109 protein-coding genes and 1 pseudogene (2 of these 110 only partly in view) are annotated in these 112,312 nt (G+C 64.0%); 49 read left to right on the top strand and 61 right to left on the bottom strand.

Annotated features, from left to right (window positions below; genetic code table 11):
- The 3 genes in view from DBZ32_RS15630 to herA are tightly spaced (at most 17 nt apart) and all read left to right on the top strand, a layout consistent with a single transcriptional unit that may run on beyond the window.
- Positions 1-666 carry the 3' portion of a GIY-YIG nuclease family protein gene (locus DBZ32_RS15630; RefSeq protein ID WP_119168117.1) on the top strand. It extends 537 nt beyond the left edge of the window, so 666 of the gene's 1,203 nt are visible here — the last part of the coding sequence; its start codon lies beyond the left edge, outside the window; the stop codon is at positions 664-666.
- Complete coding sequence (locus DBZ32_RS15625) at positions 663-1,991, top strand: SIR2 family anti-phage-associated protein (protein ID WP_119168116.1); 1,329 nt, start codon at positions 663-665, stop codon at positions 1,989-1,991. The genes DBZ32_RS15630 and DBZ32_RS15625 overlap by 4 nt, the downstream gene beginning before the upstream one ends.
- 17 nt (positions 1,992-2,008) lie before the next feature.
- Positions 2,009-3,718: an anti-phage-associated helicase HerA gene (gene herA, locus DBZ32_RS15620; protein ID WP_119168115.1), complete on the top strand. Its 1,710-nt coding sequence runs from the start codon at positions 2,009-2,011 to the stop codon at positions 3,716-3,718.
- A gap of 119 nt (positions 3,719-3,837) precedes the next feature.
- Here the strand turns inward: herA and DBZ32_RS15615 are convergent, their stop codons facing one another.
- Together DBZ32_RS15615 and DBZ32_RS15610 are read right to left on the bottom strand one after the other, a co-directional pair.
- The gene (locus DBZ32_RS15615; protein WP_119168114.1) at positions 3,838-4,092 is read right to left on the bottom strand and encodes a conjugal transfer protein TraD; all 255 of its coding nucleotides are present in this window, start codon (positions 4,090-4,092) and stop codon (positions 3,838-3,840) included.
- 1 nt (position 4,093) lies between these two features.
- Positions 4,094-4,432 carry a conjugal transfer protein TraD gene (locus DBZ32_RS15610; RefSeq protein WP_119168113.1) on the bottom strand — a complete coding sequence of 113 codons (339 nt, stop codon included), beginning with the start codon at positions 4,430-4,432 and terminating at the stop codon, positions 4,094-4,096.
- Between the two features lie 159 nt (positions 4,433-4,591).
- Between DBZ32_RS15610 and traA the strand changes: the two genes are divergently transcribed.
- Positions 4,592-7,525, top strand: a complete 2,934-nt coding sequence (gene traA, locus DBZ32_RS15605) for a Ti-type conjugative transfer relaxase TraA (protein ID WP_119168112.1) — start codon at positions 4,592-4,594, stop codon at positions 7,523-7,525.
- 131 nt (positions 7,526-7,656) lie between these two features.
- Positions 7,657-7,872 carry a helix-turn-helix transcriptional regulator gene (locus DBZ32_RS15600; protein ID WP_119168111.1) on the top strand — a complete coding sequence of 72 codons (216 nt, stop codon included), beginning with the start codon at positions 7,657-7,659 and terminating at the stop codon, positions 7,870-7,872.
- Between the two features lie 115 nt (positions 7,873-7,987).
- Here DBZ32_RS15600 and DBZ32_RS15595 read toward each other — a convergent pair whose 3' ends face one another.
- From DBZ32_RS15595 to DBZ32_RS15570, 6 genes are all read right to left on the bottom strand, one after another.
- Positions 7,988-9,337, bottom strand: a complete 1,350-nt coding sequence (locus DBZ32_RS15595; RefSeq protein WP_119168110.1) for a tyrosine-type recombinase/integrase — start codon at positions 9,335-9,337, stop codon at positions 7,988-7,990.
- Positions 9,338-9,557: 220 nt separating this feature from the next.
- Positions 9,558-11,105, bottom strand: a complete 1,548-nt coding sequence (gene guaA / locus DBZ32_RS15590; RefSeq protein ID WP_119168109.1) for a glutamine-hydrolyzing GMP synthase — start codon at positions 11,103-11,105, stop codon at positions 9,558-9,560.
- Positions 11,106-11,158: 53 nt separating this feature from the next.
- The gene (locus tag DBZ32_RS15585; RefSeq protein ID WP_235830225.1) at positions 11,159-11,548 is read right to left on the bottom strand and encodes a cupin domain-containing protein; all 390 of its coding nucleotides are present in this window, start codon (positions 11,546-11,548) and stop codon (positions 11,159-11,161) included.
- Positions 11,549-11,576: 28 nt separating this feature from the next.
- Positions 11,577-12,143, bottom strand: coding sequence for a GNAT family N-acetyltransferase (locus DBZ32_RS15580; protein ID WP_119168108.1), 567 nt, complete (start codon positions 12,141-12,143; stop codon positions 11,577-11,579).
- A gap of 16 nt (positions 12,144-12,159) precedes the next feature.
- Complete coding sequence (locus DBZ32_RS15575; protein ID WP_119168107.1) at positions 12,160-13,545, bottom strand: RsmB/NOP family class I SAM-dependent RNA methyltransferase; 1,386 nt, start codon at positions 13,543-13,545, stop codon at positions 12,160-12,162.
- Between the two features lie 65 nt (positions 13,546-13,610).
- Positions 13,611-14,495: a dimethylarginine dimethylaminohydrolase family protein gene (locus DBZ32_RS15570; protein WP_119168106.1), complete on the bottom strand. Its 885-nt coding sequence runs from the start codon at positions 14,493-14,495 to the stop codon at positions 13,611-13,613.
- Between the two features lie 136 nt (positions 14,496-14,631).
- Here DBZ32_RS15570 and DBZ32_RS15565 point away from each other — a divergent pair, with 136 nt between their 5' ends.
- From DBZ32_RS15565 to DBZ32_RS15555, 3 genes are all read left to right on the top strand, one after another.
- Positions 14,632-15,315 carry an SDR family NAD(P)-dependent oxidoreductase gene (locus DBZ32_RS15565; protein ID WP_119168105.1) on the top strand — a complete coding sequence of 228 codons (684 nt, stop codon included), beginning with the start codon at positions 14,632-14,634 and terminating at the stop codon, positions 15,313-15,315.
- Positions 15,316-15,326: 11 nt separating this feature from the next.
- Positions 15,327-15,575 carry a VOC family protein gene (locus tag DBZ32_RS15560; RefSeq protein WP_119168104.1) on the top strand — a complete coding sequence of 83 codons (249 nt, stop codon included), beginning with the start codon at positions 15,327-15,329 and terminating at the stop codon, positions 15,573-15,575.
- Positions 15,576-15,762: 187 nt separating this feature from the next.
- Positions 15,763-18,216 (top strand): GcvT family protein, encoded by a 2,454-nt coding sequence (locus DBZ32_RS15555; protein WP_119168103.1) that lies wholly within the window; start codon positions 15,763-15,765, stop codon positions 18,214-18,216.
- Positions 18,217-18,267: 51 nt separating this feature from the next.
- On the opposite strand, the gene DBZ32_RS15550 is transcribed toward DBZ32_RS15555, so the two are convergent.
- The gene (locus DBZ32_RS15550) at positions 18,268-19,650 is read right to left on the bottom strand and encodes a diacylglycerol/lipid kinase family protein (RefSeq protein WP_119168102.1); all 1,383 of its coding nucleotides are present in this window, start codon (positions 19,648-19,650) and stop codon (positions 18,268-18,270) included.
- Between the two features lie 94 nt (positions 19,651-19,744).
- Positions 19,745-20,383, bottom strand: coding sequence for a class I SAM-dependent DNA methyltransferase (locus DBZ32_RS22135; protein WP_162906783.1), 639 nt, complete (start codon positions 20,381-20,383; stop codon positions 19,745-19,747).
- 210 nt (positions 20,384-20,593) lie between these two features.
- Here DBZ32_RS22135 and DBZ32_RS15540 point away from each other — a divergent pair, with 210 nt between their 5' ends.
- Positions 20,594-23,008: a GcvT family protein gene (locus DBZ32_RS15540; RefSeq protein ID WP_119168100.1), complete on the top strand. Its 2,415-nt coding sequence runs from the start codon at positions 20,594-20,596 to the stop codon at positions 23,006-23,008.
- Here DBZ32_RS15540 and DBZ32_RS15535 read toward each other — a convergent pair.
- Positions 23,005-24,624: a cisplatin damage response ATP-dependent DNA ligase gene (locus tag DBZ32_RS15535; RefSeq protein WP_119168099.1), complete on the bottom strand. Its 1,620-nt coding sequence runs from the start codon at positions 24,622-24,624 to the stop codon at positions 23,005-23,007. The two genes, DBZ32_RS15540 and DBZ32_RS15535, sit on opposite strands and share 4 nt — an antisense overlap.
- Positions 24,625-24,626: 2 nt before the next feature.
- The gene (locus DBZ32_RS15530; RefSeq protein WP_119168098.1) at positions 24,627-25,676 is read right to left on the bottom strand and encodes a ligase-associated DNA damage response exonuclease; all 1,050 of its coding nucleotides are present in this window, start codon (positions 25,674-25,676) and stop codon (positions 24,627-24,629) included.
- 97 nt (positions 25,677-25,773) lie between these two features.
- Here DBZ32_RS15530 and DBZ32_RS15525 point away from each other — a divergent pair, with 97 nt between their 5' ends.
- The 3 genes from DBZ32_RS15525 (at position 25,774) to pdeM (ending at position 29,650) form a co-directional block, all read left to right on the top strand.
- Positions 25,774-26,202 carry an HIT domain-containing protein gene (locus tag DBZ32_RS15525; RefSeq protein ID WP_119168097.1) on the top strand — a complete coding sequence of 143 codons (429 nt, stop codon included), beginning with the start codon at positions 25,774-25,776 and terminating at the stop codon, positions 26,200-26,202.
- Positions 26,203-26,362: 160 nt separating this feature from the next.
- Positions 26,363-28,840, top strand: a complete 2,478-nt coding sequence (locus tag DBZ32_RS15520) for a ligase-associated DNA damage response DEXH box helicase (protein WP_119168096.1) — start codon at positions 26,363-26,365, stop codon at positions 28,838-28,840.
- A 96-nt stretch (positions 28,841-28,936) separates the two neighbouring features.
- Complete coding sequence (pdeM, locus tag DBZ32_RS15515) at positions 28,937-29,650, top strand: ligase-associated DNA damage response endonuclease PdeM (RefSeq protein ID WP_119168095.1); 714 nt, start codon at positions 28,937-28,939, stop codon at positions 29,648-29,650.
- A gap of 119 nt (positions 29,651-29,769) precedes the next feature.
- Here the strand turns inward: pdeM and DBZ32_RS15510 are convergent, their stop codons facing one another.
- Positions 29,770-30,255, bottom strand: a complete 486-nt coding sequence (locus tag DBZ32_RS15510; RefSeq protein ID WP_119168094.1) for a fasciclin domain-containing protein — start codon at positions 30,253-30,255, stop codon at positions 29,770-29,772.
- Between the two features lie 240 nt (positions 30,256-30,495).
- On the opposite strand from DBZ32_RS15510, the gene DBZ32_RS15505 reads away from it, so the two are divergent.
- From DBZ32_RS15505 to DBZ32_RS15480, 6 genes are all read left to right on the top strand, one after another.
- Positions 30,496-31,965 (top strand): cryptochrome/photolyase family protein, encoded by a 1,470-nt coding sequence (locus tag DBZ32_RS15505; RefSeq protein ID WP_119168093.1) that lies wholly within the window; start codon positions 30,496-30,498, stop codon positions 31,963-31,965.
- Complete coding sequence (locus DBZ32_RS15500) at positions 31,962-33,308, top strand: NAD(P)/FAD-dependent oxidoreductase (RefSeq protein WP_119168092.1); 1,347 nt, start codon at positions 31,962-31,964, stop codon at positions 33,306-33,308. Before DBZ32_RS15505 ends, DBZ32_RS15500 begins: the two co-directional genes overlap by 4 nt.
- A gap of 12 nt (positions 33,309-33,320) precedes the next feature.
- Entirely contained in the window at positions 33,321-34,124 is an 804-nt protein-coding gene (locus DBZ32_RS15495; RefSeq protein ID WP_119168091.1) for a DUF1365 domain-containing protein, read from the top strand.
- A gap of 44 nt (positions 34,125-34,168) precedes the next feature.
- Positions 34,169-35,380, top strand: coding sequence for an SAM-dependent methyltransferase (locus DBZ32_RS15490; RefSeq protein WP_235830224.1), 1,212 nt, complete (start codon positions 34,169-34,171; stop codon positions 35,378-35,380).
- A 34-nt stretch (positions 35,381-35,414) separates the two neighbouring features.
- Positions 35,415-36,776, top strand: a complete 1,362-nt coding sequence (locus tag DBZ32_RS15485; protein WP_235830223.1) for an MFS transporter — start codon at positions 35,415-35,417, stop codon at positions 36,774-36,776.
- A gap of 135 nt (positions 36,777-36,911) precedes the next feature.
- Entirely contained in the window at positions 36,912-37,493 is a 582-nt protein-coding gene (locus tag DBZ32_RS15480) for a DUF3833 domain-containing protein (RefSeq protein ID WP_119168090.1), read from the top strand.
- A 227-nt stretch (positions 37,494-37,720) separates the two neighbouring features.
- Here DBZ32_RS15480 and DBZ32_RS22680 read toward each other — a convergent pair whose 3' ends face one another.
- The 6 genes from DBZ32_RS22680 to DBZ32_RS15450 form a co-directional block, all read right to left on the bottom strand.
- Entirely contained in the window at positions 37,721-39,037 is a 1,317-nt protein-coding gene (locus tag DBZ32_RS22680) for a GAF domain-containing sensor histidine kinase (RefSeq protein ID WP_119168089.1), read from the bottom strand.
- Between the two features lie 429 nt (positions 39,038-39,466).
- Positions 39,467-39,901 carry a nuclear transport factor 2 family protein gene (locus tag DBZ32_RS15470; protein ID WP_119168088.1) on the bottom strand — a complete coding sequence of 145 codons (435 nt, stop codon included), beginning with the start codon at positions 39,899-39,901 and terminating at the stop codon, positions 39,467-39,469.
- Positions 39,898-40,692, bottom strand: coding sequence for an SDR family NAD(P)-dependent oxidoreductase (locus DBZ32_RS15465; RefSeq protein WP_119168087.1), 795 nt, complete (start codon positions 40,690-40,692; stop codon positions 39,898-39,900). The genes DBZ32_RS15470 and DBZ32_RS15465 overlap by 4 nt, the downstream gene beginning before the upstream one ends.
- Positions 40,689-42,251 (bottom strand): cryptochrome/photolyase family protein, encoded by a 1,563-nt coding sequence (locus DBZ32_RS15460; protein ID WP_119168086.1) that lies wholly within the window; start codon positions 42,249-42,251, stop codon positions 40,689-40,691. Before DBZ32_RS15460 ends, DBZ32_RS15465 begins: the two co-directional genes overlap by 4 nt.
- Before the next feature lie 14 nt (positions 42,252-42,265).
- The gene (locus tag DBZ32_RS15455) at positions 42,266-43,009 is read right to left on the bottom strand and encodes a DUF6134 family protein (RefSeq protein WP_119168085.1); all 744 of its coding nucleotides are present in this window, start codon (positions 43,007-43,009) and stop codon (positions 42,266-42,268) included.
- A 101-nt stretch (positions 43,010-43,110) separates the two neighbouring features.
- Entirely contained in the window at positions 43,111-44,157 is a 1,047-nt protein-coding gene (locus DBZ32_RS15450; protein ID WP_162906782.1) for an alpha/beta fold hydrolase, read from the bottom strand.
- An 85-nt stretch (positions 44,158-44,242) separates the two neighbouring features.
- On the opposite strand from DBZ32_RS15450, the gene DBZ32_RS15445 reads away from it, so the two are divergent.
- From DBZ32_RS15445 to ipdC, 6 genes are all read left to right on the top strand, one after another.
- The gene (locus DBZ32_RS15445) at positions 44,243-45,073 is read left to right on the top strand and encodes a tryptophan 2,3-dioxygenase family protein (protein WP_119168083.1); all 831 of its coding nucleotides are present in this window, start codon (positions 44,243-44,245) and stop codon (positions 45,071-45,073) included.
- Complete coding sequence (locus tag DBZ32_RS15440; RefSeq protein WP_119168082.1) at positions 45,070-46,242, top strand: amidase; 1,173 nt, start codon at positions 45,070-45,072, stop codon at positions 46,240-46,242. The genes DBZ32_RS15445 and DBZ32_RS15440 overlap by 4 nt, the downstream gene beginning before the upstream one ends.
- 191 nt (positions 46,243-46,433) lie before the next feature.
- Positions 46,434-48,860, top strand: coding sequence for a molybdopterin-dependent oxidoreductase (locus tag DBZ32_RS15435; RefSeq protein WP_119168081.1), 2,427 nt, complete (start codon positions 46,434-46,436; stop codon positions 48,858-48,860).
- A 2-nt stretch (positions 48,861-48,862) separates the two neighbouring features.
- The gene (locus DBZ32_RS22855; protein WP_208539250.1) at positions 48,863-49,144 is read left to right on the top strand and encodes a rubredoxin; all 282 of its coding nucleotides are present in this window, start codon (positions 48,863-48,865) and stop codon (positions 49,142-49,144) included.
- A gap of 283 nt (positions 49,145-49,427) precedes the next feature.
- Positions 49,428-51,431 carry a PhoX family protein gene (locus DBZ32_RS15425; RefSeq protein WP_119168080.1) on the top strand — a complete coding sequence of 668 codons (2,004 nt, stop codon included), beginning with the start codon at positions 49,428-49,430 and terminating at the stop codon, positions 51,429-51,431.
- 153 nt (positions 51,432-51,584) lie between these two features.
- Complete coding sequence (ipdC, locus tag DBZ32_RS15420; RefSeq protein WP_119168079.1) at positions 51,585-53,213, top strand: indolepyruvate/phenylpyruvate decarboxylase; 1,629 nt, start codon at positions 51,585-51,587, stop codon at positions 53,211-53,213.
- Between the two features lie 37 nt (positions 53,214-53,250).
- Here the strand turns inward: ipdC and DBZ32_RS15415 are convergent, their stop codons facing one another.
- Positions 53,251-53,847, bottom strand: a complete 597-nt coding sequence (locus tag DBZ32_RS15415) for a TetR/AcrR family transcriptional regulator (RefSeq protein ID WP_208539249.1) — start codon at positions 53,845-53,847, stop codon at positions 53,251-53,253.
- Between the two features lie 354 nt (positions 53,848-54,201).
- Here DBZ32_RS15415 and DBZ32_RS15410 point away from each other — a divergent pair, with 354 nt between their 5' ends.
- The gene (locus tag DBZ32_RS15410) at positions 54,202-55,368 is read left to right on the top strand and encodes an MFS transporter (protein ID WP_119168077.1); all 1,167 of its coding nucleotides are present in this window, start codon (positions 54,202-54,204) and stop codon (positions 55,366-55,368) included.
- A gap of 57 nt (positions 55,369-55,425) precedes the next feature.
- On the opposite strand, the gene hspQ (DBZ32_RS15405) is transcribed toward DBZ32_RS15410, so the two are convergent.
- Both hspQ (DBZ32_RS15405) and DBZ32_RS15400 read right to left on the bottom strand, forming a co-directional pair.
- A complete protein-coding gene (gene hspQ, locus DBZ32_RS15405) occupies positions 55,426-55,743 on the bottom strand; it encodes a heat shock protein HspQ (RefSeq protein ID WP_119168076.1) in 318 nt (105 codons plus the stop codon).
- Positions 55,740-55,994, bottom strand: coding sequence for a hypothetical protein (locus DBZ32_RS15400; protein ID WP_119168075.1), 255 nt, complete (start codon positions 55,992-55,994; stop codon positions 55,740-55,742). The genes hspQ (DBZ32_RS15405) and DBZ32_RS15400 overlap by 4 nt, the downstream gene beginning before the upstream one ends.
- A 132-nt stretch (positions 55,995-56,126) precedes the next feature.
- On the opposite strand from DBZ32_RS15400, the gene DBZ32_RS15395 reads away from it, so the two are divergent.
- Together DBZ32_RS15395 and DBZ32_RS15390 are read left to right on the top strand one after the other, a co-directional pair.
- On the top strand, positions 56,127-56,438 hold the full coding sequence (locus DBZ32_RS15395) for a hypothetical protein (protein WP_162906781.1): 312 nt from the start codon (positions 56,127-56,129) through the stop codon (positions 56,436-56,438).
- Entirely contained in the window at positions 56,435-56,968 is a 534-nt protein-coding gene (locus DBZ32_RS15390) for a Fur family transcriptional regulator (protein ID WP_235830222.1), read from the top strand. The genes DBZ32_RS15395 and DBZ32_RS15390 overlap by 4 nt, the downstream gene beginning before the upstream one ends.
- Here the strand turns inward: DBZ32_RS15390 and DBZ32_RS15385 are convergent.
- From DBZ32_RS15385 to DBZ32_RS15360, 6 genes are all read right to left on the bottom strand, one after another.
- Positions 56,965-57,672: a LuxR C-terminal-related transcriptional regulator gene (locus DBZ32_RS15385; RefSeq protein WP_119168073.1), complete on the bottom strand. Its 708-nt coding sequence runs from the start codon at positions 57,670-57,672 to the stop codon at positions 56,965-56,967. The two genes, DBZ32_RS15390 and DBZ32_RS15385, sit on opposite strands and share 4 nt — an antisense overlap.
- Positions 57,673-57,987: 315 nt before the next feature.
- Positions 57,988-58,515 (bottom strand): inorganic diphosphatase, encoded by a 528-nt coding sequence (gene ppa / locus DBZ32_RS15380; RefSeq protein ID WP_119168072.1) that lies wholly within the window; start codon positions 58,513-58,515, stop codon positions 57,988-57,990.
- A gap of 133 nt (positions 58,516-58,648) precedes the next feature.
- Positions 58,649-59,164 carry an isoprenylcysteine carboxyl methyltransferase family protein gene (locus tag DBZ32_RS15375; RefSeq protein WP_235830221.1) on the bottom strand — a complete coding sequence of 172 codons (516 nt, stop codon included), beginning with the start codon at positions 59,162-59,164 and terminating at the stop codon, positions 58,649-58,651.
- On the bottom strand, positions 59,151-60,242 hold the full coding sequence (locus DBZ32_RS15370; RefSeq protein WP_119168071.1) for a type III polyketide synthase: 1,092 nt from the start codon (positions 60,240-60,242) through the stop codon (positions 59,151-59,153). The genes DBZ32_RS15375 and DBZ32_RS15370 overlap by 14 nt, the downstream gene beginning before the upstream one ends.
- Before the next feature lie 149 nt (positions 60,243-60,391).
- A complete protein-coding gene (locus DBZ32_RS15365; RefSeq protein WP_119168070.1) occupies positions 60,392-62,665 on the bottom strand; it encodes an efflux RND transporter permease subunit in 2,274 nt (757 codons plus the stop codon).
- A gap of 106 nt (positions 62,666-62,771) precedes the next feature.
- The gene (locus tag DBZ32_RS15360) at positions 62,772-63,770 is read right to left on the bottom strand and encodes a ChaN family lipoprotein (protein ID WP_119168069.1); all 999 of its coding nucleotides are present in this window, start codon (positions 63,768-63,770) and stop codon (positions 62,772-62,774) included.
- 271 nt (positions 63,771-64,041) lie between these two features.
- Between DBZ32_RS15360 and DBZ32_RS15355 the strand changes: the two genes are divergently transcribed.
- Positions 64,042-64,641 carry a rhomboid family intramembrane serine protease gene (locus DBZ32_RS15355; RefSeq protein ID WP_162906780.1) on the top strand — a complete coding sequence of 200 codons (600 nt, stop codon included), beginning with the start codon at positions 64,042-64,044 and terminating at the stop codon, positions 64,639-64,641.
- Here the strand turns inward: DBZ32_RS15355 and DBZ32_RS15350 are convergent.
- Positions 64,613-65,368 (bottom strand): sulfite exporter TauE/SafE family protein, encoded by a 756-nt coding sequence (locus DBZ32_RS15350; protein ID WP_119168067.1) that lies wholly within the window; start codon positions 65,366-65,368, stop codon positions 64,613-64,615. The genes DBZ32_RS15355 and DBZ32_RS15350 overlap by 29 nt on opposite strands.
- A gap of 4 nt (positions 65,369-65,372) precedes the next feature.
- On the bottom strand, positions 65,373-66,599 hold the full coding sequence (locus DBZ32_RS15345) for an NAD(P)/FAD-dependent oxidoreductase (RefSeq protein ID WP_119168066.1): 1,227 nt from the start codon (positions 66,597-66,599) through the stop codon (positions 65,373-65,375).
- 161 nt (positions 66,600-66,760) lie between these two features.
- Between DBZ32_RS15345 and DBZ32_RS15340 the strand changes: the two genes are divergently transcribed.
- Complete coding sequence (locus DBZ32_RS15340; RefSeq protein ID WP_119168065.1) at positions 66,761-67,786, top strand: TAXI family TRAP transporter solute-binding subunit; 1,026 nt, start codon at positions 66,761-66,763, stop codon at positions 67,784-67,786.
- Between the two features lie 24 nt (positions 67,787-67,810).
- Here the strand turns inward: DBZ32_RS15340 and DBZ32_RS15335 are convergent, their stop codons facing one another.
- Both DBZ32_RS15335 and DBZ32_RS15330 read right to left on the bottom strand, forming a co-directional pair.
- Complete coding sequence (locus DBZ32_RS15335; protein ID WP_119168064.1) at positions 67,811-68,116, bottom strand: non-heme iron oxygenase ferredoxin subunit; 306 nt, start codon at positions 68,114-68,116, stop codon at positions 67,811-67,813.
- A 275-nt stretch (positions 68,117-68,391) separates the two neighbouring features.
- Positions 68,392-68,886 carry a MarR family winged helix-turn-helix transcriptional regulator gene (locus DBZ32_RS15330; RefSeq protein ID WP_119168063.1) on the bottom strand — a complete coding sequence of 165 codons (495 nt, stop codon included), beginning with the start codon at positions 68,884-68,886 and terminating at the stop codon, positions 68,392-68,394.
- A 139-nt stretch (positions 68,887-69,025) separates the two neighbouring features.
- Here DBZ32_RS15330 and DBZ32_RS15325 point away from each other — a divergent pair, with 139 nt between their 5' ends.
- The 3 genes from DBZ32_RS15325 to DBZ32_RS15315 are packed head-to-tail and all read left to right on the top strand — an operon-like array spanning position 69,026 to position 70,728.
- Positions 69,026-69,637 carry a CDP-alcohol phosphatidyltransferase family protein gene (locus DBZ32_RS15325; RefSeq protein WP_119168062.1) on the top strand — a complete coding sequence of 204 codons (612 nt, stop codon included), beginning with the start codon at positions 69,026-69,028 and terminating at the stop codon, positions 69,635-69,637.
- A 24-nt stretch (positions 69,638-69,661) separates the two neighbouring features.
- Positions 69,662-70,273, top strand: a complete 612-nt coding sequence (locus DBZ32_RS15320) for a class I SAM-dependent methyltransferase (protein WP_119168061.1) — start codon at positions 69,662-69,664, stop codon at positions 70,271-70,273.
- Positions 70,270-70,728: a CAP domain-containing protein gene (locus DBZ32_RS15315; protein WP_119168060.1), complete on the top strand. Its 459-nt coding sequence runs from the start codon at positions 70,270-70,272 to the stop codon at positions 70,726-70,728. The genes DBZ32_RS15320 and DBZ32_RS15315 overlap by 4 nt, the downstream gene beginning before the upstream one ends.
- A gap of 104 nt (positions 70,729-70,832) precedes the next feature.
- Here the strand turns inward: DBZ32_RS15315 and hspQ (DBZ32_RS15310) are convergent, their stop codons facing one another.
- Complete coding sequence (gene hspQ, locus DBZ32_RS15310) at positions 70,833-71,162, bottom strand: heat shock protein HspQ (protein WP_119168059.1); 330 nt, start codon at positions 71,160-71,162, stop codon at positions 70,833-70,835.
- A 278-nt stretch (positions 71,163-71,440) separates the two neighbouring features.
- Here hspQ (DBZ32_RS15310) and DBZ32_RS15305 point away from each other — a divergent pair, with 278 nt between their 5' ends.
- Both DBZ32_RS15305 and DBZ32_RS15300 read left to right on the top strand, forming a co-directional pair.
- Positions 71,441-72,658 carry an NADP-dependent isocitrate dehydrogenase gene (locus tag DBZ32_RS15305; protein WP_119168058.1) on the top strand — a complete coding sequence of 406 codons (1,218 nt, stop codon included), beginning with the start codon at positions 71,441-71,443 and terminating at the stop codon, positions 72,656-72,658.
- A 5-nt stretch (positions 72,659-72,663) separates the two neighbouring features.
- Complete coding sequence (locus DBZ32_RS15300; RefSeq protein ID WP_407923500.1) at positions 72,664-73,260, top strand: peptidylprolyl isomerase; 597 nt, start codon at positions 72,664-72,666, stop codon at positions 73,258-73,260.
- A gap of 136 nt (positions 73,261-73,396) precedes the next feature.
- Here DBZ32_RS15300 and alaS read toward each other — a convergent pair whose 3' ends face one another.
- Positions 73,397-76,069, bottom strand: a complete 2,673-nt coding sequence (gene alaS, locus DBZ32_RS15295; protein WP_119168057.1) for an alanine--tRNA ligase — start codon at positions 76,067-76,069, stop codon at positions 73,397-73,399.
- Positions 76,070-76,341: 272 nt separating this feature from the next.
- On the opposite strand from alaS, the gene DBZ32_RS22675 reads away from it, so the two are divergent.
- Positions 76,342-76,890, top strand: coding sequence for an invasion associated locus B family protein (locus tag DBZ32_RS22675; RefSeq protein WP_119168056.1), 549 nt, complete (start codon positions 76,342-76,344; stop codon positions 76,888-76,890).
- Between the two features lie 178 nt (positions 76,891-77,068).
- On the opposite strand, the gene recA is transcribed toward DBZ32_RS22675, so the two are convergent.
- From recA to DBZ32_RS15245, 10 genes are all read right to left on the bottom strand, one after another.
- Positions 77,069-78,163, bottom strand: a complete 1,095-nt coding sequence (gene recA / locus DBZ32_RS15285) for a recombinase RecA (RefSeq protein WP_119168055.1) — start codon at positions 78,161-78,163, stop codon at positions 77,069-77,071.
- 125 nt (positions 78,164-78,288) lie between these two features.
- Entirely contained in the window at positions 78,289-78,414 is a 126-nt protein-coding gene (locus DBZ32_RS22670; RefSeq protein WP_268877948.1) for a hypothetical protein, read from the bottom strand.
- A gap of 25 nt (positions 78,415-78,439) precedes the next feature.
- Positions 78,440-79,123 carry a TylF/MycF/NovP-related O-methyltransferase gene (locus DBZ32_RS15280; RefSeq protein WP_162906778.1) on the bottom strand — a complete coding sequence of 228 codons (684 nt, stop codon included), beginning with the start codon at positions 79,121-79,123 and terminating at the stop codon, positions 78,440-78,442.
- Positions 79,124-79,364: 241 nt separating this feature from the next.
- The gene (locus DBZ32_RS15275) at positions 79,365-81,743 is read right to left on the bottom strand and encodes a PAS domain-containing hybrid sensor histidine kinase/response regulator (protein ID WP_119168053.1); all 2,379 of its coding nucleotides are present in this window, start codon (positions 81,741-81,743) and stop codon (positions 79,365-79,367) included.
- A gap of 130 nt (positions 81,744-81,873) precedes the next feature.
- The gene (flhB, locus tag DBZ32_RS15270) at positions 81,874-82,950 is read right to left on the bottom strand and encodes a flagellar biosynthesis protein FlhB (RefSeq protein ID WP_119168052.1); all 1,077 of its coding nucleotides are present in this window, start codon (positions 82,948-82,950) and stop codon (positions 81,874-81,876) included.
- Between the two features lie 23 nt (positions 82,951-82,973).
- A complete protein-coding gene (fliR, locus tag DBZ32_RS15265; protein ID WP_119168051.1) occupies positions 82,974-83,750 on the bottom strand; it encodes a flagellar biosynthetic protein FliR in 777 nt (258 codons plus the stop codon).
- 9 nt (positions 83,751-83,759) lie between these two features.
- Entirely contained in the window at positions 83,760-84,026 is a 267-nt protein-coding gene (gene fliQ / locus DBZ32_RS15260) for a flagellar biosynthesis protein FliQ (RefSeq protein ID WP_119168050.1), read from the bottom strand.
- An 81-nt stretch (positions 84,027-84,107) separates the two neighbouring features.
- Positions 84,108-84,434: a flagellar hook-basal body complex protein FliE gene (gene fliE, locus DBZ32_RS15255; protein ID WP_119168049.1), complete on the bottom strand. Its 327-nt coding sequence runs from the start codon at positions 84,432-84,434 to the stop codon at positions 84,108-84,110.
- A gap of 139 nt (positions 84,435-84,573) precedes the next feature.
- Complete coding sequence (gene flgC, locus DBZ32_RS15250) at positions 84,574-84,981, bottom strand: flagellar basal body rod protein FlgC (protein ID WP_119168048.1); 408 nt, start codon at positions 84,979-84,981, stop codon at positions 84,574-84,576.
- Positions 84,982-85,023: 42 nt separating this feature from the next.
- Entirely contained in the window at positions 85,024-85,428 is a 405-nt protein-coding gene (locus DBZ32_RS15245) for a flagellar basal body rod protein FlgB (protein WP_235830219.1), read from the bottom strand.
- A gap of 179 nt (positions 85,429-85,607) precedes the next feature.
- Between DBZ32_RS15245 and csrA the strand changes: the two genes are divergently transcribed.
- Positions 85,608-85,943, top strand: a complete 336-nt coding sequence (gene csrA / locus DBZ32_RS15240) for a carbon storage regulator CsrA (protein WP_119168046.1) — start codon at positions 85,608-85,610, stop codon at positions 85,941-85,943.
- Between the two features lie 68 nt (positions 85,944-86,011).
- Here csrA and DBZ32_RS22310 read toward each other — a convergent pair whose 3' ends face one another.
- The 6 genes and pseudogenes from DBZ32_RS22310 to DBZ32_RS15220 all read right to left on the bottom strand — a co-directional run bounded on the left by DBZ32_RS22310 (position 86,012) and on the right by DBZ32_RS15220 (position 91,074).
- Positions 86,012-86,173, bottom strand: a complete 162-nt coding sequence (locus DBZ32_RS22310) for a hypothetical protein (RefSeq protein ID WP_208539248.1) — start codon at positions 86,171-86,173, stop codon at positions 86,012-86,014.
- A gap of 22 nt (positions 86,174-86,195) precedes the next feature.
- On the bottom strand, positions 86,196-86,597 hold the full coding sequence (locus tag DBZ32_RS15235) for a serine hydrolase domain-containing protein (protein WP_119168045.1): 402 nt from the start codon (positions 86,595-86,597) through the stop codon (positions 86,196-86,198).
- Between the two features lies 1 nt (position 86,598).
- Complete coding sequence (locus DBZ32_RS15230) at positions 86,599-89,160, bottom strand: TonB-dependent siderophore receptor (protein WP_119168044.1); 2,562 nt, start codon at positions 89,158-89,160, stop codon at positions 86,599-86,601.
- Positions 89,161-89,443: 283 nt separating this feature from the next.
- On the bottom strand, positions 89,444-90,151 hold the full coding sequence (locus DBZ32_RS15225) for a FecR family protein (protein WP_235830218.1): 708 nt from the start codon (positions 90,149-90,151) through the stop codon (positions 89,444-89,446).
- 162 nt (positions 90,152-90,313) lie between these two features.
- Positions 90,314-90,460: pseudogene (locus tag DBZ32_RS22850) on the bottom strand (FecR/PupR family sigma factor regulator); the annotation flags it as partial.
- A 113-nt stretch (positions 90,461-90,573) separates the two neighbouring features.
- On the bottom strand, positions 90,574-91,074 hold the full coding sequence (locus DBZ32_RS15220) for an RNA polymerase sigma factor (RefSeq protein WP_162906777.1): 501 nt from the start codon (positions 91,072-91,074) through the stop codon (positions 90,574-90,576).
- Positions 91,075-91,415: 341 nt separating this feature from the next.
- On the opposite strand from DBZ32_RS15220, the gene DBZ32_RS15215 reads away from it, so the two are divergent.
- Genes DBZ32_RS15215 through DBZ32_RS15200 form a run of 4 tightly spaced genes read left to right on the top strand, consistent with a single transcriptional unit; the run spans position 91,416 to position 93,254 of the window.
- A complete protein-coding gene (locus tag DBZ32_RS15215) occupies positions 91,416-91,757 on the top strand; it encodes an amidinotransferase domain-containing protein (protein ID WP_162906776.1) in 342 nt (113 codons plus the stop codon).
- Positions 91,758-92,051 (top strand): flagellar biosynthetic protein FliO, encoded by a 294-nt coding sequence (locus DBZ32_RS15210; protein WP_119168040.1) that lies wholly within the window; start codon positions 91,758-91,760, stop codon positions 92,049-92,051.
- The gene (fliP, locus tag DBZ32_RS15205; RefSeq protein ID WP_119168039.1) at positions 92,048-92,794 is read left to right on the top strand and encodes a flagellar type III secretion system pore protein FliP; all 747 of its coding nucleotides are present in this window, start codon (positions 92,048-92,050) and stop codon (positions 92,792-92,794) included. The genes DBZ32_RS15210 and fliP overlap by 4 nt, the downstream gene beginning before the upstream one ends.
- Before the next feature lies 1 nt (position 92,795).
- Entirely contained in the window at positions 92,796-93,254 is a 459-nt protein-coding gene (locus DBZ32_RS15200; RefSeq protein WP_119168038.1) for a hypothetical protein, read from the top strand.
- Positions 93,255-93,444: 190 nt separating this feature from the next.
- On the opposite strand, the gene DBZ32_RS15195 is transcribed toward DBZ32_RS15200, so the two are convergent.
- From DBZ32_RS15195 to DBZ32_RS15155, 9 genes are all read right to left on the bottom strand, one after another.
- Positions 93,445-96,924, bottom strand: coding sequence for a hypothetical protein (locus tag DBZ32_RS15195; protein WP_119168037.1), 3,480 nt, complete (start codon positions 96,922-96,924; stop codon positions 93,445-93,447).
- Positions 96,924-97,664, bottom strand: a complete 741-nt coding sequence (locus tag DBZ32_RS15190; protein WP_119168036.1) for an OmpA/MotB family protein — start codon at positions 97,662-97,664, stop codon at positions 96,924-96,926. The genes DBZ32_RS15195 and DBZ32_RS15190 overlap by 1 nt, the downstream gene beginning before the upstream one ends.
- Positions 97,661-98,341 (bottom strand): hypothetical protein, encoded by a 681-nt coding sequence (locus tag DBZ32_RS15185; protein ID WP_119168035.1) that lies wholly within the window; start codon positions 98,339-98,341, stop codon positions 97,661-97,663. The genes DBZ32_RS15190 and DBZ32_RS15185 overlap by 4 nt, the downstream gene beginning before the upstream one ends.
- Positions 98,342-98,356: 15 nt before the next feature.
- Positions 98,357-99,022, bottom strand: a complete 666-nt coding sequence (locus DBZ32_RS15180; protein ID WP_119168034.1) for a protein phosphatase CheZ — start codon at positions 99,020-99,022, stop codon at positions 98,357-98,359.
- A gap of 25 nt (positions 99,023-99,047) precedes the next feature.
- Entirely contained in the window at positions 99,048-99,437 is a 390-nt protein-coding gene (locus DBZ32_RS15175; RefSeq protein WP_119168033.1) for a response regulator, read from the bottom strand.
- Positions 99,438-99,592: 155 nt separating this feature from the next.
- Positions 99,593-100,264 carry a MotE family protein gene (locus tag DBZ32_RS15170; RefSeq protein WP_119168032.1) on the bottom strand — a complete coding sequence of 224 codons (672 nt, stop codon included), beginning with the start codon at positions 100,262-100,264 and terminating at the stop codon, positions 99,593-99,595.
- Positions 100,265-100,295: 31 nt separating this feature from the next.
- On the bottom strand, positions 100,296-100,742 hold the full coding sequence (locus tag DBZ32_RS15165) for a DUF6468 domain-containing protein (RefSeq protein ID WP_119168031.1): 447 nt from the start codon (positions 100,740-100,742) through the stop codon (positions 100,296-100,298).
- On the bottom strand, positions 100,739-101,857 hold the full coding sequence (gene fliM, locus DBZ32_RS15160; RefSeq protein WP_119168030.1) for a flagellar motor switch protein FliM: 1,119 nt from the start codon (positions 101,855-101,857) through the stop codon (positions 100,739-100,741). Before fliM ends, DBZ32_RS15165 begins: the two co-directional genes overlap by 4 nt.
- Before the next feature lie 17 nt (positions 101,858-101,874).
- Positions 101,875-102,399, bottom strand: coding sequence for a flagellar basal body-associated FliL family protein (locus DBZ32_RS15155; protein WP_119168029.1), 525 nt, complete (start codon positions 102,397-102,399; stop codon positions 101,875-101,877).
- Between the two features lie 315 nt (positions 102,400-102,714).
- Between DBZ32_RS15155 and flgF the strand changes: the two genes are divergently transcribed.
- The 4 genes from flgF to flgH are packed head-to-tail and all read left to right on the top strand — an operon-like array spanning position 102,715 to position 106,200.
- On the top strand, positions 102,715-103,473 hold the full coding sequence (flgF, locus tag DBZ32_RS15150) for a flagellar basal-body rod protein FlgF (RefSeq protein ID WP_119168028.1): 759 nt from the start codon (positions 102,715-102,717) through the stop codon (positions 103,471-103,473).
- 40 nt (positions 103,474-103,513) lie between these two features.
- On the top strand, positions 103,514-104,299 hold the full coding sequence (gene flgG, locus DBZ32_RS15145) for a flagellar basal-body rod protein FlgG (protein ID WP_119168027.1): 786 nt from the start codon (positions 103,514-103,516) through the stop codon (positions 104,297-104,299).
- 25 nt (positions 104,300-104,324) lie between these two features.
- Entirely contained in the window at positions 104,325-105,374 is a 1,050-nt protein-coding gene (gene flgA, locus DBZ32_RS15140) for a flagellar basal body P-ring formation chaperone FlgA (protein ID WP_119168026.1), read from the top strand.
- 55 nt (positions 105,375-105,429) lie between these two features.
- The gene (flgH, locus tag DBZ32_RS15135; protein ID WP_119168025.1) at positions 105,430-106,200 is read left to right on the top strand and encodes a flagellar basal body L-ring protein FlgH; all 771 of its coding nucleotides are present in this window, start codon (positions 105,430-105,432) and stop codon (positions 106,198-106,200) included.
- Positions 106,201-106,382: 182 nt separating this feature from the next.
- Here the strand turns inward: flgH and dksA are convergent, their stop codons facing one another.
- Positions 106,383-106,802 carry an RNA polymerase-binding protein DksA gene (gene dksA / locus DBZ32_RS15130; RefSeq protein WP_119168024.1) on the bottom strand — a complete coding sequence of 140 codons (420 nt, stop codon included), beginning with the start codon at positions 106,800-106,802 and terminating at the stop codon, positions 106,383-106,385.
- Positions 106,803-106,991: 189 nt separating this feature from the next.
- Positions 106,992-107,402 carry a flagellar assembly protein FliX gene (locus tag DBZ32_RS15125; protein WP_119168023.1) on the bottom strand — a complete coding sequence of 137 codons (411 nt, stop codon included), beginning with the start codon at positions 107,400-107,402 and terminating at the stop codon, positions 106,992-106,994.
- A gap of 278 nt (positions 107,403-107,680) precedes the next feature.
- On the opposite strand from DBZ32_RS15125, the gene DBZ32_RS15120 reads away from it, so the two are divergent.
- The 5 genes in view from DBZ32_RS15120 to DBZ32_RS15100 are tightly spaced (at most 45 nt apart) and all read left to right on the top strand, a layout consistent with a single transcriptional unit that may run on beyond the window.
- On the top strand, positions 107,681-108,850 hold the full coding sequence (locus DBZ32_RS15120) for a flagellar basal body P-ring protein FlgI (RefSeq protein ID WP_119168022.1): 1,170 nt from the start codon (positions 107,681-107,683) through the stop codon (positions 108,848-108,850).
- Positions 108,850-109,164: a rod-binding protein gene (locus DBZ32_RS15115; protein ID WP_119168021.1), complete on the top strand. Its 315-nt coding sequence runs from the start codon at positions 108,850-108,852 to the stop codon at positions 109,162-109,164. The genes DBZ32_RS15120 and DBZ32_RS15115 overlap by 1 nt, the downstream gene beginning before the upstream one ends.
- Positions 109,161-109,643 carry a hypothetical protein gene (locus tag DBZ32_RS15110; RefSeq protein WP_119168020.1) on the top strand — a complete coding sequence of 161 codons (483 nt, stop codon included), beginning with the start codon at positions 109,161-109,163 and terminating at the stop codon, positions 109,641-109,643. The genes DBZ32_RS15115 and DBZ32_RS15110 overlap by 4 nt, the downstream gene beginning before the upstream one ends.
- Positions 109,644-109,688: 45 nt before the next feature.
- Positions 109,689-111,470 (top strand): flagellar hook-associated protein FlgK, encoded by a 1,782-nt coding sequence (gene flgK, locus DBZ32_RS15105; RefSeq protein ID WP_119168019.1) that lies wholly within the window; start codon positions 109,689-109,691, stop codon positions 111,468-111,470.
- Between the two features lie 18 nt (positions 111,471-111,488).
- Positions 111,489-112,312 carry the 5' portion of a flagellin gene (locus DBZ32_RS15100; RefSeq protein WP_119168018.1) on the top strand. The gene runs 106 nt beyond the window's last position, so 824 of the gene's 930 nt are visible here — the first part of the coding sequence; it begins with the start codon at positions 111,489-111,491; the stop codon falls past the right edge of the window.

Here is a 112,312-nt window from a genome sequence, read left to right as displayed (position 1 = left end):
GCAGAGATTGAAAAGGGGCGTTTTTTCATCGTGGGCGGCCAGAAGGCCTATGTCGCGGAGAAGGGCGAGGTCACGCTGACGGATCAGGGCCGCACGGATGCAAGGCTTCGCGTGATCTTCGACAATGGCACAGAAAGCAACATGCTGATGCGTTCGCTTCAGCGCGCCTTGAACAAGGACGAAGCGGGGCGGCGTATTACCGAGACTACCGCCGGCCCCCTCTTCGGCGCCGACACAGCCGAAGGCGATGAAGCGAGCGGCACAATCTACGTTTTGCGGAGCAAATCTGATCTGCCGCTCGTCGCCGAAAACCGCAACTTGGTCCACAAGATCGGCGTCACGAACATGGAGATTGAGCGGCGCGTCGCAGGCGCGCATCTTCAGCCGACATTCCTGATGGCTGGGGTCGAGGTGGTCGCCACCTATGAGCTTTTCAACATCAACCGGACGAAACTCGAAAACCTGATCCATCGCATCTTTGCGCCCGCCCGCCTCGATATCGAGGTGATGGATCGCTTCGGGAACCCGGTTGTTCCGCGCGAGTGGTTCCTTGTGCCTCTGGCAGCAATCGATGAGGCCGTCGAAAGGATTAGGGACGGAACGATCACCGGATATGCCTACGATCCGACAGCGGCGCGCCTGGTGCGGACGGGGAGCTTGGCATGACATTTTTTGCTATTCGGGGAAGCCGACAGTTAACGTCCGAGGAATTCTCGGCCCACCTTGCCCTTGCGATCCGACTAGAAAATGTCGGTGTTTTGCTTGGTGCTGGCGCTTCTAAAGGCGTCGGCGGCATGGTGATGGCCGACGTCTGGGCGCTTCTGAAGAATGAATATCCCGATCAGATTCAATTCCTCCGAGGAAACAAGTTCCTAGCGGATGGCGAGCAGGGCAATGTTGAATTGCTGCTCGATAAGCTGGAAATCGCCTGCCTGGATGGCGAACGGGTAGGCGTCGATCTTACCGACTTCAAAGCAGCTAGGCACGCATTGCGAAAGGCCGTTCTGCGAGCGGCCATTCTTGACGAAACGCTATGGTCGGAGCCGGATCAGGCGATTTTGCATCCCAAGCTATCGAGTCACGTAAGGCTCGTATCACGCCTTGCCGGGAATCGTCAGCCCGGGCAGGCCGCGCCTTGGGCGTTCACGACTAATTACGATCTTGCGCTGGAATGGTCGGCGGAAGCGCTTGGCCTTCATTGTGTAAACGGATTCTCGGGAACGCATGACCGCGCATTTCGTCCGAGCAGTTTTGACCTTGGCCTTCGTAACGTGCAGGCACGTGGTGAAGCGCGTTTCGGCACATACAATCTCTATCTTGGGAAGCTACACGGCTCGATTTCATGGACGGCGAGCAAGTCGGGCAGTGTGTGCGAGTTGCCCAGCGCTAGTGTGAAGCCTTTATTGGATCAGTTCATCGCGTCTGGTGAACCCGATAATTGGCCGGGATTCATGATTTTCCCCGGCGCGTCGAAGTTCGTTCAGACAACGGCATTTGTGTATGGTGAGATCATTCGCCGTTTCACCGAGTTCCTCTCGCGTCCGAACGCCTGCCTCATCGTTAACGGTTATGGCTTTACCGACGACCATATCAATCGGCTTCTCGTTTCGGCGCTACAGAATCCGACGCTGCAGCTCATCATCTACCTTCCGGAAATCGACCGTTTAGGCATTTTTGACTCGCTTGCCGCGACCGGCGACGCAATCAAACCCAATGAACAGCTTAAGCGGCTGCTCTTGGCTCAACTTCCCCAGGTAACGGTGCGAGGTTTTGGGCCGGGCGGCTTCTTCGACGCATTGGCGAACGACTTGCCAGAACCCGCCATGCTGGACGACGTGTCGGAACGTGCACGCCAGCTCGAAACGCTACTCAAACAGGCGACGAATATCCAAGTGGCGAAGGAGCCCGCTGCGGCGGTCGAAGAGGAGGCGGTGGCGGCCGTTCCCGAGGCAGCACCAGCACCCGGCGACGATCTTGAGGACTTGCTTTGATAGGTTCCCGCCACCCCGTGGGCTATGTGGTCGAAATCGACGGGCCGCAGCTTCTAGTAAATTTGCATGAGGATTCTCGCGGGCATGTAGCCGGGCATAGGGATGGATTATCGACGGTAGAGCAACCCGGCGATCTGGTCGGGATCGACGCCGGTGCAGAAACCATAATCCTTCGGATCATGACCGTCGCGTTCGCCGAGCCGCGCGAAGTCCATGCAGGACGTGGACGATCATCGAATATCTCGCAAGAGCCGTTGCGTCAGCTTCGCGGTCGAGTTGTCGGCTTTCTGGCCAAGCAGGAGGGCAGGCTAAACTTTTCGCCGCAGGAATGGCGGTTGCCCGTTCTTGGGGCTAGCGTCTATCCGCTTACGGACATCGAAACCATCGCGACAATCGGCGCGAACGGCATCGCTGCCGAGCAGATCAAGCTGGGTACGGATTCCCGCAATCGGGCCGTTGAGGTCTGCGCCAACATCGACCAAGTGCTGGGTCGGCACATGGCGATCTTAGGTTCAACAGGTCAAGGCAAAACCCACTTCGTTGCGGCGGTGCTGCAACAACTTGTGCGCCTGCCCAAGTCGCGGATCGTCGTATTCGATGTAAACGGGGAATATTCTTCCGCCTTTGCCCATCTTGGACAGCGTGTGAAAGTCACGCAGCTCGGTGGCCCAAATGGCGGCCTTCGGATTCCATACTACGCCCTTGGTCGGCACGGTTTATCCCGGTTGCTGATACCGAGTGAGAAAGCGCAAATGCCGGCATTGCGTTTCGCGATTGAACACCTTCGCTTCGTGGAAGCCGATGCGCATGGAGCAAAGCTGGCCGGCGGTCAGGGCAACGTCCTTTTCGATGATTGTCACACAGGCAATGCCGCGCACGCCAATCAGGCGATGGGCACACTAAGGTCGGGAACGGCTCCCCCGGCGAACGTGTGGCCGCATATGCGCGCGCTGTCGTGCCTCGCCACCGAATGGTATGTCCTCAAGCCAAACAACCAAGGCTGGACCCGCGACACGTTTCAATACGGCCACATTCAGTCAATGATTAACCGCATACGTGGTTTGATTGAGGACCCGCAGTTTACGTCCATTGTCGAGATCGCAGGCGGTGCTGGTCTAGCGAATCCCTTGAGTATGCAGGATGAATGCGCCGCGCTCGTTCGGGATGTTTTTGGCCCGCCGATGTTTGGTCAGAATGATTGGTCGGTTCACGTTGTTGACCTTAGCCGCCTGACTCAAGACCTAATGCCATTTGTTCTGGGATCGCTACTTGAGATGTTCGCCGCCGAGATATTCAAGCGCGGCCCCGGGAATACCCACCCAACCATGCTGGCATTGGAGGAAGCACACCACTATTTGCGCCAGCTACCAGGCGAATCCGACGGTGGACAGCAGGCGCTTGCTTACGAGCGCCTAGCTAAAGAGGGCCGCAAATTTGGCCTGTCCCTGCTAATCAGCACGCAGCGCCCGTCCGAGGTTTCCCCGACCGTGCTTTCGCAATGCGGAACGTGGGCCGTGTTTCGCCTGAACAACGAAGCCGATCAGCGGGCGGTCGCATCCGCGGCAGAAACCGCGGGGGTGAACGTGTCTCGGCAGGTTGCCGGGCTTGGAAGAGGGGAAGCAATCATTTTTGGTGCGGCGCTACCGGTGCCTACGCGCCTTTCGGTCAGCAGGCCAAATCCCGAACCAGATTCTAAAGACCCACCTTTCCTTCAAAAGTGGTCATAGTTTTTACACCAATCAGGTGAGATCACCTTTGCACTGTTTACGCGGCGTTGCCGCGCGATGGCGAGCGACGCTCCGATTTGTGGGGTCTTCGCGCCGCCCGCCATCGGTCACGCCCGATCCTACTGTGGATATGATGTAGTTGGCGTTTTGATTTCCTGTTCCGCCGCGAACGCCTCTTTCCCTTTTCCGGCCCACAGTTCTCGCGCCCGCTCGCCGTCGTCACTGTTCAGCTTGTCGGCCATCCAGATCAGCGCGCCGTAGATCATCGCGCGGTTGTCATCAGTCAGTTCCACAATCCCCGCCTTGACGACGAGGCCGCCGAGTTCGATCAGATGCCGCGTTCGCTTGCGGCGCTCGACCTGCCAGTTGCGCATGTCATGCCGCGCCCGTGCTGCTTGATGCCGATTGCGCGCTGCCCGGTTGCGTTTGAGCGCTGTCAGTGTCGCGGTAAGCCGTTTTCGCAGATCGCCGTCTCTTGCTGCGAAAGAACGCCGCGCCGCGCTTGGCCCATGCCTCCTTCTTTCCAGCGTCGGTGTTTTCCGTCAGCGCGACCAGCGCGCCCGCCAGTTCTTCGGCAGTGAGCGCGTCGGCCCCGGTGGCGATGATGAGTTCGCCGAGCTGCTGCACTTTGCGGACTTTCAGTTCCCTGGTCTTTTCCTCCAGCGCTTTTAGTTCTGCATCATAGTCCCGTGGTTTGCGCATCATCATCTCCATAAGCTGTTGATGGAGCTATGATAGTTGAGCACGTCGCCGATTGCTTCTAGGTTGCCGGGACGGTCTGGCACGGCCCGGTCCATCCCGAGATTTTTTCGAGGGAGGGCGCGCTTATACGTCGTTCCGACGGACGCGTCTTCGTGCCAATTCTCGACCGCGATGGCGATCTATCATCTTCACGTCAAAGTCATTGGCCGCAAGGCCGGGAGTAGTGCGGTGGCCTCCGCAGCCTACCGCTCAGCCTCGCGGATGCGCGATGAGCGCATCGACCGCGTGCAGGATTTTTCGGGCAAGCGCGGCGTCGTCCATTCACAGGTGCTTTTGCCCGAAAATGCGCCGGAGCAGTGGTCAGACCGTGAACGGCTCTGGAACGACGTCGAAGCCTTCGAGGTCCGCAAGGACGCCCAGCTTGCCCGCGAGGTTGAGTTCGCCATTCCGCGCGAGATGACGCGTGCGCAGGGCATCGCACTTGCCCGCGACTTCGCTCAGTCGGAATTTGTCGATCACGGCATGATCGCGGACATGAACGTGCATTGGGACATCGGTGAGGACGGCATGTCCAAACCCCACGCGCATGTCATGCTGACGATGCGGTCCGTGGACGAGGATGGTTTCGGCCCGAAGGTGCGGGAGTGGAACCGCACGGAATTGGTGGAACGCTGGCGTGAACGCTGGGCCGAGCTTGCCAACGAGCGGCTGGCCGAACTCGACGTAGACGCGCGGATCGACCATCGCAGCCTCGAGGCCCAAGGGATCGGGCTTGAGCCTCAAAGCCAAATCGGCGCACCCGCTCAACGGATCGACGCTGAAGGGATCGAAGCCGCAGAGCGTGCAGACATGCACCGCGAGATCGCCCGCAAAAACGGAGAACGGATCATCGCTGATCCTTCCATCGCACTGGACGCGATCACCCAGCAGCAATCGACCTTCACGCGGCGCGACATGGCGAAGTTTGCGCACCGGCACAGCGATGGCATCGATCAGTTCAACGCGGTGACTGACGCTATGCGCCGCTCGCCCGAACTAATCGAACTTGGACTGGATGGACGGGGCGACGATCGGTTTACGACCCGCGACATGATCGACGCCGAACAGCGCCTGCACCGCGCCGCCGAAGTGATGGCGGAACGGGAACGCCATGAGGTCAAAGACAAATGCAGGGTCGATGCTTTTGCAAAAGCCGAACAGCGCGGCCTTGTCCTTTCCGGCGAGCAGGTGGGCGCCCTGGTGCATGTGACGGACGGGCGCGATCTAGGCATCGTGGTCGGTTACGCCGGGACGGGAAAGAGCGCGATGCTTGGCGTTGCGCGCGAAGCTTGGGAAGCGTCGGGCTATGAGGTTCGGGGGGTAGCTCTATCTGGCATCGCGGCCGACAATCTGGAGGGCGGATCGGGCATCGCATCCCGCACTATCGCTAGCATGGAATATGGCTGGAAGAATGGCCGTGACATGCTCACCGCGCGCGATGTTCTGGTGATTGACGAGGCTGGCATGGTCGGCACGCGGCAGCTGGAGCGCGTGCTGTCCCACGCGGCGGAAGCGGGCGCGAAGGTGGTGTTGGTAGGTGATCCGCAGCAATTGCAATCGATCGAGGCGGGCGCGGCCTTCCGATCGATCCACGAGCGTCATGGCGGCGCGGAGATCGGCACCGTCCGCCGCCAGCGCGAGGATTGGCAGCGCGCGGCCACCCGCGATCTGGCCACCGGCAGAACCGTTCATGCGATCCAAACCTATGAAAGTCATGGCATGGTCCATGCCGCCGACACCCGCGAGCAGGCGCGCGGCGATCTGATCGACAGATGGGACCGCCAGCGGCAGGCGTCACCAGACTGCAGCAGAATTATCCTTACCCATACCAATGCGGAGGTGCGGGAACTCAATAAGGCCGCCCGCGACCGAATGCGGGAGGCTGGCGATCTGGGCGAGGACGTGCTCGTCTCAGTCGAACGCGGCGCTCGCAGCTTTGCCCCCGGGGACCGCGTCATGTTCCTGCAGAACGAACGTGGGCTTGGCGTGAAGAACGGCACACTCGGCACCATCGAGCAGGTCAGCGCACAGAGCATAACGGTGCAGGCCGATGATGGCCGCTCCATCGCCTTCGACCTCAAGGACTACAACCGCATCGACCACGGATATGCCGCGACGATCCACAAGGCGCAGGGCATGACGGTGGACCGGACGCATGTCCTGGCAACGCCGGGCATGGACACCCATGGCAGCTATGTCGCCTTGTCACGGCACCGCGATAGCATGGACCTGCATTATGGTCGCGACGACTTCGCCAATCGAGACCGGCTTACCAACACCCTGTCGCGCGACCGCGCAAAGGACATGGCGTCGGACTACGAACAGACCAACCCGGAGCAAAATTATGCCGCGCGACGCGGCATCACCTTCCGCGCCCGAGCGGTCGAAATCGTGCGCCAGGTGCCCGAGAAGGTGCGCCGCTTGTTCGAAGAAGTGCGGTTTCCTCCGACGCCCGTTGACAGGCTAAGGTCGGGCGTCGGCGAGGTTCGGCAGGCAGACGCGGCGCTGCGCAAGGCCCGCACCGATGCGCTAATCCGCCATGCCCGTGCATCCGATGCAATTCTTGAAGCCAAACACCGTGGTCTTTCGCCATCTGCCGTGCAGCGGCAGGAGCTTGGCGCGGCACGGCGTGCATTCGATGAGGTTCGACCCCATGGCTCGCAGGATGCGGAATCGGCCTACAGCAAGGACAACAGCCTCGCCCGCGAAGCCGGATCAGGACGCGTGAACCGCACTATTCAAGCGCTCCAGTTAGAAACCGAAATCCGTACCGGACGCGGGGCCGATCAGGGCAGCCGCGCCAACCGCTTCGTAGAGCGTTGGCAGAAGCTGGACCGCACCAGCCACCGCCAATACCAGGCTGGCGACATGTCCGGCTACAAGGCCACGCGGTCGGAGATGGGCGACATGGCTAAGAGCCTCCAACGCGATCCGCAGCTTGAGTCCCTTCTTGCCAATCGCAAGGCCGCGCTCGGCATCAATATGGAGACAGGCCGCCGACTCGGTGCCGCCCTCGCCTTCTCTCACGGTCTCGACCTCGGAAGAGGAAGGGGGATCGGTCTTTGAAACCCATCCTATTTACCGCCGCTTGCACGCCATAGGGCTACGTCGGCTAAACATCTCTTGCAGGACGAAAAATCTCTCCTCTGACTGGTCTCTGCAATCGTCAGAAACGACCAGTAGGAGGCAGCGCAGCCATGCATCAACCAGATCGTATCGTTCGTTTAAAGACCGTTCTTTCCCGGACTGGTCTGTCCCGGTCCACCATCTACAGGAAGATCGTAGAGGGTACGTTCCCGGCCCAAATCAAGATCAGCCTCAACGGTGCCGGTTGGCGGGAATCCGATATTGATCGCTGGGTTGCTGATCCGGTCAGATGGCGACCGTTGAACGAGGTCGACTTCGATAATTGACTGGCCGATCAACGGCCAATGACAGCAAAACGGTAGTCGGACTTGCCGCTGAATCGCGACCACGAATGACAACTGCGAAAGGCCGGAAGGGGAATTACGGTGAGCGGCACGTAATTCAGAGATCGTCATCCAGTTCGTCGTCATGAATATCCGCAGCGCGCCGCTTCGCGTCAGCGATTAGTTCCTTCGCGGATTCGCCTCTCATCCAAGCGTCGAGCATATCGGCCCAACATTGCAGCATGATCTTTCGCTCGGCGAGATACCTGTTTACGTTGTAGACGGACGCGATCCGGTTCCTAGGCGCGTGGGCCAAGCTCATCTCGATCCACCGATCATCGAACTTGGCCCGGTTCAGACCAGTCGAGAACGTGCGGCGTAGGTCGTGAACGCCGAAGCTCTGAAAATCCGGGGCATTCTCGCGGACACGCTTTACAGCAGCATCGATTACGCGGTTGAGCGTGGCATTGCTGATGGGCGTTTCGGAGTCGTATCGGCCAGGGTGCAGATATCGGCTCGCACCGAACATGGTGCGGAACGCCGTTAGAATATCGAGCGCCTGATCGCTCAGCGGCACGATATGCGTCTTTCCAGACTTCATTCGCTCGGCCGGAATTGTCCAGCGCGCACTTGCGAAGTCAATTTCCGTCCACGTAGCGTCGATGAACTCCGACTTCCGAACGCCGGTCAGCAAGACGAACTTCACGGCTAGGCGGAGCGTCGGTGCGGCCGAGACATGATCTAAAGCCGCCAGCGCCGCGCGGATTTCTGACGGCGATAAGGCGCGGTCGCGTGGCTCGAACGTGGCGATAGCGCTCGTACGAATGGACTCAGCGGGATTGCTTACATCCAGTCCACATGCCTGAGCGTGGCGGAACACCAGCAAGACGATCTCGCGAACATGCACGGCGACCGCTGGCCCGCGCTTTTCCTTAACCTCATCGCACAAACGTTTGAGGCGTTGCGGCGTGATTTCTTGCAGCTTGAGCTTCGACAGCTCTGACGCAATGGCACGATCATAAACTGATCGGCGCATCGCCAAAGTGCTGTCGGCCAGTCTCTCCGCTCCCGACTTCGGGTCGGCCTTGTGTTTGAAGTAAGCTTCGGCCCAGCCACCGAACGTCAACGCTGCGGCCGACGCCGTGCGCTTCTCCACCTTCGCCTTAGACGGTGACTCGCCACGCTCGACCTGGCACCTAGCCCGCCCCAATAGTGTCCTGGCCTCCGCAAGCGAAACCTGCATCCCGTATTCCAGCGCATCGGCTTCGCGTGTCAGCTTGCGCGCGGCCACAGCACTGTACCGACCGATGGTCAGAACTTCCTGCCGCCCGTTCACGCGGTACTGATACCGGAAAGAGATGACACCTGTTGGTGTGACGGCCGCATGCATCCCGTCGCCGTCGGTCACCTTATAAAGCTTGGACTTCGGTTTCAGGTTTTTCAGTTCTTTATCAGTGAGCTTGCCCATAAATCTGCATCCGGTCTGAAGCAAACGGATACCAACAAGACAGGCTGTTGGTAGCGAAGGCCCGTTTCTTGACCATCCTGCGTCGTACCAACATCTCTGCCAACAAAGTGACTAGGTTGGGGTGACATGCAGCGATACGGGGTGGGAATAATTTTCCTTTGTAGTCAATCAGATCGAGCGACTTTCGGCACCGAGCGGGATGGTCTGAAACGACCTTAGATCACTCCCACTCGATGGTCCCCGGCGGCTTGCTCGTCACGTCGTAGACGACGCGGTTGATGCCGCGCACTTCGTTGATGATGCGGGTGGCGGTGGCGGCCAGGAACTCGTGGTCGAAGGGGTAGCTTTCGGCCGTCATGCCGTCGGTCGAGGTGACGGCGCGCAGGGCGCAGACATGGTCGTAGGAGCGGGCGTCGCCCATGACGCCGACGGTCTTGACCGGCAGCAGCACGGCGAAGGCTTGCCAGATCGCGTCGTAGAGGCCGGCCTTGCGGATCTGGTCCAGGTAGACGGCGTCGGCCTTGCGCAGGATCTCGGCCTTCTCCCGGGTGATCTCGCCGGGCATGCGGATGGCGAGACCCGGTCCCGGGAAGGGATGGCGGCCGACCAGCTTTTCCGGCAGACCCAGTTCGCGGCCGAGGTCGCGCACCTCGTCTTTGAAGAGCTCGCGCAGCGGCTCGACCAGCTGCATGCGCATGCGCTCGGGCAGGCCGCCGACGTTGTGGTGGCTCTTGATGGTGACCGAGGGGCCGCCGGTGAAGGAGACGCTTTCGATCACGTCGGGATAGAGCGTCCCCTGGGCCAGGAAGTCGGCGCCGCCGAGATGCGCCGCTTCCTCCTCGAAGACATCGATGAAGGTGGCGCCGATGATCTTGCGCTTGCGCTCCGGGTCCTCGACGCCCTCGAGCTTGCCGAGGAAGAGGTCCGAGGCGTCGCGCGCCACCAGCGGGATGTTGTAGTGGTCGCGGAAGACCTCCGCCACCTGCTCGGCCTCGCCGGCCCGCAGCAGGCCGTGGTCGACGAAGATGCAGGTGAGCTGCTCGCCGATGGCTTCGTGAATCAGGACCGCGGCAACCGAAGAATCCACCCCGCCGGAGAGGCCGCAGATCACCTTGCGGTCACCGACCTGGGTACGGATCTGGGCGATGGCCTGCGCGCGGAAGGCGGCCATGCTCCAGTCGCCTGTACAACCTGCGATCTCGCGGACGAAATTGGACAGCAGACGGGCGCCGTCCGGCGTATGGGCCACCTCGGGATGGAACTGGACGCCGTAGTAGCGCTTCTCGTCATTGGCGACGGCGGCGCAGGGGGCGCCCGCGCTCTGGCCCACGGTGACGAAACCGGGGGCGAGGCGCAGCACCCGGTCGCCGTGGCTCATCCAGACCTGGTGCCGTTCGCCCTTGTCCCAGACGCCGGCGAACAGGCGAGACGGCTCGGCCACCTCCAGGAAGGCGCGGCCGAACTCCTGATGGTCGCTGGTCTCCACCTTGCCGCCCAACTGTTCCATCATCATCTGCATGCCGTAGCAGATGCCCAGCACCGGGACGCCCAGCTCGAAGACCAGATCCGGCGCGCGGGGCGTCGTCTCCTGGGTCACGCTGGCGGGCCCGCCGGAGAGGATCACCGCCTTGGGGCCGAAGTCGGCCAGTCGCGCCGGCTCGGCATTGAAGGGCAGGATTTCGCAGTAGACCCCGGCCTCGCGCACGCGCCTGGCAATGAGCTGCGTGACCTGCGATCCGAAGTCCAGAATCAGTACTCGGTCCGTCATGACCGGGTGATAGCCGATTCGTCCGTGCGGCGCGACTGTTGTCGAGAAGCCCGCTAAGCTTCTTCCGTCTCGAACTCGGCCGGCAGGGTAATTTCCAGCAGCTCCAGATCGTCGGAATGCGCCACCTCGCGGTGGCGGAGGCGGGGCGGCTGGTGGACGCAGGAGCCGGGCTCCAGACGAACCTCGCCGATGCCCTCGTACTCGAAGACGACCCATCCCCTCAGCACATAAACCATCTGAAAGGCCAGCTCGTGGCTATGCCAGACCGGCCGAGCCTCGCCGCCCGGCCGGGCGCGGATCACCTGGGCACCGACGCTGCCGCCGGTGGCGGCCGCGATGCCCAGGTCGCGGTATTCGAAGAAGCCGCGCAAACCGGGCGCGAAGGGGCTGTCGGCATGAACCACCGAGAAACCTCTGGGCAGCTTTTCGGTCGGGCCGTTCACGGCAGTCTCCCCTCCTCTCTCGGACGATCTAGTCTCTCGGGCGGTTCTGGCCCTGCTTGACCTGCGCCATCCAGGAAATCAGGTCGGGCCAGGCGTAGGCGACTTCTGGCAGCCAGACCCCGGCGAAGCGCTCCTCCCGCTCGGCCACGGCCTGACCGCCCATGCGCTCGTAGAAGAAGCGCGTCTGATTGCCGGCCAGCATCCAGAGCCCGACGCTGGTGAAACCCTTGGCCGCCAGTTCCTCGAAGAGAGCGGTCAGCAGCGCCCGGCCATGGCCGCGGTCCTGCACGTCGGGGTGGACGTAGAGCGTATAGATTTCGCCGCGAAAGGGCGGATCCGCCCCCGCCGAGGGATCTCTCAGGCGCCCGCAGGACCCGAAGCCGACCAGGTCGCCATTCTCGTCATCCGTCGCCACCAGAACGATCTCGCCCCGGCGCTGCCCCGTGAGCTCGCGCCAGAAGCGCTCGTACTGCGGTATCGACATGCCGGCGAGATAGGCGTCGGGCACCAGACCCGCGTAGGCGGCCTGCCAGGTCTCGACATGAATGCGAGCGATGGCCGCCGCATCCATCGGCGTGGCCTCCCGCACCGTCATGTCCGCCAAGCAGGGCTCATCCGCTCTGGCTCCTCTCGGTTTCGCCGGTTTGTCCGTTCTGTACCTGCGCGTCTTCTACCTGCCGCTCGAGCACCGCGACGAAGAAGCCGTCGGTGCCATGCCCGGCCGGGCGCAGCAATAGCGTGTCGCCGCCGGTCGGCGGCTTGCCCGGCAGGGCTTCGGACCAGGCCTCGGCCAGCGGTATCAGCTTAAAGTCTCCGCGCACGGCAAGGAAGCGCTCGACCTGACCCTGGTTTTCCGACGGCAGGAGGGAACAGGTCGCGTAGACCAGCCGGCCGCCCGGCTTCACCAGCCGCGCCGCCGAGGTGAGCAGCCGGCCCTGCAAGGCCGTCAGGTCCGACAGCGCCTCCGAGGTCAGACGCCACTTGGCATCGGGGTTGCGCCGCCAGGCGCCGGTGCCGCTGCAGGGCGCGTCGATCAGCACCCTGTCGAAGCCCGCCTTGTGGCGCTTGATCCAGGGATCGGTTTCGCTCTTGAGCACGCGGCGGGCGACGTTGAAGGCGCCCGCACGCTTCAGGCGCACGGCCGAGCGGTCGAGCCGGCCCTTCAGGGTGTCGCAGGCGAAGATCTGGCCCTTGTTCCGCATCGTGGCGGCCAACGCCAGAGTCTTGCCGCCGGCACCCGCGCAGAGATCGCAGACCCGCTCGCCCGGCTTGGCTCCGACCAGCCAGGCAACGACCTGGGAGCCCTCGTCCTGCACTTCCACGAGGCCGTCGCGAAAGGCCTGGGTCGCCGCGACCGGCTGCCGCCCGTGGATGCGGAGCGCCCAGGGCGAAAGACGCCCGACGGCCGAGTCGATTCCCGCCTCCGCCAGCGCCGCCTGAACCGTTGCGCGGTCGGCCTTGAGGGTGTTGGCGCGCAGATCGACAGGCGCCTCGCCAGCCAGAGCCGAGAGCTCGCGCTGCAGGTCGGCCCCCAGGGCCGCGCGCAACTGCGGCAAGAGCCAGGCCGGAACTTCGTGGCGCACGTCGAGCGGTTGGTCCGGATGGTCGAGCACCTGTCCGGGCGCCTCGCCGGCCAGGCGTTTCGCCGCTTCGACCTCGCTCGCGTCGAGCGGCTCGGGCCCATGGTGCGAACCGTCGAAGAGGATTCGGACGGCGGCGACCGACTCATGCCTGGCCAGCAGCAGCCAGGCGATCAATCTGATGCGATTATCACCCGGGAGGTTCAGCCGTTCCAACCACCAGCCGAGTCGCGCATGGGCCCGCAGCACACCGTAGAGCTGCTCGGCGATAGTGCGGCGGTCCGTGGACCCGATGTAGCGCCGGCCGCGCAGGTAGTCGGCCAGCACCCGGTCGGCGGGCGGACCGGCGCCGCCCTCCGGGGGAAAGAGCAGATTCAGGAGGTCCAGCGTGGCTTGGGTACGGGCGGCGGGTGTCATGGCGTGGCCTATGTGGCACCCCAGCGACCGAAGAGCCAGCCTTTCCAGAGTCGCGCTCGCCGTCTTCAGCCCCCTGGCGACTCCCGCCTCAGCGCCTGACAGAGACAGTGAGGCCCGCCGCCGCCCAGGGTAAACATGGACAGGTCGGGGTCGTAGACCTCGATCCCCCGGGCGCGCAGCCGTTCGTTGAGGCGCGTATTGCGCGCCGTGGAGAGCACCCGGTCGTCGCCCAGCGCCACCACGTTGCAGCCGAGCTGCGTCGCCTCGCCGTAGCTGACCTCCAGGATCTCGTAACCGCGCGCCTTCAGCAGATCCGGAAACCAGGGCTCGTGCGCCTCCGTGCAGACGGCGATCAGCTTGTCCGCCAAAGGACCGACGGTCACGTCCAGATGAACGAAATGCGCCGGAAAGGGAACGAGGACAGCCTCCCACCCCTGCGCCTCGAACCAGCCGGCGACCTGCTCGGCACCGGCCTTGTCGGAGCGTTCGCCGCCATAGCCGCAGAGCACCAGCCCCGGCTCCAACACCTGCAGATCGCCACCCTCGAAATGGCCGGCGGTCACCATCCTCCAGATCGGAACGCCATGGTCCTGGTAGAACTTGATCGCCACCGCGTAGTCGCCGCGTCGGTGGGGCGTCTGCACCAGGGTGATCAGCGGCCCCCAGGGCGTCATGGCCGAGGAGTCGCGCGCGAAGACCGCGTAGGGCAGTTCCGGCCAGGCGGCCAAGCTGTGCACGGTCACGCCGGCCGCCTCGTAGGCCTCCACCATGCGGGCATGCTGGGCCATGGCGAGCTGGCGGTCGAAGCGCTCCTCGCGCCGCAAGGTCTCGCGCGAAATCGCGCCCACCGGCCGCCACTCGAAGAAATCCGGCGGGCCGAGCAGCACCTCCCGCAACCTTCCCGTTTCCGAGTGAACGACCCAGTCCGTCAGTCCGTCCGGATGCCCCATGCGCTCCCCCTCCCCGCGACACGTCCCAGACCCGATCGTCACGCGCCGCGAAGACAGCAGCGACTATGGCGGCAAACCATGACGATCGGCTCTACTGCGCTGTAGGCTAACAGAAGAGTCGGCAAGGGAGAGAACGATGACGCAGGACACGGCGGTGGTCCTCGGCGTGGGGCCGGGCTTGGGATGGCACCTCTGCGAACGCTTCGCGGCCGAGGGTCTGCGGGTGATCGCGGCCGCGCGCAGCCGCGACAGGGTCGAGCGGCTGATCGCCGAGTCCGGCCTGACCGGCATCGAGGCGGCCGCTTGCGATGCCGCCGACGCGACCAGCGTGACAGCACTGTTCGAGGCGAGCGGATCGGCGCGTCTGGTGGTCTACAACGCCGGCAAGATGGTCCGAGGCGGCGCGCTGGAGCTGTCGCCCGCCGAGGTGGAAGCGGCCTGGCGGGTGATCTGCCTGGGCGGACTGCATACGGCGCAGGCGGCGATTCCGGGCATGCTGGAACTAGGTGGCGGGACGCTGATCTACACCGGCGCCACGGCCTCCCTGCGCGGCGGCGCCGGTTTCGCGGGCTTCGCCTTGTCGAAGTTCGGTCTACGCGCCCTCAGCCAGTCCCTGGCCCGCGAGTTCGGCCCCCAGGGCATTCACGTCGCCCACACCGTCATCGACGGTCAGATCGCCTCGGCAGGTCACGAAGGCCGCGACCCGGCGACGCTGTTGGCTCCCGAAGCCATCGCCGAGGCCTACTGGCAGCTGCACCGGCAAGACCGCGCCGCCTGGAGTTTCGAGATTGATCTGAGGCCCGCGGCCGAGCGCTGGTGACGGAGAGCGTCATGACCGGCGCGATAATCCCCTGTCTGCGCCACGAGGGCGCCTCGAGGATGATCGGCTGGCTCTGGAAGGCCTTCGGCTTCGGGCGGCATCTGGTCGTGGAAAACGGCGCCGGCGGCAGCGCCCACACGCAACTGACGCTGGGTCGGGACATGATCATGCCCGGCCCGGCCCGCGAGGTCCGGCTCGAAAAGCTGGAAGCGACACCCAAAACTTCGACGGCACCACCCAAAGTCCCTACGTCGCCGTAGCGAGCCCGGACGCGATCTACGAACGCGCGAAAGCTGCCGGCGCCAAGGCGGTCGTTCGCACGGCGTCGCTGCTGTCGCTATCGCGGCCTGGCGTGTCGCAATCCGCAAGTCCGGGCCAGCCGACCTTGGTCATCCTGAAGCAACGGTCGAACAGATCGGCCTCGACGGCTGTTGACGGAGTGCGGCGATGAAGACTCAGGCACGTGTCGTGGTGATCGGCGGCGGCGCCGTCGGCGTCTCCACTCTCTACCACCTGGCCAAGCTCGGCTGGTCGGACGTGGTGTTGCTGGAGCGCACCGAACTGACCGCCGGCTCGACCTGGCACGCCGCCGGCCTGCTGCCGCTCTTCAACATGAGCTACGCCGTCGGCCAGATCCACAAGTACTCGGTCGACCTCTACAAGACGCTTGAGGAGGAGACCGGACAGAACGTCTCCTTCCATGTCACCGGCAACCTGCGCCTCGCCTGCAATCAGGAACGGCTGGACGAGTACAAGAAGTACTGCGGCACCGCCAACACCATCGGCGTGCCCTTCGAGATGATCGGCCCGAGCGAGGTGAAGAAGCTCTGGCCGCTTTGCGAAGTCGAGGATCTGGTCGGCGCACTCTACCATCCGGACGACGGCCATATCGCGCCAGCCGACCTGACCAACGCCCTTGCCATCGGTGCGCGCAACCGTGGCGCCGAGATCTATCGCCAGACGCCGGTCACCGGTGCGACCCAGAAGCCGGACGGAGAATGGACCGTCCACACCCCGAAGGGCGACATCGTCTGCGAGCATATCGTCTGCGCCACCGGCAACTACGCCCGCCAGACCGGCGCCCTCTTCGGCCTGGACGTGCCGGCGATCCCGGTCGAACACCAGTACATCGTGACCGAAGCGCATCCGGCGCTGGTCGAGCGGCAGAAGCAGGGTCTGCCGGAGATGGCGGTGCTGCGCGAGTCGGATGCCAGCTACTACATGCGCGAGGAGCGCCAGGGCCTGATCCTCGGCCCTTACGAGAAAGGCGCGCCGGCGCGCTTTGTCGAGGGCGTGCCCGACAGCTTCGGCCAGGATCTCTTCCCCGGCGATCTGGAACGGCTGATGCCGCATGTCGAAGCGGCGATCCGGCGCGTGCCGATCTTCGCCGAGGTCGGCATCAAGGACATCGTCAACGGCCCGATCTCCTACACGCCCGACGGCAGCCCGCTGGTCGGACCGGCCTGGGGCGTCAGGAACCTCTGGCTCAACGAGGGTCACTCCTTCGGGATCACGGCGGCCGGCGGGTCCGGCCGCTATCTGGCCGAGTGGATCGTCGAGGGCGAACCCTCCGTCGACCTGCTGGACGTCGACCCCCGCCGCTACGGCGCCTACGCCAACAAGCAGTACGTCAAGATCAAGAACGAGGAAGCCTACGAGCACGTCTTCGTCGTTCACTATCCGGACGAAGAGCGGCCCGCCGGCCGCCCAGCTAAAACCAGCCCGGTGCACGACAAGCTGGATCGCGCGGGAGCGGTCTGGGGCCAGCGCTTCGGCTGGGAACGGCCCAATTGGTTCGCCCCCGAAGGCGTGGAGCGCAAGGACGTCTGGTCCTTCCGCCGCAGCAACTATTTCGACTCGGTCAGCCGCGAGGCGAAACTGATGCGCGAGACCTGTGGTCTGATCGACCTGACCAGCTTCTCCAAATACGAAGTCTCCGGCCCCGGCGCGGAAGCCTACCTGGACCGCCTGGTCGCCAATGTCATTCCCAAGAAGATCGGACGCATGAGTCTCAGCCATGCGCTGACCAAGCATGGCGGGATCCGCAGCGAGTTCACCATCACCAAGCTGGGCGAGCAGCGCTACTACCTGATCTCCTCGGGCGCCGCCAACCGCTTCGACTGGGACTTTCTTTGGAAGGCCCTGCCGGGCGACGGCTCCGTGCAGTTGGAGGACGTCACCCTGCATCGCGGCGTCTTCGTGCTGGCGGGCCCCAACGCCCGCAAGGTGCTGGAGCAGGTGACCGACAGCGATATCTCCAACGCCGCTTTCCCCTGGCTGTCGATGCAGGAGATCGCCATCGGCGTGGCCGGCGACGTCCGCGCCTTGCGCGTCAACTTCGTCGGCGAACTGGGCTGGGAGCTGCACCATCCCATCGAGTACCAGCATGCGATCTACGATGCGCTGATGCAGGCCGGCGCCGCCCACGGCCTTGGCTTGGTCGGCATGCGAGCCATGGACGTGCTGCGGATCGAGAAGTCCTATCGCATGTGGGGCAAGGACCTGACCCGCGAGTACTCGGTTTTCGAAGCGGGACTGGACCGTTTCGTGCGCCTCAACAAGGGTGACTTCGTCGGCCGCGACGCCTTGGTGCGCCAGCAGCAGGAGGGCGTGCCGCAGCGCTTTGTCACCCTGGAGGTGGAGATCGAAGGGCGCGAGGGGCGGCCCCTGGCCGATCCCTACGGCAACGAACCGCTCTACGCCGATGGCCGGATGATCGGCCGCGCGACCAGCGGCATCTACGCGCACAATCTCGGCAAGACCTTGGCGATGGCCTACGTCCGGCCGGAGGTGGCGGAGATCGGCACGGCCCTGGAGATCGAGGTCTTGAGCGAGCGCTTCCCAGCCCGCGTCATCGCCGAGAGCCCCTGGGATCCGGAAAACGCGCGGCTGCGAGCTTAAGGCTCCGCGAGCGGGGCGCCATCGGCCCCGGCCGGGCGATTCTTCACGGCGTCACGCGTCGGAATTCGCCTCCGCTCTGGCCTTTGCCAGCCGCGCGCCGATCTCGGATGTCTCGGTCGAAAGCTTCGCAAGCTGCCGGGCGATCGCGTCGGACTGACGGTGACCACGGGCCGCATCGAGCGCTTCGGCGACGCGGTTCTCCGCCGCTTCGCTTTCTTGAAAGGTCGTTTCGAGCGCGCTCGGGCTCAGCGCCGCCCGCACACCTTGAAGCACACCTTCGACCGTCATTCGGTCGGGATCCGGCTCCACCGTCATTTCGCCGTCCTGCCGACCGGCTGCCAGCAGGCGATCTGCATCAGTCCGGCGGCCTTCCGCACAAGCCCGCAGCGTCTCTTCGACGGCCGTGCCGCTCACGCGCTCCGCGCCGCGCGCGTGGGTTTCGGCAGCACCGATCAGGACCTCGAGCAACTCGGCCAAAGACACTTCCGCATCGCTGCGCAACAAACCCTTCGTTTCCTCGTCGCTCATGCGCCCTCCGGGGTCTTGCAGTGTGAACTCCGGCACCAGCACTTCGATGGCACCGGGTATAAGGGTCACGTCCGCCGGCGTCCTCGCCAAAAGATCCCCGTCGACATTGATCTCTTGCGGCCGCGCGGTCTCGAGCCGCACGCGCTGCGCCGAAAAGAAGTGGGCGCCGTCGAAGAGATTGTGAGCTCCCAGCTTCAAGGACAGCGCCATGATCAGCAAGCGTAGAGGCTTCTGCGGCTCCAGCACGTAGACGCGCAGATTCCCATCGTCGATCTGCGCGTCTGGCGTCACCCTCGCACCTCCACCCTGGCTCTCACCACTGGCGACACCGACCTGCAGGGCCCGAAGCGACAGGGTCCGGCCGTCGAGATCCAGGCGTACGGGGAGGCTTCGGAAGGTGCGAAGAGCATCGAAGGCCTCGCGTGCATAGGCGAGCGGACCCCAACGCCTTTTTCGCTCGCCCGTAAGGCGGCGCGCGACCTTGGCGCTGAGACCGAGACTGGCGACATTGCAGAAGATCTTGCCGTTGCAGCGGCCCAGGTCGATCGACCGGCGTCGACCGGTCCGCAGCAGCTCGACCGCCCGCTCGGCCTCGAGTGGAATGCCCAGCGTACGCGCCAGGTCGTTGGCCGTGCCGAGCGGCAGGATCGCCAAGGGAGCCGCCGCCGCGCAGGCGATGGCGGCGGCTTCTCGGACCGAACCGTCGCCGCCTGCGGCCACCACCAAGGCCATCGCGTTCCCGTCACCCGACGGGTCCGCCTGCAGCCAGTCTTCGAGACTGCAGACGGAAATCGCATAGCCGTCGCTTTGCAGAACTTCCCGTGCTGCGCCGACCGCCGGGTGAGCGATCTGCTCTTTGCGACCGACCAGAACGAGGGCGCGCGGCTGCGGAACGTGACGGGTCATGAGGGGAATGACGGATCTTCGAAAGAGCAAAAGCGATACCGGGGGATCGCCAAGGTGCCAACGGCAAGGCGCCGGGGCGAGATTCGACCGGACGTCAATCGCAAGCGGTGGACAGGATCAAGTCGCCGCGCTCGCCGAGCGTATCGAGATAGGGCACGTTTTCGTGGGCCAGGACCTGCCAGTGCCCGGCTGCGGAGAGGTCCCGCATCTTGGCAGCGAATCCTTCCGATTCGAACTGGTCGCCACGGACCACCAGCGCGAAATGGCCGCCCGGCCGGACCAGCCGAATCAACTCATCGAAGACGGGGGGCGGCAGAAGTTGGCGTGAGAACACGCCGACCCCGATCACGGCTGCGTAACTGTCGGCGTCGGCCGAGGTACCCTCTAGAAGGTTCTCGGACCAGAGCGCTCGGTAGACGCCCTTCTTTCCAGCCTCGGCCAGCATTTCGGCGGAGATATCGATCCCGTCGATGCAACTGCATCCGCTGTCGGCCAGGGCTTGCCCCACCAGTCCCGTGCCGCACCCGACGTCGAGAATCGGTGCGGACCGGTCGGGCATGAGCTCCGCCAGCGCATGGGCGGTGGCTTGCGGCGCGACATAGCCGTGCATCCCGGTGAGGTCGGCATCATAGCCCTGCGCCCACTCGTCATAGAGTTTGCGCGCAGCCTCCGGACCGTCGGCATTCCGGCGGATTCGGTCCAATTGCTCTTCTGCTTTCGATCGCTCGTCCATCGTCGGTCCTCCTTGGCGCCGGCCAATACTCGGCAACGGTGCAGGCCGAACCATACACGCGGCGGCGGCAGGGATCGAATCGCGCCTCGACTCAACGCGGGCATTGCCGCCGGATGTCGCAAGAAAGATCCGAAACGGCGTTTGTCCGTCACCGTCTCGCGCGCCAGGCTTTAATCTTGTCGAGAAGTCTGGCGGAAAGGGCGATGGCCGATGAAGGACAGGGTGCAGGCAGCCGTGATCGGCGGCGGCGTGGTGGGCGCCTCGGTGCTCTATCATCTGACCAAGGCCGGCTGGCACGACGTGGTGCTGATCGAGCGCAGCGAGCTGACCTCCGGCTCCACCTGGCATGCCGCGGGCGGCATGCACACCCTCAACAGCGATCCCAACGTCGCCAAGCTGCAGAGCTACACGATCAATCTCTACCGCGAACTGGAGGAGATTTCGGGCCAGTCCTGCGGCATCCACCTGACCGGCGGCATCATGCTGGCCGGCACATCCGAGCGGCTCGACTACCTGAAGGTCGCCCAGTCGAAAAACCGCCTGCTCGGCCTGGAGACCGAGTTCATCTCGCTCGACGAGGCCGAGACGATCTTCCCCATCATGGACAAACGCCACTTTCTGGGCGCGCTCTATGACGCCAACGAAGGCCATGTCGATCCCTCCGGCGTCACCAACGCCTACGCCAAGGCCGCCCGCCTCCAGGGCGCCGAGATCTACCGCCACACGCCGGTGATCGAGCTGTCCCCCGCCCCGGAGGGCGGCTGGCTGGTGGTCACCGAGAAGGGCACGATCCATGCCGAGCAGGTGGTGAACGCCGGCGGCCTCTGGGCGCGCGAGCTCGGCCGCATGGTCGGGTTGGAGCTGCCCCTGCTGGCCATGGAGCATCAGTACATCGTCACCGACGAGATGCCCGAAGTGGTGGCGCACGGCCGCGAGCTCGCCCACTGCATCGACTTCGAGGGCGAGGCCTACATGCGCCAGGAAGGCCGCGGCATGGTGCTCGGCACCTACGAGCGGGCTGGCGTGCCCTGGTCGCCGGAACGGACGCCCCCGGACTTCGGTCACGAGCTGCTGCAGCCGGATCTGGACCGCATCGCCCCCAGCCTGGAGGTGGCCTTCGAGCACTTTCCCGCCCTGGGCAACGCCGGGATCAAACGGACGATCAACGGCCCCTTCGTCTTCGCACCCGACGGCAACCCGGTGATCGGGCCGGTGCGCGGCCTGCCCGGCTACTGGCTGGCGACCGGTGTGATGGCCGGCTTCAGCCAGGGCGGCGGCGTCGGTCTGACGCTCGCCAACTGGATGGTCGAGGGCGATCCGGGCATGGACGTCTTCGCGATGGACAACGCCCGCTTCGGCGCCTGGGCCGATACCGCCTACACCCATGCCAAGGTGCAGGAGAACTACGCCCGCCGCTTCAGCATCACCTTCCCCAACGAGGAGCTGCCGGCTGGCCGCGCGCGGCGAACGACGCCGGTCTATGGCGAGCTTTCGGCCGCAGCCGCCGTCTGGGGCGCGACCTACGGACTGGAGCAGGCCTTGTGGTTCTCGCCGGAGGGGCCGGGACAATCGGAAATCCCGAGCTTCCGCCGTTCCAACGCCTTCGATCCGGTCGGCGCCGAGGTACGGGCCTGCCGCGATGGCGTCGGCCTGTTCGAAACCTCGGGCTTCGCCAAGTACCAAGTCACGGGCGAGGACGCGGAAGCCTGGCTCGACCGCCTCTTGGCGGGACGACTGCCGAAGACGGGACGCATCGCCCTGACGCCGATGCTGGCGCCGGACGGGCGGCTGCGCGGCGACTTCACGGTCGCCCGCGCCGACGAGGAGACCTTCCACATCTTCGGCTCGGGCCCTTCCGAGGGCTTCCATCTGCGCTGGTTCGAAAGCCAGATGAACGGGGCGCAAGTGACAGTCGAGGCACAGGGAGACCACCTCGTCGGGTTCATGATCGCCGGGCCGAAGTCGCGCGAGCTGCTCAGCCGGCTGGCCGAGGGCGACGTCTCCGCCAACGCGTTCCCCTTCCTCTCCTTCGCCCGCATGCGAGTCGCCGGCGTATCGACCCAGGTCGGCCGGATCTCCTTCACCGGAGATCTGGGCTACGAACTCTGGGTCGCGCCGGAAGATCAGCCCCGGTTGCTGGCCGAGTTGCGCCGTCAGGGCGAAGACTTGGGCCTGAGGCTCTTCGGCAGTCGCGCACTGGACTCCATGCGGCTGGAAAAGGGCTACGGCGGCTGGCTGCGCGAGTATTCGGTCGACGACGAGCCCTACGAGGCCGGCCTCGGCCGCTTCGTGGCGCTGAACAAAGGCGACTTCATCGGCCGCGCCGCCGCCGAACGCGTCAAGACCGAGGGCCCAAAGCGCCGGCTGGTCACCCTGCTGGTGGATACGGAGGAAGCCGATGCCTGGGGCGACGAGGCGGTCTGGCAGGACGGCAAAGTCGTCGGCAACGTAACCTCGGGCGGCTACGGCCACTCCGTCGGGCAGTCGATCGCATTGGCCTACGTCCCGGCCGAGCGGGCGACAGATGGCGCGGCCTTCGAGGTGGAGATCCTGGGCGAACGCCGCCCGGCCCGCCTGACGTCCGCGTCGCCCTTCGATCCCGACGGCGCGCGGATGCGGGCTTAGCGTGCGGCCGTTGCGGTCACCGTTTCGGCGGCGGGCCGCTCGACCAGCCGTTCCAGGGTCTCGACCCGGTCGGCCTCTTCGGCGGGTTTGTCCCAACGGATCCGGCTGATCCGGGGAAAGCGCATGGCCAGGCCGGACTTGTGGCGGGTCGAGGGGTGGACGGCATCGAAAGCCACCTCAAGCACCAACCCCGGTTCGACGGCGCGGACCGGTCCGAAGCGCTCGGTCGTATGATCGCGGACCCACTTGTCGAGCTGACGCAGCTCCTCGTCCGTGAATCCGAAGTAGGCCTTGCCGACCGGAACCAACTCGTCGCCCCCTTCGCTGTCTGGCCTCCAGGCGCCGAAGGTGTAGTCGGAGTAGTAGCTGGAGCGCTTGCCGTGGCCGCGCTGGGCGTACATCAGCACGCAGTCCAGCAAGAGCGCATCGCGCTTCCACTTGTACCAGGGTCCTCTCGGCCGGCCGGCGACATAGGAACTGTCGGTCCGCTTGAGCATCAGCCCCTCGATCGAGTTCTCCCGGGCCGTTTCGCGCAGCGCCTTCAGATCCTCCAGGGTCTCGAAGGTCAGCAGGTGGGAGAGGTCGAGGCGGGCCGGCCGCGTTCGGGCGATCCAGGCCTCAAGTCGCCGGCGACGCTCGATGAAGGGCAGTCCGCGCAGGTCCTCCTCCCCATCGAACAGCAGGTCGTAGACGCGCAGGTGCGCCGGGTAGCTCTGCAGCATCTTGGCTGAAACGGTCTTGCGACCGAGGCGCTGCTGCAGGTCGTTGAAGGGCGCCACCTCGCCGTCGCGCAGCACCAGCAGTTCGCCGTCCAGGACAGCATCGTAGTCGATCGTTTCCAGAATGTCGGGGAAGGCACGCCCGATGTCGTCGCCGGTGCGGCTGAACAGCCGGCGCTGGCCGCCGCGGCCGACCAACTGGACCCGGATGCCATCCCATTTCCACTCGGCGCAGTAGTCGCGGACCGGGAGGGCTTCGATCTCCCGATCCTCCAGCGGGTTGGCCAGCATCAAGGGGCGGAAGGCGGCCGCCAGGTCCAGATCGGGGATCGGACCGCGCCCCTCCAGCCAGGCGAAGAGGCTCTCGTAGGGCGGCTCCAAGCCGTGCCAGAGCTCCTCGATTTCGGCCACGTCACGGGCCCCGAAGGCGGCCAGCGCCGTCTTGGCCAGACGCGCCGACACGCCGACGCGCAGGCCGCCGGTAATCAGCTTCAGCAGTCCCCAGCGGCCGGTGGCATCCAGCGTGTCGAGCCAACCCTCCAGAAGCTGCGGCACCTCCCGGCGGCTGGCGGCGTTCAGCGCCTCCACCACCTCGCCAAGATCCGGCGCCCGGTTGGCGCCGGGCCGCTCCGGCCAGATCAGAGCCACCGTCTCGGCCAGATCGCCGACATAGTCGTAAGACCAGCCGAACAGCACCGGGTCGCTGCGCTCCGCCACAAGGTCGCGCACCAGCGCCGGCTTTGCGCTGGTCAGCGCCAGGGTGCCGGTGATGGCCGCCAGAGCCCAGCCACGGTCGGGATCCGGTGTGCTGCGGAAGAAGTCGGCCAGCTGGCGCAGCTTGCCGTTGCGCGAGGGCGTGTAGATCAGCCGGTCCAGAAGCTCGGCGAAACCGGGCATACTCACGGGCTCGGCTCCTGAGCCAGCTCCTGCTCCTCCTCGCCGCGGCCGATCAGGGAGAGCGCGCGGGCGCGGAAGCCCTGCTGCCCGGCATAGTGGACCAGCGCTTCCTCACTGCCGTGGGTCACCCAGACTTCGGGGGCGCCCACATCGGCCAAGGTCTGAACCAGTTCGTCCCAATCGGCGTGGTCGCTGACGATCAAGGGCAGTTCGACACCGCGCTGCCTGGCCCGCTGGCGCACCCGCATCCAGCCGGAGGCCATGGAGGTCACCGGATCGGACAACCGCCGCGCCCAGCGGTCGGCGATGGCCGAGGGCGGCGCCAGCACGATCTCGCCCGCCATCTCCTGCTTGTTTGCCGCCGTGGCGGGCCTCAGCTCGCCCAACACCACACCGTGGTCGCTGTAGAGTTCGCAGAGCTGCTGCAGAGCGCCGTGAATCCAGATCGGCCGGTCGTAGCCGGCTCGGCGCAACAGCGCGATTACCCGCTGCGCCTTGCCCAGCGCGTAAGCCCCCACCACGTGGGTGCGTTCCGGAAACAGGCGCAGAGAGTCGAGCAGCTTGGCGATTTCCCCGTCGGTCGGCGGATGACGGAACACAGGCAGGCCGAAGGTCGCCTCGGTGACGAAGACGTCGCAGGGCACCGGCTCGAAAGCCCGGCAGGTCGGGTCTTCCCGCCGCTTGTAGTCGCCGGAAATGACGATCCGGCTACCCCGGTACTCCAGCACCGCTTGGGCGCTGCCAAGCACGTGGCCGGCGGGCGCGAGAGAGACGCGAACCTCGCCCACGGTGCGCGTCTCGCCGTAGGGCAAGGGCTCCAAAGAACCGCCGGCGGCCTCCCGATAACGGCTGCGCATGATCGCCAGCGTCTCGGGCGTCGCCAACACCGCAGCATTGTTCGGACGCGCGTGGTCCGCATGACCGTGGGTGACCACCGCCCGCTCCACCGGCCTGGCGGGGTCGACGTAGAAATCGCCGGGGATGCAGTAGAGTCCGGCTGGCCGGACCTCGAGCCAGGTATCGGGGTGGGGCGCGCTCGAAACTTTCAACATGCCGCTTGATATGGCTCAGACCGGCTGCCTTCTCAAACCCCGCACTTCCCAAACCCCATCGTTTCGCGGCCGCCGAGGATGCGCTACTGTACAGCCCATGGCTGAGACCTTCGACCTGCACTCCGACTTCGCCAAGCTGGACCTGGTCGAGGACTGGGATCTCTGCCGCGTACTCCTGATGGAGGACTCCTATTATCCCTGGCTTGTCCTCGTGCCCCGTCGCGACGGGCTGCGCGACTTCCACGATCTGGAGGGGGCCGATCTCCAGGGGGCGACGGCGGAGATCGTGAAGGCCTCGAAGGTCTTGGTGAACTGCTTCAGGCCCGACAAGATGAACGTGGCGGCGCTCGGCAACCAGACCCCGCAACTGCATATCCATGTCATCGCCCGCTTCCAGACCGACCCGGCCTGGCCCGGACCGATCTGGGGGAAAATTCCGGCGCGGCCTTACGATCCGGTCGAGCGCGAGGACCTGCTGGTCCGCCTGCGCGGCGCGATCGTCGAGATGGAAAATGCCGAGGGGTGAGAGACCATCATTTCTTACGTAGAATATAAAAAAATTACCTTAAGATATTGATAGAAAATATTATTATCCTGAGTTTATCGAACGACCGTCTACGCCCACCTCCCGTCGTCCCGACTGCCGAAAGTTAGAACCGACCGGCACTTCCGCCTATCTTGCCCGTATGGTCGCCGCCCGCCTTCCCGCTTCCCAACTACCAGCCTCCTTCGCCGCCTGGTTCAGCCAGCGTGACTGGGCGCCGCACGCCCATCAGCTCGAGATCTGGGAGGCGGCCCGACAGCGCCAGTCGGCGCTGCTGATCGCACCGACCGGTGCCGGCAAGACCCTGGCCGGTTTCCTGCCTTCGCTGATCGACCTGGCGGCCCATCCGCGCGAGGGCCTGCACACGCTCTACGTCAGCCCGCTGAAGGCGCTGGCCGTGGACATCGAGCGCAACCTGACCGATCCGCTCGCGGAGATGGGCCTCGACATCGCCGTCGAGACCCGCACCGGCGACACGCCCCAGGCCAAGCGCGTACGCCAACGCAAGAAACCGCCGCAACTCCTTCTAACAACACCGGAATCCCTCGCACTTCTCCTCAGCTATCACGATGCGGCCAAGATTTTCGCGGGACTCGACACCGTCGTCATCGACGAGTTGCACGCTCTGGCTTTCGGCAAGCGCGGCGACTTGCTGTCCCTCGGGCTCGCGCGCCTCTCCGCGCTTGCACCGGGGGTCCGGCGGGTCGGTCTTTCCGCCACGGTGCACGACCCGGATTTCCTGCGTGCCTGGCTATCGCGAGAGGGAGACGCCGGGGATCCGGAGGTACGCACGGTGCTGGGCCGCGACGGCGCCGAGCCGGAAGTCGAGATCCTGACCACCCGCGAACGCCTGCCCTGGTCCGGGCACATGGCCGTGCATGCGCTGGGCGAGGTCTACGAGCGGATCAAGCAAGCCGGCACCACGCTGATCTTCGTCAATACCCGCGCCCAGGCCGAACTCTGCTTTCAGGAGCTCTGGCGGCTCAACGACGCCAGTCTGCCGATCGGCCTGCACCATGGCTCCCTGGCGGTCGAGCAGCGCCGCAGGGTAGAGGCGGCCATGGCGGCCGGCAAGCTGCGTGCCGTGGTCGCCACCTCGTCCCTCGACCTCGGCGTCGACTGGGCCAGCGTCGATCTGGTCGTGCAGGTGGGCGCGCCGAAGGGCGTCTCCCGCCTGCTGCAGCGCCTGGGACGGGCCAACCATCGCCTGGACCAGCCGTCCAAGGCGCTGCTGATCCCCGCCAACCGCTTCGAGGTGCTGGAGTGCCGCGCCGCCAAGGAGGGCGTGCGCCAGCGCAGCCTGGACGGAGATCCGCCGCGCGACGGCGGGCTGGACGTGCTGGCACAGCATATCCTGGGCGTGGCCTGCGCCGGACCCTTCGATGCGGACGGGCTCTACGCGGAAGTCTGCCGCGCGGCGCCCTACCGAAACCTTGCCCGCCGAGACTTCGACGACTGCCTGGGTCTGGCGGCGACCGGCGGCTATGCGCTCAAGACCTACGAGCGCTTTCGGCGGCTGGTACGCGACGCGAAAGGCCTTTGGCGCGTCGCCAGCCCGGCCCACGTCCGGCGCTACCGGATGAACCTCGGGGTCATCGTCGATGCCCCGACCCTCAAGGTGCGCCTGCAGAACGGCCGCAGTTTCGGCGAGGTCGAGGAGTACTTCGCCCAGATGCTGGTGCCGGGCGACAGCTTCATCTTCGCCGGCGAACTGCTGACCTTCCTCGGCATCAAGGACACCAGTCTGATCGTCGCGCGGGCCAGCGGTGCCGGCGAACCCAAGGTGCCGAGCTACATCGGGGGACGCCTGCCGCTCTCGACCCATCTGGCCGAGCGGGTGCGGGCGATGCTGGAGGACCCGACCCATTCCGATGGAGGCTGGGACGGCTTTCCGCCGGCCGTCGCCGAGTGGCTGCGGCTGCAGCGCTGGCGGTCGGTCCTGCCGCCGCGCGACGGCCTGCTGGTCGAGAGCTTTCCGCGCGGCGGCAAGGAGTTCCTAGTCGCCTACTGCTTCGAGGGACGCAACGCCCACCAGACCCTCGGCATGCTGCTGACTCGGCGGATGGAGCGCTTCGGCCTTGCGCCGCTCGGCTTCGTGGCAACCGACTACGTGATCGCGGTCTGGTCGCTCAAGCCTGCGGAAGACCTGGATTCCCTCTTCGACCAGGACATGCTCGGCGACGACCTTGAGGAATGGATGGCCGAGAGTTCTCTGCTCCGCCGTACCTTCCGCAACGTGGCGGTGATCGCCGGCCTGATCGAGCGGCGCATGCCGGGGCAGGAAAAGACCGGCAAGCAGGTGACCTTCAACGCCGACCTGATCTACGACGTGCTGCGCAAACACGAACCGGACCACGTTCTGCTGCGCGCCACCCGCGCCGACGCCGCCACGGGCTTGACCGACATCGGCCGCCTGGCCCAGATGCTGGCGCGGGTCCAGGGCCGCATCCTGCACCAGCGGCTGGACCGCGTCTCGCCGCTCGCCGTGCCGGTGCTGCTGGAAATCGGCCGGGAGCAGGTTTACGGCGACGCGCTCGACGAGTTGCTGGGCGAAGGCGCTCAAGCGCTGATCGAGGAGGCGACGGCTCCGACGCTCGATCAGGCGAAGCTCCCTCTATGACCCGAGCCATGCCCACGCAGCGGGCAAGACGCGTCCCAGCGCCGCAGCGCGTCATCCGACGTGAAGCGACTCTCGCCGACCGGCTAGACTGACTCCATGTTCGATCGCCCACGAAGCCAGTCCGACGAGGTGGCGCTGCTGCGCGTGAACGGACAGAGCCTGCAGCCGCTGGTGAGCGGCGCGCTCTGGTGGCCGTCTCAGGCCACGCTGATCGTGGCCGATCTGCATTTCGAAAAGGGCTCCAGCTTCGCCGCGCGCGGTCAGTTTCTGCCGCCCTACGATACCTCCACGACACTCGAAAAACTTGAGATATTAGTCGAGAAATTTTGCCCAAATGCATTGATTGCGCTGGGAGATTCTTTTCACGACAGAGCCGCCGCGGAGCGTATATCACAGCAAGACCAAGCGCGTATCCGGCGCCTGGCGGCAAAACTCGACTGGCTATGGATCGCCGGCAATCACGATCCGGACCCGCCGGCCGATTGGGGCGGGCAGGTCGCGGTGGAGACGACGGTCGGCGGATTGGTCTTCCGCCACGAAGCGCTGGCGGACCGACCGGACGGCGAACTAAGTGGCCACTTCCATCCGAAGGCCTGCGTCCAAGTGCGGGGCAAGCGCGTCTCCGCACGTTGCTTCGTCAGCGACGGCCGGCGCCTGATCCTGCCTTCGTTCGGGACTTACACGGGCGGACTAGACGTGTTGGACCCAGCCGTCTCCGACCTCTTCCCGAACAGCTTCACGGCGCATCTGCTCGGCAAGAAGGCACTGGCCGCCTATCCGGCTTCCGCATTGGTCGGCATCGTTGGGTAAAAGATCAAGGTCGGCCAGCCACGGAAAAGGTCGGCATGCAGTGGCATGCCGACCCTCCAGGACGCAGCAGTTTCGATTGGGGAAACCGAAAGGCCGCGCCGACCTGACGTCCGGAAGATTTACTCCGGCAGTACCACGGTGTCGATCACATGGATCACACCGTTCGACGCCTCGATGTCAGCCTGGATCACCTGAGCCTGGTTCACCATGACGGCACCGCCCATGGCCTTGATGTCCAGCGACTGACCCTGAACGGTCTCGGCCATGGTCTCCTGACCCATGACGTCGCTCGCCATCACTTTGCCGGGGATGACGTGGTAGGTCAGGATCTCGACGAGCTGCTCGCGATTCTCGGGCTCGAGCAGACTCTCGACCGTCCCTTCGGGCAACTTGGCGAAGGCTTCGTCGGTGGGTGCGAAAACGGTGAAGGGACCATCACCTTTCAAGGTGTCGATGAGACCGGCGGCCTCGACCGCGGCCACCAGCGTCTCGAAATCTTCGTTACCAGCGGCAATTTCGACGATGTCGTCGGCCTTCGCAGCCAGGGCGCCGAACGCGATCGGCAAGGCGACGGCGGCCGCGGTCAGACTCCGGATGATAGTCATGGGGCTGGTGCTCCTGTTTGAAGGTTCGTCTCTCGGGCCGTGAGCGGGCGCGTCTGAACGCGCGCTTCGACCAAACAGCAATTAGAAGACAGGGCGCACTCGGCAACCGCCTGATTTACATGACAAAAATTTAATTTTATCCGATGATCTACTTAGGAGGGAGGACCGTAACAACACCCGTCGACAAACGCCTCGTTAGGTCTAGCTGTCTGCAGGTAGCGACGTAGCCGCCGGAGTTTTATGTCAGATACCCTTTCCGCCTCGGGCAGAGCCGGCCCCGTCCTGGTTTGGTTCCGCCAAGACCTTCGGCTTTCGGACAACCCGGCCTTGGTCGCCGCAGCCGAAAGCGGCCGTCCGATCGTTCCCGTCTATCTGCTGGACGACGAAACGCCCGGCAGTTGGAAGATGGGCGGGGCGTCGCGCTGGTGGTTGCATAGGAGTCTCGAGCGCTTGGCCTCCGACCTGGGCGCCAAGGGCGCTTACTTGCTTCTCCGCCGCGGTCGAGCGGAGCAGGCGATGCCGGCGCTTGCCGAGGAGATCGGAGCAACCACGGTTCTTTGGAACCGCTGCTACGAACCTTGGGCCGTCCCGCGCGATACCGCGATCAAGCAGCATCTGAAAGCGGCAGGCATCGAGGTGGAGAGCTTCGCGGCCAGCCTGCTTCAGGAACCCTGGACGGTGCAGACCGGTGCCGACAAGCCCTATAGTGTTTTCTCCCCCTTCTGGCGGGCGATCCGCAACCGTGAGGTCCCGAAGCCGCTGGCAGCCCCCGACAAGCTATCGGGGCTGCCCGGCATCGAGGGCAACAAGCTGGAGCAGTGGGAGCTGCTGCCGCAAACCCCGGACTGGGCCGGCGGTCTGCGCGAAACCTGGGTGCCCGGAGAGGCGGCCGCGCAGGAAAGACTGGCCGACTTCCTCAAGGATCGGGTCGCCGGCTACGCCGCCGAACGCAACCGACCCGACATCGACGGGACCTCGGGCCTGTCGCCCTACCTGCATTGGGGGGAGATCTCGCCGCGTCAGATCTGGCACGCGACCTTGCATCACCTCTCGGCGGAAGACACAGCGGAAAAGGGTGTCTGGTCGTTCCTGAGCGAACTGGGCTGGCGCGACTTCTCCTACCATCTGCTGTTTCACTGGCCGTCGCTGATGGACGAGACCTGGAAGGAGAACTTCAAGGCCTTCCCCTGGCGCGAGGATGCGAACAGCTTCCAGGCCTGGTGCCGTGGAAAGACGGGCTTTCCGATCGTCGATGCCGGCATGCGCCAGCTCTGGCATACCGGCTGGATGCACAACAGGGTGCGCATGATCGTCGGGTCGTTCCTGATCAAGGACCTGATGATCCATTGGCGGGACGGCGAACACTGGTTCTGGGATACGCTGGTGGATGCCGACGCGGCCAGCAACGGCGCGAGCTGGCAGTGGGTCGCCGGCTGCGGCGCCGACGCCGCTCCCTACTTCCGCATCTTCAACCCCATGACTCAGGGTGAAAAGTTCGATCCAGCCGGCGATTACGTTCGTAAATGGATTCCAGAGGTGGCTGACTTGCCGGATCGCTATCTGCACCGGCCCTGGGAGGCACCGGAAGAGGTGTTGGCCAAGGCCGGCGTGACGCTCGGCGAAACCTATCCAAAGCCCATCGTCGACCACGGCCGGGCGAGAGAGGCCGCACTAGCGGCCTTCGAAAAAATCAAAAAGGGCGCCGCATGAAAATCGCAGTTGTCGGATCGGGGGTGGCTGGGCTGGGAGCTGCCTGGGCACTATCCGCCGACCACGAGGTCGTGGTCTACGAAGCCGAAACACGGCTTGGCGGCCACTCCAATACGGTCGAGGTTACCGCAGTGGATGGCCGGACCGTTCCCGTCGACACCGGGTTCATCGTCTACAACGAACGGACTTATCCCAACCTGATCCGTCTGTTCGAGCATCTGGGCGTGGCGACCGAAGCCAGCAACATGTCCTTTGCCGTCTCCGTCGACCGGGGTCAGTTCGAATACGCCGGTAGTGCCGCCGGTCTCTTCGCGCAGCGACGCAACCTTCTGCGCCCGAGGCTTTGGCGGTTGCTGCGCGACTTGCTGCGCTTCTACCGAACGGCACCGGCGTTTCTCGAGACCACGGGCGATCTTCCGATCGGCGAGTATCTGCAGCGCGAGGGCTATTCGCAGGCCTTCATGGACGACCACCTGCTGCCAATGGCGGCGGCGGTCTGGTCCTGTTCGACCCACGAAGTCCGGGCCTTTCCGACCAAATCCTTTCTGCGTTTCAACCTCAATCACGGTCTCATGCAGCTCACCAACCGGCCGCAATGGCGTACGGTGTCCGGCGGTAGCCGCGAGTATGTGAAACGCCTGTCCGCGCCCATCGCGGCGCAAGCACGGTTGGGCACGCCAGTTGCCGCGATCCAACGCACCGCCGCCGGCGTCACGGTGACCGACCGGCAGGGCCACAACGACCTTTTCGACCAGGTCGTGCTGGCCTGCCACGGCGATCAGGCGCGCGCGCTTCTGGGCACGGACGCCAGCAAGGCAGAAGCCGCCGTTCTGAGCGCCTTCCGCTATCAGCCGAACCGCACGCTGTTGCACCGGGATCCCGGACTGATGCCTCGGCGCCGGAGCGTCTGGTCCAGTTGGAACTACTTGAGCGGCAAGACCGCCGACGATCGGCGCGCCGTCTCGGTCACCTACTGGATGAACCGCTTGCAGAACCTCGATCCGGCGGTCCCGCTCTTCGTATCTCTCAATCCGATCGACGAACCCCGCACCGACCTGATCGAGGCCGAGTTCAACTACGATCATCCGGTCTTCGACAGCGACGCCGTGGCGGCTCAGGCCGCTCTGCCCGAGATTCAAGGCGTGGCGCAAACCTGGTTCTGCGGCAGCTACTGCGGGTACGGCTTCCATGAGGATGCCTTGCAGGCCGGCTTCGCCGTGGCAGCGGCGTTGGGAAGCCCCGTCCCTTGGGCCAGCGACGTGGTTCCCGCCAGTCCCTCCGCCAATATCGTGCCGCCTAACCTGCGACCGTATGTTGTGGAGCCGGCCATCGCGGCGGAGTAGGTTGGACTCGATATGCATTCGGCGCTTTATTTCGGAGAGGTGATGCACAAGCGGCTGCAGCCCTTTGTGCAGCGCTTCGTCTACCGGGTCTTTTCTCTCTGGATCGACCTCGACGAGCTTCCGCGACTGCATCGACAGCTCCGGCTGTTCAGCCACAATCGCTTCAACCTCTTCAGCTTCTGCGACCGCGATCACGGTGCGCGCGACGGAACTTCGCTGCGGCCCTGGATCGAAGCCCAGCTTCGCGCCGCCGGCCGCGACATCGCCGGCGGCCCCGTGCGTCTGCTCTGCTTTCCCCGGGTTCTGGGCTATGTCTTCAATCCGCTTACCATCTGGTTCTGCCATCGGCCGGACGGCACGCTCGATTCCCTTCTCTACGAAGTGCGAAATACCTTCGGCGAGAAGCACTGCTACCTGATCCCGCTGGGACAAACGCCACCGCCGGGCGCCGCGATCCGTCAGTCGTGCGACAAAGGCTTCTACGTTTCACCCTTCATCGGGATGCAGGCCCGTTACCGTTTCAAACTGACGGTTCCTGACACCCGGCTGTTCGTCGCCATCCTGCAGGACGTACCGAACGGTCCGCAGTTGATAGCGATGCAGACAGGCAGACGACGCCACCTCAGCGATGCCACGCTGCTGCGCGCCTGCTTCGGCCGGCCTCTCCTGACCCTCAAGGTGATCGCCGGCATCCACTGGGAAGCCGTGAAACTCTGGCGACGGGGCGCGACCTTCCACAAGCGGCCCGCACCGCCCACGACCGCAGTCACCCTCATCGCGCCGCAGCCCGCCATCCTGCCAAACGCCGCCGAGTGACCGGCAAGGTGAGTGATTTTCAAAGAGAGAGATCGCGCATAACCGTGACAGACCTGACTCAAGAGCTTCAAGAGACTGCCCACCTGCCACGTCCCTACGGCGTTCTTGGCTTCTTCGGGCGCCGCCTGGCCTGCGGCAGCGCAACACTGCTTCTGCCGGACGGCAGCCGCTATCTGTATCGAGGGAGCGAACCAGGGCCACACGGCGAACTTCAGGTTCTAAACCCCCGCGCGGTCCGCCGCCTGATCTCCGGCGGCTCCACCGGCTTCGCCGAGGCTTACATGGCCGGGGATGTGGACTCGCCCGATCTGGCAGCCTTCCTTCGGGTCGCCGCGTTGAACTTCGAGGCCTGGGAAGAGCGCCTGGAAGGCAGTGCGACCTACCGGATGATGAAACGCTTCTGGCATCTGATGCGCCCTAACAGCCGTAGCGGCGCGCAGCGCAACATCGCCTTCCACTACGACTTGGGCAACGCCTTCTACGGCGCCTGGCTCGACGAGACCATGACCTACTCGTCGGCCGTCTTCGAGCACGAGGCCATGGATCTGAGCGCTGCACAGCGCGTCAAGTACCGCAGGATCGCCGAAGCGGCCGACCTCTCTCCCGACCACCATCTGTTGGAGATCGGCTGCGGCTGGGGCGGCTTCGCGGAGTTCGCGGCGAAGGAGATCGGTGCGCGGGTGACGGCCGTGACGATTTCGAACCAGCAGTTCGCCTTCGCCCGCAGACGCATCCAGGAGGCCGGCCTCACCGACCGGGTCGAGATCCGTCTCCAAGACTACCGGGACATTCCCGACCGCTTCGACCGGATCGCCTCCATCGAGATGTTCGAAGCGGTCGGCGAAAAGTACTGGCCCGCCTATTTCGCCAAGGTCCAAGAGAGCCTTCGACCGGGCGGCCGGGCCGCGCTGCAGGTCATCACCATCGCCGACGGTTTCTTCGAGCGCTATCGCCGCGGCGCCGATTTCATCCAGCGCTACATCTTTCCCGGCGGCATGCTGCCCTCCCCCTCGGTGCTTCGACAGGAAATCACGACAGCCGGGCTGCGATGGGTCGACGATCATGGCTACGGCCGCCATTACGAGCGCACACTTGCCGATTGGCATGAGCGCTTCGATGCCGCCTGGCCGCAACTGACAACGCTGGGCTTCGACAGCTACTTCCAGCGGATGTGGAAGTACTACCTCGCCTACTGCGAGGCAGGCTTCGCCACCGGCCGGATCGACGTCCGACAACTGACACTGGCCCGTGAGTGACTCCGGTCCGGACCACCCCAGCGAGGACGCGTAAGTGAGCGACAACGTCGCGAAAGGCGGTCGCGTACCCTGGTCCATGTTGACCGCCTTCGGTCTGCTCGGCTTGCCGATGGCGACTCAGCAACTGCCGCTCTACGTCTTCCTACCGCCTTTCTATGCCCAGGATCTCGGCATCGGCCTGACAGCGGTCGGTGCGGCCCTGCTCGGCGCACGTCTGTGGGATATGGTCACCGATCCCCTGGTCGGCTGGCTGTCGGACCGCAGCGGAGGGCGCTTCGGCCGGCGCAAGCCCTTCATCCTCGCCGGCATGCCAATCCTGATGGTGTCGATCTGGTTTCTTTTCGTACCGCCGGAAGGGTCCGGTGCGCTGCACCTGCTGATCTGGACGATGATCGCCTACCTGGGCGGTACGCTCCTGGTGCTGGCCCATCAGGCCTGGGGTGCGGAACTCTCGCCCGACTATCATCAGCGCAGCCGGATCGCCATGAGCCGCGAGCTCTTCATGGTGACCGGCACGGTCTTGACCGTCGGGCTGCTGATGGTGACGCGCGGCGACGTCGGCGAAACGATGCGCTTGATCGCCTGGGGCTTCACGCTGACATTGCCGCTGGCCGTTGCCTTGGCGCTTTGGCGCGTTCCGGACAACCAGGTTCGGCGCGCGACCAGTAGCTTCAGCCTTCGCCAAGGGTTCCGCCTGCTGGTCCGCAACAAGCCCTTCGGACGGCTTCTCGCAGCCTACTTTCTGAACGGCGTCGCCAACGGCCTGCCGGCCAGCCTGTTTCTGCTCTACATCGGGCATGTGCTACGGCCCGAAGCGGAGGCTTGGCAGGCTGTGCTTTTGCTGACCTACTTCCTCAGTGCCGTCGCGGCGGTCCCGATCTGGCTCAAACTGTCCTATCGTTTCGGAAAACATCGAACCTGGATTTTTTCCATAGCCTGGGCGTGCCTGGTTTTCGTCTGGGTGCCCTTTCTCGGCGAAGGCGATGTTTGGTGGTTCCTGCTCGTCACCGTGCTGACGGGTGTCAGTCTGGGGGCCGATCAGGCGCTCCCCTCCTCCATGCAGGCCGATGTGATCGACCTCGACCGCTTGAAGTCGGGCCGGCAACGTGCCGGGCTCTACTTCGCGCTCTGGGGCATGGCCAACAAGCTTTCGCTGGCGCTTGCGGCCGGACTGGCGTTTCCCCTGCTCGATCTCTTCGGGTTCGACCCACAGGCAGAGGTCAACAGCGCGTCTGCGCTACTCGCTCTCGCTGCGCTCTACGCTCTGCTCCCCGTCGTCTTCAAACTGGCCAGCATCTGGACCGTGGCAGGCTTTCCCATCGGACCGCAAACTCAGGCCCGTATTCAACGGCTGATCCAAAGGCGAGAACTTCAACGTATCCAGACCAGACAGTGATCAGTCTGACTCGCTTTGCGAGTCCGACGGTGACGTTGGATCTGGTCTGGATTCAAATAGGAAGAGGCTGTTTCTTGTGATCGACGGAACCGCGAAGCGGATCCAGACGATGACAACAGGCTCTCGAGGTAAGACATGCAACGTCTTTCACTGGCCGCAGTGCTGGTTGCCGTGACGGTCATCACAGGGTGTAGGTCAATGGATATCGAGGATTTCGAGGGTCGCGCACCGAAGCTGGTGTTAGAGGAGTTCTTCGCCGGCCAGACAAAGGCATGGGGGATTTTCGAGGATCGCTTCGGCAACCTGCGCCGACAGTTCACGGTCGACATCGAAGGCACCTGGGACGGCCAGACGCTCACACTGATCGAAGACTTCTTCTACGCCGACGGCGAGATCGACCAACGCATCTGGACGCTGACGAAAACAGGCGAGAACACCTACGAGGGCAGCGCCGACGACGTGACCGGCGTTGCGCGCGGTCAAACCGCCGGAAACGCCTTCACCTGGAGCTACAACCTCGATCTCCAGGTCGGCGAACGGACTTGGAACGTACATTTCGAGGACTGGATGTTCCTGCAGGACGACGGGACGATGGTCAATCGCGCCTATGTCAGCAAATGGGGCTTCCAAGTCGGATCGGCTACGATCTTCTTCCAGAAAGACGGCCTGGCGGATAGTCAGCAGAGCGGAATACGGCACCAACGCGCAGCCGAGTAGTCGCCGCCCTGGAGACGTATCGTTTTAGGTGCGATCGCGATCGCGCTTCCGACTACGATGATCGCGCCTAACCTTGGCTAGGACGATACCTAGACCAGATAGTGATCAGTCGGGCCCACGTATTGGGTCCGGCGATTACGCTAAATCCAGTCTCGATTCAAAGTGCGAGAGTCTGTTTCTTGGGATCGGCGGAACCGCGAAGCGAGTCCATACGATCACAACAGGCTCTAGTCCGGGTCGACGACACTGCGCCAATGCGGGAGTGTGAGACGGATTGTGCAGCCGCCTTCTTCGCCGCAGTTGTCCAGCGTCAAGGTACCGCCGTGAAGTTCCGTCAATCGCTTCGCCAATGCCAGTCCAAGCCCCAGACTGCCGCAGTCTCCGCCGTCGCAGTTTCCTCGGCTGAAAACGTCGCCACCGCTGCTAAACGGAGCGATCAGGGTCTCCCATCTGTCCGGCGACAGGCCAGCGCCTCTATCGCGAACGGCGAAACTGACACCGCCGTCGCTCGCCCCCCAGGTCAGCACGACATCTGCAGACGTCGTCTTACCGGCGTCTCCGCCTTGCCCGACGGAACCATACTCGATTGCATTGGACAGCACTTGAAATAGTGCCTGCTCGAGCAAGGCCGGATCGCCGCGCAGTACCAGGCGCTCGGCGGAGTTCTCACTCGGCTCGATCCGCAGCGCGATGTCCGCGGCCATCGCCCGCGCCGCCACGAGGCTACAGGCACGCTCGGCCAGAGTGTAGGCGTCGATCCGCTCCTCGCTGACCTCTACCTGCCCGTACGCAACCTCCGTGTACCGCAACACACGCTCAGCGAAGCGCTCCAATCGGCGACCGCCGTCCCGCATCGATTCGGCGTAGCCACGATAGACCGGCGGAGTGATCGGCCCTCTGACTTCCTCCGCTATCAAATCGGCGAAACCGATGATCGCATTGAGCGGCGTACGCAGTTCGTGGCTGAGCAGGGCCAGGGCCTGCATTCGCTCTCTTTCCAGCTCGACCTGCTCACTATGAGCCGTCGCGCCGACGGCGCGGCGCGCTTTCAGAAGACTGGTCGTCAGACCGGCCAGATCCTCGAGATCGACGAGGTCCTCGGCACTGAACTCCGGCCGCGGCTCGAAGCCGACGATGCAAAGCGTTCCGAGAGCGGATCCATCGATGATGAGCGGCACGCCTGCGTAGAATCGAATGTGTGGCGGCCCGATGACCAGAGGGTTGTCCGAAAAGCGCGGATCCTGCGATGCGTCGCGAACGATCAAGGGAGAACTCGCGACAATGGCATGGGCGCAAAAGGCTTGATCGCGCGGTGTCTCGCGTGCGGCGAGACCTACCTGCGCAAAGAACCACTGACGCTCGCTGTCGATGAGCGATACCAATGCAATCGGCACGGCGAAACGGCGAGAGGCCAGCCGGACGATCCTTTGGAATTCCGGATCGAGCGGTTGATCCAAAGCTTCGCAGTTTTCCAGAACGCTAAGGCGATAGCCCTCGTTAAAAGGCACGGGCACGCCTGAGATAGCAGTCAGCATCTTCGACATCAAAACTGCTTTTCACGTGAATTGTTATAATAACTATGATCAAAAATAGACAAAAACCCTTAACTTGAAATGAATACTACCCAAATTATACGCAGAATTACCTATTTTTAGTTGCTTTAAGGGATTTGGATTCGATTTATAGAAGCTTTCCAAGCCAAAATAGACAAGAGATAACGCAGGAGGCGTGACACAGTATCCCAGATCGGCGGAACTGCAACGGCGCCTCCGGAAAGCCGCCCGAGCTTGACGACTTCTAAAGATCGCGCGCCATCGGCACGAAAGTCTTGTTTTTCCAGGTAAAACGACCGGAGACTGCTCACCCGAGTGGCGCATGGAAACGCTCGGCGACGATCGCGTGGGAGTGGATCATCGCGAAACCAGCCTCGAGCGACCGACGGCCGCGCGGGCGTCGGTCGCTCGAGGATCAAATCATCGTTCGTGCGACAATCTGCGGCGCACCTGCCCAATCAGCCAGCCGAGAAGAGGCAATTTGGCGTAGAACTGGCCGCCCGCGTCCCAATGGTCGAGATGCTGAGAAACCCGGTCGTCGGCCCCGAAGCGCAACTCGGACATCCCGTCGATCTGCCATGCACGGCCACCGGACTTGGTCCGGAAGGTCATGCGCCAGCGCAGATAGCCGGCCTCCTGCCCCAGGGCCACGTCCGAGACGGTAAAGCCAGGTTCCTGAAGCCGATCGAACATCTCGCGAAAGACGCCCAGAAAAGCCTCGCGTCCCCGAAGCTCGTTAAAAGGATCGACGAAGCGGACATCGTCGCCGACCAGCGCGCCAAGATCGTCGAGCGTGTCGGGTGTCAGATCCTCAAAAACCTTCGCGTAGCGCCGCAGCGCCTCCTCCCGCGTCACGCCGACGGCTCCCGATCCTTCACCATCCGCCGGGTTAGCGCGAAGTAGAGGCCGTAGGGCAACAGTCGCAGGAGCTTCAGTAGATAGGCGAATCGCCGGGGAAAGACGATCTCGAAGCGGTCGGACTCCAACCCCTCGGCAAAGGCACGGGCAGCGGCCTCCGGCTCCATCAGGAAAGGCATGGGAAAGTCGTTCTTATCGGTCAAGGGAGTTCGTACGAAGCCGGGATTGACGACCTGAACCGTCAGCCCCGCGAGGGCCAGTTCCGGGCGTAGCGACTCGCACATGTTGATGAGGCCGGCTTTGGTCAGGCCGTAGGCGGCGGCCGAGGGCAGCCCACGGTAGCCGGATAGCGAGGCCACCACCGCAATCCGTCCGCGCCGGCGGGCCTTCATGGCGGCGATCATCGGCTCCAGGCAGAACACCGTGCCCATGACATTGATCTCGACCAGCTTGCGGAAGTCCTCCGCCTTGAGGCTCCAGCCGTCGACGGGAGCATGGGTGCCGGCATTCAGGACCGCCGTCTCGATCGGCCCGACATCGCGTTCGATCGTCCGCACCGCTTCCGCGACTGCCGGTCCGTCCGTGACATCGAGGGCCCAAGGCACCACACGGCCCTGGCCGTGCTCGAGAGCCGCGTCCTTCACAAGCTCCTGAAGTTTGTCCAGGCCACGCGCACTGGCCACCACCGTCCGGCCACGCCGTACCAACTCCAAGGCCAGAGCGCGGCCCAGCCCTTGAGAGGCTCCGGTAATCCAGATACAGCCGCTCGCGTCTCCAGTTGTCGTCATAGCGCCCGCCACTCTCCCTCCTCAACCGTCTCTAAACCCGCCAGGAAAGCTTCAGCTTGCTGACGCATGGCCGCGACCTTCTCCGGCTTCATGCGCTGAAAGCTTTTGAGGATCAAAGCCATCCGAGGATTCTTCTCCAGCTTAGCACCATTGCGGGCGATGAAATCCCAATAGAGAAAGTTGAATGGGCAGACCCCGTCTCCGGTTTGCCGCTTCACATCGTAGCTGCAGCTCCTACAGTAGTTCGACATGCGGTCGATGTACTTTCCGCTCGCCGCATAGGGCTTCGAGGCGAAGGCCCCGCCATCGGCGAAGAGCGCCATGCCCGTGACGTTGGGCAACTCGACCCACTGGTAGGCGTCAGCATAGACCACCAGGTACCACTCGTTCACAGCTGCCGGATGAACGCCGGCCAAGAGCGCAAAGTTCCCCGTCACCATCAGCCTTTGGATGTGGTGAGCATAGGCGTTCTGCCGGGTCTGAGAGATGGCTTCGGACAGGCAGACCATCTCGGTCTCCCCGGTCCAATAGAAAGCCGGCAAATCGCGCCGCGCCTCGAGAAAGTTTTCGTCCGCGTAGTCGGGCATCTTGAGCCAATAGATCCCACGGACGAACTCTCGCCATCCCAAAACCTGGCGAATGAATCCCTCGACTGCATTGAGCGGTGCCGTTCCGTCGCGCCACGCGCGCTCGACCCGGGTGCAGACAGCCTGAGGGTCGAGCAACCCGGCATTGAGATACTGCGAGATCACCGAATGGAAGAGGGTCGCTTCGCCGAAAGCCATGGCGTCCTGATAGTCGCCGAAGTTCGGCAAGCGCTCCTGCACGAAAACCTCGAAGGCCGTCTCTGCCTGTTCCGCCGTGACCGCAAACCAGAAAGGATAGAGCTCGCCGAAGTGATCCGCGAAGCGCGCGGCAACCAGGTCCAGGACGTCTCCCGTGATATCGTCCGGCGGAACCTGAAGAATCTCCGGCGCGGAGAGATCCTCGGGCAGAACCTTGCGGTTTTCCTGGTCGAAATTCCAGCGACCGCCTTCCGGCTGGCCGCCCGAGTCCATAAGGATTCCGGTCCTGCGCCGCATTTCGCGATAGAAGTATTCCATCCGCAGAGACTTGCGCTCCTTCGCCCAGTCAGCGAAGGCTGCATGGCTGCAGAAGAAGCGATCGTCCGCGCGAATCTCGACGGGCAGATCGAGCTCCGCTTCCCAACGCCCCATGGCCTCGCTGAGCCGCCACTCGCCCGGTTCCGTGACGACGATCCGCTCGGGGGCGTGACGTGCGACCGCGCGGCGAAGCTCACCGAGAAAGCTGCCGCCGTTCTCGGGATCGTCCAGCGTCACGTAGTCGACCGCGATGCCCTCTTGCTTCAAGGCCACCGCGAAGTGACGCATTGCCGAGAAGAGAAAGGCGATCTTCTTCTTGTGATGGCGGACATAGGTCGCCTCCTCCCACACCTCGACCAGCAGCACGCGGTCACGATCCGCGTCCAGGTCGGACAGGGAGGACAGGCCGCGGCTGAGCTGGTCGCCGAGCACCAAACGCAGTGCGGCAATTTGCATGGAGAGAAGAGGGCCTAACGGTCGTTCTGATTGTTCAGCAGACGGTTCTCGTATTCTTCTTCCTCGCCGGCGAAGAAGCTGACTTGATCCAGATTGTCAGGCACCCCGCCACGGAAGTACTCGATCTGCTCGCCATTGACCTCAAAGGCGGTCTTAACCCACTCGTCGTGGTCGTCGTACCAAAGATCGATTTCGAGGTCGCCGGTCATGCGGTAGTGACGCGCCGGGATCACCTCGCCCGCGACCCAAACGTCCATCTGCCCGACCAAATCCGTGGAGACCTCGCGAATCTTGCCCTTCTGGGTATCGATCAGCCGTTCGGCCTCGACAATTTCGTAGTTCCAATAGCTGGTAGAGAGGAGATAGGCCGGCACGATTTGGGTGCCGTCCTTCGTCTCGACTCTGATTCCGTCGGGCGTCTGCTCGGCACGCACGAAGTATTCGGCGCCGTCGTCGTCGGTCTGGGCGACCAAGCTCACAAGCTGGCCATCACGCCAGATCTCACGATTTTCGTGACTGTAGCGGAAGAAGGTGAAAGGGCCGACGGTCACTTCCAGATCGATGGTGACCAGAACCTCGAGGGCGCCGTCGCGTTCAATGAAGCTCAAGCGGTGTTCGCCCAGGGGCGAGTCGCCGCGCAAGACCTGGAAATCGAGACCGCCATCCTCCGGTATGGATGCGACCGCGGGCAGGCAGAGGGCCGCAGCCAGACTGCCCACAATCAACGCACGCACCGGCCTCGATTTTTTCAAGCTCATCGGTTCCTCATCTTCTTACCAGCTAACGCAGGTCTGATATCTGCCTATGTGGTGACGCCCGACCAGCCGATCACCGCGATTTAGAGAGTGTTACGCAGGATTTAGCGGAGTGGATGATCATCTTGGTTAAGAAAATCTGAAACCGCCCGGAAAACCGTGGCGCGGTCGGCCGCAGAGCGCCCGAATCCCGCGCCGTGTCCGGAGATGCTCTCGATCACCTCTACCCGCGCCGTCGGGAAAGCCGCCGCCTCGGCGATCACCTGCGACGGCGTGAAGTAGGCGTCGGTCGCGGAGGGCAGAAACAGGATGGGCAGGCGCGCCTTCGACGCCGCGGACGCGAAGTCTTCGGTGCCGCCGGCGATGTCGTGCGCCTGCCATGTCCGGAGATGGCAAACGAGATCGTTGGCATCGCGGTCGTGGTAGCGAAGCCGCCACTTCGCCAGAAAGCCTTCCGCGTCCTCGGCGGCCGTGTCCTCATAGTCGAGATGATGGCCGAGACCGAAGAAAGCCGGACTGAGCGCCCAAGGCGCCCAGGCCTCCGACAGACGCGACAGACCCTCCAGCGGTGGCGTGCGATAACGCCCGCCAGCAAAGGCCGCGTCGCTCGTGAGCGCCGACTCCAGGCTGTGCAGAAAAAGCTGCTGGTGCAGTCCGGCACGGGCCGACCCCACCAGAACGATCGCGCGAGCCACCCGGTCCGGATGACTGACTGCCCACTGCACGGCCTGCTGTCCGCCCATGCTCGCCCCGACCACGGCGGCAAGACGCGCCACGCCCAGATGGTCGAGCAGCCGGGCTTGCAGCGCCACGTTGTCGCGGATGGTGACGGCCGGAAAGTCCGGACCGTCGAACGGCGGTGGCGTGTTGGAGGGGGACGAGGAGCGGCCGTTGCCCAGCAGTTCCGTCTGGATCAGCCAGTGGCGCGCCGGATCGAGGGGACGCCCCGAACCGACCAGATAGGAGAGGTCGTCCGGCGTTTGCGCGAAGGCCGTGCAGGTCAGGATCGGCAGACCTTCGCCCACCCGCCCTTGGTTACGATAGGCCAGTCGGGCGCAGGGCAGCACCCGGCCGCAGTCCAGCGACCAGTCGGCAAGCTCGAAGACCTCGTAAGGCGGCGGGGAGGTGTCGGTCATCGCGGTATCGGTCATGGCGACAATCCTGCAGTTGTGCGCCTGGCGGCAGCCCCATAGCCTACCCATACCGACAGCAGGTCCGGACGACAAAGGTAGCGCCATGAAGCCCTATAACGCCAAACCGCTTCCACCGCGCGATCCGGATATGTGCCCGGAGGGCAATCACTACTGGAGCTATCACAGCCTGGACGCTCTGCTGACCTGCAAACAACCGGTCACGGAGTCCCAGGACGAGGATCTCTTCATCGCGATCCACCAGATCTGCGAGCTCGCCTTTCACCAGATGATCCTCGACCTGGAGCGGGCGCTGGACGGCCTCGCCGCCGCCGACCGTGCCGAGGCCGTCTATTTTCTGAAGCGGGTCAACAAGCTGTGGCGAACGGTCAACGCCACCATGCCGGTTCTTGGCGGCCTGCGCGCCTTTGCGGAGTTCCGTACCTCGATCGGCCCGACGAGCGGTTTCCAATCCTTCCAGTTCCGCCGGTTGGAAATCATGAGTGGCGTTCCCCGTTACTGGCAGGGCGGAACCGCAAATGCGGAAGGCGCAGTCCACGTGGCCGAGAGCGAGTTCGACAAGCGTTACGGCGCCCAAGTGACCGATTGGCTGGAGCGCTACCGGCATCACGGATTGGCCCATTACTGCCGTCAGCTCATCGATGGCGCAGGGGCCGAAGATGTCACCGTTGCGCTGGCGCGACTACGCCAGGATGAAGCCACGGCGGCCTTGTTTGCGGAGTTCGCCGCCTACGATCGCCATCAACTGCAGTTTCATCGTGCGCATCTGCAATTGGCTACGCGACAGCTTCAGATGGTCGGCGTCGAGACCGGGACCGGCGGAACCTCCTTTCGCGACTACCTGCAGAAGTACGACAAGACCGTCGCGCCCCTCTTCCCCGGCCTCTCAGCCGGAACCGACGAGGCTGAGGCATGAGCCGAGAACCCGAAGATTTCGGCGCCTTCCTCGCCGGTCCGCGGCGGTTGATCGAAGGCCAGTCGGATGGCCCCTTGAAGGGCCTGACCTTCGTGGCCAAGGACCTCTACGACACGGCCGGCGATGTCACCGGTGCCGGCAATCCGGACTGGGCGGCCAGTCATCCGCCCGCCGAACGCAACGCGTCTCTCGTCGACGACCTGCTGACAGCCGGTGCGGCTCTGGTCGGCAAGACTCACACGGACGAGCTGTCTCGCGGGATCTTCGGATTGAACGCGCACTATGGAGCACCGATCAATCCTGCCGCCCCGGATCGGCTTCCCGGCGGCTCTTCCAGTGGCTCGGCGGCCGCCGTCGCCGGCGCTCTGGCCGACATCGGGCTGGGAACCGATACCGGCGGTTCGGTGCGCGTACCGGCGGCCTACTGCGGTCTCTACGGTCTGCGCTGCAGTCATGGCCGGCTGCCCTTCGAGGGCGTATTGCCCCAAGCACCCAGCTTCGACACGCTAGGCTGGATGACGCGCGATGCGACGACGCTCCGGAGAGTGACCGAGGCGGTCTTCGGTAGCGGCCAGGCCAGACCCTTCCGCCTGGTGCTGCCGGAGGATGCCTGGGCCGTCGCGAGCGAAGCGACCCGGACGGCGCTCCAGCCGCATCTCGACAAGCTCACAGGGGCCGCGACACACGTCGAAGACAGGACACTCGCCGACGAAGGCTTGCCGGTCTGGCGCGACCGTCAGATCGCGTTGCAGCAGCGGGAGGCCTGGGCCAACTTTCAGCGCTGGATCCAGGAAACGAACCCGCGTTTCGCCTACACCGTCGCGGCCAACTTCGCGGCCGGTGCCGCATTGGATCCGCAGGTGCACGAAGCCGCCGTCCATAGCTGGCCGGCGATGCGCGGCGCGGTGCTCGAACTCCTGTCCGAAGATACGCTGCTCTGCCTCCCGACGGTACCCGATCCGGCGCCAATACGCGGCGCCTCGACCAGCGAAGCCTATCGCGACTGGCCAAGGATCGCTCAACTGACCTGCGTCTCGGGCCTAGCGGGCACACCCCAGGTCACGATCCCAGCGGGCGCTGTTGCCGGCGGTCCCGTCGGCCTGTCTCTTATCGCTCCCCCAGGACGAGACAGCGACCTCGCGGCTGCGGTCGCAATGCTTTTCTCCTAAGACTATTCGACAAGACATGAGCGTTCTCTTCTTGAATAATTCATGTCATTTTTATGTACGTTTGATGAATTACATTCACAATCCGGGATTCGTACACAGTCAAGCTTGACGCACGTCAATGCTTTTACGCACCGACGGTGGCAGTTTATCCGCGAGAGCGAGACAGGATAAACCGGGGAGGAGAAGGGATCATGGCGCAGCGAGATCTGTTCAGGATCGGTCGCGGCCCCTCTCTGGACCGGCGTCGGTTTCTGCTGGCCGGCGGCGCGGCAGCGGCCTTCGCCGCCGGTGGCGTCGGACCGACGCTGGCGATACCCGGTGATAAGGAGGTTCTGACCTCCAGTCACTGGGGCGCCTTTCGCGCCCGGGTCGTCGACGGCCGGCTGGTGTCGGTCGCACCCTTCGAGCGCGATCCCTTCCCGACAGCGATGATTCAGAACTTCCCGGCAATCCTGTACGACAAGTCGCGGATCGCCAAGCCGATGGCCCGCAAATCCTGGCTGGAGAAACGAGAGAAGGCGGACGGCGCCGAGCGCGGCAAAGAGCCTTTCGTCGAGTTGGACTGGGACCGTGCCCTCGATATCGCCGCGGAGGAAATGCGGCGCGTGAAGGCCGACCACGGCAACGAGGCCTTCTATGCGGCGAGCTACGGCTGGGCCTCGGGCGGACGGTTCCACGCTTGCGACGAGATGACGAACCGGCTCTACGCGCTGCACGGTGGCTACGTCGACGATCTGACCAACTACTCCTTCGGCGCCGGCATGGTGCTGCTGCCCCACCTGCTCGGCAGCAATCAGGCGATCGGCGGTCCCTTCACGACCTGGGCGTCGCTGGTCCGGAATACGAAGCTGATCGTCATGTTCGGCGGCGCCACCTTCAAGAACGCACAGATCACCTGGGGCGGCAGCGGCGAGCACACCACGGAAAAATGGCTGCGCCAGTGCCACGCCGCGGGGATCGAGATGATCGCCATCAACCCGGTGCGCGAGGACGAGGTCGGGGCGCTGGGCATGGAATGGCGGCCGATCCGACCGAACAGCGATGTCGCGCTGATGCTAGCGCTCTGCCACACGCTGCTGACCGAGGATCTGGCCGACCTCTCCTTCGTGGAGCGTTACACAGCCGGCTTCGCGCAGGTACGCCCCTACATCCTCGGCGAGAGCGACGGCCAGCCGAAGGATGCCGACTGGGCCGCCGCGGTCACGGAGGTCCCGGCCGACTGGATCCGCAATCTCGCCCGCAAGATGGCGGCGCAGCGCACCATGATCATGACCGCCTGGTCCTTGCAGCGGGCGCGTTTCGGGGAGCAGCCCTGGTGGGGCACGGTCTTGCTGTCCGCGCTGCTCGGTCAGATCGGATTGCCGGGCGGCGGCTTCGGCTTCAGCTATACCTCGATCAACGGCTACGCCTTCCCGCCGAACAACGTCAGCGTTCCGGGTTTCTCGCGCGGCCGCAATCCGGTCAAACTCCGCATCCCGGTGGCACGCATCGCCGACATGCTGTTGCAGCCCGGCGAGGACTTCGAGTTCAACGGCCGGCAGATGACCTACCCGGACATCCGCATGATCCACTGGGCCGGCGGCAATCCCTTCCACCATCACCAGGATCTCAACCGTCTGACCCGCGCCTGGGCCAAGCCGGAAACGGTGATCGTGCAGGACCCCTGGTGGACGCCAACCGCAAGACGTGCCGATCTGGTCCTGCCGGCCACCACGACGATGGAACGCAACGACATCGGCGCCAGTCCGCGCGATCGCTACATCTTCGCAATGCCGCAACTCGTCTCGCCGGTCGGCCAGGCACGCAACGACTTCGACATCTATGCCGACCTGGCCGAGCGCTTGGGCTATCGCGCGGACTTTACCGAGGACCGCGACGAGATGGGCTGGTTGCGCCATCTCTACGACACGGCCCGCGAGCGGGCCGTCGCGGAGGGGCTGGTGCTCCCGGACTTCGCGACCTTCTGGGAAGACGGCTTGGTCGTGATGCCGCGCCCTGTGGATGACTATATCTATCTGGCCGACTTTCGCGCCGATCCCGAGGCCAACGCCCTGCGCACGCCGAGCGGGCGTATCGAGCTTTTCTCCGAGAAGATCGCCGCGATGGGCTACGACGACTGCCCCGGCCAGGCAACCTGGCTCGAGCCCGAGGAGTGGCTGGGCGCCGCCGGCGAAGAGAGTCCGCTTCACCTAATCTCCAGCCATCCGCAACACCGCCTCCACAGCCAGATGGACAACGGTCCCCTGGCGCGCGCCAGCAAGATCCAAGGGCGTGAGCCGCTCTGGCTGCACCCCGAAGACGCGGCGGCGCGCGGCCTGGAAACCGGAGACGTCGCCCGTCTGTTCAATGCCCGGGGGGCCTGCCAGGTCGGCGTGATCGTCAGCGACCGCGTCAGACCGGGCGTCGCGATGATCCATGAAGGCGCCTGGATCGATCCACTGGAGCCGGGCGTGCCGGGCTCCCTCGACAAGCACGGCAATCCGAATCTGGTGACACGGGACATCGGCAGTTCCCGCCTGAGCCAGGCCTGTGCGGCGCAGAGCGCACTGGTGCAGATCGAGAAGACCGAAGGCCCGCTTCCGGATATCACCGCCTACGATCCCCCCGAGGTTGCCTGACCATGAAAGACGACGAGCCCGAGCACCGCTTCGTGACGCGCCGTGAGGCGCTGCGCGCCCTGCTGATCGCCAGCGCATCCCTACCGATCCTGGCCGTACGTGGCCCGAGTGTCGCGCTGGCAGCGAACCTGAGGCGCTACCGCTGCCCGGAAACGGAGTGCGGCTACCTCTACGATCCGGAGCTCGGTGTACCGGAACACGACGTTCCGCCGGGTGTGGACTTCGCGGACCTGCCGGACGATTGGGAATGTCCCGAGTGCGGGACGCCGAAATACCTCTGGTAGTGACCGGCCAGGTCCCAAGGGAATCCAGCCGAAAGGTCGCAACGACGCTCTGACCGAGCGAAACCCGCAGGCCTCAAAGGACAATCGGGGCCGACCGCGCTTCCCAGGTGGATAATTACGCACAAGTGACGGCGGAACTTCATGGAGTCGTAACAGAACCGTCAAGACTGCCGCGTACCTCTCCTCTCAAGGTCGAGCCTTCGAACGCTCGGCCGCCCCTCGTGTTTCAAACAACGAGCGCCGCGGTGGCCGCCGCGCGCGCGCTGCCGGGAGAGGTCATTCCATGAAGAACACCGACCGATCGCATTATTCCTGTCGCGCGGAGGCTTACGAGGCCTCCGAGGACACCCCCTCCAACCGCTCCGAGGCACCGACCATCGGCGATGTCATCAATCGCCGCTTCGGCCGCCGCGATGTCCTGAGGGGCGCCCTGGGCGTCGCCGCCATCGGCGCGATCGCCGGCAGCGGACTGGCCGCTTTGGGCGGCAAGAAGGCACTGGCCGCTTCCGCCTCCTTCAACTTCAGCGAAATCTCGCACGGCGTCGACGAAACGCATCACGTAGCGCCCGGCTACAGTGCCGATGTGCTGATCCGCTGGGGCGACCCGGTTCTGGCCGATGCGCCCGAGTTCGACCCGATGAACCAGACCGCCGCCGCTCAGGCGAAGCAGTTCGGTTACAACAACGACTACGTCGGATACATCGGCTTGCCCTTCGGCTCGGACAACGCCGAGCGCGGTCTGCTTTGCGTGAACCACGAGTACACCAACGAAGAAGTTATGTTCCCCGGCGTCGGCAAGCAGGACGGCGATGCCGAGTTCGCCGCCATGACCAAGGATCTGGTCGAGGTCGAAATGGCCGCGCACGGCGGTTCCATTCTCGAAATCGAGAAGGTCGACGGCGCCTGGAGCGTGGTTTCGGGCAGCGAGTACGCCCGCCGCATCACCGCGCTCGAGACCGAGATGGAGCTCACCGGCCCCGCCGCGGGTCACGATCTGATGAAGACCTCCGCCGACTCCGGCGGCACGAAGGTCATCGGCACGATCAACAACTGCGCTGGCGGTATCACGCCCTGGGGCACCTACCTGATGGCCGAGGAGAACTTCCACGGCTACTTCTGGGGCGATGTCGAGGGGCATCCGCAGCAGGCCGCGTTGGAGCGTTACGGCGTGCCCGGCGCCTGGTATGCCTGGGGCCAGTTCCACGACCGCTTCGACATCGGCAAGGAGCCGAATGAGAGCCACCGCTTCGGCTGGATCGTCGAGGTCGATCCCCTGGACCCGACCTCGACCCCGAAGAAGCGCACCGCGCTCGGCCGCTTCAAGCACGAGGGCGGCGAGTCGATCGTCAACGGCGACGGCCGCGTCGTGGTCTACATGGGCGACGACCAGCGCTTCGACTATCTCTATAAGTTCGTCAGTGCGGGCACCTACAACCCCGACGACCGGGCCGCCAACATGGACCTGCTCGACGAGGGCACGCTCTACGTGGCCCGCTTCGATGCGGAAGGTACCGTCGCCTGGCTGCCGCTGACGCAGGGCGAAGGTCCGCTGACGGCCGCCAACGGCTTCCCCGACCAGGCCACCGTGGTGGTCAATGCCCGGCTGGCCGCCGATGCCCTGGGCGCCACGCCGATGGACCGGCCCGAGGATGTCGAGGCCAACCCGGCGACCGATAAGATCTACGTCATGTTGACCAACAACAGCCGGCGCACGGCCGAGCAGGTCGACGCGGCCAATCCCCGGGCCGAGAACCGCTTCGGCCAGATCGTTGAGATCACCGCCGCCAACGGAGACCATGCCTCAACCGAAGATACTTGGGAGATGCTGGTGGTCTGCGGCGATCCCACCGACGGCGAGGTCGGAGCCATTTGGAATCCGGCGACCAGCGAGAACGGCTGGTTCGCCTCGCCCGACAACTGCGCGGTCGACAATCAGGGGCGCCTCTGGATCTCCACCGACCAGGGCAGCGGTTGGTCGCTGAGCGGAACGGCGGACGGCGTCTGGGCAATGGAGACGGAAGGTGACCTGCGCGGCACAGGCAAGATGTTCTTCCGCGTGCCGATCGGCGCCGAAATGTGTGGGCCGAAGTTCACGCCCGACGACACCACGTTGTTCGTCGCGGTCCAGCATCCGGCGACCGACGGCACCAAGGCCTATCCGGGCTTCGAGCGGAACTCGACCTTCGAGGATCCCGCCACCCGCTGGCCCGACTTCCAGGAAGGCATGCCCCCGCGCCCCTCGGTGGTGACCATCACCAAGGACGACGGCGGCAAGATCGGAGTCTGATTCGGTCCGCCAGCTTCCGACCGCGGACGGGCGGCGAGGTTTCCTCGCCGCCCGTTTTGCGTTCGCCTTTATCCCATTTCCCGGCTTTCATTCATTAGCCCGCACTGCGATATGTCGGTGTAATCGAAGCCTACCTATGGGAGCGGTCCAGGCATGAATCTCGCGGAATCCCTTTTGCACGCCCTGAAGGGCCACGGCGCCCGTGAAATCTTCGGCATTCCGGGCGACTTCGCCCTGCCCTTCTTCAAGGTGGTGGAGCAGTCCGGCATCCTCCCGCTCTATACCTTCAGCCACGAGCCGGCGGTCGGCTTTGCCGCCGACTCCGCGGCCCGCTTCGGCAGCCGGTTGGGCGTCGCCGCGGTGACCTATGGGGCCGGCGCCTTCAATCTGGTGAACCCGATCGCCTGTGCTCTAGCCGAACGCTCGCCGCTGGTGGTGATTTCCGGCGCGCCCGGCCGGGCCGAACGGACCTCCGGCCTGCTATTGCACCATCAGGCCAAGACACTGGACAGCCAGTTCCGGGTGATGGCCGAATTGACCTGCGACCAGGCCGCGCTGGACGATCCCGTCACGGCACCGGCGCAGATCGCTCGCGTGCTGCGCTCGGCGGTCGAGCAGTCCATGCCGGTCTATCTGGAGGTCCCGCGCGATCTGGTCTTCGCCGAGACAGCGCCGACAAAAGCGCTGCCGGTCACGCCCACCGACGCCGAGGCGCTGGCCGAATGCGCGGACGAAATCCTGGAGCGGCTGGCCAAGGCCGAGCGGCCGGCCCTGATGGTGGGAGTCGAAACCCGCCGCTTCGGGATCGAGGACAAGGTCGCCCGTCTGGCCGAGAAACTGGGCCTACCGGTGGTGACCTCCTTCATGGGGCGCGGCCTGCTGGCCGGAAGTTCGGCGGAGCCGCTGGGAACCTATCTGGGCGCCGCGGGCCGGCCGGAGATCAGCGACCTGGTCGAAACCTCGGATGGCCTGCTGCTGCTGGGCGTCATTCTTTGCGACACCAACTTCGGCGTCTCCGAAAAGCAGATCAATCTCGGTACCGCGATACATGCTCTGGGCCGCGAGGTGCGGGTCAGCCGGCACGTCTACGGCGACGTCCCCCTGGAGGCACTGGTCGAGGCGCTGCTGGAGCGCGCCACGCCGGTGAACGCACAGCGGGGCCAGGCGATTGCCGCCGCGAGCTATCCGGCCGCGCTGGAGACCACCGACGAAGCCGTTCAGCCGACCGACATCGCGCGGGCCGTCAACGACCTGATGCGCCGGCACGGTCCCCTGCCGATCGTCAGCGACGTCGGCGATTGCCTCTTCACCGCCATGGAAATGGAGAACACGGAGCTGGCGGCCAACGGCTACTACGCCGGCATGGGCTTCGGCGTTCCCGGCGGGCTGGGTGGCCAAGCGGCAAGCGGCAAGCGCACGCTGATCCTGGTCGGCGACGGCGCCTTTCAGATGACCGGCTGGGAGCTGGGGAATTGCCGGCGCTATGGCTGGGACCCCATCGTCATCGTCTACAACAACGAGAGCTGGGAGATGCTGCGCGCCTTTCAGCCCGAGTCCGACTTCAACGACCTCTCCGACTGGCGCTTCGCCGAAGTCGCGGGGCCCCTCGGCGGCGACGGTGTGCGGGTCCGCAGCAAGGCAGAACTCAAGGACGCTCTGGACAAGGCCATGACGACGCGCGGCCGGTTCCAGCTGATCGAGGTGATGCTGGAGCGCGGCGCTATGTCCGAGACCCTTTCGCGCTTCGTCACGGGCGTGAAGAAGGGGCGCGGTCAGCAGTAAAGACTGCCGTCCGCCAAGCGCATTTCTTGAGTTAAGCCTATCCGGCCTTCAGCGACTGCTCCACGCCGTCCAGGAAGGTTTCGATCATCAAACCGTAGATACGCCCCGGCTCCTGGTCCGCGAAGGCCTCGACCAGACGAGTGGTGGTGGGAAAGTCCGCGGGCGGCAAGGCTCTCACCTCGGCCAGATTCTCGGCACTCGCCGGCTGCAGCATGCCGCCGACCTCGGCCGCTGCCAGCCCAAGAATGCTGGCATACCAGCCGAAGCAGATGTCGACCGTCTGACGGTCGTCGAAACCCGCATCGGCGAGCGCCTGATAGATCATTTCCGCGTGGCGATAGTCGGCCGGGCCGGTCACCCAGAAACGCAACAGCAGGGGAAAGGTGCGCGGATAGCGCAGCGCCAGACTCCGATACTGATGCGCCAAGGCCGAGAGACGCTCGCGCCAGGGCGCAGTAGTCTCGACGGGCTTGAGCTCGGCATTGAGCGCATCCGCCATCGCGCGCTCGAGACCCGCTTTCGATTTGAAATGATAAAGCACAGCCATGGGATCGCAGCCGACCTTGGCACTGACCTTGCGGATGCTAAAACCCTCTTCGCCCTCTCGTTCCAGCAAGGCAACGGCGGACGTCACGATCGCGTCCGGCGACAACCCGCGCGGACCGGGCCGCGTAGCCTTTTTCGGCAAAGTCGAAACCTCCCGTTTTCTGTTTCGTAGAGATTATATTTCTTCGATGTAGAATTCAACGATCCCGGACCCGATCAGGCCGGCGGCAGCGGTGAATCAGGGTCTCGAGCCGGCGTGCAACCGTTCGAACCAAACGGCTTTAGGCAGCCGTGAAAATCCACTTGCCATTTCTTCGTTGTAGAGATTATATTTCTTCATCGTAGAAATAATCTATGGGCCGTGTCGGCGATCCGATGGCCGCACCCCGACTGTCAAACCGCCCAATTGCCAAATCGCCCCGACCATCGACAGGAGTCCTGCATGTCCGCCGCCGCTCTTGCCCTGACACCGCGTCAAAGGGCCCTCAGCATCGCCGCAGTGGTCGCCTCGACCATCGGCGTCGGAATCTCCTACGGGATCGGCTACCCCATTACCGCGCTGACCTTCGAGCAGTGGGGCGCCCCGACCTGGCTGAACGGACTGGTCGGATCCGCGCCGGCGCTGGCGATCCTGCTCTGCCTGCCGTTCTTCCCGAGACTTGTCGGATACCTCGGTACGATCCGCGCCATGGCGCTGGGCTGCGTTCTGGTCGGAAGCGGCTTTCTGCTCATGCCGCTCTTTCCATCGCCCGAAGCCTGGCTGGTCCTGCGATTGATCATGGGGGCCGGCATCGCTCTACCCTGGCTGGTCGGAGAGACCTGGATCAACACTGTCGCCGACGACAAGATCCGCGGCCGCATGCTCGCCCTCTATGCGATCGCGCTCTTCAGCGGTTTCGCCGCCGGTCCCTTCATCCTCGACCAGGTCGGCATTGTCGGTTGGACACCCTTCGTCATAGGAGCGGCCGGAATCCTACTTGCCGTGGTGCCGATCGTCTCGGCCGCGGCCCTGGCGCCAAGCATGCCCGAACATCCGGATACCGGCGTCTTCGGCGCCTTTCTGCTGGCGCCCATCGCCATGGTTGCCGGCGTCATCGGCGGCCTGCTCGAGCTGGGGCACTTCGCTCTGCTGCCGATCTATGCGCTGCAGGACGGCGCGACCGCGGATCAGGCCCTACAGCTTCTCACGCTGTTCATGGTCGGCGGGATCGCACTGCAGTTCGTCGTCGGCTGGCTGGCCGATCAGGTCTCGGCACGGGTCGTTCTGATCGCGGCCGCTTTCCTCTTCGCCGCAATCGCCGCAACTCTGCCGATGACCGACGATCCGATTCTGCGCTCCGCCGCCGTTTTCGTCATGGGCGGTCTCGGTATCGGCTTCTACACGCTGGGTCTGACCTTCATCGGGCAAAGAGTTCGCGTCCAGGATCTCGCCGTCGCCAACGCCGCCTTTCTCATCACCTATCAGGTCGGCGCCATGATCGGCCCATCGATCGGCGGCGTGGCCATGGGAGTCTGGCAACCTCACGGCTTCGTGGTGGCCATGGTCGCATCCGCACTGCTTGGCGCCTTTGTCATGGCCCTTGTCGGGCGGGGCAGCCGACGCGCCTGAGGCAGACCGCGACTCAGTGGACTCGCGATGAGACCCACCAGGTCGCGAGCCTCCGGCTTAGTGAGCCGTCTCGCGCAGGATGTAGCGGTGACCGTCATAGCGACCGAAGAAGCGCCCGAGGTCCGGATGGTCGATCTGGGTCTTGTCCGGGTGCGGCTGCAAATGGCGCTCGGCGACATAGGTCATGTGCTGAGCCCCGTCGACCAACAGATGGTACCAGGGCTTATCCTTCGGTGGGCGCGAACGCGCCACTTGCGCGTACCACTCCTCGGTCAGTCCAAACACCGGGTCAACATCGACGACCACGCCGCGATAGCCGAACTTCACGTGGTTCACGATCTCGCCGATCATGAAAAGCGGCCGGCTTGGGCTCATCGCCCCTCACCGTCCTCACCGAAGCGCCGGGAGAAGTTGCGCAGCAGGCGCCCGGCACGATAGGCGGCCGGTTTGTCGGCCTGCTGGGCCCAGTCGGCGCGTGCCTCGCCGTAAACTCGACCGGCGCGGCGTGCCGCCTCGACGGCGCGGGGACGCACCTCGTCCTGAACGAACGCGCCGGCCTTGGCACGGGTCTGTTCGTCGGCGGCCAGGCGGCGCGCGGCCGACCAAAACAAGCTGCGCAGGATCATCACGGTCTCGCTCGCTTATGGCACTGCAGTTATCGCTATCTATAGATGTCGGCAGAGCCGTCAGGGGATCAAGAGGCCGAACCTACAGCGATACCCCTTTTCCCGCCACACCACTGCGGCTATCTTCTATCCATGAGCAAGCAAGCCCCCTCCCGACGTCAAGTGCTCGCCGGTCTTGCTGGCGGAGTGATCGCGCTGCCTGGCGCGGCCCGTGCTTTCTCCGTCGAACCGCTGGATGCGGGGTCGGCAGAGCTTTACCGCAACGCCTGTCTGGCCCGAAATCCCCTCTATCACGACGACCTCGTGAAAGAGGTCGTGGCACTGCTCGATGGCGAAGGCGTCGAGATGACTCCGGACGCCGTGCGTCAGGCGCTGAGCGCGGCCTCTTGCCCTTACTGCGGCTGCAATCTGGCCGAAGTGGCCGACGCCGCGCCAGGGTCATGACCGCAGCGCGGCCGCCCGAACCGTCATCCGGCGAAACGCCGCACAGCCCCAAGAGCTGCCATCACGAACTGGCCGAAATGCTGACGGCGGCCGAGCTGCTCTGCTCCAAACGCGGCCGCCAGCTGACCGCCTTACGCCGTCGCGTCCTGGAACTGATCGCCGAGCAGGATCATCCCGTCGGGGCTTACGAACTGATCGATCGCTTGACAGGCGAACGCGGCCGGACGGCGCCGCCGACCGTCTATCGGACCTTGGAATTCCTTCAGGCCGAGGGGCTGGTCCACCGCATCGAAAGCCTCAACGCCTTCGTTGCCTGCCCGCATCCCGACCGGCCTCACGCGACCCAGTTCTTCATCTGCAAGACCTGCGGCGCCACGGCCGAACTGCACGATCAGCAGGTCGCAGCGACGATTTCGGAACATGCCGCCCGCTCAGGTTTCACCGTGGATCGTCAGGTGGTTGAAGTCACCGGCCGCTGCACCGCGTGCCAAGGGGCCTCGGCAGGCTCCAGCGCGCACGCGAGGGCCTAGGCGGCCGACTCCAGCGGCTGTACGCCGTTGTGCAGGGCCCAGATGGCAGCCTGAGTGCGGTTCGACGCACCGATCTTCCTGAGAATCGACTTGAGGTGAACCTTCACCGTCGCCTCGGTTATCGACAGCTGGGCCGCGATGACTTTGTTGGAATTCCCGGCGACCAGGCAGCGAACGATCTCCATCTCGCGGTCGGACAGTTTGCGCAGATCGCCGCTGAGCAAGGGAGCGGCCGTCCGCCCGGTGACGGCCCGCGGCAGAATCAGATTGACGAGTTGACGCGGGAAAACCCGTTCGCCGAGCATCACGAGCTCAAGCGAGTTCAGCAAAGCGCGGCTGGAGATGGTCTTGAGCAGGAAGCCATCGACTCCCGCCATGAAGCAATGACGCAGCGCCTCCACGTCAAAAGCTTCGGCCAGTGCGACCAGCCGGACCTTGGGATAGACACGGTGCAATTCGGTTAGCTTTTCCCCGAAGTTCTCGTCGCCATCCGGCAAAGACACGATCGCCAAGGCGTAGTCGCACTCATCCGAGTTCAGCTGCAGCAAGTCGTCGATCGTGTCGACGTGACGCGCGACACGAAATTGAGTTCCGCTGAGAATGCGCAGCACGCCCTCGCGAAACAGATTGGTTCCATCGACCAATGCGATATCGATTTTCTGGTCGGACTCGCTCTTCAAGGCGGTAACGCTCGGCTCGGGCATAAGATGCTTCTCCTAGTACAGGGAGCTCGCAACGTCCCCCGACGCGCACCTGCCGATCCTGCCAGAAGACACCAATAGTAGAAGGCTACACCAGCCCCTTAGGAGATGGAATAGTCCGTAGGAGGCAGAGACAAGACTAGCCGTAATATTTCTGTGACCGACTCAAGAGTTCTGAAGCCTCAACTCTGTGCCCCCCGAACTCTCCACGTGAATCACTGCTCTGTAGTATCTTTCAATCAGAAGAAATCGCAAAAATAGCACGCCAAAGCACAAAAAACGGCCAGCTCTTCCACTCAAACTCGCGCATCGATGCAACTATCGCTTGGCGGCTTCGATTGCGCTGGCGATCATCTTGCGCGCCTCATCGGCGTCGCCCCAGTGGTTGATCTTGACCCATTTGTCGGGCTCCAGATCCTTGTAGTGCTGGAAGAAGTGAGCGATCTGCTCAAGCAGAATATCCGGTAGCTGACGGTAGCTTTCGACATCGGTGTGGTAGGGATGCAGCTTGTCGACGGGCACCGCCAGCACCTTCTCGTCCTGTCCCGCCTCATCCTCCATCACCAGCACGCCAACGGGGCGGCAGCGGATCACGGCACCAGGGACGACGGGAGCCGGGCCCGCCACCAGCACGTCGACCGGATCGCCATCGTCGGCCAAGGTGTGCGGAATGAAACCGTAATTGCAGGGATAGAACATCGCCGTGTGCAGGAATCGGTCGACGAAGATTGCACCGGACTCCTTGTCGAACTCGTATTTGACCGGGTCGCCGCCAAGCGGCACTTCGATGATGACGTTGATTTCCTGAGGCGGATTGTGCCCCACCGAGATCTTCATGATGTCCATGGATCGGGTCTCGCATCAAAAGAGGGGAGCCGCCCTCGACGGCGCGCGGCGGCCAAGTATCTGGTCGGAGTTTCTAGAGCGTGACGGTCCGGAGCGGAAGGGCTTCAGCGCAGGTGGCGAGGGCGACAGTCCGTCATGGGAGGGCCGAGGGGCGCGATCGGAAGGCCGACAAAGCGCGATCTTCCTCGCGTATCCGGACGAAAAGAACCGCCGCGTTCAACAAAGAGAACAGCAGCGCGAGCCACGGAAGGCCGAGTGCCAAGGGGACGACCGCAATCTCCAGGACGACCAGAAGATAGTTGGGATGCCGAAGGACGCGGTAAGGTCCACGCAGGACCAGAGGTTCTGCGAGCACAAGTATACGGGTCGTCCAGCGTTGTCCGAGACTGACCAGGATCCAGAGGCGCAGACCCTGCAGAACGATATAGGCCACCAGCCAGGGAATCGAGACCTGCTCATCCCAGCCTAGCGCCCAGAGCGTAACCAGCCATGCGGCATGCACCGCAACGATAAAGGGATAGTGCCCGGGCGCGACTTCAACCGCGCCGCGCTGCCGAAGCCGCCGGGTGTTTCGAGCCGAATAAACGAGCTCCAGACCGCGCTGCAGCGTGATCAGCGCAAGCAACAAAGCCCCCTCAGACATCGGCATGAAGGGGCAGCATGGCCGCCGTGAAACCAGGCCCCAAGGCCGTCAGAAGCATGGGGCCCTGCGGTGGGGCTTCGAGCACGTCTTTCAGCACGAAAAGAACCGTCGGAGACGACATGTTTCCGTAGCGGCGCAGTACGGATCGCTCGTGATCCAGTGTATCCGCCGAGAGCTCAAGCGCAGCTTCGAGCGCCTGCACGACCTTTGCGCCACCCGGGTGGCAGATGAAGCGCGCGATCCTGGAGCGGGCCAGCCCCAACTGTGCCAAACCAGTGTCGAGCGCCGCTGCGAAATGGCTGCACAGAAACGCCGGGATCGAACGGTCGAAGACCACGCCGAAACCGTCGTCGTGAATGTCCCAACCCATAACGTCGAGCGTGGCCGGCCAAGTGAACTCGGCGCCAGAGCCGAGAACAGCGCCGCCGGCGGCCGTCGAAAGGCAAACGGCGGCGGCCCCGTCGCCGAACAGCATTGTGGCGATCATATCGGCCTTCCGGGGACGGTTGCGCCGGAAGGCCAGAGTGCAGGCCTCGACGGCCACCAGCAGCACGTTGGAGCCGGGGCGCGACGCGGCCAGGCGCTGGGCGATCGACAAACCGCTGACGCCACCGGCACATCCGAGCCCGAAGACAGGAACCCGCTGAACGTCGCGGCGCAGGCCCAGGGCCTCGAACGCCAGAGCATCCAGTGTCGGCGTCACGATACCGGTGGTCGAAATCGTGACAACGGTGTCGACGTCCGCCGGCTTAAGGTCGGCGGCCAACAACGCTGCGCGAGCTGCCTCGATAAAAAGCGCCAGCGCACCCTCCCGATACAGCTCCATACGACTGTGCCAGCCGCCGGGATCGGCGAACCATTCGAGCGGCGCGACGGAGTAGCGCGCGTCGATTCCGGCCGCCTTGAAGCTGAGAGCAAGCCGGTCGAATTCCGACACGCTGTCGCGCAGGACCGCCCCGGCCGCGTGCTCCACATCCTCTTGCGTGAGCCGGTGCGGCGGCAGGGCGGTGCCGATCCCCCGGATCCGCACTGGCGTCTCGCCGACGGCGGTTTCAGTCGACCGGAGGGGAAAGGGTACGTTCATGGTATCAGCTGTTCTCCACGGACCGCCAAGTTCTTGCGCCTGCGGCGCGGCGTGACGAAGGGATGGGCCGCCGCACTTACCTTACTTAGGCTTGGCGCCGGCAAGACATCTTTGGCTTCACGGGGATGTGTTGGCGGCCGGGCCAATCGTTAGGAGTCCGGCCGGTCACGCCGTCGCGCGAGATAGACGCCGAGAAGCGCCGGCAGAAGACCGAGGTCCGCCACGAGCGCCAAACCGATCGTCGCAATCGCAAAGGCGGCGAAAGCGGCCGTGGCTGGCGACCAGCTGAAGAGCGCCGGCGACAATCCGACCGTCAGAACGACTGTGGTGACGATCAGCACAGGTCCGACCGATCGGGCCGCAGCGATGACCGCCTCGCCGCTCGAGCGGGACCGCCGGGCCTCCAGAGCGGCGGAGGTCATGTGAACCGTATCGTCGACCGCGATGCCCAGAGCCACGGTCATGGCGAGCGCGGTCGCCAGGGTCAGCTCGATGTCCAACGCGGCAAGCAGAGCACCGACAGCCAGGACAGGGAGCAGGTTCGGCAGGAGGCAGAGGGGAAACACCGCAGCGCTGCGAAAGGCCAGCGCCATCAGGACGGACGCACCGACGGCTGCAAGGATGAGGCTCAGCTGCAAGCGCTCGATCACGAGCGGCGCGGAGCGCGCCGAAAGAACCGCGAGACCGCTCGCCTGCCCCGTGAGGTCCCGCTCCAGCACGGCACCGGCGGTCGCCTCAAGCTCGGCCGCCACCGCGCCGATATCGTCCCTCTCCCTTGCCCAGAGCGTAATCATCGCGTGTCCGCCGTCGCTCGAAACAACGGCATTTCCCAGAAGAGGCGGCGCGACCTCAAACAGACGGCGTAGTGTCGCGGAACCGGCGCTCAAACCTTCCGCTTCCAGCCAACGGATCACGCTTGTCATCGACAGAAGCGGCCGCTCGGGAAAAGCAGCCTCGACCGCCTCGTGGACACGCCTGACCTGAACCAAGGCCTGCAGTGGCGCCTGCGCCTCCGCGAAGAAAACCGGCAACGGCAGTTGAATCGGATGAATACCGCCCAGGTGATCCTCGACGGTCTGAGCGAGGCGATAGGTTTGCGACGTGGGTGGGATCTGCTCCAGCGCCGAGTAGCCGGGCGTCACGCGGCTGCTCCCGTATCCGACGATCAGAAGCAGTGCCAGACCGACGATCAGAAGGCTGCGCCTGCGGAGCAGCTGGCGCTTCGCCAGGAATGCAGAGGCCGTCTGGAACCGGCGCGCAAGACGGCTGTCGCCGAGTTCCGTCGGCAGCGGCCGCCACCCCAAGCGCAGTGCGACGAAAACCGCGGCCGGATGCACCAGCATGGAGGCGACGAAGACACCGAAGACGGACACCGCCCCGATCCGGCCGAACTCGCGGATCGCGTCCGATCCCGATACTTCGAACGAGAGAAAGGCCAGCATGGTGGTGAAGACCGACAGAGCGCAAGCCGGGCCGATCTTCAGAACGGTCGAACGCAGGGCGGTAAAGGCGTAGTCCGTATCGTAGAGGCGTCGTCGGGCGTCGTAGACCAGATGCATGGAAGTGGCGAAGCCGAGGGCCAGAATCAGCAGAGGCAGATTGTTAAGCAAGACGGTCATCTTGAGACCGGCGAGCCCGATGATCCCGTAGGCGGCCGTGACCGTGAAGACCGGAACGCTGGCGATCACGAGGGCATCGGCGAAGCGGCCGAGCAGCAGGACCCCACAGAGAAAGCCGATCGCGAGACCCAGACCGAGCAACAGGGGTTGTTCGCGCACCAGAGCGTCGATCACCCGGCTACGGGCGACAGGCAGGCCGCTCAGTTGCGCGGTGAGCGACGAGGGTGCGCTCGCGGCCAGCTCCGTCACCTCTCTCCGCAGTCGACGCAGGTTTTCGATCTCCCCCAGATCGTCAACCGGATCGAGTGCGATAGCGGCCAAAGAGAGATCCCGAGAGAGCAGCAACCCCTGGCTCAAGGGATGCACCGCCAACTCTGCCGGCACAGGTGGGCCCGGCGCCGCCTCGGCAAGCTCGGTCTCGAAACCCGGTCCAGCCGCAAGTTCCAGCGTATCGCCCAGTTCGGCCAAGGAGAGAATGGTCGCTACGTCTGCGATCGAGGGGAGCGCCGCAACACGATCTGCAAAGGCGCTGAAGTCTTGCAGGACTTCGGGTGCGGCGAAGTCGCCTTCCACGACCAGGAACAGACCATCGGCGGCGTCCGCCGACTCCGTTCTAAGCCGCTCGTAGGCGGCGGAAGCCCTGTTGTCGCCGGAAAAAACGCGCCATGTGTCGTCCGTGAAGCGGAGCTGCAAGACTCCGCCGAACGATAGCGCGAAAAGACCCAGAGACAGGGCGACGGCGAACCAGGGATGGCGTACGGCGACGAGACCGAGACGTTCGGCACCGAAACCGATCGACTGCATCTTCAGCTTGGGGACTCCCTAGCGGTTTGTGCTGCGCGAGACGGTATCGACTGTCCCCGGCAGCATGGCCCATAGGACCCTAGGCAGACCGGGCGAAACCGAATCCCTAGGGCACCGGCCGCAGACGTTCCAATTGCTCGGCGAAGGCTTCGCAGGGATCCACGTCGTCGTGACGCGGAGTAAACCAAATCAGATCGTGACCGCCATGATCGCCATAGTCGGCCGGAGCCGTCACGCCCATCTCCACTTCGCGAAAGGCAATGGCAAGGTTGTCGAGTGCGGGTGAGCGAGCAACGAGAAACCAAGGCACGCCCCGGTCGCTGCGCGTATGGCCGGCCCCGGCGATCAGCACCGCCGTGTCGGTTCGCTCGAGCGCCTGCAGCAGGCTGTCGGCCATTGCGGCATCGCGCGCCCGCTGAACCTCGGCAAGGCCGGCAAAGGCCTCGGGCGGCGCGACGTCGCAATGAGCCCGAGACAACTCCTCCTGCAGCGACCGGGTCATCTCCTCCGGCCAGGGCCGTTCGAGAGCCCAGGCGGCACGGAGATCCATCGGTAACGCTTCGGCCCCGGTCTCGGAGATCTGCCGCCGCTTAGCCACCGGCAGATCCGCGGCGACGATTTCGAGTTCGTTTGCCAGAGCCACCTCCGCGATCGGCCGGTAGAGCGACCAGTCCGGCCAGCCGCTGTCGGCCCAATCCAGCGCATCGCCGAGACCCACAGCCGTGCCGCCCTCAGCCAAGTAGGCGTCCAGATCCCCGGCGCGATCGCGCGGAATCATCTCGAAAGCCACCGCGGGCCGATGACCCGCCGCGATCATGGCGGAGACGACCCAGGCCTGAAGCCGGTGATGGTCGGCATTGTCATGACGCTCGCCCAGCAGCACGACGTCGACCGCCGCCAGACGCCGCGGGATCTGTTCGACGGAAACGAAGCGCTCCGCCGTCGGATCCCAGATCTTGCCGGTCAGGGGATGGTCGCGCAGCAGCGGACTTTGCCAGTCAGGCAAAGGTGCCGCAACCGCCGGGACAAGGGGAGCGGCGTGCAGAAAAGCGGCGAGGAGCAAGCTGGCTCGCACGACGGCTGGAAACAGAGTGGAAATCGGCATATCTCGGCGGGGCGCCTTCGCGTTTGCCTCTTAACTGTACCGCAACTCCCCATCCGCAAGGCTGCCGAACGTGGCGAGTCGGGAGAGCGACGCTCTCGACGAGGCCACCGTCTCCGCCCACATTGATAGGGCAATCGCGACGAACTTTCACGTCGCGTCGCGTTCAGAGCTAGGAGGGACGACCCTGACTCCGGAGTTCGGTTTCACATGGGGCGGCGGGCCGCGCGGTGTCGGCGGTCCGGCTTTGCAGCTGCCTGGAAGTATAAAAGTCTTGCTCGGTGCCATGCTGCTGGGCCATCTGGCTCAAGTCTTCCTGCCCTTCGAACAGCGGCATTGGCTGGAGATTACCTTCGCGCTCTGGATGTTCTCCGGAGGTGAATTCCTGCCAGAGCGGGCTTACTCCTTGCTGAGCTACGCTTTTCTGCATGGCGATTGGATGCACCTGCTTTTCAATGCGCTCTGGATCGCCATTCTGGGCAGCAAGCTGCATGAAGCCCTTGGAACTAGACGTTTTCTCCTCCTCTTCGTCGTCTCCACCGCAGTCGCCGGTCTGGTTCAAGTCGCCAGCGGCTGGGGCGAAACGACACTGACGATCGGCGCGTCGGGCTTCGTCTACGCCTTGGTTGCCTGCATGGCTTATCTCTTCGTCCTGCACCCGACGGACAGTCCCGCGGAGCGTCGGCGGAAACTGGTGGTCTTCACGATTGCCATTGCCGCGATCAACGTCGCCTTCGCCTATGCAGCAGGGGGATTCGTGACGGCGGGCGATATCGCCTGGCAGGCCCATGCCGGCGGTTTTCTGGCGGGTCTTGCGCTCTATCCGCCGCTCGCCCGTTCGGCGCTCAGAGCCAGGCGCGGCGGAGCAAACTGAGACCGATCACCACCAAGAGACCCAGCACCAGCAGCCGGAACAGGTCCTGCGGCACGCGTTGGCGCAAGCGTTCGCCGAGCTTGACGCCGCACAGCACCGGCAACACCGCGGCCAGAGACGCCGCTGCCTCCGCCCAACCGTAAACATCGTAGGCGATCAGAAGACTATAGAGCGGCAGCGCTCCGACGAAGAAGGCGAGCCCCACGGCCGCGACGAAGGCTTCGCGCGGAAGCTTCAGCGCCACAAGGTAGAGCACGATCGGCGGACCGAAAAAGTTGGACAGGCCGCCGAGAACTCCGGCGCCGAAACCAATCGGCGGTGCCAGCCAGCGTTCGCTATGAGACGGCAGGCGAAAACTGGGATTGACCAGATTGACCAGACCGAAAGTGATCACCGCCAAGCCCAAAACGGTGTAGAGCGTCCGCTCGTCCAGGGTCACCAACAGGCTCGCCCCCAGGACGACGCCTGCCATCAGAGTGATCAAAAGCGGCCAGAAACGGCGAGCGACCCGGGGCAGTTCCCGATTGGTGAAGGCCTGATAGCCATTGGTCACCAGGATCGGCAGAGACATGATCGCGATGGCCTGCGGAACGCCGACAAAGAAGGAAAGCGCCGGAATCGTGATCAGCGGCAGACCGATCCCGATCAATCCCTTCACCGTTCCGGCCAAGACCAGAACCGTCAGCGCAAGTCCCAAGAAAGCCGCATCCAGCGGCAAGCCGGCCACGCGCCTAACCGCCCTTCGTCAGCTGCTTCAGCGGCACGTCGGGATCGGCCAGGGCGTCCGCGTCGAGGGGTATCCGCCCTTCCATGAGCTGCTTGACAGGCCGCCGTTCGCGCCCGGCGTTGACCAGAGCGGCCGTGACGACACGCTCGCCGGCCAGACCGAACGACAGGAAACTTCCGCTCTCGGGATCGCCGCGCAGCACTTCGCGCTCCAAAGGCTGTTTCAATCCCAAGAGCTGCAGATTGACATCGTACTGATCCGTCCAGAACCAGGGCACGCCGCCGTAAGGCTCCGGCCGGTCCAGGATGGCCCCGGCCGCAGCCTGCGGCGCGCGTTCGGCATTTTCCCAGGATTCCAGGCGTACCGGACGGCCGAGCCAGGCATCCTGATGCCGGCTGCAATCGCCGAGAGCATAGACTGAACCGCCGGCTGAGCAGTGGCTGTCGACGAGAATGCCATCCTGGCAAGCCAGGCCGGCCGCCTGAGCCAGTTCGACATTGGGCAAGGCGCCGACGCCGATGACGGCCAGATCGGCGGACAAGCGACTGCCGTCGGACAGACGCAGGCCTTGCAGCTTCTCCTCCCCCTCGAAGGCGACGACACCGACGCCAAGGCGGAGTTCGACGCCTTCGCGCCGGTGGCGTGCTGCGAGAAAGTCCGAAAGCTGGTTCGGAAGGGCGCGCTCGAGAAGCTGCGGCCGAGCTTCCAGCAGCGTCACCGAGCAACCTCGGGCGGCCGCGCTGGCCGCCAGTTCCAGGCCGATGAAACCGCCGCCGACCAAGACCACCTCCGCTCCGGCCTGCAGTCCCGAACTCAGCGTCCGGGCATCGGCGGCCGTACGAAGTGTCGTAACGCCTGCCAAGTCTGCTCCAGGACAGTCCAGGCGACGGGCCCGGCAACCGGTTGCTAGCACCAAGACGTCCCAGGATTCGCGCCCACCGGTCGCCAAGGTCAGAGTTCGGTCCGCGAGATCCAGCGCGGCGACCTGGCATGCGAGGCGGAGTTCGACGTCGTTCTCCTGATACCACTCGGGTGCGTAGAGACGGCCGGTCAGCGGATCGGCGGCTTGCGTCAGCACCTCCTTCGACAGCGGCGGCCGTTCGTAAGGCGGATCGGCTTCCTCGCCCAGCAGCAGAATTCGGTCCTGCCAGCCCTGCTTGCGCAGCTGCGCGGCGGTACGGCCGCCAGCCTGGCCGGCGCCCACGATCACGGCGGTACGCAATCTCGACATGAGAGGGAATGTGACTCCTTGGACAACGGACCTTTAGGGATTCGGGCGATCTGGCCGGAGCGATCTGGACAGAAGGCTTGTCGGAACGCAAGCACCGCGCTGGCGTCCCTACCCCCATACCGCTATGCTCGGCCATCTCTCAACCGAGGAGCGACACTCCCATGCGCAGACAGCGTCTCGCCCCCCTTCTTGCGGCGGCCCTTCTGGCAGCGGGTCCAGTGTTGACCAGCCTTCCGGCGATGGCCGACGTTCTGACGCTGGCGGGTGGCCGCGAAGGCGGACTTTGGAGCCGGATCGGGCTCGGATTGGCGCAGGCGGTGGGCAGCAGCGCAGAGGACCTCACGCTGGCCTACGTCGCGTCGCCGGACGGCGTGATCAATGCCAAGCTCCTGAGCCAAGGAGGGATCGACCTGGCGCTGGCACAGCGCGCCGAACTGGCGGCGGCAAGCAGCGGCTCTGCGCCTTTCGAAACGCCGCTGGGGGGCCTGACCGCCGTCGCCAGCCTGGGCATGGCTGCCCCGCTCCACATCCTGATGCGACGCTCCACCGTAGAGGCCCTCGAGATCGAGACAGCCGGGGATTTGGCCCAAACGTCCGGCCTGACCTACGGGATGATGCCCCGCGACGGCCTATCGGCGGAAATCGGGCTTGGCGTCATCGAGGAACTCGCGATCGTCATTCCCGAGACTGAGCGGCAAGCGCGACTGGTGTTCGCCGGTCTGCGCAGCCAGCTGACGCGCTTGAGACTTGGCGACATCGACGTTCTGCTAGCGCCGATTCAGCTCGGCCATGCGGCCGTGGCGGAAGCCGCAGAGGCCCAGCAACTGACTGCGCTTGCGATGGAAGAGCCGCTGCGCGAGGCTTTGGCACTGCGCTTCGCCCTCGTCCCCTCGACAATCCCGACCAATGCCTATGCGTTCGTGGACGCGCCGACGGCCACCGTTGCCAGCGATCTCGTCCTGGCGGCAAAGGCCGACAGCGATCCGGAACAGATCGAGGCTCTGACGCGGTCGCTGTTCGAGAATCTCAATCAACTGAGGGCCGTGCATCCGCGCCTGTCGGGACTGACGGTCCAACAACTCGCCTCGATCGCGCGGGCGGAAGGCGCCCCGCCGTTGCATCCGGGTGCGGAGGCCTACCTGATGGCCAGAGGCCTCATCCCCGAGCCGCCGGAAGCGACCAACTAGGCGGGACAGCTGGAGCGCAGCGTCCTAGACTTCGACGAAGAGTTCGTCGCCCTCGACCTTCACGGCAAAGGTCTTGAGATCCTCGTCGACGGGACCCTCCTCGGCTTTGCCCGAGCGGATATCGAAGATTCCCTGGTGCAGCGGGCACTCGATCTTCCCGTCGTCGACGTAACCGTCCGACAGCAGAGCGAAGGCATGGGTGCAAACGTTATGCGTGGCAAAGTACTCGCCGTCGAGGTTGTAGAGAGCGAGAGGTGTGCCCTCCACTTCAACCCCGATCACTTCCCCCTCCGTCACATCGGACGTTTTCGCAACGCTGTGCCAGGCCATAGATCCCCCACCGGCTGTCCTACAAGTCATCGGACGTGATTTCGCAGTCTGAAAGCGTAAATACGCCTCTCATCGCCTCTACTCTCTCACCACGGCAGGAGAGCGAGTCACGTCACGGGCGGAAGCCAATCCGCTTCCGCCCGTGACGATCGCACTCTAGATAGCCGGAGGGGCGTCCGGAGCAAAGTCCAATTGCTGTTCGGTCCAAGAGGCTGCGTCCACTGCGCCGCCGGCGAAGCGGCCGCGGGCCGGGTTCCGAACGGTGGCGATCCGGTCTAGCTGGACGCCGTCCGCTCCAAGCTGTCGGTTACACGGTCGAGCAGCAGAAGGAGTTGAGCCGCCTCGGCTTCCGACAGGCCGAGCCGCGCCGGCGCCTCGAGGCGTTCCTGCAGCGGTTGCAGCCGCTCCTGCAGAGACTTGCCCACCCGGGTCAGTCGAACGACCCGCCGCCGTTGATCCATCGGATCCCGCTGGCGCTGAACCAGTCCGCGGCGCTCCATCTGAGCCAGCGCGCTAACCGTCGTGGGCTCCATCGTGCCGACCCGCCTGCTGAGCTGACGCTGGGAAATGCCGTCCTCTTGCCAAAGCGCACAGAGGAAGTACCACATGCCGAGGGTCACGCCCTCTTCAGCCAAGCGGGCTTGCAAAAGACGGTTGTAGGCGCGATGTGCATCGCGCAGTTTGGCGCCGACGCCGTCGCGACCTGTCGGGAGGTCAGCGCGATCTTCATCGGCGTCGGACGGGGCGGAATTGGAGATGAAACCTACCATTTAAGAGAATTACTCTATCTTAGGTACACTACGACGGGCATCAGAACCATCGTCACGCGATTCAATCAAGGGTTATTCTCCACTCCGTTCCACATCCTGCCGGATTCTCGAGCGGCTTCCAGCGCATCTGGAAACGGCCATGCTTGACGTTTTTGCGCGCCGCCTGCTGGACCGTCCCTTGAACACCGCGGCATCGAGTCTCGCCCGGCTCGGGATCGGGGCGAACGCCTTGACGCTCTCAGGCTTCGGGCTGGGGCTTGTCGCGGTCCCGCTGCTTGCCTTCGAGGCCTACATCGCCGCGCTGATCCTCATTCTGCTGAATCGTCTGGCGGACGGCCTGGACGGCCCGCTGGCCCGGACAACGGGCCACGTCAGCGATCTCGGCGGTTTTCTGGATATCGTCTGCGATTTCGTCTTCTACAGTGCCGTCATCTTCGGTTTTGCGCTGGGCCAGCCGGATTACGCGCTTCCGGCGGCCTTTCTGATCTTCAGCTTCGTCGGGACCGGGAGTTCCTTTCTCGCCTACGCAATTGTGGCGGCCAAACGCGGCATCACCACCGACCTGCGCGGCCGGAAGTCGCTCTACTATCTCGGCGGCCTGACGGAGGGAACGGAGACCGTGGCGTTCTTGATCGTCATATGCCTCTTCCCGGACTGGTTTCCCTGGCTGGCCTGGGGCTTCGGGATTGCCTGCTGGATCACGACGGCAACCCGCGTGCTCGCCGGCTGGCGGAATTTTCGCGGCTCTTAGCGGTCGGAAAAAAATGAGAGGTCAATGGCGCGCGACTGGTCCAGCTTCTATCAGGCAACGGACGGCGGACTGCCACGCCGAACGTTGCTGAAGGCCCTCGATCTTCTGGAAAGCAAGGGATCTGTCGGCTTTGCCGTCGATCTCGGCTGCGGTGCCGGCCGCGACACCTTCGAGCTCTTGCGGCGCGGCTGGGGAGTGCTGGCCATCGACGGCGAATCCGAGGCCTTGCAGCGGCTGAAGGATAGCGGCGACCGGCCGCGGCAGACGCGACTGGAAGTCCGACTGGCGCGTTTCGAGGATCCCGACTTCGCTCTTCCGACCTGCGATCTGGTCAACGCGAGCTTCTCGACGCCCTTCTGCGCCCGCCCGGCCTTCGACCGGCTCTGGCATCAGATCTGGACGTCGTTGAGGCCCGGCGGCTGTTTCGCCGGCCAACTGCTCGGGCAACGCGACAGCTGGGCGGGCCAGGCCGGCATTACCGCCTTCGATCAGACGGAGCTGCGGGATCTCTGCATAGGAAAGCAGGTGGTTTCTTGCGAAGAGGTCGAAGAGGACTCCACCACCGTGCGCGGCACGCCAAAACACTGGCACTTCTATCATCTCGTTCTGCGCAAGCCGCAGGAGCCACAAGCATGAGGCGGCTAACCGCGCCGATCATTGCTCTGCTGCTGCTTTACACGGTACCGGCTTCAGCCGATCCGGCCAGCGAGCTGCTCAGACGGATCAACAGCTACCGCGAGTCGCTCGGCCTAACGGCCCTGAACCTGTCGGCAAAGCTTGAAGCGGCGGCCCTCGCGCACGATGCCGACATGGCTACGCAGAACTACTTCGCCCATCGATCGCCGGACGGCCACAGCCTGAAGGACCGACTGGAGGCGCTGGGCTATGCCTTTCACTTCGCGGCGGAGAATTTGGCCGGTGGGCAAAGAACGCCCCGAGAAGTTCTGGAATCCTGGAAAGACAGCCTTGGCCACAACACCAACTTGCTGATGCCCCGCGTTACCGAAGCCGGCGTCGCCTTCTCGCGCAATCCGCAAGGCCGCCCGATCCGCTGGCTCTGGACCTTGGTGCTGGCAGAACCGCTAGAGTGACCGGCCCCGTTCCGGCCCGGCCTCTGCCCCCCTAAAGACAACGAAGAGTCGCAATGACGCTTTGGCGGGACGACCACTACGATCCCACCGAAAGCAATCCCGCTCTAATGCGCAGCGTGCGGCTTTAGCTGGTAGGCGCCGTTCTTCATACCCTCGAAATAGCGGCCGACGTCAGGGTGCGAGACTGGCCTGCCGCTGTCGTCCGGCACCAGGTTCTGTTCGGATACGTAGGCGACGTAGGTCGTCTCCTCGTTCTCGGCGAAGAGATGATAGAAGGGCTGATCCTTGCGCGGCCGTACATCTTCGGGGATCGACATCCACCATTCTTCGGTGTTGTTGAACTCCGGATCCACGTCGAAAATCACCCCACGGAAGGGGTAGAAGCGGTGACTCACCACTTCGCCGATCGTGAATTTTGCCCGTACCACCGTCATATCACCTATCCTACTACAGCTCCCTATATGTCGACGAAACCCCCAAGATTTCAACGGTCAAGCTGCCAGGCGTCGCGAGAGGCAGGCGATGAGGCCGCCGCCCCTTGTTCCATCGGGCGGGACTGCTATTGTGCGCCCGCGAAAATCGGCGGTCGCTCCGAACCGTTATCTGCTCGGCAAGTGACCCTACCTGCCCGGCGGATAAGAGGATCGTTTTGAAACGGTCGCCGGTCTCCACGAAGCACCCCCTCAAAGCCCGAGACGAGGCCCAAGCGACTATGGACAAGATCAAGGTCAAAAACCCGATCATCGAACTCGACGGCGATGAGATGACGCGCATCATCTGGGCGTTCATCAAAGATAAGCTGATCCTGCCCTACCTGGACGTCGATCTTCACTACTACGATCTCTCAGTTCAGGAACGCGACCGCACGGAAGACCAGATCACGGTCGATGCGGCCGAGGCGATCAAGACGCATCGAGTTGGCGTCAAGTGCGCCACCATCACGCCCGACGAAGACCGCGTTACCGAGTTCGGCCTGAAGAAGATGTGGCGTTCGCCCAACGGGACGATCCGCAACATCCTGGGCGGCACGGTTTTCCGCGAGCCGATCATCTGCTCCAACGTGCCGCGGCTGGTACCGGGCTGGACTCAACCCATCGTGATCGGCCGTCATGCCTTCGGCGACCAGTACCGCGCCACCGACTTCAAGGTGCCCGGTCCCGGCAAGCTGACCATGACCTTCCAGCCGGACGACGGCGGCGAGCCCATCGTCTACGAGGTGCATGACTTCCCTGCCAGCGGCGTTGCCATGGGAATGTACAATCACGACGAGTCGATCCGGGGCTTCGCACGCGCCTGCTTCAACTACGGCCTGCTGCGCCGCTATCCGGTCTACCTCTCGACCAAGAACACCATCCTCAAGGCCTACGACGGACGCTTCAAGGACCTGTTCCAGGAAGTCTTCGACAGCGAGTTCGCGGACCGTTTCCGCGGCGCCGGCGTCACCTACGAGCATCGCTTGATCGACGACATGGTCGCCTCCGCGATGAAGTGGAACGGCGGCTTCGTCTGGGCCTGCAAAAACTACGACGGCGACGTGCAGTCGGACACGGTGGCACAGGGATTCGGTTCGCTTGGCCTGATGACCTCCGTGCTGATGACGCCCGACGGCAAGACGGTCGAGGCGGAGGCGGCGCATGGCACGGTGACACGCCACTACCGCCTGCATCAGCAGGGCAAGGAGACTTCGACCAATCCGATCGCCTCGATTTTCGCCTGGACCCGCGGCCTGAAGTATCGCGGCACCTTCGACGAGACCCCGGCGGTGGTGGACTTCGCCGAAAAGCTCGAGGCGGTCTGCGTCGGTACGGTCGAGTCCGGTTTCATGACCAAGGATCTCGCCTTGCTGATCAGCCCGGATCAGACCTGGCTGACCACCAATCAGTTCCTAGATAAACTCGACGAAAACCTACAAACGGCAATGGGGAAATGAGAACGATGATGCTGTTCGCTCCCTTGACCCGCGGGCTCGCCTCCTGCAGCGCCCGCGGACTCGCCATCGCGTTATTCACCCTGACAATCGGAGGACTCATGGCCCCCAACGACGCCAAGGCGCTCGATCCCGAAAACGCGCTCCGGCTAGAACTCGCGAACGGACCCGTCACCATCGAGTTGCTCCCGGACGTCGCGCCACAGCACGTCGAACGCGTCAAGACCCTGGCACGCCAAGGTTTCTACGACGGCCTCAAATGGCACCGCGTGATCGAGGGCTTCATGGCGCAGACCGGCGATCCCGGCGGCACCGGCGCGGGCGGCTCCGATCTGCCCGACCTGCAGGCCGAATTCTCGGCGGTCCCCTTCGAGGAGGGCACCCTGGGCATGGCCCGCACGCAGGACCCGAACAGCGCCAACAGCCAGTGGTTCATCGTGTTCGAACGGTCGGACTGGCTCGACAGTCAGTACACGGTGTTCGGCCAGGTGGTCGAAGGCATGGAGAACGTTCACGCCATCAAGAAGGGCGATCGCTCCGCAAACGGGCTTGTGAGCGACCCCGACACCATCGTCACGCTGCGCGTGCTGGCGGACGTACAGTAGAGACAACGGCAAGTGAAAAAGGGGGCAGATGCCCCCTTTTTCATAGCTGCGTCTTTCCGGCAGGCTTCCGACGAGGGTCGAATCCGAGGTCCAACCGAGGTCCGATTCCAGAGTGCGGACGACCGTTATCGGCCTCTCAGCCGACGAGGACCGCTTCGATCGCCTGCATGGCCTCGGCGGCCTTGCTTCCTTCCGGACCGCCGGCTTGCGCCATGTCGGGCCGCCCGCCGCCGCCCTTGCCGCCGATCGCCGCAGAGCCCGCACGGACCAGATCGACGGCATTCAGCGACCCGGTCAGGTCGCCGGTCACGCCGACCACGAGCGAGGCCTTGCCCTCGTTCACCGCGATCACCGCCACGACACCGGACCCGACCTGCTTCTTCAGATCGTCGGCCATGGGCTTGAGATCCTTCGGCGGCACGTCCTCCAGAACGCGGGTGATCAGCTTGACGCCGCCGATCTCGCGAACGTCCAGCGCTGCTGCGGCACCGTCTCCGGTCGCCAGCTTGCGCCGGGTCTCGGCCAACTCGCGTTCGAGCTTGCGACGTTCCTCGAGCAGGCCGGCGATGCGCTTCGGCAGCTCGCCGGGTGCCACCTTCAGCGCGGCCGAAGCTTCGCCGAGCAAGCTCTCCTGGCGCTCGGCCCAGACCAAGGCCGCCTCCCCCGCCACGGCCTCGAGGCGGCGGACGCCGGACGAGAGGGCGGACTCGCCAACGATCTTGAAGAAGCCGATATCGCCGGTGCGATGGACATGGGTGCCACCGCAAAGTTCCGTGGAGAACTGTCGGTTATCCTGCTCCAGCTCGTCGAGCCCGCCCATCGAGACGACCCGGACCTCGTCCCCGTATTTTTCGCCGAACAATGCAAGCGCGCCCGCCTCGATCGCCTCGTCGGGCGTCATGTAGCGGGTCAGGACCTCTGCATTGGCCCGTACACGCGCATTCACCGCCTGCTCGACGGTTTGGATGTCCTCCGGCGAGAGAGGTTTCGGCTGGCTGATATCGAAGCGCAGACGGTCGGGGGCGACCAGCGAGCCCTTCTGCGTGACATGGTCGCCAAGCCGCCGTCGTAGCGCCTCGTGCAGCAGGTGAGTGGCGGAGTGATGCGCCCGCAACTGGGCGCGGCGTGCGCCGTCGACCCGCAGTTCCAGCGCCTGACCGAGCTTGAGGGTACCGCGGGTGACCTCTCCGAGATGGACATGCAGATCCGCGGCGCGCTTCTGGGTATCGGCAATCGCCACCTCGAGGCCGCCGCTGCCGCCCTCCGCGGCGGCGAAGAGAACGCCGCTATCGCCCATCTGGCCGCCACTCTCGCCATAGAAGGGCGTCTGGTTGAGCACGACCTGGACCGCCGTTCCGACCTCGGCCTGCTCCACTTCCGCGCCCTCGACGATCAGGGCGGAAACCACACCCTCGGCCACCTCGGTATCGTAGCCCAGGAACTCGGTGGCTCCGAGCCGGTCGCGCAAATCGAGCCATAGGGTTTCGGTCGCCGCCTCGCCGGAGCCCGCCCAGGATTTCTTGGCCTGTGCGCGCTGACGCGCCATGGCCGCGTCGTATCCCGCGACATCGAGCTTGCGATCCTGGCCGCGCAGAATGTCCTGAGTGAGGTCCAGGGGAAAGCCGTAGGTGTCGTAGAGCTTGAAGGCGACTTCGCCGGACAGAGCGGCTGCGCCGTCCAGCTTGCCGGTTTCCTCCTCCAGCAGCTTCAGGCCGCGGTCGAGGGTATCCTTGAAGCGGTTCTCCTCCAGCTTCAGCGTCTCGCCGATCAAGGCCTGGGCGCGGCCCAACTCCGGAAAAGCAGCCCCCATCTCGGCGACCAGCTCGGGCACCAACCGGTGCAGCAGAGGCTCGCGGGCGCCCAGCATGTGCGCATGCCGCATGCCGCGGCGCATGATCCGGCGCAAGACGTAGCCCCGGCCTTCGTTGGAGGGCAGCACGCCGTCGGCGATCAGAAAGGCGCTGGCCCGCAGATGATCGGCGATCACGCGGTGGGAGACAGCCTGGGGTCCATCGGCATGAACCCCGGTTGCCTCGGCCGAAGCCAGGATCAGCCGGCGCATCAGGTCGATGTCGTAGTTGTCGTGCTTTCCCTGCAGGACCGCGGCAATACGCTCCAAACCCATCCCGGTGTCGATCGAAGGACGCGGCAGGTCGATCCGTTGGTCGGCGGCGACCTGCTCGTACTGCATGAAGACCAGGTTCCAGATCTCGATGAAGCGGTCCCCGTCTTCATCCGGGCTGCCCGGCGGACCGCCGGGAATCCCCTCGCCATGATCGAAGAAGATTTCGGAGCAGGGACCGCAGGGCCCCGTCTCACCCATGGACCAGAAGTTATCGCTGGTCGAAATGCGGATGATCCGGGAGTCGGGCAAACCGGCGATCTTGCGCCACAGATCGAAGGCCTCTTCATCCTCCGAGAAGACAGTCACCAGGAGCCGTTCGCTCGGCAGGCCGAATTCTTTGGTCACCAGATTCCAGGCAAGCTCGATCGCGACATCCTTGAAGTAGTCGCCGAACGAGAAGTTCCCCAGCATCTCGAAAAAGGTATGGTGCCGCGCCGTATAGCCCACGTTGTCAAGGTCGTTGTGCTTACCGCCGGCGCGGACACACTTCTGTGAGGTGACCGCACGGCTGTAAGGCCGGGTTTCCTGACCCGTGAAGACGTTCTTGAACTGAACCATGCCCGCATTGGCGAACATCAAGGTCGGGTCATTGCGCGGCACCAGCGGCGAGGAGGCGAGCGCCTCGTGACCCTGGCCGGCAAAGTAGTCGAGAAAAGCCTTGCGTATATCGTTCGTACTGGTCATGGCATCTACTTGGGTTCAAAGGGCTTGGCCAGCAAGCTAGAAGATTTCCAAACTTGCGGCCGGGAGGCCGTCGGCGGGCGGTTGGCGACTCCGGGTTGTAGCTTCCGCACGGAGGACTGTCCACAGATGCAGGCTGCGGGTGACTGCAGAGGTGACTGCCGCCCTTCGGCTGAGATAGGGATAGGAGCCGCAGCCAAGCTGGAGGCAAGACTCTCGTCTTCTCTTTAGCAGCGGTCTTTAAGTCGTCACCGAGGGAGATTAGAGTGCCGATTATGCAGTCGCATCGTCATACACGCCGACGCCTCGGCAGAGTCTTCGCCCTGGCGTCGCTTCTTTTTGCTTTTGTTGCCGTGGGGTTCGCTCAGGCGCAGACGCAAGACCAGCAACAACAGCCACAGCCGGAAACCGAAACGTTTCAAGACTGGACACTGGCCTGCATCCAACTGGAGGACGGGACCAGGAGCTGCCGCATGCTGCAGAACGTCGGCAACGAGCAGGGCCAGGTGGTCATGCAGGCTGCCATCATCCTGCTGCCGGACGGCAATCCGGGACTGCTGCTCAACCTCCCGCTCGGAGTTTGGTTGGCGGACGGGGTGAGCATTCAGATCGACGGCGGCGAGCAGCTCTCGGTGCCCTACGCCCGCTGTCTGCAGCCGCCGGACCAGTGTCGGGTGGAACTGGTTCTCGACCAGACCCGCGTAAGCCAGTTGCGGGCCGGCACGCAGATCAACGTCACCTTTTTCGACCCGCGTCAGCAGCCGATCCGCGCAAGGATCTCTCTGCTCGGCTTCACTGCCGCCTTCAATGGCCTGACGGGCTGATCTCCGATATCCGCTGACAAACGGACGGGTCGGAGTGCAGAGCCGCTCCGGCCGAGGCCGGAAGCACGCATCCCCTCGAGGCTCATCCAACTTCGAGGGGATGCGGTTTCGTACTGCTATTGGGTCGTCAACTTTCGGAAACCGCCGGCTTCAGGAAACCGTCAGCTTCAGGAAACCGTCAGCTTTCTGGGGCCGAGCTCTCCGTCGGGGCGCCCGGGCTTGGCTCATCGGGCCCTTCGAGCATGGCGTCAGCCACCAGACCGGCATTGGCCCGAACCGCGCGCTCGATCTTATTCGCGATCTCAGGGTTTTCCTTGAGGAAGGTCTTGGCGTTCTCGCGGCCCTGACCAATCCTTTGGCCATCGGCCGAGAACCAAGCACCCGACTTCTCCACCACGCCGGCCTGTACCCCAAGATCGAGCAGTTCACCCGTCTTGGAGATCCCCTGCCCGTACATGATATCGAATTCGACGACACGGAACGGCGGAGCCAGCTTGTTCTTGACCACCTTTACGCGCGTCTGGTTGCCGACGACGGTGTCGCGGTCCTTGATCGCACCGATTCGCCGTATATCGAGGCGCACCGAAGCGTAGAACTTCAGCGCATTACCGCCCGACGTCGTCTCCGGGCTCCCGAACATGACGCCGATCTTCATACGGATCTGGTTAATGAAAATGACCAGGGTATGCGACTTCGAAATCGAGGACGTCAGCTTACGCAAGGCCTGACTCATCAGCCGTGCCTGCAAGCCCGGCATCTGATCGCCCATCTCGCCCTCGAGTTCGGCCCGGGGCACCAGTGCGGCAACGGAATCGATCACCAGCACGTCGACTGCGCCGGAGCGAACCAGTGTGTCGGCGATTTCCAAAGCCTGCTCACCGGCATCGGGCTGGCTGATCAGCAGTTCGTCGATATCAACGCCCAGCTTCGTAGCGTAGCTCGGATCCAACGCGTGCTCGGCATCGATGAAGGCAGCGGTTCCGCCGGCCTTCTGCGCTTCAGCGGCGATGTGCAGCGCCAGCGTTGTCTTGCCGGACGATTCCGGGCCATAGATCTCGACAATGCGTCCGCGCGGAACACCGCCGATACCGAGCCCGATATCAAGACCGAGCGAACCGGTAGAAATGGTCGCGATATCGACCACGTCGCGCTGGCCCAGCTTCATCACGGACCCTTTGCCAAAGGCCCGTTCGATCTGGCTAAGGGCCTGATCCAGTGCTTTCGTTTTGTCCACCTTGTCCCCGTCGATCAATCGCAAAGCCGTCTGGCTCATCGCGTCCACTCCCTTATCCCACGCCGGCTCAGGCGTCGCAATCGGAGCGCAAATGTACCTGTCTTGTTCTTTTTTGGCAACGGAAAACAAGCCCGAAAAGAGAACAAAACTCGCTCAAGCCTGGATCATTGAATTAGGGCGGAAAAGACGGCCAAGGCACCGGCCTCCACGACTCGGATCGCGAAGCGGTCGACCACGCCGGGCAAGAATAGGGACGCGGTCGGGCTCAAGGCGAAGATCGCCGGCGACACTGAACTCTCGCCAGCGGCTGTGGCTCTAGCCCTCCCTCTCCGCGCGCCGGATCAGGATCGCATGCGGCCGTTCCGTCTGCAGCAGGAAGCGGGAGTCGCTCGCCAGGAAATCGCAGGTCGCCTTGCGGCAGCCCTGATAGTCGTTGAAATCGTCGATGATGATGGCGCCCTCGAGGGACATATGATCGGCGATCTGTTCCAGACAGAACTTGACCGGTTCGTACCAATCGCAATCGACGTGAGCGAGCGCGATCCGGGTTCCCGGCGCCAAAGTCAGCGTGTCCTCGAACAGGCCTTTGTGAAGCGCGATCCTTTCGCCGTCGACGGCCAGTCCGCAATCAGCGAAGTTCCGGACCACCCGGTCGTAGAGATCGTCGACATAGCCGTAGTAGTCGTCGCCCTCGATCCCCTTGGACCGGCCCGCCTCGATCACGGCGTAACGTTCATGGCTGTCGCGCTCGTCCTGTTCGGAGGGCGGCGGTATCGTCCCGAAGACGTCGAACCCGTGGTAATGACGGTTCTGCATCTTGCTGGCCATGATGATCGAGGATCCTCCAAGTGCGATCCCGAATTCATAGAGGTCACCGGCTACGCCTTCACGGTTCAGCCGATCGATCTGCCTCGTCAGGCTGTAGAGCTTGGAGGTCGCCAGATAGGTCAGACGCTGCTGCTGGACCCGTCGCGCGATCGGGTCGAGCCGATGCGTCATCCAACCATCCCGCAACCGGCGTTTCGCCTTCTGGTAGCCTGACGCAAGCAATCCCATCGGCACTATCCCGCGTTTATTTTGCCTCCCTCACACTGCCCGTTAACCGAGTGAACGGCCGACGAGAAGTGCGGAACAAACTTGGGACTGGAAAAAAGCCGGAAAGCGGGGCGAAGCCACAACGGTCAGCGGCGGAGATACGGCAGGCCCGATGCGGCAAGCGTGATGTGGCAAACCATAGGCGTCAGGCGCTGCCCTCGCCCATGACCTCCTTCACCTTTCCCGCCAGTTGCTTAAGCGTGAAGGGCTTCGGCAGGAAGTGAATCCCCTCCTCTTCCCCCACACGCTGGCGGAAGCTGTCTTCGGCATAGCCGGAGATGAAAATCACCTTCAGCTTGGGACGGTCCTGGCGGACTTCGCGAACCAGGCTCGGGCCGTCGAGGCGCGGCATCACCACATCGGTGACGAGCAGATCGAGCTCGGCGAGATTGCCATCGTTGCGCAGCATATCCAATGCCGCCTCCCCCGAACGCGCCTCGTGAACCTCGTACCCTTTGTTGCGTAGCGCTCGCGCCGAGAAAGACCGCACGGCGTCCTCGTCCTCGACCAAAAGGACGCTGCCGATACCCGTGAGGTCGCGTGCGTCGCGAACTTCCGGTTCGACGACCGGCTCGCCCCGACGCAGATGACGCGGCAGGTAGATGGTGAAGGTCGTGCCTGTATCGAGTTCGGAATCGACGACAATGAAACCGCCGGTTTGCTTGACGATACCGTAGACGGTGGACAGTCCCAGGCCGGTTCCCTCCCCGACCTCCTTGGTCGAGAAGAAGGGATCGAAGATCCGGTCCAGATTTGCCTGCGAGATGCCGCAGCCGCTGTCGCTGACCTCGATCACGACGTAGTCGCCGGCTGCGACCTCCTCTCCCTTGCGCCTCTGCGGCGTCTCGAAGGCTGCGTTGTAGGTCCGGATGATCAGGCGGCCGCCGCCGGACATCGCGTCCCTGGCGTTGACGGCAAGGTTGATGATGACCTGCTCCAACTGGCCTTGGTCGGCGCGAACCTGCCCGAGATCGCGGCCATGGACCATATCCAACTCGATCGTTTCGCCGATCAACCGGCGCAACAGGTGACTGAGTTCCGCCAGAATATCGGTGACGTTGAGCATCCGCGGCTGCAGCGTCTGCTGACGCGAGAAGGCGAGCAGTTGCCGGACCAGATTGGCGGCCCGGTTGGCATTCTGTTTGATCTGCATGATGTCGGCGAAGGATTGATCGCCAGGCCGGTGGCGCAGCAGCAAGAGATCGGAGAATCCGATCATCGCGGTCAGCAGGTTGTTGAAGTCGTGCGCGATACCGCCCGCGAGCTGGCCGACGGCCTGCATCTTCTGCGACTGGGCGAACTGCACCTCCAGAGCCTTCTGCTCCGTGGTGTCGAGCAGGTGACAGACGAAACCGCCCGGCTTGCCTGCGCCGTCATCGATCACGCTCACGGAGAGCGTGCAAAGCAGTTCGCGGACGCCGCGCAAACGCAGATCAGCGGACTGACCGGGCCCCGTGCTGCTGGCCACCAGCGTCTCGCGAAGAAGCGTGCGCTCGTCCTCCGCGACCCAACGGCCGAGGGGCTGGCCGATAACATCCTGGCCCTTGAGGCCGAGCAGGGTTTCGAAGGCTGGATTGCACTCGCGCAGCCGTCCGCCGCGGTCGAGCTCGACAATGGCGATCGGCGCCTCGTCGAAGAAGCGTTTGAAGCGGCGTTCCGAGTCGGCGAGAGCCTCCGCAGCCGCACGCTCACGCGTCAGGTGACGCACCACCGAACGCGTGCGAAGCGCACCGCCTTCCTCCTCATCAGCCGCAACGGCCTGAACGATCAGCGCATCGAAGACCTCTCCGTCGCAACCACGCAGTTTCACTTCGATCTGGTCGTCGGCTTCCGCCACCGGAGCGTAGGCAGGCGTCTCCGGCCGCGGCGGCTCCGCCAGGACGTCATGCAAGGCCGCGCCGGCGACCAGATCTTCGGCCGTGCGGCCGAGCCACTCGGCGAGGGTTTGATTGACGAAGCGGAAACGGCCCTGCCCGTCCACCGAATAGAAACCGATCGGCGCGCGCTCGAACAGGTCGACCAGACGCCGTTGCTCGGCCTGGATAGTGCTCTCCATCTGACGGCGCGTGGTGATGTCGGAGACCTGCCAAAGCAGCGCGCCGCGAGGCATTCCGGCCGGCCAGACGCTGACCTCGACCCAAACCTCCTCGGGCTTGCTCGCTGTTCCCCGCAGTCTCAACTCCGCCGTCCCGCCGGCGCCGTTACGCGCGTTCGTTGCCAGCCGCGCCAAAGCCTCGGCACTGCTCTCGCTGTCACCCCCCAGCCTGGTGGGCGTCACGGCCAGACGATCGGCCAGAACGGCATCGAGCGGACGCAGCCGCCCGTCGCAGAAATCTGCGCAGGACGCATTGGCCTGCAGGATGCGGCCTTGCGCATCGAGCAGTTGATGCGGCTCGGGTAACGTATCGAGCAAAGCCCGCAACCGCATCTGGGCTTCCCGGCAGCGCCAAAGGAAGACACCGGCGACCAGGGCAGCCGATACGGCCAAACCGGCGACGGCCTGCCAGATCAACAGCGTTTCCATTCCACTGTCCCAAACCCTCCGAACAGTCGCTGCAGCGGAGTCGCAACACCGCTCGCGACAACGGTATCACAGCCACCGTACGCCCCGGCGGCACAAAGCTTAGTCAGAGAATCCATGGGTTTTTCGGGTCTCACCTCCGACCCTTGCCCTTCAGCCGCATGACGTAGCCGATAACCTGGGCCACGGCCTTGTAGTGCTCCGGCGGTACTTCTTGATCCAGGTCGACGGAGTCATGCAACGCCCGCGCCAAAGGTCTGTTCTCGACCAAGGGAATGTCGTTCTCCTCGGCGACCTCGCGGATGCGGAGCGCTAGGTGATCGATGCCCTTCGCGACGACCTTCGGCGCCGTCATGGCCTCCATCTCGTACTTCAGTGCAATGGCATAGTGGGTCGGGTTCGTGATCACGACATCAGCCGTCGGCACAGCGGCCATCATACGACCCCGCGCGCGCTCCTGCCGGATCTGGCGCAGACGCGCCTTCACCATCGGGTCGCCTTCGGTCTGTTTGAACTCGTCCTTGACCTCCTGGCGCGTCATCCGCAGCTTCTTGATGTGCTGGTAGCGCTGGAAGGTGAAGTCGATGGCCGCGATCACCGTCATCATGGCCAGCACGGCGATCAGGACGATCAGCGCCGTTTCCTGCAAGACCTCCAGCAGGACCTTCATTTCCATCTGCGCCAGTTCGTTCAGCCGGTCTCGCTTCGGCCAGATCGCCATGACGACAACGCCGGCCACCAAAGAGATCTTCAGGATCCCCTTCGCGAACTCCATGAGCGAACGGCTGGAGAACTGCCGCTTGAAGCCCTCGATCAAGGAGATTTTCGAGAGCTTCGGCTTCAGCGACTCGACCGAGAACAGCAAACCGGTCTGCAACACGCTGCCGCCCAAGGCGGCGACCAGGACCACCAGGACCACCGGGAGCAAGGCCAGACCGAGGTTGACCAGAATGTCGATCACGATCTGCCGACTGCCGTCTTCCGACAGGTCGATCAGATGCGGACGCTCGACGACGACGACCAGGGACTGCGAAATCGACTCCGCCAGCCACGGACCGAACACGCCAGCGATGGAGGCGAAAGCCAGGATCATGAACCAGTGGCCCAGTTCCTGCGACTTCGCGACCTCACCCTTCTCGCGCGATTCGCGCAGCCGTTTCGGGGTCGGGTCTTCGGTTTTTTGGGAGTCGTCTTCGCCTTCGTCGGCCATGATCTAAAAGCTCCTCCTCTCCATCATGGCAGCAGCAGATCGGTCACGGTCGACTCGAAGCCGGTGATGAACACACCCATCATGACCGGCAAGGCAAAAGCCATGACCACCAGACCCATCGCGATCTGCAAGGGCATGGCCACGAAGAAGATCTGCATCTGCGGCATCAGGCGCGCCAGGAGACCGAGGCCGAGATTGAAGATTCCGGCGACTACGATAAAGGGCGCGGCGATCTGACAGGCCAGCAGGAAGGCATGGGCCAGCACCCTGGCTATGACGTCGGACAGGTCGCCGATCGGCAGGGGCTCGCCCGGCGGAAAAAGCATGTAGGAATCGATTATCGCCGTGAAGAGCAGGTGATGCAGATCGAGGGCGAAAATCAGCAGCAGCGCGATGAGATTGAGGAAGGACCCGGTGATCGAGCCCTGCTGCGCCGAGGAAGGGTCCATGACCAAGGCGTTGGCCATGGAGGTGGAGAAAGCGATGATCATGCCGCCGATCACCAGCGCACTCATCAGCAGGCGCGCGACGGTCCCGAGAAACAGTCCGACAACCAGTTCGCCTAGAATCAGCAGAAACATCGGCGGGATCGAAGTCGGCAGGGCGGGAAGCGAGGGAGACGCGATCGGAAAGGCGATCAGCGAGATCATGAGGGCGAGCATCAGCCGGCTGCGCGCCGAAATGAAGGGTTCCCCGATCCCGGGCAGGACCATCAGAGCCGCACCGATCCGCACGAACACCAACAGCAGGCCGAAGACGTGGGCCGGCAGTAGCGCTTCGAACAGCGGCGTTTCCAGCATCGGCGCCCGCTAGCCCAAGGACACGATGCGGTCCATCAGCGTGACCGTGAATTCGCTGAGCACCGTCAGCATGAAGGGCGCCAGTCCCATCAGCGCAAGAAAAAGCGCCAGGATCTTGGGCACGAAAGAGAGCGTCATTTCCTGCATCTGGGTCAGGGCCTGGAACAGCGAGATAAACAGGCCGATGATCAAGGCGATCACCAGGGAAGGTCCGCCGACCTTGAGCGCGACCCAAATGGCCTCGCGCGAGACCTCGATCACGTCGACCGCTTCCATCCAATGACTTCCCGACCGCCTTGCTGATACCGAAACCGCTTGTCCGATCAAACGCCGGGTCGAACCCCGGGAGCGGCTTTGCTAGATCGGCATCCGAAGGATGTCTTGGTAGGCTTGGACGGCGCGGTCGCGCAGGGTCACGACGGTCTGCAAGGTCATTTCCGCCTTGCTGACGGCCACGACCACGTCGTTGATGTCGGCTTGGCCGGCCGCGGCTTTCAGGCTCGCGGTCTCGCCTTGCTGCAGGCGGTCCTGCGCCGCTTCGGCGGCGTCCCGCACCATAGCGGCGAAGTCGGTTGCGCTGCCCGCCTGGGGCGCAAAGCCGTCGCCGTTCGCGGCGCCGCCGTCGAGCGGACGCTGTTGGGCCCGCTGATAAGCGGTCAGCGCTTCGGTAAGGTTCACGCTCATCGCTCGGCTCCGACGATCCGGCTCGCCCGGCTCGCCCCTCTCTGAAATCCCGCCCCTCCTGGACCGGGTGGCAGCCGCCCTCTTGGCGGCTGGTTGAAAGCGTTACACCGGCGAGCCAGTGTCGGATCGCGTCGCGCGGCTAGCGCAGGATCGCGATGGTCTGCTCCAGCATCGCCCGCGACGACTGGATGACTCGCAAGTTGGCCTCGTAGGACCGCTGCGCCTCGCGCATGTCGGACATCTCGATCAGTGAGTTCACGTTCGGCATCAGGACATATCCTTCGCCGTCGGCAGCGGGGTGACCTGGATTGTAACGCCGGCTGAACTCCGATTCATCGACACCGACGTCCTTCACTTTCACCAATTCGGCGTCCAGTGCGCGGTCGAGTTCGTTGGTGAAGGTGACCATCTTGCGCCGAAAGGGCTCTGCGCCCGGCGTCTGGCCGGTCGAGCTGGCATTGGCGATATTCTCGGAGATCACCCGCAGCCGGGTGCCCTGGGCGCGCATGCCCGAAGCCGAGATGTCCAGCGTCTTGTAAAGATCCATGCCTAGCTACCCTCCCTTTCCGGTCGCGCCTCAACCGCCGCCTTAACCACCACGGCCAAGCGCAGTCGAGAACATCCGCAGGTGCTTGCTGTAGAGGTTCGTCATGGTTTGATAGTCGATCTGCGTCTGCTGCACTTTGACGAGTTGTTCTTCCAGCACTACGGCGTTGCCCGAGGGCGCCGTCTCATAACGATCGCGCGGCTTGTGCTCGCGCGCCTGACCATTGCCCGTACTGGCCGGCGTCAGATGCTCCGGATCCGTGCGACGCGGCTGCACGATGGCCAGCTGTCCGCGAATCATGCGCTCGAACGGGCCCTCGCGAAGATCCTTCGCGGCGAAACCCGGCGTATCCGCGTTCGCGACGTTTTCCGACAGCACCTTCTGGCGCTGGGCGAGCCAGTCCATCTTACGCGCGATAACGTCAAACAGGCCGGGGCGTTCCGCCACGGGCAGGACCTCCATCTACGGCAACGTCGGCGTATAAAGAACTCGGTAGAGCGCCAACGAGTTAGCCTCGAGTGTCTGCCCCGGCTTGTTAATATCTAGTAAAGCAGGTTAAATCGCGGTGATCCGGCTGGATCGGACCTGAATACGAGTCGAGTTGACGGCAGGAATCTCAGCGCACCATGCTGTACCTTACGCGCAAAATTGGAGAGTCCGTCGTTATCAACGACGACATCGAGGTGACTGTCGTCGACATCCGCGGCAAATCCATCAAGCTGGGTTTTACCTTCCCCCCGGAAGCCAGCGTCTTGCGGCGAGAAATCTACGAACGTATTCAAGAGGAAAATCGGGCGGCGGCAGGCGGCAGCGACGCCTTGGCCGATGTGCTGGGCGGCAGCCGAACGCTTGCTGCAAAGCCGTCAACGGATCAAGCAGCCGTCGAAAAGACGACCCTCAACAAGAAATCCGCCGACGAAGCGCCGGCGGAAAAGGCCCCTCAGTCGTCACGTCAAGACTGACGCCGTCCTCTCCTTAGGATTGGGGCCGTATTGCGAGAGGGCCGGCGGCGACATCTGATTTCGAACGTCTACAGATAACCCGCAATGCGGAAACCGAAGAACCCCATTCCGATCGCGGACACGACGAGGCCGAGCCCAGCCAAACCGACGAGCGTGAAAGCCAGGCGCTGCCGGAGACGCCAGGCAGTCATGCCGGGTAACCAGCAAGCCAGGGCTAGAATGAAGGTCACGCCGCCGAACAGCCAGATGGCATTAACGTGTCAGATGATCGTTCACGCGGTCGTTCAGACCGATCCGGCCCTCGTCGATCAGCCGTGCGACCGCCATAGCGGTGAACCACTTGCTCACCGACCCCAGACGGAAGCGCGTGGCGGCGGGATCGACCGGAACCGTCTCCGACACACCTTCGTGCCCGTAGCCGCGCAGCCAGGCCTCCTCGCCGGGCCGCACGATCGCGATCGACGCGCCGACGTAGGGCGCCCCACCCCTTTCCGGATCGAAGAGCCGGTCGACCAAAGCCTCGACGGACGGCAGTTCCGCCAGGGCCGACCGATCGACTCTGGTGACGACCGGCCGGCCCTGAGTCAGGAGAAGATAAACCAGCCGCACGCTCAGCAACGCGCAGCCGAGCAGAACGACAGCAGTGATGCGCATGCTAGAACCTGACCGTCAGACCGCCGGAGAAGGTCCGGGGAGCCCCCGGCAGAGCATCGAACAGAAAGTTCGGAGCCGTGGCATACTCTTCGTCGAAAATGTTCTCGACACGCAGGAACAGCCCAACGTTCTCGATCGGCTCGTAGCTGGCGAAGAGATCGAAGCGGTGATAGCTCGGCACCGTCTCGGACGGCAGATCGTCCGCATCGTCGATGACAAAGACCGCACCATTGGCCGGGTTCACGATCACGTCCGGCTGGCGCAGGTTCCTGGTCCGGCGCTCGCCCTCGAAAACCCAGCTTCCGCCCACACTCAGGCCGTCGAAAAAGCCCTCGTCGAAGCGATAGCGGGTCAGCAGGCCGATCTTATGCCGCGGGACGCCTTGCAAGTCGCTGCCGGCTTCCTCGAAACCCTGACGGACGTCCGCATCCGTAAAGGAGTAACTGAAGAGAACGTCCCACTGATCGGTCAGGCCGCCCGTCAGCTCCAGCTCCACACCGCGGCTGCGGTGCTCACCGTCGTCGCGCGCACGTCCCGCCGCCGGGTTGGCGACATCGAAGCTGGCTGGATCCAGGTAAATCAGCCCCGTCTCCTTCTGATGAAAAAGCGCGAGCGTAGCGGAGAGACGGCCGTCGAACCACTCCTGCTTGACGCCTGCCTCGAAGAGCTGGAACTCGGTCGGCGGCAGGACTTCTTCGGTGATCGGATCGACGCGGATCGCATCGGGCTCTGCTCCGAAGCCCTCACGGTAGTTCCCGTAGAGGGACAAAGTCGGCGTCGCCTTGTAGACGAGGCCGAACTGCGGTTGAAAACTGTCGCCGTCGAAGATCGTCTTTTCATTCGCCACGAGATCGTCGGACTCGACGCGGAAGCTTGTGTAGCCAGCGCCGATCAGGAACTGCCACCGCGGCGAAATCTCGATGCGGTTCTGAGCCGAGAAACCGAGATAACGCCCCTCCACGTCCCGAGAAATGCGGACGTTGGCATCGGCGCCGCACTGACCGTAGACCGGGTTCGAGACGCTGATGTCACAGGGGTCGGCATAGTAGCTTGCGTTGGTAAAGTTGAAGCTGCTGCGGCGATCGCGGTTCTCCTGCAGGGAACTCCGGAAATCCGTGCCGAAGGTCAGGTTATGGCGCATGTCGGCGAAGTCGACCGTTCCGTCGAGAACCACGTCGGCCGAGTAAGCCCGGCGTTCCTGATCCCGAATGAAGCGGTTGCGGAAGATGGTATCGCCGGCCACGACCGCATCCGTGGCGACCGCACCGGGACCGAGCAGCGGCAACGGCGTACCGGCGTCGAAGGAAAACGGTGCCAAAGCCCGACTGTCGATACCCTCGCCCTCCAACGTCTGACGATTGAACCCGACACGCCCGGTCACGCTCCAGGCATCGCCCAGGAAGTGCTGCAGCGTGACCTGCGCCGACTGGGCGGCGTTTTCGGTGTCGCCGACCTCCGGTTCGCTGAAGTTCGTGTCCACAGAGGCCGCAAGGTCGCCTCCGACGATGGGAGTACCGCGGTCGAAGGGGGCATTGCGTTCCGTGATTTCCCCCTCGACCAGGACCGAGGTATCGCCCGTCACGTCCCACCGCACACTTGGAGCGACCGCATAGAAGTCGCGCGTGACGAAATCCCGGAACGTGTCCTCGTACTCACCGGCGGCATTCAAACGGAATGCCAGCGCCCCATCCTCGGTCAAGGGCTGCGAGACATCGACCGTGCCCCGGAAACCGCCGTCCTGGTTCTTGCCGGATAAGCGGGTCTCCGCGAAAGGCTCGTAGAGAGGGCGTTTGGTGACGACATTGACCTGAGCCCCCCCGCCGCCGCTGCCGTAGAGTGCACCGCTTGGACCGCGCAGGGTTTCGACCCGCTGAACACGATAGCTGTCGGTGATCCCCAGAATGCCCCGGCGCGTTCCGTTGATAAGAATATCCGACTCGAAACCGCGCGACAGAAAGCGATCGCGCGTTCCTCCGAAGTTGTTGCCGCGAGTCAGGCCTGGAACGATATCGGCGATGTCCTCGAGCAGCTGCACGTCGGCCGCTTCAAGAACATCCTGCGTAACAACGGAGACTGAAGCCGGCGTGTCCAGCAGGGGAGCGTCCGAACGGGTCGCCGTGGAGGCGTTGCCGGCCCGGAACCCATCGACGGGATCGAAGAAGGTGCCATAGAAGGTCGATCCTTCGATACGCAGCGTGTCCAGTTGAACGGCACTGCCCTCCGTACCGCCCGGAGCGGTCGTCGGAAACAGGGTGATCGCGCCGCTGTCCGCCCGCGTGTAGCCGAGTCCCGTTCCGGCCAGCAGCAGCGCGAGCGCCTGCTCCGGGTTGTAGGTGCCGACGACTTCGGCAGCCGTCTGTGCGGCCGCAAGGCGCGAGTCGAAAAGGAGTTCCAGACCGCTCTGCTCCGCAAACTCCAGAAGCGCCGATGACAGTGGTTGGGAAGGGATCGAAAAACTGCGCGCCTCTTGCTCCTGTGCCGCTGCCGGAGCCACGAGCGTCACGCCGGCACCGCAAACACCGAGCATCATACTGAGAATCACCGCACTTGCCTGAGTCTTCACGCCCTACCCCTCGCCCCCTACCTCTGTTGCCCTGTCGACGCTTTCGCGAATGCGTCAAAATCGCAATTCCCAGTAAGCAGACGCCTTGGGCGGCAAGGACCATTACAGCGAGGAAGCAGAAAAACTCCGGCAGGCCCGGTGGCACAGAGACGTCTGCCGCGCCCCGAACGCCTGCAACGTCCGCACGATCGCTTGCGAGGACGCCTGTACGGAGCTGTCCCTCTGGAGCGGATGCCAAGCAGTCGCCGGACTACGGGGCGGCTCAAACGGATCCGTCGCCGTTCTAGGACGGCGGGTCGGCGAAAACGAAGGTCAGTCGGTCGCCCAACCGGACCAATCGAACCGGAAGCGTTTCTTCGATCGTTTCGAGCACCGCATCGACCCGCGTAATGGAAAAAGCGCCGGTCACGGGAATCTCGGCGATCGAAGCGTCCACGATCACGATGCGGCCACGCCGATAGCGGTCAAGCTCACGGAAAGCGTCGTCAAGCGAGGTCTCGTCGAAGACCAAACGTCCGCTTCGCCAGGCCAAGGACGTTCCGATGTCGCTTCGCTCGAACGGGCGAACTCCGCCCGCCGCGACACCCACGCCCTCGCCGGCGGCAACGACGGTCGGCTGCAGATCCGGCCCGGAAACCTCGACACGGCTGGACGTCACGACGACGTCGAACGTCCGGTCGTGCCGCCTCACGGAAAAGGAGGTTCCCAGAGCTGTCGCGGTCCCAAAGCCGGCGTCCACGACAAAGGGACGCTCGGGATCGGCTGAAATCTCGAAGTAGACTTCGCCGGAGTGCAGCAGCACGCGACGGCGATCCCCGGTGAAGTCGACCGATAGACTGGACCCGGTGTTCAGATGCAGCCTGGATCCATCCGCCAGATCGACCTGCAGGTGCTCGCCCACCTCCGTATCGTAATCCGGCTGGGGACCGACACCCGCCAGGGCGAAGACTCCCACGGCAAGTACGACAAGGAACGACGCCGCCAAAGCCATCGGCCGCAGGGCAGTCGGGCGGCTCGAGCTGTCTCTGACTCTCGATATCCGAGCAAAGGCCGCCTTTCCAGAGTTTCGGGACCGGCGCTGGCCGAAACGGGAGCCCGGGCTTGGCTCTGGGCGTGAGGTGACATGATCGAGATCCGCCCAGAGCCGCTCGACATCGCTGTAGGCTTTCGCGTTCTGCGGACTCGATTCGAGCCACCTGCGAAAGGTCGCCACCTCCGCCTGAGACAAGGCCTCGTCGCGCAGGCGGACAAACCACTCAGCCGCGGCCTCTTTCGCTGCTTGTCCATCTCGATCAGACATTAAGAAGGGCTCGGTCAATCCGCCTGTTGCGCAGGAGTGGTTCCTTGCCTGCCGTCACCGCATAAGACGTATCGGAGGCACAGCGGCATTATCTCAAACCGGCCATCCGCGAGTCACGCGATGTCGGAGAGGCTGTCGCGGCAGTGTGCCAGCGCGCGCATCATATGAACCATCACCGTGTTTTTGCTGATGCCGAGCCGCAGCGCAATCTCACCGTAGCTCATACCTTCGAACTTGTGGAGGAGCAGCACCTCGCGTTGCCGGCGCGGCAAGCCCTCGATCGCGCGTTCGAGGTGACCGACCTGATCCTTTGCCAGCAGGGTCCGTTCCTGGCCGGGCCTCCGGTCGGCAACCGCATCGGATCGATCTGCCGTGACAGGTTGGGGCCGCTTCTTCTGATCGCGATAGTGGTCCGTTACGAGGTTGGACGCGATTCGATAAAGATAGGCGCGCGGGCTCTCGACGGCGCGCGAAGGATCGGCGCCGATCAGCCGAACGAAAGCTTCCTGCGTCAGATCGGCCGCGGTTTCGACGCAGCTCAATCTGCGTGTCAGGTAGCCTTGAAGCTCCTGCCCATACTGCAGATAGAGGTCTTGAACGTCACTGTTCCGCACCGTCTGCCAGGTACTCCCTGAATTTCCCCGACGTTCTCTATCGTGAATGCGAATAATTCGCAATCGCGATATGTCAGAAGAGCGAGATCCTGGGGTCTCAGCGCCGGTAAGCCTCCCTTTTCAGCTGTCGGACGAGGAGGCCTGCCCAACCGTTTCCGGATCGATCCCGCAAGATGGTCGCTTGCCTATGAAACGGCGGCGACGTCAACAGCCTAAAAAGCATTTGTTAATCATGTTACGCGAAGCTGTGCCCTGCAATTCGACGGCTACGCGAGCGGACCCGCCAAGTTCGCCCGAGCCGAGTTAGCTGCTGACGGCAGCAGGTGTGTCGGGGGCCTCACGTGAGCAGTAACACTGCAGTCATCTTGGACCAACTCGACCGCATATCCGGTCGGATGGAGTTAGCGCGGCGCCAAGTCCAAACCGGGCAGGCGATCGAACTCACGCCCCTGGAGGCTGAGATCGACCACATCTGTTCCAATATCGCGGCTCTGCCCAACGACGAGCGCGTGGCATTTCATCGTCCCCTCACCGGCCTGATCAGCGAGTTGGACGACTTGACGCAGTTACTGCGTGCCGGGCTGGAGCGAATCGCGAAAGACCTCACCGAAAACAGCCAACGCCGCCAGGCGACGGCAGCCTATGGCAAACCGAACGGACCGTCGCGCGGGTCTAGAAGCTAGATGCAAGTCACCGACTACTTCAATTTCGTCGCGGCCTTGGCGCTGGTTCTAGCGTTGATCCTGGGTCTCGCCTGGGCCGTCAAACGCTTCGGCCTGGGCGGCGCCATGACACGCAGCCTGCCCGCCGGCGGCGGGCGGCGTCTTGCGGTGGTCGAGGTCCTGACACTCGACGCACGCCGCAAGATGGTCCTGGTCAAGCAGGACGACCGCCAACACCTGCTTTTGCTCGGTGCGAACAGCGACCTTGTGATCGAGAGCGGCGCGGCCCGCGAGACGCAGGGGACAAGCGCGTGAGGCGATCGCCGGCAATCTGGAGCGCGCTGCTGATCGCGGCTGTTGTCGCGACCCTGCCCGCGACGGCCTTCGCACAGGCCTTGACGTTCGATTTCGGCGCCGCGACGGGCAGCCAGACGCAAACGCTTCTCCAGCTCATCGCGCTGGTGACCATCCTGTCGCTGGCCCCTTCGATCCTCGTGATGGTCACTTCTTTCACAAGAATCGTGGTGGTGCTGTCCTTCTTGCGTAGTGCGCTCGGTATTCAACAGACACCGCCGAACTCCGTTCTCATCTCCCTGGCCTTATTTCTGACCGCTTTCATCATGATGCCGACCCTCGAGGCGATCTACGAGGAGGCCCTCGTCCCGCTGCTGGCCGAACAAATCGATACCCTTGAGGCAATCGATCTGGCCTCCGGCCCCCTACGCGCGTTCATGCTGCTCCATGTGCGGCCGGAGGACCTGCAGCTCTTCATCGATATCTCGGGCGTGGAGACACCGGCAACGCCGGAAGAAACGCCGATGCGCAGCCTGATCCCCGCCTTCATGATCAGTGAGCTGCGCCGCGCCTTCGAGATCGGTTTCCTGCTGTTCTTGCCGTTTCTGGTCATCGACATGGTGGTGGCTTCGATCCTCATGTCGATGGGTATGCTGATGCTGCCGCCCATCATGATCTCGCTGCCCTTCAAGCTGATCTTCTTCGTTCTGGTGGACGGCTGGTATCTGGTCGCCGGCTCCCTGGTCCAGAGTTACGGGGGCTAGCATGACGATGGCGGGGACGCGCAGCGGGAGCGGCACCTACGAAGTGCAAGTCTATGCCAACGGCCACTGGCGCACGGTCGGAGCCTTCGACGACCGCTTGCTGGCGATCGACGAAGCCAAAGAGCTGGCGGAAAACCCACGCTTTCTGAGCGTGAAAGTCATCAGTGAAAAGTTCGACGACCTGCGCAGCCTCTACGTGCAGCAGACCATCTTTCGGTCGGCATCCCTGCGGGACGAAAGACCGGAGTTCAAGGAGAAACAGGCGGAAGACATCTACAAGCGGATCGGCAAGCGCCATCGCGAAAAGCTGGGACGACAGCGCGCACTGCAGGAAGTCCGAAGGGCCGAACGCCGTGAACGTTGGTCGTCGACCGGCTTCACCCTCAACATGACAATCCGCTTTCTTCTGATCCTCGGGCTCGGCCTGGGGGCTCTCTACTGGCTTCTGACCCAGTACTGAAGCTTAGGGCCGCCGTGCCCTAAGACTGATGCTAAGCCGATCCAGGCGACACACCCGACATCGGCCTGCGGAGTACTGTCCGCAGGCTGAACCTATTCGAAGCCGTACCTTCCCCAGCTACCGGGCTCGAGCGACCCGGGTACCGCCAGGCGAGGAAGGAAGTCCGCGAAGCAAAGTCCCGGGGCGACGGCTAGTTGAGGTCGCTCAACTGAGTTTCGCTCAATCGCTCTCTGTAGTTCGCCATGAAGGCCTGCACCCGGTCGACTTGAGCCAGTTGCTGGGCGATGGTGGCGACGCTGTCCGGATCCAACTCCTCGGCAAGAAGCGCGAAGGCCTCTGCATGCGGTCCAGCCGCCATGGTCTCACCCCACGCGCCGCGCAACTCCGTCAGCCGAGCCTGGTCGCCCGCAAGGGTAAAGGCGACGGCCAGGTTCAATACCTGACCACTGATCGCGGGATCGAGCGGCGCATCAAGAGGCGCCGCAGCCGGTTCCGGCAAGGTTGCACTCAGTGCGACCGCCGCCGCCGCCCAATCCCGTTGTGCCCAGAGGATTTCGGCACGCAAGCGCAGAGCATCGAGGCTTTCGTCGCCCTGGAGCAGGGCCAAACCTTGGTCCGCCCGGTCGAGATCCGAAAGCGCGCGCGCCCGAAGATGACGGCGTTGCTGCCGCAGTTCGTCCGTAAGATCCGCTTGATCCGACATCTCGAGAGCGTCAAGCGCTTCGCGCGGTTGCCGATCGAGAAGACGGATCAGCGCCAGTCGCGTACCGACCCGCGCCTTGTCTTCCCCCATCAGTCGGAACTCGACCTGGTCTTCCAGCAGTTCGCTCGCCCGAGGCAGAAGATCCACCGCGACCAGGCGGTCCGCCAGTTCTTCGATCAGGCGGTTGCCGCGATCTCCCGCCGGCGTCAACTCCCGGAACTCCTCATAGAGAGAGAGCGCCGTGAGCGGCGGCAGATCCGGTCGGTCGGGTCCCAGGAAGACGCGTGCAAAGAGAGTGCGAAGCTGTTCCGCGGCAGCCTCGGCTCTCGGCGTCCCGGGGAAGTAGGTGGCGGCTTGTCGGAGCGCTCGAAGCGCCTCGCGCCACCGCCCTTCCTGCTCATAGAGATCGGTCAGTCTCTGCAGCAAAGCGAACTCGAAACTGTCGCCGCGCCAGGCGAATCTTAGCTGTTCCAAGCGCTCGATCGCCTCGGCTGCGGGCAAGTCGCCGGCGGCGAGAGCCCGGTCGATAAGGGCCAGGCGCGCCTGCACCGTCGGAGCGCCAAGACCACTGGCGGCGAGGCGTTGCAGAATCTGTTCGGCCTCATCCTCCTCGCCTTCGGCCGCCAGCAAAAGGGCCTGCAGGAACTCGTAGCGCGCCTTTTCCAGATCGGTGATCAGAGACTCCTCGATCTGCTCGAGGCGCAGAGCGGCCGCACCGATGTCACCCGCTTCCAAAGCCGCTTCTGCGGCCGCCAGACCGAGGCGAACCCGGACCGGCCGCGCGTAGTCTTCGATCAACGGATGAGTCTCTGCAAAGAGCCCGCCCGCCGCCGGCCAGTCTTGCGCTTCGGCGGCCAGTGCCGCCCGCCAGACATCCGCCTCGGCTTCACCGAGCAAGGCAGGCTCCGCCAGCAGGGTTAGGGCGCCGGCGTGATCGCCTGTCATGAGACGGCTCGCCGCTTCCATCAACATCAGCTGCGGGTCGGCGCGCAGATTGGGATTCTCCCGCTGAATCAACGTAAGGGCCCCAAGAGTCTCGCTCGTCAGTCCATGGGCGAAATAGAAACGGGCAAGGTCCAGCCGCGCCAAACCCAGTTCATCCCCTTGGGCCTGAACCACAGCCCGTTGCAGCGCCTGCCGCTGGTCATTGAAGTCCTCGGGCCCGCCCAGACGCCACGCCGCCAGATCGAAAAGGCGGGGGCGCGTGACGGCGGATTCGGAGACCTGTTGCGTCGCATCCTGCGACGCCCCCGGAGACAGAGGCGAAGCGATGACGACGCCGTCATCCGCGAGCGTGACTTCGAGCGGCTCGAAATGCGGAAGGACTGCGATACCTTGGTAAGTCGCCAGAAGATCGAAGCCCGGAGTTTGCCGGTCCTCGAAAACCGCCTCGCCCTCGCGAGCGAGCGGCACCAGGAGCAGCCGGTCTCCGCTGCCGGGGTCGTCCAGACTGAGGATAGAGCCTGGCCGGTCCACAGCGACGCGAAGGCTTGCCGAACCGTTCTGTTCCTCGACGATCAAAGGGGGGGTGCCGGAGGATTCGGCTCCGGCCCGATGAAACTCGACCAACCAGCCATCACCGTCACGCCAAAGGCGGGACGCATAGAGATCAGCCTCGTCGAAGCGCAGCAGGACACCTCCCTCGACGGGTTCCGATCGCGCTGCGCCCAGCTCCGGTGCGAGAGCCGTCACCGCTTCAACCAGATCGACAGGCGCAACCCGGTCGAAACCGAGCAGCAGCGCCGCACCGCGCCGCAGCGCCACGGCGCCGACCCGCTCGGACCAAGCGAACCGCAGCAGCACCGGCGGAGTCTGCGAAGTCCGGGCACCGGGCGACGGGCGCCCGTCCAAGTCGGGCAGCAGTTCGCGTGTCACGAAGCCACGTTCCCGATCCGTCGGCGCACTCGGCCCAGCCGCTTCGGGCTGCGCATCTGCAGAGGGAGTGACCGTAGGCTGCGACGGGGGTCTCGGATCTTCGTCCTCCGACGCCGGGTCCGGGCTTTGCGCTTCGTCCCGCTGCTCCAAAGCCGGGTCGGGGGACGTCGAACTGGCCGAAACGGGCGGTACCAAAGGTGTGGGCGCACCCAGCGCCACTTCGGTCTCGCGCGCGACCGTTTGAGACATCTCGGGCTCGGTCGGATCTGCCGCTGGCTGCGACGGAGCTACGACCGGCTGGGGGTTCCCTTCGGCGGGCCGCAGGAGATCGACCACCACCCGAGGACCGTCGGTGAAAGCCCTCAGGCGCGTACCTGGCACATATTGCAGTAGGACGGAGAGTTCACCGTCCGCCCGGCGGTCTTCGAAGCGCCGCAGCAGGCTGGGCGGCTTGGCTTGCAAGCGGCTCACGTCAAGACGGGCTGCGCGTTCGAAGACAATCGAGCCGCCGGCCACATCCTGCTCGATGCGGTAACCGACTGGAGTCGGCCAGTCGAACACCAGCCGCTCGAACTCGTTGTGCTCGCCCACGCGCACGCGGATCTCGGGCAAAACTTGCGGTTGGATGTCGGTCTGGGCCTGTCCATCGGTCTGGGCCTGTCCATCGGTCTGGGCCTGCCCATCGGTCTGGACCTGTCCGGCGGCTGGCAGTCGCGGTGCCGGACGGGCGGACTGCTGCGAGGCATCCTGCAGCACGTCGACCACCACCTTCGTGCCAAGCCTGAAGGTCTCGAGGCCATAAGCCTCTTTGAGGTCGAAAACGAGACTGCGCCCATCACCCGCAGCCTCCACCGCGTCCAAGTAGCCGAACAGATGGCGTTCGGCGGAGGCCGTGTCGAAGACCGCCGGGCGATCGAAAGTGACGATCAACTGGCCGTTTTCAATGCGCGCACCGTACTCGACGGGAGACGTCCAGTCGAACACCAGGCGACCGAAGTCGGCGTGGACACCGCCGCGAACCGCCACGCTGTCCTGCGCAGCCGCAAGGGTCGGCGCCAAGATCACCAGCACCGCGAAGAGACGAGCCAGCATCACGGCTCCCCCGCACTCTCGTGGATCAGGATCTCGACCCGGCGTGCAAGGGCAAGCGCCTCGACTGAACTCAACCCGTCCGGCAGTGCGTCGAACCTCGTCTCGCCGTACCCCAGCACCGTCAGTTCGCCTTCGACACCAGCCGCGCGCAACAAGGCGCCGACCGCCGCCGCGCGGGCAAGCGACAGCTCCCAGTTCGACACGAAGGGTCCGTTGCGAATGGCGGTCGGATCCGCATGACCGGCAACCTCGACGACGTTATCGATATGCCGGAGAAGTCCACCCAGTTCGAACAAGGCCGCGCGTGCATCGGCCTTCGGCGTGGTCGTGCCGGGGGCGAAGAGCAGTTCGCTAGGGAAGGAAATATTTAGATGATCGGTTTTGCGCAGAATCCGCGCTTCGCTCAAGACCGATAACTCATCCAAACGGCTCTGCAGCAGAGTTGCGAGGTAATCGAGGTTGGCACCGGGCGCCACTTGGACGCTGGGCATATCCAGCATCTGACTCGGCTGAGCTACCGACCGCGGACCCAGGGTTTGAAGCTCCTGCGCCAAGCTGTTGGTGAGGTCGCGCCATCCGCCCGCCTGGACCGACATCATCGCGAAGAGCATCACGAAGAAGGTCAGAAGCAGCGCGATCAAGTCCGTGAAGGTGACCATCCAGGTCTGCTGGTTCGACCTTGACCCCCTCATCGCCTCGGCTGCCTCAGGCAGTGGCGGTATCTCCTGCTGAAGCGTCACGACCCTTCCTCCGGAGCGCTGGAGGGCGGCTGGTCGGACGCGCGCAGGATCAAGCGGGTGCGTCCCTCGAGTCCGGGCAAGAGGCCGACCGACAGATCCGCCGAGGGCACTCCACGGCGGGCGAGGTCTCGCGCCAGGATTCCGGCCCTGCGCAGCGCCAGTTCCGAGGGACGCGAAGCGATGAGAGAGAGGTCGTTACGCGGAACGCCGATCAAGACTTCCAGCCGGGCATCCACCGCATCCGGGCGCTCGGGTCCCAACGCGCGTGCCAGTCTGCTGAAAAGAACGGCCGGTCCGGCCTGAAGCTCCGGTTCGCCGTTTCGAAAAAGGCTGTCGGTCGTGAGCTCGATCCGTAACTCTCCGAGGATATCGTTCCGGTCCACACGTACGGCCGGAAGCGTGGACGAGAAGAGATTGCCGACGCGCGCAGCCAGTTGGGCGCTGCCCGATATGGGACCCAGCGCGGCATCGGTCGGCGAGAGATCTTCTTCGGCCAGAACCTGACCATCGAAGGCGTCGTTGATGGATCCGACGACCAGAACGACTTTCTCTTCCTCGAAGTCGGAGATCGCGGTCAGCAGAATAAAGAAAGCCAGCAGCAACAGCTTGAGGCTGAGCAGCGCGACGATATTGGGGTCGGAACCGACCGTTTTGCCGTGACGCCGAGGCAGGCGCATGACCTCTCCGCGACGTTAGTCGAAGCTAGCGAGCAGCGCGTCGATATCATCTTGACTGATCGCGTTATCAGTCATTTGCGGTCCATTGAGCAGATCGGCGTCGGACGGCGGGTCATCGGTCTTCGGCTTCTCAGTCTTGGCCGCCCGAGCCTTGGCCGCCTCGATCTGACCGTCCTGGCCGAACGCGCCCAGCAAGGCGTGGACCTTCTCTTCGATCTGGGTCAGCGTACTGACAACCTTCTTGATGCGCTGACCCGTGATGTCCTGAAATCCGCAGGCTTCGTACACCTGAGTGACCGCGTCGACGACTTGCTCGGAAACCTCCTGCGGCATCTGACTGGTCAGGCCTTCGATCGTCTCGACCGACTCCATGATGGTGTTCGTCGCCTGCTCGGTCGCGCCAACCACCGCCTCCAGTTCCTCGCCGGCGACCGGAATGTGTTCAGCCGTAATCTCATCCGGACGCAAGCACGCGATCTCTTCCCGTGCGCGCTGGATATAGACAGCCAACTGCTCGATCTCGGCGTAAAGCTTCAAGTTGACCGAGGAGAGGTCGCCGTCAGCCGAGGTCATGATCGCCTCGACCACATCGACCAGATCCTTTGGATCGATCTTAGGGTGACGCCGGCCGAACTCGGCCAGGCGCGCCTGCAAATCGTTCTGTTGAGCCAGCGCGGTCATGCTCCGGCCTCCCTTGCGCCTCTGATTAGAAATTGCCTATGACGGCACTGAGCTTCGTCTTGAGCGTGGCGGCGTTGAAAGGCTTCACGATGTAGTTGGTGACACCTGCCTGCTTGGCGGCGACCACGTTCTCCGTCTTGCTCTCAGCCGTGATCATGACGAAAGGCAGACCAGAGAGCTGACCGTCGGAGCGCACCTCTTTCAGCAACTGAAGGCCACTCATCGGCTCCATGTTCCAGTCGGAGATAACCAGCGAGTAGCTCTTGTCGCGGAGCTTCTGCAGCGCCATAGACCCATCGGTTGCCTCGTCGACATTGTCGAAACCGAGTTGCTTGAGCAGGTTGCGAATAATCCGAAGCATCGTCTTGTAGTCGTCGACGATTAAGATCGGCATGTTCATGTCGACGGCGCTCATATCCTTCTCCTGAAGCAGTCGTCGGGTGTCGCCTACGCGCGTTTGACCCGAAAGGTTAGTGACTGAAAACGACACTATCGGTTTGGTCTTAATACCAGGTAAAAACGCTTCTTCTTTCGTAACTTACTCTGGCACCTGTCTCCGATTTTTTGGATCTACTGGCGTGGGATCGGCAAATCTCGGCGCTGCGCCAGTTCGAGCGTGACGGCCTTTGCCTTCGTCGGATTCATTTCGGCCAGGATCGGGGCCGTCTTCCGTTCCTTCATGTTCTCCACGACGTTCAAAAGCACCGCCATTTCGAGTTCTTCGAAGATCCGGGCCGCATCCTTCGGCTTCATGGCCTCATAGATCTTGACCAGGGAATCGAGTTGGGCCTGCTCCTGCTCGTCGTGGGCGACGAGCAGTTCCTCGATGGTCGACTGGAGCTGCTCGAGCTCGGTAATCTTCTGTTCGATGCGCGCTTCGGCAGCAGTCAGCAACGCCTCGCGCGTCTCCAACTCCGCTTCGCGTTGTTCGAGTTCGGCGCGTCGCTCCGAGAGAGCTTGCAGAAGCTCGATCTCGCTGTCGGTCAAGGCGAAGGGGTCGGTCGGCAAGGCGCTCAACAAAGCCTGGCTGTCCATTGTCGGCGGGTCCGTCGCCTCGACGTTCGAGAGGGCGTCGGACGGCGCGGCCGGCGGCTCGGTAGGAACCGGCAGCGGATCGGTCGGAGCCGCAGCGGGCGGCGCCTCCTGTGCAACGGCAGCTACACCTTCGCGGACCGCCTCCAGGCGAAAGCCGAGAGTCACGACCGCAACGGCGATCACAAGTGGGAGTAAGCGAACACGCATCTTCTTGGCCTCTTGTCCTTCCTGGAACCGATCAACGCACGCGGTCGAGCGTACGCAGAAGCTGAGCCTCGGGCGAGTCAGCTGGAGCCGCGGCCGGAGCCGGGGCTGGAGAGGTCACACTGGTTTCGGTCTTCTTGATCGAACTGCTCACATCATGCTCGAGCCGATCGGCCAGACGCCCCCCTCTATCGATCATGAAGGCGAGATCGTCGGCCAGCTTACGTGCCTCCTCGACCCGGGCCTCGGCATCGGAGACCCGCTGATCGAGAGTGCCACTGGCTTGCTCGGCACGTTCGTGCAGCGCAGTGACACCCTGCTCGGCCTGTTGCGTCGCCTCGGCGAACTCGCCGATGAGACGCTCCATCTCCGAGCGCGAATTGCGCAGCTCGGTAAGTTTGCGATTGAGAATGACAGCGTAGGCGATCGTCGCCATCAGCAAGGCTGCCAGGGCACCGTCAAAGATCAGGGAGAAGCTCAAGCGTCGTCCTCCTCGTCGGTTTGGCGGACCAGCTTATCGGCGATACGCACGGCGATCTGGCCGCTGCGTCGCCCCATGTTACCGTTGAACATCGCAGCTTCACCGCAGTGCAGATGCACTTTCGAATGCGGTGTGCAGTTCAGTTCCAGGCGACTGCCGACCGTCCAGTTCAGAACGTCGCCCAGTTTCAACTCGACCGTATCCAGAACCGCCTGCAGATTGACTTCGGTCTGCCAGAGTTCGGCGGTGAGGTGGCCTTCCCAAATCGAATCGCGGCCGAACTTCTCGCCCATGAACATCTGCAGCAACAACTCGCGGACCGGTTCGATCGTGGCATAGGGCAGCACCAACTCGATCCGGCCGCCGCGATCTTCCATGTCGATCCGCAGCTTGGTGACAATGGCGGCGTTACCGTGGCGCGCGATCGCCGCGAACCGGGGATTGGTTTCCAGCCGCTCGAAGCGGAAGGTGACCGGAGACAGGGGATCGAAGGCGGCCGAAAGGTCGGAGAGCACGACATGCATCATCCGCTCGACCAGATTGCGCTCGATCGTCGTATAGGGGCGCCCCTCGATCCGCATCGCCGCAGTGCCGCGGCGACCACCGAGCAGCACGTCGACGATGGAGTAGATCAAGGCACTGTCGACCACCATGAGGCCGAAGTTGTCCCACTCCTCCGCCTTGAAGACCGCGAGCATGGCCGGTAGCGGGATCGAGTTGAGATAATCGCCGAAGCGGGCCGAGGTGATGTTGTCGAGACTGACCTCGACGTTGTCGGACGTGAAGTTCCGCAAGGAGGTCGACATCATGCGCACGAGGCGGTCGAAGACGACCTCGAGCATCGGCAGACGTTCGTAAGATACCAAGGCGGAATTCAGGATCGCCTTGATGCCGTGACCGTCTTCTTCGGCACCGTCGCCGTCATCGACACCCAACAGGGAGTCGATTTCGCTTTGGTCGAGCACCCGGGACGACCCGACACCCATGGCCGCGGCCATGGGATCGTCTTCGTCCTCACCGTCCTCCTCGGATTCGGCCATAGCCTCCCACTCGGCCATCATGGCCTCCTGGTCGACCTCCTCGTCCGCCGTTTCCTGTCCGTCTTCGTCAGCCATGCCTGCGCCCCATCGGCCTATTGCACCAGCATCTGCTTGAAGAGTACGTCGCGCACCTCGATCGGATGAGCGGCAGCATTCACCCGCAACAGCAACTCCTCGCGCAAACGCTGCAAGCCGGCCGAACCGCTGAGATCCTCGATCCGAAGCTCGCGCAGATACACTTGAAAGGAGTCGATAATCCGCGGTTGGACTTCCTGAATACGGGCCATGTCCTGATCGGACGTGAGTTCAAGCGCCACCGACAGCTTCAGGAAGCTGGAGCGGCGTCCGCCCGTGTTGAGATTGACCAGCATATCCGGCAGGTCGTGGAAGATGGCCGCGTGGGCCTCTTCCTTTTGCTCTTCCACTTGCTCTTCCGCGGCCGGTTCCTCGCCGCCACCGAAGACACCCATGAAGTAGGCACCTGCGCCACCGCCGATAATCAGCAGCAACGGCACCACGACGAATAGAACCAGCTTCTTTCCGCTGAGCCCACCCTTGCGCGGCAGCGCCTCGACCTCGACGTCCTCGTCCTGACCGTCCATCGTCTGTTCGGCCATGACCTCGGCCCATCCCTCATCCTGAGCAACCGGCAGTCCATTCCGCCGGTAGTGTAGGGCGCACCCTAGGGCTCGTCTGGTTAACAGGCCGTTGACCTACGGCAGAGACGTCCCTTCTCACGGGCAAAACTTGCCGACCGTCCCGCCCGGGCGGCCGTCGATGAGGTCTCGCCGCCTCCAAACAGCGCAGTTTTCCTGGAGTAGCCGTCTTGGCATGCGATCTGCATAGAGGTTGGCGTCCGACAGGCTGCACCCCAATGACAGCCCGCGGACACCAGACCCAAGTCGAAGACTGGACGGAAAAGAGTTCGATCGATGGAAACCCCAGGGTACGTCGCCCTATCGCGTCAGGCCGCTTTGCGCCGCGAATTGGACGTCATCTCCAACAACATCGCCAACATGGACACCCCCGGCTACCGCGGCGAGTCCATGCTGTTCGTCGAATACCTGGCCAATACGAAGGACAAGGTTCCCGCCGGACTGCGCAAGATTTCCTACGTGCAGGACATCGCCACGGTGCGGGATCTGAGCGAAGGGGCCAAGACAGCGACGGACAACCCGCTCGACCTGGCCATCAGCGGCGACGGCTTCTTCGCCGTGGAGAGCGAAAACGGCGAGCGCTACACCCGCAACGGCGCCTTCATGCTGGACGCGGACGGCCAGATCGTCACCACTTCAGGCCTGCCTCTGCTGAACGAGGCCGGTCAGCCGATGGTGGTGCCGGATACGGCCGGACGGATCGACGTGGCCCGCGACGGGACGGTGTCCTATCACGAGCAGGCTGGCGGCGATGCCGTCCAGGTCGGTCGGATCCGTCTGGTTCAGTTCGAAAACGAATACGCCCTGAAGAAGGACGCCGACGTCCTCTTCCGCGCCGACGATCAGGCTGCCTTGCCGGCCGACGGCAGCGAGATCCTCCAGGGCTTCATCGAGAAATCCAACGTCAAGGGCGTGGTCGAGATGACCAAGCTCATCCAGACCGTCAACAGCTACCAGTCCGCCGGCAAGATGGTTGAGTCCGAGCACGAACGTCAGCGCCGGGCCATCCAGACCCTGGCAGGCCGCTCGGCCTAGACGACATCCGGCAAGCGACTGCGACACGGGAGAAGCGACCATGAGGTCCCTAAGCATTGGCGCCACGGGCATGTTGGCCCAGCAGATGAACGTGGAGGTGATCTCCAACAACATCGCCAACATGAACACCACCGGCTACAAGCGTGGCCGCACGGAGTTCCACGATCTGCTCTATCAGGATCTGCGCCGGGTCGGCTCCGCATCCTCGGACGCCGGCACGATTGTCCCCTCTGGCGTGCAGGTCGGTCTCGGCGTGAAGGCGGCCGCGGTGTACCGCATCACCGAGCAGGGCAACATCACGATCACCGACAACACCTTCGACATCGCCGTCAACGGCAAGGGTTACTTCCAGGTGGAACTCCCCAGCGGGGACACCGGCTATAGCCGCGCCGGCTCCTTCCAGCTTTCGCCGGACGGCGATCTGGTAACCCCGGACGGCTATCTGGTTCAGCCCGGCATCACCATCCCGCTCGACGCCAGCGGCGTAACGATCAATGCCAGCGGCGAGGTCTGGGTCGACATTCAGGGACAGGTCGCGCCGACCAACGTCGGCCAGCTCGAGCTGGCGACCTTCGCCAACGAAGCAGGTCTGGAAGCGATCGGCGACAACCTCTTCCTGGAGACGGTCGCGTCCGGTGCCGCCAACGTCGCGGCGCCGGGAACCGAGGGCTACGGAACGATCCTGCAGGGTGCGCTTGAGACCTCCAACGTCAACGTCGTGCAGGAAATCACCAATCTGATCACCGCCCAGCGCGCCTACGAGATGAACTCCAAAGTCATCCAGGCTTCCGACGAGATGATGCGCAGCGTCACCCAGATGCGCTAACGCCTGCAGCCAAGGGACCAGATTCATGACCAAAAAGACCTCACGCACGTCCCGCATCGCAAAAGCTCCGCGCCGCTTTCTGCGCGGCAGCGCCGCAGCGGCCAGCCTTATTGCCGGTCTTTTCGCAGCCGCTTCGGCGCTGGCCGACGATACCGCGCTCTCGAGCACCGCGCTCCAGACCGCCGCCGCTCCGATCGCCTTGAAGCCCCAGGTGACGGTCGATAGCGACCTCGTACATCTGGGCGATCTCTTCCATGGCGAGATCAGCAAGGCGGACGTGCCGATCGCCCGGGCTCCGGCGCCTGGCGAGCAGATCGAACTACAAGCGCAATGGCTCTGGTCGGTCGCCCGCGCCTATGGCGTGGCCTGGCACCCGCGCTCGACCCTGGAAACCGTAACACTGACTCGCGACTCCTACCTGCTCGATGCGGCCCGCCTGGAAGACATCCTGCTGGAGGGCCTCGCCCGGCACGGCATGGATCAGGCAAGCTTGGCGGTTCAGCTCGACAATCCGCGCTTCTCTCAGCACCTGCCTACCAGCGTGGCCGGCCAGTTGGAGATGGGGCAGCTCAATCACGATCCGCGCAGCGGCCGCTTCGCCGCGGATCTGCGCGCACCGACCGAGGACGGGCGGATGCTGCGCGTGGCGGTGAGCGGTCGGCTTCTGGAGATCGTCGAAGTTCCAGTCCTGTCGCGCCGGGTCGCCCCGGGTGAGGTGATCGGCGCGCGGGACGTCGACTGGATGTCCATGCAGGCGGATAGAGTGGCCGCCAACGTCGTAACGGACCCCAACGACCTGATCGGTACCAGCCCGCGCCGTGGTCTGCGCCCCGGACAGCCGGTGCGAATCAGCGAAGTCGGTGAACCGGTCCTGGTCGAGAAGAACCAGATGGTCCTGCTGCGCGTCCAGACCGCCGCCATGCAGCTCACCGCTCAAGGCCGCGCCATGGAAGACGGCGCCCGCGGCGAAACCATTCGGGTGATCAACACGAAATCCAGCACCATCGTCACCGGCACGGTCACCGAGACGGGTCTGGTCGTGGTACAGCCGCTGAATGCAACGATCGGCCAGTGACGCCGTAGGTCAAGCAAGCCCAAAACGGCCTTTTGAGGACGGAAAGGACGAACCCATGATCACACGACCCAAACATCCCAGACATCCAGGCATCGCGATCCTCGGCATCGCCGCACTCACGCTGTTGCTGCCAGGTTGCAACATGCTGACCCGCCTGTCCGAAGTCGGATCGGCACCGGAGATGAGCAGCATTCAGAATCCGGCGATCTACCACGGCAACCAGCCCGTGGCGGTCCCGATGCCGCGACCGGTCGCTCTCGACTTCCAGGCCAATTCGCTCTGGCGCCCCGGCAGTCGCGCCTTCTTCAAGGACCAACGGGCGACCCAGGTCGGCGACATCCTGACGGTGGTCATCGACATCGACGACAGCGCCGAACTCTCGAACTCCTCAGAACGGTCCCGCGAGAGCGGCGAAAGCGCCGGTCTCGGCGGGTTCCTAGGCTTCGAGAACGAGTTGGACAAGCTCCTCCCGAACGGCGTGGACAACGAGAACCTGGTCGATGCTCAGGCCGATTCGGTCAGCCGCGGCAACGGCACCATCGATCGCGAGGAGGATATCGAGGTTCGCGTCGCCGCGATGATCACCCAGGTGCTGCCGAACGGCAACATGGTGGTGGCAGGGCGCCAGGAGACCCGGGTCAACTACGAGCTCCGCCAGCTCCAAGTGACCGGAATCATCCGCCCCGAGGACGTGACCTCCACCAACACGGTCAATTTCGACCAGATCGCCGAAGCCCGCATCAGCTACGGCGGCCGCGGACACCTCTCGGATGTGCAACAGCCGCGCTACGGCCAGCAGATCTACGACATCGTCTTCCCGTTCTGATCGACCGTCACACAGGAAGACGCGGACCTTCCAAGCGATCTTTCCGTCCCGCTTGGCACACCTTGGCCGGCTGCAGACCCGCAGCCGGCCTTTTCTTTATGAAAGATCCGCTTACGCGCCTTCATCGGTCGTCGCGCTGCGTGCGCTCGATTCTCAGTCGTCGCGCTGCGTGCGCTCGATTCTCAGTCGTCGCGCTGCGTGCGCTCCATGCGCTCGTGACGCTCCTGCGCCTCGATCGAGAGCGTGGCAATGGGCCGAGCCTCCAAACGCTTGATCGAGATCGGCTCGCTAGTATCCTCGCAATAGCCGTATTCGCCGTCTTCGATCCGCTTGAGCGCGGCATCGATCTTGGAAATCAGCTTGCGCTCGCGGTCGCGAGTTCGAAGTTCCAAGGAGCGGTCGGTCTCCAGCGAGGCCCGATCCGCGATATCCGGCTCGGCAAGACTGCCTTCCTGGAGATGATTGATCGTCTCCCCCGATTCGCGCAGCAGCTCCGCCTTCCAGCTCAGCAGTTTGCGCCGGAAGTACTCCTGCATCTTCGGGTTCATGAACGCTTCGCCCTCACCAGGGCGATAGTCGGGTTCAAGAGTGACCGTCGTCATGCCACCTGCCTGCTCATGGACTCGCTAAGGGGCCAGAACCGGCGCGGAGTATATGCAAAAAGCTCGTTGCCACAAGCGACGTAATTCGTTGTACGATCAAAAGACACTGGATTGAAAAATCACGGTTATTTGTCCTGACCAGCGAGGCGGGCGCCAGAGCGCCTCGTGCAAAGCGGCTGTTCCCCGCCGTTATTGACCAAGCTTGGCCAACTCGACGGCGGCCCGGGTCTCGATTTCGGCCAAGACCTGCTCGACCCGCGCATCGTCAGCCTGAGGCCTGGCTTCGCCGAGCAGAATTTGAAGGCGCCGAAGGCCGGCCAGCGGGATTCGCCCCATCAGGAGGCCGACGCGAATCCGGTCCAATTCGTCCAGCAGCTGGTCGCCTCGCTTGCGCGCCTTGGCGCGGCCGCAGAGAGCGTCCGGCGCTTCTTGGATCGTCAGCAAGCTGTCCAGCCCGGCCACGCCGGGCGCGCCGGCAGCCTGGGCGGCCGGTTCGTTGTCGCCCTTCAGAGCGTCAGCGAAGGCCGAACCGTTGGCTCCACCGCGCGCCTTGCGCTTGATCGACTGAGCTCGAGGACCCGAAAGGGGATCGATTTTCATGCTGTCCGTTTAGCTCCCGTAACTTCCGCAGATTGCGCAAATCGCGGTTAAGCGCACGTTAAGGAGTGCCGTTTGGGGGGAAATTCTTGCCGTCCGGCAAGGCTGATGCAGTGGCAAGCCATCTCACCGGCACGACCTACATGCGAATATATCATTCTATATCAAGGCGTTACGAAATTTCGATCAACTGGCACGACTTTCGCATTGTTAGTCCCGAAATCAGTCGGCCGAACAAGAGCCGGACACGATCGGGACGATACGGAAAGCTTGCTGGCCTCATGCCCTACTGCCTCATCGACATTCGTCAAAGCATCTTGCGCAGCCTGGCCGCAGTCCTGACCGCGGTGCTGACCGCAGTCCTGGCCGGTGCTGTCCTGCTGTTGGCGGCGCAGCCGGTCGCCGCACAGTCGCGGATCAAGGATATCGCCGAGTTCGAAGGCATTCGCGACAACCTGCTGATCGGCTACGGCCTGGTTGTTGGTCTCAACGGCACCGGCGACGACCTGGGCAGCGCCGTTTTCACCCGCGAGAGCTTGATCGGCATGCTGCAGCGCCTCGGCGTCAATGCGCGCGATCAGAACCTGGATACGGACAACGTGGCCGCCGTGATGGTCACCGCCAACCTGCCGCCTTTCGCGCGGCAAGGCACCCGCATCAGCATCTCCGTATCGGCTCTCGGCGATTCCGAGAGCCTGCAGGGGGGCACCTTGCTGGTTACGCCGCTGGTCGGCGCCGACGGTGAGGTCTACGCCGTCGCACAGGGCCCCATCGCCGTGGGCGGTTTTCAGGCCGAGGGTGCCGCTGAGCAGGTCACCCGAGGCGTGCCGACGACCGGCCGCATCGCAAGCGGCGCCATCGTCGAGCGTGAGATCGAGTTCGACCTGACCGCTCTCAAGACGGTCCAGATCAGCCTGCGCAACCCAGATCTGACCACGGCACGCCGGATCGCCGACGCCATCAACGGCTTCACCGGACTTCCGGCCGCGCGAGCTTCCGACCCGGGCACCGTCAACGTCACGGTTCCGCCGACCTACAGCGGCGACACCGTCGCCTTGATGACCGATATCGAACAGCTGCCCGTCCAGGTGGATCAAGCCGCGCGCGTCGTCATCGACGAGCACTCCGGGGTCATCGTGATGGGCGAGAACGTGCGCATCTCCGAAGTTGCAATCGCGCAGGGCAACCTGACGATCCGTATCACCGAGACGCCGCAGGTATCTCAGCCGGGTGCCTTCGCCGAAGCGGGCGAAACCGTCGTGGTTCCGCGGACCAACATCGAGATCGACGAGGACGACGAGCGTCGTCTGGCCGTACTCCCGGCGGGCGTCACACTGCAGGAGCTCGTCAACGGCCTGAACGCCCTGGGTGTCGGACCGCGCGACATGATCACGATCCTGCAGGCCATCAAGGCCGCCGGCGCCCTCCAGGCCGAAATCGAGGTGATGTGATGATGGATATGAACACCTTGCTGATGGCCCAAGGCGCCGCACCGGCCGGAAATCAGACGCCGGCGGACCAGGCTGCCCGCGAAAAGCAGGCCGAAGCGACCGGCCAGAAGTTCGAAGCGATGTTCCTGGCTCAGATGCTGGCACCGATGTTCGACGGCCTGGGCGCCGACAGTCCCTTCGGCGGTCAGACCGCAAAAGCCTACCGCTCGGTGATGTTGCAGGAATACGGCGAAGCCATGGCAGCGAATGGCGGTGTCGGTATCGCCGACCAAGTGAAAGCAGAAATTCTCAAGCTCCAGGAGGTGGCGCAATGACCGCCCAGCTCGTTCTAGAAGCCACTAGCCCGGCAGTCGCCCTCGGAGAAACTGGCCGTGTCACCCAGTTCCTCAACGTGACCAGCCGGCTGATCGATGTGTTGGAGCGCGAAATCAAGATGTTGCGCAGCATGAAACCGGCCGAGATGCAGCAGCTTCAGCACGACAAGATCGTTCTCGCCGCAGCCTACGAAGCAGCTGTGCGCGGACTAAACGCCGATCCGGCGGAACTCGAACTGGTTGCTCCGGCGATTCGCGCCGAACTGCGCGAAACCACCGAACGCTTCCACGGCGCTCTGGCCGCCAACGAGCAGGCTTTGCGAGCGGCCAAGGAAGCAACCGACCGTTTGCTGAAGCACATCGTCGCCGAAGCCGAACGCCAGCGCGGTCAGGCCAATGCCTACAGCGCACGCGCCGGAAAGGCGGTCTCGCTGAACAGCGGCGATGCACTCTCGCTGAGTGTCGATCAACGGCTCTAAAGCCCAGACGTCCCAACTGAGGAGCGCCCAGGCGGCGAGACCCCCATGTCTCTAACCTTCTCCCTCAAGACGGCCCTTTCGGGCCTGCAGCTCAGCCAGGCTGCGATGAGTTCGACGTCCAACAACGTCGCGAACGCCAACACGCCCGGCTACACCCGCAAAAGCGTGGAGCCGATCGCACGGACCGTCGCCGGCGCCGGAGCCGGCGTCCAGCTCGGCGAGCTTCGCCGCTCGGTCGACGAACGGCTGATCCGGGAGGTCCGCGAAGCCAACGCCATGCTGGGCTCATACACCATCAAGGCCGGCTATATGGACCGGGTTCAGAACCTGTTCGGCAAACCGGGGGACAACTCCTCGATCGCCAATCGCATCGACGAATTCGCCACTGCGGTCGCCGGCCTGTCGAGCACGCCGGAAAGCGCGACTGAACGCATCAAGATGATCAACGAGGCGCAGAAGGTCGCGCAGCAGCTCAACGATATGTCCGAGGCGATCCAGAGAATGCGCCTCGACGCCGACGCCGAAATCAACCAGGCGGTCGGCGTGATCAACGAGCAGCTCGAAACCATCGTCCGCCTGAACGCGGAGATCGCCCAGATCAAGGGACAGGGTCAGCCGGCCGTCGAGTTGGAGGACGAGCGAGACAACGCGCTGGACACGATCAGCCAGTACATGGAAATCAACTATTTCCAGCGCGGTAGCGGCGAGATCGTGGTCTACACGCCGGAGGGCACGGTGCTCGCGGACAGCGTCGCCAAGACCTTCACCTACAATCCGGCAGCCGTCATGTCGCCGACCATATCCTATGGCGCCGGCATCAGCGGCATCAACGCAGGCGCCATCGACCTGACGAACCGGATCGAAGAAGGGCGCCTCGCAGGTTTGATCGCGATGCGCGACACCGAGCTCCCGGAGCTGCAGGCGGAACTGGACCGCCTGACGGAACAGCTTCGCGACCAGATCAACGCCGTCCACAACCAAGGCACTGGAAACCCCGCCGCCAACACTCTCAACGGTCAGCGGACCTTCGGCGATATCACGGTCGACAATATCGTGATCGACGAAGCCGTGCGCTTCACCGTCGTCGATGCCGACGGCCTGACGGTCAACTCGGCCCTGATGCCGGCAGGCACCTACAGTGCCGAGGAGGTGCAGGACTGGGTCAACGCGAACCTTCCCGGTGCCACGGCAACGGTCAGCAACGGCAACGGCCTCCAGATCACGGCGACGGACCCGACGCAGGGCATCGCGATAGTCGACAGTCCCAACCAGAGCATCACCGACGGCGCGGTCACCGTGGAGAGCCTGTCCCACTACTTCGGCCTCAACGACTTCTTCGTCACCAACGGCAATGTCACTGGAGACGCGACCACCGGCATTTCACAGATACTCGAGGTTCGCAGCGACATCGTCAGCGACCCGCACCTGATCTCGCGCGGACGTCTTGACATCAATGCCGCCACCGCCGGCGACGTGGCCATCGCGGCGGGCGATAACTCGATCATCACGGCGCTGGCCGAGAAGTTCGACGAAGACCTGCAGATCCAAGCTGCCGGCGGGCTTCCACTCTCGCGAACCACCCTCTCCGGCTATGGCGCCGATATCCTGGCGAACGCAGCCATGGAGGCAAGTTCGGCGAGCACGAAGCAAAGCTTTCAGAACACTCTCAGCCAAGAGATGGAGTTCCGGCGCAGCGGAGTCAGCGGCGTCAACGTCGACGAAGAGATGGCGAACCTAATCCTCTACCAGAACGCCTATTCCGCATCCGCGCGCGTGATCGACGTTGCCCGCCAGATGTTCGACACCCTCGACGGCATCATGCGCTAAGCGTGAGGAGTCCAAATAATGTTTCGCGTTTCCACATTCGGAACCCATGAACTCAGCGTCTTCAACGCCATGCAGACCCAGAAGCGGCTGCAAGACGGGCAGATTGCCGCGAATACGGGCTTCAAGAGCCAGGACTACGCCGGGTTCAACGTCGATACCCGTCGTCTGCTGTCGATGGAATCAACCGTCGCACGGATCAACAGCTACCAGCGGAACATCGAGACGACGGAGCGCCGCCTGAAGGCGATGGAGACTTCCGTCGCCCAGTTGCATGAGGTCGCCACCGAAGCCAATACGCTGCTGGTGAACGCGCTGAACGCCGAGGATGGCGAGGACTTGCAGCTGGATGTGCGGGCCGAGAAGATGCTCGAGCAGGTGGCCGGGCTGCTGAACCTCAAGCACGAGGAACGCTACCTCTTCGCCGGCGCCCGCACCGATGTGGAACCGGTCGACCTGACGACCTACGACCCGACCGACCCGGCCTACAACCCGGCCGACCCGACGACGGCCAACGCGGGCTACTACAACGGAGATACGGCGGTTCTGACGGGGCGCGTCGACGAGTCGATGACCCTGGACTATGGCATCACCGCGGCCGAAGGCTCCTTCGAGAATCTGATCCGCGGCCTGCAGCTTGCGATCAACGGGGGCAGCCCCGGCACGATCGACCGGGCGACGCTCGAACAGTCGCTCGATCTGATCGGCGATGCCGTGCGCGACATTCCGGACGTCCGTGGCCGCATCGGCGCCAACCTCTCTAGCCTGGAGGCCGTCAAGGACAAGCATGCCCAGCTGAAGCTCTATGCCGAGGAAACCATCGTCGACACGGAACAAACCGACAT

The organism is Algihabitans albus, assembly GCF_003572205.1.
Classification (GTDB): domain Bacteria; phylum Pseudomonadota; class Alphaproteobacteria; order Kiloniellales; family DSM-21159; genus Algihabitans; species Algihabitans albus.
Note: the sequence above shows the minus strand (reverse complement) of the source record. Positions and strands in the feature narration are given on the sequence as shown.

Coding starts and splice junctions, on each gene's coding strand:
- DBZ32_RS22675 (WP_119168056.1), top strand. CDS start 76,342: ATGCAGTCGCATCGTCATACACGCCGACGCCTCGGCAGAGTCTTCGCC.
- DBZ32_RS22855 (WP_208539250.1), top strand. CDS start 48,863: ATGAAAGACGACGAGCCCGAGCACCGCTTCGTGACGCGCCGTGAGGCG.
- DBZ32_RS15580 (WP_119168108.1), bottom strand. CDS start 12,143: ATGACGGTGCGGGAGGCCACGCCGATGGATGCGGCGGCCATCGCTCGC.
- DBZ32_RS15400 (WP_119168075.1), bottom strand. CDS start 55,994: ATGATCCTGCGCAGCTTGTTTTGGTCGGCCGCGCGCCGCCTGGCCGCC.
- DBZ32_RS15315 (WP_119168060.1), top strand. CDS start 70,270: ATGAGGCGGCTAACCGCGCCGATCATTGCTCTGCTGCTGCTTTACACG.
- DBZ32_RS15125 (WP_119168023.1), bottom strand. CDS start 107,402: ATGAAAATCGATCCCCTTTCGGGTCCTCGAGCTCAGTCGATCAAGCGC.
- DBZ32_RS15365 (WP_119168070.1), bottom strand. CDS start 62,665: ATGCAGTCGATCGGTTTCGGTGCCGAACGTCTCGGTCTCGTCGCCGTA.
- flgG (WP_119168027.1), top strand. CDS start 103,514: ATGAGGTCCCTAAGCATTGGCGCCACGGGCATGTTGGCCCAGCAGATG.
- alaS (WP_119168057.1), bottom strand. CDS start 76,069: ATGACCAGTACGAACGATATACGCAAGGCTTTTCTCGACTACTTTGCC.
- DBZ32_RS15110 (WP_119168020.1), top strand. CDS start 109,161: ATGACCGCCCAGCTCGTTCTAGAAGCCACTAGCCCGGCAGTCGCCCTC.
- DBZ32_RS15625 (WP_119168116.1), top strand. CDS start 663: ATGACATTTTTTGCTATTCGGGGAAGCCGACAGTTAACGTCCGAGGAA.
- DBZ32_RS15385 (WP_119168073.1), bottom strand. CDS start 57,672: ATGCCCGAGCCGAGCGTTACCGCCTTGAAGAGCGAGTCCGACCAGAAA.
- DBZ32_RS22680 (WP_119168089.1), bottom strand. CDS start 39,037: ATGTCGAAGATGCTGACTGCTATCTCAGGCGTGCCCGTGCCTTTTAAC.
- DBZ32_RS15360 (WP_119168069.1), bottom strand. CDS start 63,770: ATGCCGATTTCCACTCTGTTTCCAGCCGTCGTGCGAGCCAGCTTGCTC.
- DBZ32_RS15530 (WP_119168098.1), bottom strand. CDS start 25,676: ATGTTGAAAGTTTCGAGCGCGCCCCACCCCGATACCTGGCTCGAGGTC.
- DBZ32_RS15520 (WP_119168096.1), top strand. CDS start 26,363: ATGGTCGCCGCCCGCCTTCCCGCTTCCCAACTACCAGCCTCCTTCGCC.
- flgA (WP_119168026.1), top strand. CDS start 104,325: ATGACCAAAAAGACCTCACGCACGTCCCGCATCGCAAAAGCTCCGCGC.
- csrA (WP_119168046.1), top strand. CDS start 85,608: ATGCTGTACCTTACGCGCAAAATTGGAGAGTCCGTCGTTATCAACGAC.
- DBZ32_RS15525 (WP_119168097.1), top strand. CDS start 25,774: ATGGCTGAGACCTTCGACCTGCACTCCGACTTCGCCAAGCTGGACCTG.
- fliQ (WP_119168050.1), bottom strand. CDS start 84,026: ATGGAAGCGGTCGACGTGATCGAGGTCTCGCGCGAGGCCATTTGGGTC.
- DBZ32_RS15615 (WP_119168114.1), bottom strand. CDS start 4,092: ATGCGCAACTGGCAGGTCGAGCGCCGCAAGCGAACGCGGCATCTGATC.
- DBZ32_RS15115 (WP_119168021.1), top strand. CDS start 108,850: ATGATGGATATGAACACCTTGCTGATGGCCCAAGGCGCCGCACCGGCC.
- fliM (WP_119168030.1), bottom strand. CDS start 101,857: ATGGCTGACGAAGACGGACAGGAAACGGCGGACGAGGAGGTCGACCAG.
- DBZ32_RS15505 (WP_119168093.1), top strand. CDS start 30,496: ATGTCAGATACCCTTTCCGCCTCGGGCAGAGCCGGCCCCGTCCTGGTT.
- DBZ32_RS15610 (WP_119168113.1), bottom strand. CDS start 4,432: ATGGAGATGATGATGCGCAAACCACGGGACTATGATGCAGAACTAAAA.
- DBZ32_RS15465 (WP_119168087.1), bottom strand. CDS start 40,692: ATGACGACAACTGGAGACGCGAGCGGCTGTATCTGGATTACCGGAGCC.
- DBZ32_RS15480 (WP_119168090.1), top strand. CDS start 36,912: ATGCAACGTCTTTCACTGGCCGCAGTGCTGGTTGCCGTGACGGTCATC.
- DBZ32_RS15600 (WP_119168111.1), top strand. CDS start 7,657: ATGCATCAACCAGATCGTATCGTTCGTTTAAAGACCGTTCTTTCCCGG.
- recA (WP_119168055.1), bottom strand. CDS start 78,163: ATGAGCCAGACGGCTTTGCGATTGATCGACGGGGACAAGGTGGACAAA.
- DBZ32_RS15435 (WP_119168081.1), top strand. CDS start 46,434: ATGGCGCAGCGAGATCTGTTCAGGATCGGTCGCGGCCCCTCTCTGGAC.
- DBZ32_RS15325 (WP_119168062.1), top strand. CDS start 69,026: ATGCTTGACGTTTTTGCGCGCCGCCTGCTGGACCGTCCCTTGAACACC.
- DBZ32_RS15410 (WP_119168077.1), top strand. CDS start 54,202: ATGTCCGCCGCCGCTCTTGCCCTGACACCGCGTCAAAGGGCCCTCAGC.
- hspQ (WP_119168059.1), bottom strand. CDS start 71,162: ATGACGGTGGTACGGGCAAAATTCACGATCGGCGAAGTGGTGAGTCAC.
- flgH (WP_119168025.1), top strand. CDS start 105,430: ATGATCACACGACCCAAACATCCCAGACATCCAGGCATCGCGATCCTC.
- DBZ32_RS15170 (WP_119168032.1), bottom strand. CDS start 100,264: ATGCGTGTTCGCTTACTCCCACTTGTGATCGCCGTTGCGGTCGTGACT.
- DBZ32_RS15340 (WP_119168065.1), top strand. CDS start 66,761: ATGCGCAGACAGCGTCTCGCCCCCCTTCTTGCGGCGGCCCTTCTGGCA.
- DBZ32_RS15210 (WP_119168040.1), top strand. CDS start 91,758: ATGCAAGTCACCGACTACTTCAATTTCGTCGCGGCCTTGGCGCTGGTT.
- DBZ32_RS15200 (WP_119168038.1), top strand. CDS start 92,796: ATGACGATGGCGGGGACGCGCAGCGGGAGCGGCACCTACGAAGTGCAA.
- DBZ32_RS15395 (WP_162906781.1), top strand. CDS start 56,127: ATGAGCAAGCAAGCCCCCTCCCGACGTCAAGTGCTCGCCGGTCTTGCT.
- DBZ32_RS15155 (WP_119168029.1), bottom strand. CDS start 102,399: ATGGCCGAACAGACGATGGACGGTCAGGACGAGGACGTCGAGGTCGAG.
- DBZ32_RS15120 (WP_119168022.1), top strand. CDS start 107,681: ATGCCCTACTGCCTCATCGACATTCGTCAAAGCATCTTGCGCAGCCTG.
- DBZ32_RS15195 (WP_119168037.1), bottom strand. CDS start 96,924: ATGCTGGCTCGTCTCTTCGCGGTGCTGGTGATCTTGGCGCCGACCCTT.
- DBZ32_RS15445 (WP_119168083.1), top strand. CDS start 44,243: ATGAAGCCCTATAACGCCAAACCGCTTCCACCGCGCGATCCGGATATG.
- DBZ32_RS15540 (WP_119168100.1), top strand. CDS start 20,594: ATGAAGGACAGGGTGCAGGCAGCCGTGATCGGCGGCGGCGTGGTGGGC.
- DBZ32_RS15235 (WP_119168045.1), bottom strand. CDS start 86,597: ATGCGCATCACTGCTGTCGTTCTGCTCGGCTGCGCGTTGCTGAGCGTG.
- DBZ32_RS15455 (WP_119168085.1), bottom strand. CDS start 43,009: ATGAGCTTGAAAAAATCGAGGCCGGTGCGTGCGTTGATTGTGGGCAGT.
- DBZ32_RS15450 (WP_162906782.1), bottom strand. CDS start 44,157: ATGACCGATACCGCGATGACCGACACCTCCCCGCCGCCTTACGAGGTC.
- DBZ32_RS15595 (WP_119168110.1), bottom strand. CDS start 9,337: ATGGGCAAGCTCACTGATAAAGAACTGAAAAACCTGAAACCGAAGTCC.
- DBZ32_RS15495 (WP_119168091.1), top strand. CDS start 33,321: ATGCATTCGGCGCTTTATTTCGGAGAGGTGATGCACAAGCGGCTGCAG.
- DBZ32_RS15565 (WP_119168105.1), top strand. CDS start 14,632: ATGACGCAGGACACGGCGGTGGTCCTCGGCGTGGGGCCGGGCTTGGGA.
- DBZ32_RS15535 (WP_119168099.1), bottom strand. CDS start 24,624: ATGCCCGGTTTCGCCGAGCTTCTGGACCGGCTGATCTACACGCCCTCG.
- DBZ32_RS15320 (WP_119168061.1), top strand. CDS start 69,662: ATGGCGCGCGACTGGTCCAGCTTCTATCAGGCAACGGACGGCGGACTG.
- DBZ32_RS15500 (WP_119168092.1), top strand. CDS start 31,962: ATGAAAATCGCAGTTGTCGGATCGGGGGTGGCTGGGCTGGGAGCTGCC.
- DBZ32_RS22135 (WP_162906783.1), bottom strand. CDS start 20,383: ATGGACGAGCGATCGAAAGCAGAAGAGCAATTGGACCGAATCCGCCGG.
- DBZ32_RS15550 (WP_119168102.1), bottom strand. CDS start 19,650: ATGACCCGTCACGTTCCGCAGCCGCGCGCCCTCGTTCTGGTCGGTCGC.
- DBZ32_RS15185 (WP_119168035.1), bottom strand. CDS start 98,341: ATGCGCCTGCCTCGGCGTCACGGCAAAACGGTCGGTTCCGACCCCAAT.
- DBZ32_RS15510 (WP_119168094.1), bottom strand. CDS start 30,255: ATGACTATCATCCGGAGTCTGACCGCGGCCGCCGTCGCCTTGCCGATC.
- DBZ32_RS15560 (WP_119168104.1), top strand. CDS start 15,327: ATGACCGGCGCGATAATCCCCTGTCTGCGCCACGAGGGCGCCTCGAGG.
- DBZ32_RS15460 (WP_119168086.1), bottom strand. CDS start 42,251: ATGCAAATTGCCGCACTGCGTTTGGTGCTCGGCGACCAGCTCAGCCGC.
- DBZ32_RS15180 (WP_119168034.1), bottom strand. CDS start 99,022: ATGACCGCGCTGGCTCAACAGAACGATTTGCAGGCGCGCCTGGCCGAG.
- DBZ32_RS15175 (WP_119168033.1), bottom strand. CDS start 99,437: ATGAGCGCCGTCGACATGAACATGCCGATCTTAATCGTCGACGACTAC.
- DBZ32_RS15300 (WP_407923500.1), top strand. CDS start 72,664: ATGATGCTGTTCGCTCCCTTGACCCGCGGGCTCGCCTCCTGCAGCGCC.
- guaA (WP_119168109.1), bottom strand. CDS start 11,105: ATGACGGACCGAGTACTGATTCTGGACTTCGGATCGCAGGTCACGCAG.
- DBZ32_RS15305 (WP_119168058.1), top strand. CDS start 71,441: ATGGACAAGATCAAGGTCAAAAACCCGATCATCGAACTCGACGGCGAT.
- DBZ32_RS15275 (WP_119168053.1), bottom strand. CDS start 81,743: ATGGAAACGCTGTTGATCTGGCAGGCCGTCGCCGGTTTGGCCGTATCG.
- flgF (WP_119168028.1), top strand. CDS start 102,715: ATGGAAACCCCAGGGTACGTCGCCCTATCGCGTCAGGCCGCTTTGCGC.
- flgK (WP_119168019.1), top strand. CDS start 109,689: ATGTCTCTAACCTTCTCCCTCAAGACGGCCCTTTCGGGCCTGCAGCTC.
- hspQ (WP_119168076.1), bottom strand. CDS start 55,743: ATGAGCCCAAGCCGGCCGCTTTTCATGATCGGCGAGATCGTGAACCAC.
- DBZ32_RS15335 (WP_119168064.1), bottom strand. CDS start 68,116: ATGGCCTGGCACAGCGTTGCGAAAACGTCCGATGTGACGGAGGGGGAA.
- pdeM (WP_119168095.1), top strand. CDS start 28,937: ATGTTCGATCGCCCACGAAGCCAGTCCGACGAGGTGGCGCTGCTGCGC.
- traA (WP_119168112.1), top strand. CDS start 4,592: ATGGCGATCTATCATCTTCACGTCAAAGTCATTGGCCGCAAGGCCGGG.
- DBZ32_RS15425 (WP_119168080.1), top strand. CDS start 49,428: ATGAAGAACACCGACCGATCGCATTATTCCTGTCGCGCGGAGGCTTAC.
- dksA (WP_119168024.1), bottom strand. CDS start 106,802: ATGACGACGGTCACTCTTGAACCCGACTATCGCCCTGGTGAGGGCGAA.
- ipdC (WP_119168079.1), top strand. CDS start 51,585: ATGAATCTCGCGGAATCCCTTTTGCACGCCCTGAAGGGCCACGGCGCC.
- DBZ32_RS15345 (WP_119168066.1), bottom strand. CDS start 66,599: ATGTCGAGATTGCGTACCGCCGTGATCGTGGGCGCCGGCCAGGCTGGC.
- fliE (WP_119168049.1), bottom strand. CDS start 84,434: ATGAGCGTGAACCTTACCGAAGCGCTGACCGCTTATCAGCGGGCCCAA.
- DBZ32_RS15390 (WP_235830222.1), top strand. CDS start 56,435: ATGACCGCAGCGCGGCCGCCCGAACCGTCATCCGGCGAAACGCCGCAC.
- DBZ32_RS15375 (WP_235830221.1), bottom strand. CDS start 59,164: ATGCCGATGTCTGAGGGGGCTTTGTTGCTTGCGCTGATCACGCTGCAG.
- DBZ32_RS15370 (WP_119168071.1), bottom strand. CDS start 60,242: ATGAACGTACCCTTTCCCCTCCGGTCGACTGAAACCGCCGTCGGCGAG.
- flgC (WP_119168048.1), bottom strand. CDS start 84,981: ATGGATCTTTACAAGACGCTGGACATCTCGGCTTCGGGCATGCGCGCC.
- fliR (WP_119168051.1), bottom strand. CDS start 83,750: ATGCTGGAAACGCCGCTGTTCGAAGCGCTACTGCCGGCCCACGTCTTC.
- DBZ32_RS15575 (WP_119168107.1), bottom strand. CDS start 13,545: ATGACACCCGCCGCCCGTACCCAAGCCACGCTGGACCTCCTGAATCTG.
- flhB (WP_119168052.1), bottom strand. CDS start 82,950: ATGGCCGACGAAGGCGAAGACGACTCCCAAAAAACCGAAGACCCGACC.
- ppa (WP_119168072.1), bottom strand. CDS start 58,515: ATGGACATCATGAAGATCTCGGTGGGGCACAATCCGCCTCAGGAAATC.
- DBZ32_RS15440 (WP_119168082.1), top strand. CDS start 45,070: ATGAGCCGAGAACCCGAAGATTTCGGCGCCTTCCTCGCCGGTCCGCGG.
- DBZ32_RS15225 (WP_235830218.1), bottom strand. CDS start 90,151: ATGGCTTTGGCGGCGTCGTTCCTTGTCGTACTTGCCGTGGGAGTCTTC.
- DBZ32_RS15280 (WP_162906778.1), bottom strand. CDS start 79,123: ATGACGCATCGGCTCGACCCGATCGCGCGACGGGTCCAGCAGCAGCGT.
- DBZ32_RS15570 (WP_119168106.1), bottom strand. CDS start 14,495: ATGGGGCATCCGGACGGACTGACGGACTGGGTCGTTCACTCGGAAACG.
- DBZ32_RS15330 (WP_119168063.1), bottom strand. CDS start 68,886: ATGGTAGGTTTCATCTCCAATTCCGCCCCGTCCGACGCCGATGAAGAT.
- DBZ32_RS15555 (WP_119168103.1), top strand. CDS start 15,763: ATGAAGACTCAGGCACGTGTCGTGGTGATCGGCGGCGGCGCCGTCGGC.